Origin of the sequence: Erwinia persicina (assembly GCF_019844095.1) — a bacterium.
Taxonomy (GTDB): Bacteria; Pseudomonadota; Gammaproteobacteria; order Enterobacterales; family Enterobacteriaceae; genus Erwinia; species Erwinia persicina.
On record NZ_CP082141.1, the window covers coordinates 173,015 to 287,423 of the forward strand.

A 114,409-nucleotide genomic window follows, 5' to 3' on the forward strand; every position below is an offset into this window, starting at 1 on the left:
ACTCAGTTAACGCAGAGGAGAAGGGTCACCGAATGACCCGCTGGCATCAGCGCCGGAAGTCGTTGGCGCTGATCTGATATTTCTTCAGTTTATTATACAACCCGGCGCGAGACAGCCCCATGACCTGAGCGGCCTGACGAAGGTTGCCGTTAAGCGCGTCGAGCGTGGTAATGATATGCGCGCGCTCCTGGCTGTCAAGGCGTGCTGCCTGCCGTGGCGCAGCGCGGGGGACCGCAGGGGCGAACTGGCTGCCCTGCAACACCTCATCCGGCAGATCCTGTACATCGATAAACAGGCCGGTGGTCATGTTGATCGTCCGTTCGACGATGTTTTCCAGTTCGCGGACGTTGCCCGGCCACGGATACTGGCTCAGGGCGTCCAGGGCGCGGGGGGTGAACTGCACGTTGATCTTTTTCAACTGGGTACAGACTTTCTCGCGGAACCACTCGGTCAGCGCCGGAATATCGCTGCTGCGCTCGCGCAGGGCCGGGATCGGAATGGAAATGACGTTAAGACGGTAGTAGAGATCGCGACGGAAAGCGCCGGTCTCCACTGCCCGAATCAGGTTGCAGTTGGTGGCGGCAATGATGCGCACATTGACCTTGACCGGCTGTGAGGCGCCGATGCGTACCACCTCACTCTCCTGCAGGACGCGCAGCAGGCTGGTCTGTGCCTCCAGCGGCATATCACCGATCTCATCCAGAAACAGCGTCCCGCCTTCGGCCAGTTCAAATTTTCCTGCCGCGCCACCCCGGCGGGATCCGGTAAACGCACCGTCCACGTAGCCAAACAGTTCGCTCTGCACCAGATCACGCGGCAGCGCGCCGCAGTTGACGGCAATAAAGGGTTCGCTGCTGCGCAGGCTGCCATTATGGATCGCCTGGGCAAACAGTTCCTTGCCGGTGCCGCTCTCGCCGGTCAGCAACACCGTGCTGTCGCTGCGGCTGCTACTGCGGGCTTTGTCTATCGCCACCTGTAGCGCGGGCGCGCTGCCGCGTAGCATATCAAAGGTATAACTGGCGCTGGCCCCCATCACCCGGCGGGTGATGGCGCGGATGCGCTGGTTTTCACGCAGCGTGATCACTCTGCCGCCATCCGTGGCGGGCATCACCGACACCAGACAGGGGATGGGCGGGCCACCCTCGGGCGTAAAAATGATTTCACGATCATTGCAGAACCCCGTGGTGGTCAGGCGAATATTTTCAGGATTAAGCCGGTCGTCCACCTGCTGGCCAGCCCGCACTTCGATCTGGAAGATCTGCCGGGCATAGCGGTTGATGGTTTTGATCGTCCCTGCGCGATCGAGCACGATCACCCCCTCATTCAGCGTTTCCAGGATCGAGGTCTGTTCGGCCAGCAGGGCCTGCAGGATCAGCTGCTGGCGAATCGCTTCGGCGGCGGCCTGTACCGTACCCAGCGTGTGATAGTGAAAATTATCCTGGCTGGCGGTAAGCGTCAGCACGCCGATCATCTGTCCTCCGGCATCGCGGATCGGTGCCGCCGCACACTGCAGGTGACGCTGACGCAGGGCGAGCTTCCAGTTTTCCCCGTTAAGGATATAGACCAGCCGCTGCTGCTTCAGGCAGCAGGCCGTGCAGTTGGTGCCCATTTCAGATTCGGTGAGCAGACTGCCGACGGGCGTAAGGTCGCGCCCGCAGCAGGAAAGGGTGATGCCCTGCGCGCTGGTCAGATTGATATGCCCGTCCGGGTTGTAGGCCAGCAGGTTTTCCATAATGGTACCTGCCACTTCAATCAGCCCGGCGTTATCGGCCAGAATCTGCCTGACCTCCTCCTCCGGCGGGGAAGTATAGGCAAAGTGCGACGGATCAATGCCGGCGTCGCGGCTGCGCTGCCACGAACTGAGCACCTCCGGGCGCACAAACGCGGGCTCCCGCCCGGCATCGAAGTCATGTCTTGCCTGCTCCAGCAGAGTGTCCCAGTGGCTGGCTTCGCGCCCCGCAGGCAGGTGCGGCTGCCCGTCACGCTCTGTGTGGATGGCTGCGGATAGATGTGGCTGGTTCATCGCTACTCCCTCTCATGGAATGTCCATTTTATCGACATGTTAAGTAGACATGTTTTATTTGTGTCCATTTTGTGATCGCCACGAGCAGCGCGCGACGCGCCAGACGGGCTTATGCACTCTGGCATAGGGTTTGCTTATGTCTGTTTAACCAGGAAACCGTCAGCCAGCCACCTTAAGGGGAACACAATGTCAGTCACTAACAAACACGTCCGTGTGGGATTAATCGGCGCAGGGCGCATGGGCAGCTTCCATGCCACGTCGCTGGCGCAAAAAGTGCCGGGTGCGGTGCTGGCCGCCGTTGCTGACCCGGTGCCGGGGGCGGCACAGCGCCTGGCAGAGCAGCTCGGCGCAGGGAAGTTTTACAGTGAACCGCAGGCGATGCTGGACGATCCGGAGATTGATGCGGTACTGATCGCCACCCCGGCACGTACCCACGCAGAACTGGTGGCCGCTGCTGCCCGCGCCGGCAAGCACGTGTTCTGTGAGAAGCCGATGGCGATCACGCTGGAAGAGGCCGACCACGCCATTGCCGCCGCCCGCAGCGCGGGGGTGGTGTTACAGGTGGGCTTTAACCGTCGCTTTGCCCGTGGCTTTGCCGCCGCGCTGGCCGCCATCGCGGCGGGGGAGATCGGCACCCCGCAGCTGATCCGCTCCCTGACCCGCGACCCGTCACCGCTACGCGATCCGAGCGGTATCCCGCCCTGGACCATTTATCTGGAAACGCTGATCCACGACTTTGACACGCTGCTGCACTGCAATCCCGGCGCGAAACCGGTGGAGGTGTATGCCATTGCGGATGCGCTGGTGCGCCCGGACTTTAAAGACAAGGGGCTGCTGGATACCTCGGTGGTGACGATTCGTTTTGATAACGGGGCGATAGCGGTGGCCGATGCCAGCTTTGAAGCTGTGTACGGCTACGACGTGCGGGCAGAGGTGTTCGGCAGTAACGGCATGTTCCAGATGGGCAATATCAACGTCAATAACTGCGTGCGCTACGGCGCGGGTGGGATCGCCATTGAAACCTCCCGCCAGGATACAGACCTGCTGGCAGAAGCCTATGTGGCCGAACTGAGTGAGTTTGTGCGCTGTGCGGCCAGCGGGGAAACCCCACGCGCCACCGGTGAAGATGCGCGTAACGCGCTGGAAATCGCCCTGGCCTGTATCGCATCTGTCCGCCAGGGCAAACCGATTCAACTACGAGGATAACAGCGATGTCGGACTATCGTCTTTCGGTGTCAGCCGAAATGGTTTTTCTGGATTTACCCTTAATTGAACGGGTGAAGCGTATTCATCAGCTGGGTTTCGGCGTGGAGATCTGGCACTGGAACAATAAAGACATCGATGCGCTGGCGGCGACCGGGGCCCGCTTTACCTCAATGACCGGCTATCTGACGGGCAACCTGACGGACGATGACGAGACAGAGAATCTGTTGAGCAGCGCCGCAGAATCGCTGGCGGTGGCGGAACGGCTCAACTGTCCGTGTCTGAACCTGCACGGCACCGGGCTGGATAACCAGGGCCTGCCGGTGAAACCGGTGGCGATCGTCACCGGCGAGATGTGGGTGAAAGCCGTGCGCACGCTGGAAAAAGTGGCCGCGCTGGGGGAGAAAGCAGGGCGGGTGTTTACCCTCGAAAACCTCAACCTGGCCGTTGACCATCCCGGTACGCCGTTTGCCCGGGCGGCGGATACGCTGGCGCTGGTGGAGGCGGTGAACAGCCCGTATCTGAAGATGAACCTCGACCTGTATCACGCGCAGATCGGGGAGGGCAACCTGATTGAACTGGTCAGGCGCTGCGGTCACGCCATTGGCGAGATCCAGGTGGCTGACGTGCCGGGGCGCTGTGAACCGGGCACCGGCGAGATTAACTACCGGGCGGTGGCCAGTGCGCTGCGCGCCATGAACTACCGCGGGGTCATTGCGCTGGAAGGCTGGGCGTCAGGAGACAGTGAAGCGGCCCTGGCCAGTTTTAAAGCGCATTTTGAATAATGTCAGGCCGTTGTGCGGCCAGCCCTGGCCGCTGTTTGTATCAGGATCGGCATCGTTCGCTGTGCTGACTCTGCAAAAATAATAACTTACCGACACCTACAGGAATCTCTTTATGAAAATGAATAACATTGCACTGTTGATCGGGGCGCTGGCACTCGCGCCCGCTTCCCAGGCAAAAGATCTGCGTATTGGCGTTGCTCTGGCGAATTTCGACCTGAATTTCGTCTCTATTCTGCGAACGCAGATGGCGAAGGAGATGGAAAAAGAGCAGATCCAGGGGCAGTTCGAAGATGCCAAAGGCGATATCGCGGTACAGGTACAGCAGGTGGAGAACTTTATTAACCAGGGCGTGGACGCCATCATCCTCAACCCGGTGGATACCCAGGGGGTGAAGCCGATGATGGAAGCGGCGAAGCGCGCCAACATTCCGCTGATTTTCGTTAACCGTAAACCGGAAATCGAACTGAGCGGGAAGATGGCGTATGTCGGTTCCGACTCGCTGCTGGGCGGGCGGATGGAGATGGAAGCCCTGGCGAAGAAAATGAATTACAAAGGTAACGTGGCCATTCTGATGGGTGCCCTGTCAGCGGAAGAAGCCCGCCAGCGAACCAAAGCCACCGAAGACGTCATTGCCAAATATAAAGAGATGAAGGTGGTCGAAAAGCAGTCTGCGCAGTGGATGCGTAACGAAGCCGTCGATGTGACCTCCGGCTGGCTGTTGTCCGGCGATAAGATCGATGCGATTGCCGCTAATAATGATGAGATGGCGATTGGGGCGATCATGGCGCTGAACCAGAGCGGCAGAAAAGATATTCTGGTGGCGGGCATTGACGGCACGCCGGATGCGCTGCAGTTCATCAAAAACGGCAAACTGGCCTTAACGGTGTTCCAGGATGCTGCCGGCCAGGGGAAAGGCGCGGTCACGATGGCAAAACAGGTCATCGATGGTAAAGCGGGCGACAAATTTATGTGGATACCCTACCAGGTGATCACCAAAGAGAACTACGCGGCGTTTGCCAGTAAAAACCTGAAGTAATCCCCGCCGGGCCCTGGCCGCAGGGCCCGGCAGCGACCTCCGCGACTATTTTTCCTTTTCCGCCGAAAAAAGTGTGATCTCAGTGGCATTTTATGCGTGATATGCATACTATTTCGCCGCTGAGCCAGCCCCGGCTGTTGCTCAATACGCCTCCCCCTGTTTTTTGCTGAGAACGCTGGACATGCATCTTGATTAGTCGCCGCCGGTTCATCATGGGTACCGGTGCGTTTATGCTTGCCATGAGCACCGATAAGTTGTTTGCCCGTCAGGATTTTTTCCCGCTCTGGCCTGATGAGCCCCCCGGTGGCGGCGGGCCGAGCGGGGCGTTACGCATTTCGGCCAACGGATCATGGTCCAACATTGTCAGCCCCGGCATTCAGCGCTTTGTGCCTGAAAAACCTAACGGCCGCGCGGTGCTGATCGCTGCGGGAGGCGGCTATCGCTGGATTGGGATGGGGCGCGAAGGCTGGCCGGTGGCGCGCTGGCTTAACAGCAAGGGCTACACCGCCTATGTGCTGAGTTATCGGCTGCCCGGTGAACACTGGCAGGATGGCAATCGCGTGGCGTTTCAGGATGCCCAGCGTGCCATACGGCTGGTGAGGTCAATGGAAAATAACGTGCACCTGCTCGGCTTTTCCGCCGGCGGGCATATGTTCGGTCTTGCGGCGGCGCGCCCGGATTATGCCTCCTATGCCCCGCAGGATACGATCGACCAGATCGTGCCAAAAGCGGACAGCGTCGGTCTGATCTATCCGGTGATCACCCTCGAACCGCCGTATACCCACACCAATACGCACCTGTCGCTGGTGGGCAATCACCCTTCCCCGGCGGAGGAGGCAAACTGGTCGGTGCAGAACTATGTGACCCGCGCCTATCCCCCGCTGTTTCTGGCGCAGGCAGAAGATGACCACACCTCTGATCCGGAAAACAGCGTGATCATGCACGATACCTGCCGCAAGGCCGGGGTGTCAGTACAGATGATCCGTATTTCGCAGGGGGGGCACGGTTTTGGCCTCGGCAAGGCCGGTACGCCAGCCGCCATCTGGGATGAGGCCTATGCGGTGTGGCTGGCAGCCAGGACGTAGTGGCCGACCTTCTGTTTCGGTCGGCCCGGGAGACTTAATGCTGTTGCAGGAACGCCAGCAGATCCTGATTTAACTGCTCCTGATGGGTCACGGCAAAACCGTGAGGCGCGTTGTCGTATACTTTCAGCTCTGCGCCCGGGATCATCGCGGCGGCCAGCTTGCCGGTGGCTTCAAACGGCACAATCTGGTCGTTGCTGCCGTGGATCACCAGTGTGGGCAGCGTCACTTTGGCGATATCTTCACGGAAATCCGTGGTTTCAAACGCAGTCACACAGTCAATGGTGCCCTTCAGTGAGGCCAGCAGCGCAATGTTCTGCGTCTGGATCAGGACGCCGTCTGAAAGCGTTTGTCCGGCATTTATTCCGTAGAACGGTGTGGCGAAGTCTTTCAGAAACTGCGCGCGATCTTTGCGTAATCCGTCGCGAATGCCGTCAAATACCGCTTTTTCCACCCCTTCAGGATGGTCATCTGTCTTGCCGAAAATCGGCGTTACCGCCCCCAGCAGCACCAGCGCACTGACGCGGTCGCTGCCGTAGCGGCCGATATAGCGCGTCACGTCCCCGCCGCCCATTGAAAAGCCCACCAGGGTGATCTCTTTCAGGTCAAGATGCTCAATCAGGTCGTTGATGTCGGAGGCAAAGGTATCGTAGTTGTAGCCGTCCCACGGCTGGTCAGAACGGCCAAAGCCACGGCGGTCAAAGGCGATAGCCCGATAGCCACGTTCGGCAAGGAAATTCATCTGGCTGTCCCACATATCGGCATCCAGCGGCCAGCCGTGGCTGAACAGAACCGGTTTGCCGGTACCCCAGTCTTTGAAATAAAGTTGCGTGCCGTCAGTGGTGGTGAATGTGCTCATATCTGTTACCTCTAAGGTGGATGACGTGATGTTGTGGCTTACGTTAACTCCCCGGATAAAAGAAAGATAAGGCATTAATTTTGACAACTCGTCCGAAAATCCTTATCAACATATCTGTATGATTTAGTTATTCATTCCCTTCTGTTTACTGGCCAACCGTCTGTCAAAAAAATCTGAACGAGTTGCCAAATTCTTTCCGCTATCCGCCTTGCCCCGCCGGACGTAATCTTGTTTCCAGCAGCACAACACTCACTCACACCATCGCTAACGGATAACGAAGAGGAATAAAAAAATGTCTAAATTCGACCTGCTGGACCCACAGAACTCCACCCTGATTTTTATCGACCATCAGCCGCAAATGTCGTTCGGTGTGGCCAACATCGATCGTCAGCAACTTAAAAATAATACGGTAGCCCTGGCGAAAGCGGGCAAAATTTTTAACGTGCCGACGATTTACACCTCGGTGGAAACGGAAAGCTTCAGCGGCTACATCTGGCCGGAACTGCTGGCGGTGCATCCGGACGTACAGCCGATTGAGCGCACCTCAATGAACTCATGGGAAGATGAGGCCTTTGTGAAAGCAGTGAAAGCGACGGGCCGTAAGAAGCTGATTATCTCCGCCCTGTGGACCGAAGTGTGTCTGACCTTCCCGGCGCTGATGGCGATGAAAGAGGGGTTTGAGGTGTATGTGGTGACCGACACCTCCGGCGGCACCAGCGTGGATGCGCACGAACGTTCTGTCGACCGGATGGTGCAGGCGGGCGCGGTGCCGGTGACCTGGCAGCAGGTACTGCTGGAGTACCAGCGCGACTGGGCACGTAAAGAGACGTACGACGACGTGATGGACCTGGTGCGCGAGCACAGCGGCGCGTACGGCATGGGCGTGGATTATGCCTACACGCTGGTCCATAAAGCCCCGGCCCGCAAAGCCTGATAACCCACTGATGCCGGGGCTGACCACCGCGTCGCCCCGGCAGGAGATATCCATGCGTAACGCTTCCCTTTCTGCTCAGTCCCCCGGCGCGTCCGGATCGGTCACCGTCCGCTGGCTGGCGCTGTTAGCCCTGTGCTCTGCCTACCTTCAGGGCGGGCTGGTCAAGCTGCTGGATTTTCCAGGCGCCATCGCCGAGATGCAGCATTTCGGCCTGTCGCCGGCCGCGCCGATGGCGGCGGCGGTGATCGCTCTGGAACTGGGCGCATCACTGATGATCCTCAGCGGTCGGGGACGCTGGCTGGGCGCGCTGGCGCTGGCGCTGTTTACCGTTGCCGCCACCTTTATGGCGAACCGCTTCTGGCAGGTGCCGATGACAGAGCGCGGCGGCGTAATGAATGGCTTTTTTGAACATCTCGGCCTGGCGGGTGCGCTGGTGTACGTGGCGTGGCATGACAGGAGGGCGGCAAAATGAGTCAGAATAACGCAGGTGGGGCATTTGCGCCTCTGAAGCAGGGTCTGTTTGCGGTGATCTGGGCTGCGACCATTCTCGGCAATACCGGCAGTTTTATGCGCGACGTGGCCAGCTCCTGGCTGGTCACCGGACTGTCGTCCAACCCGGCAGCGGTGGCGCTGATGCAGACCGCCGCCACGCTGCCCATTTTTCTGCTGGCGATCCCTGCCGGGGTGCTGTCCGATATTCTTGACCGCCGCCGCCTGCTGATTTTTGTCCAGTTGCTGCTGGCCAGCGTCAGCGGCACGCTGCTGTTTCTCTCCCATCACAACCTGCTGACGGTAGAATACCTGGTGGTGCTGACCTTTATCGGCGGCATCGGCGCGGCGCTGATGGGGCCGGCCTGGCAGGCGATTGTGCCGGAGCTGGTGCCGCGCCCACAGCTGAAGAATGCAGTGGCGCTGAACTCGCTGGGGATCAATATCGCCCGTGCTGTCGGCCCGGCGACCGGCGGGCTGCTGCTGGCGGCGCTCGGGGCCTGGGCGGCCTACGGTGCCGATGTCCTGAGCTACGTGTTTGTCATCACCGCGCTGATCTGGTGGAAGCGCCCGCACAAAGCGAAAACCGAGCTGTCTGAACACTTCTTCGGAGCATTCCGGGCGGGCATCCGCTACGTCAAAGCCAGCCGGGAACTGCACCGTGTGCTGGTTCGCGCCGCGATTTACTTCTTCTTTGCCAGCGCCATCTGGGCACTGCTGCCGCTGGTGGCGCGCAATCTTCTGCAGGGCAGCGCCGGGTTTTACGGCACGATGCTGGGTGCGGTGGGCGTGGGGGCGATTGTCGGTGCGCTGCTGCTGCCCGCGCTGCGTCAGCGAATGAAGGTGGATGGATTAATGCTGCTGTCGGCGGGGCTGTCCGCGCTGGTAATGGTGGTGATTGCCCTGCTGCCGGTCAAAGCCCTGGCCCTGCCGCTGATGATCCTGCTGGGCGTCAGCTGGATTATCGCCCTGACCTCGCTGAACGGGGTGGCCCAGGCCGTTCTGCCGGACTGGGTGCGCGGCCGTGGCCTGGCGGTGTATCTGATGATTTTTAACGGTGCCATGGCCGCCGGCAGTCTGTTCTGGGGGCTGGTGGCGCAGGAAACCGGGCTGGTGAATACCCTGCTGATCGCCGCCGTGGCGCTGACGCTCACCGCGCTGTTGTGTCTGCGTCTGACGCTGCCGACGGGCGATGCTGACCTGCAGCCCTCCGGCCACTGGGATGAGCCGGCACTGGAGACAGACGTTACGGCAGACCGGGGTCCGGTGATGATTCAGATTGAATACCAGGTGAAAGCAGAAGATCGCCCGGTCTTCCTGGCGGAAATGAAAAAGCTGTCGCTGATCCGTCGCCGCGATGGCGCCTACGCCTGGGGTATTGCCGCGCACAGTCACGATGCGACCACGGTGATCGAGTGGTTCCTGGTCGAATCCTGGCATGAGCACCTGCGCCAGCATCAGCGTGTTTCGCATGCAGATGCGGACTTACAGGAGAGCGTGACGCGCTTCCACCAGGGGGAGGAGAAACCTAAAGTGCATCACTTTATCTCGCTGGAATAATCCCTGTCAGGGGGCGACCTTTTATCGGTTCGCCCCCTGCGCCGTGTTTATTCGGGCAGGTCGCTGTCCCGGTTTCCAGCCTCTAACGCCAGCAGCAGCGTCGACAGTGAGGCATCAAGCTGCGCCAGCGCACCGGCAGGCAGTGCCGACAGGATCTGGCGTTCGTTCTCAATATGCGGCCCGACCACACGATTAATCAGCGCCAGCCCCTCGGGAGTGAGCTGTACAAGGGTGCTGCGCGCGTCCTCTGCGTTGGCGACGCGCGCCACCAGCCCCCGGGTTTCCAGGCGTTTCAGGCGGTGGGTCATGGTGCCTGACGTCACCATCAGCGCGGAAAAGAGGGCGGTGGGGCTGAGACAGTGAGGCGCACCCGCACGGCGCAGCGTCGCCAGCATATCAAACTCCCAGCTGGCCAAATCAAAGCGCGAAAACCAGGCTTCCAGCTGCTGTTCCAGCAGCACGGTACAGCGCTTAAGACGGCCAATCGGCCCCATCGGGCTGGCATCCAGGTCGGGACGCTCGCGCTGCCACTGTTCGATGATGGTATCGACCGCATCGCGCGGCGGCCGGCGGGAAGAATTATTCATTTGTCTTGACTTCAAGTTAAGTGATCAACACAATCATGATATCTTGAACTGAAGGTAAAGTCATGAACACTCGATCCTATTTGCGCGACATTATGCTGACTGCCCTGGCCCCTGCAATCTGGGGCTCGACCTATATTGTGACATCACAACTGCTGCCGCCGGACCGGCCATTCACCGCCGCGCTGATCCGCGTGCTGCCTGCGGGCCTGCTGCTGTTGCTGTTCACCCGCCGGATGCCCCTGCGGAAAGACCTCTGGCGACTGCTGGTGCTCAGTGCGTTAAATATCGGCGTGTTTCAGGCGCTGCTGTTTGTCGCTGCCTACCGGCTGCCCGGCGGGCTGGCGGCGGTGCTGGGAGCCATTCAGCCGCTGCTGGTGATGGTGCTGACCTGGACGGTCGACCGCCGCTCACCGGCACAAACCACCCTGTGGGCATCGGTAGCGGGGGTGATTGGAATGGCGATGCTGTTGCTGTCGCCGCAGACGGTCTTTGAGCCGGTGGGCATCACGGCGGCCATCGTCGGGGCGGGCTGTATGGCGACCGGCGTCTGGCTGACGCGCCGCTGGAAGATCGACCTTCCCGTCCTGTCGCTGACCGGCTGGCAGCTGGCGATTGGTGGGCTGATGCTGGCCCCTGTGGCCTGGCAGATGGAGGCCGCGTTGCCTGTGCTGACCCTGCCACAGTGGGCGGCCTATGGGTATCTGAGCCTGGCCGGTGCGCTGCTGGCTTATACGCTCTGGTTTCGCGGCGTGGCACGGCTGCCCACGGTAGCCGTGGCCTCGCTGGGCTTACTGAGCCCGCTTTGCGCCGTAGGCCTGGGCTGGGTACTGCTGGGGCAGTCGATAACCGGTACGGCGCTGGCCGGGCTGGTCGTCGTACTGGCCAGCGTGTTTGCCGTGCAGTGGAAAACGTCGCGCGGCCGTTAACGAAGGGGAATTGCCTGATAGCGGATGCCCGGCAAGGCCGGGCGTCACCGTTTATTCTGCCGCGTAGACGTTGCGGATCCCCTCAAAGTTCTGCAGGCGTTCACGCCACCACATCGCGGCATTGCCGGTAGCGCTGTCATTCCAGGCCAGGAACGCCTGGTCACGGCGGGTTTCGCTGTCCAGCTGGCGTTCCACCAGCGTGCCGTTTGCCAGGTGCGGTGCCGCCAGATAGCGCGGCAGAAAGCCGCAACCCAACCCGTCAACCTGCGCCTGAACCTTGTCACTGAAGCTGTGCACGCTGAGGATCGGCTGCTCGTCGAGCACGCGCAGGTCGGTGCCTTCGGCGTGGCGTGAGGTGTCGTGTACCACCACGGCCCGGTACTGACGGATCTGCTCACGCAGCAGCGGGGTGGGCAGCGCCGCCAGCGGGTGATGTGGCGCAATCGCAAAGGTATATTCCAGCCAGCCCACCGGTACGCAGCTTACACCGCTGTGACGCACCGGCTCCTGTACGGCCCCAAAGACAATATCGGCCAGGCCATAACTCAGCGCTTCCCAGCAGCCTGCCAGTACGTCCTGGCGGAACAGCAGGCGGGTGTGATGATGCGCCTGATAGAACTCATCGATCAGCCCGGATAGCAGGGCAAACGGCACGGAGGCATCCAGGCTGAGGGTGAGCTGGCTTTCCCAGCCGCTTTCCACGTACTGCGCCTGCTGTTCCAGTTCGCCCACGGCGCGCAGCAGAATGCGTCCTTTCTCCAGCATCAGACGTCCGGTGGGGGTAAATGTCGCACGGTGACCGGAGCGATCCAGCAGCGTGATATTTAAATCGCTTTCCATCTTCTGCACCGTATAACTCAGTGCGGAAGCGGTTTTAAACAGCCTGGCCGCCGCTGCGGCAAAGGTACCGTGACGGTCCAGTGCATCCAGAATCAGCAGCGCTTCAAGGTTTAATCGCATGGTGTTCCCCAAACCCAAAATTTGTTTAACAACTTCCTGAATTCTTTCCGTTATCAACCGGGGCGGCCATTTCGTATTGTGTCAACACGCAAGACAAACCCGAAACCTGAAACGTAAAAGGAATAAAAAAATGTCTAAATTCGACCTGCTGGACCCACAGAACTCCGCCCTGATTTTCATCGACCATCAGCCGCAGATGTCGTTCGGTGTTGCTAACATCGATCGTCAGCAGCTTAAAAATAACACCGTTGCTTTAGCAAAAGCAGGAAAGATTTTTAACGTGCCGACAATCTATACCTCGGTAGAGACAGAGAGCTTCAGCGGCTACATCTGGCCGGAGCTGCTGGCGGTGCATCCGGACGTACAGCCGATTGAGCGCACCTCAATGAACTCATGGGAAGATGAGGCCTTTGTGAAAGCAGTGAAAGCGACGGGCCGTAAGAAGCTGATTATCTCCGCCCTGTGGACCGAAGTGTGTCTGACCTTCCCGGCGCTGATGGCGATGAAAGAGGGGTTTGAGGTGTATGTGGTGACCGACACCTCCGGCGGCACCAGCGTGGATGCGCACGAACGTTCTGTCGACCGGATGGTGCAGGCGGGCGCGGTGCCGGTGACCTGGCAGCAGGTACTGCTGGAGTACCAGCGCGACTGGGCACGTAAAGAGACGTACGACGACGTGATGGACCTGGTGCGCGAGCACAGCGGCGCGTACGGCATGGGCGTGGATTATGCCTACACGCTGGTTCATAAAGCCCCGGCCCGCAAAGCCTGATGACCTGGCCCCCTGCGGGGGGCCATAAAGGAGCGCGTCGTGGACTATCCCCACCAGCCTGAACATATCACCCTGGTCATTACGCATCGCCTGTTGCCCGGCAAGCAGGCTGACTATCAACGCTGGCTGGAAGCCATTATGCCGCAGGCCGCGCTGTTCCCCGGGCACCTGGGCGTCAACGTCCTGCGGCCGGTACATGGAGAAATGACCTGGACCATACTGGTCAGATTCGACAATCTGGATAATCTTTATCAGTGGCTGAACTCAACGCAGCGTGCGGCGCACGTGGCGGCGCTGGGCGGGTTGCTGGCGGGGAACGAGCATATTGAAATGCGCCCCGGCGCGGCGTTCTGGTTTACCCCGGCCGATCCGGCGCGGGCGGCACCAAAGCAGTGGAAGCAGTTTCTGGTCACCCTGGCGGTGATTTTCCCCTCCACCAATCTGGTTCCCTGGTTCTGGGGGGCGGTGTTGCCCGTCAGCAAAGGAACGCTGTGGGGACATTTTCTCAACGATGCCTGCGTGGTCGGCCTGGTGGTGTATCTGTGGATGCCAGCGATAACGCGTCTTTTAAAAAACTGGCTGTCCCCGCGCGGGAAAATCAGCCCGGAGAGTAATGATGAATAATGCCTCATTGATTCTGACCCACGGTAAGTTCCACACCGTTGACCGTGAAAACCCGCTGGCAACGGCGGTGGCGATAAAAGACGGTAAATTCCTCGCGGTAGGCAGCGAAGCGGAAGTGATGCAGTTTGCCGGGGACGACACCCGGGTGGTGGATCTGCAGGGCCACACCGGGATCCCGGGCCTGAACGACTCGCACCTGCATCTGATCCGTGGCGGGCTGAACTACAACCTGGAACTGCGCTGGGAGGGGGTGCCGTCGCTGGCCGATGCCCTGCGGATGCTGAAAGAGCAGGCGCTGCGTACGCCTAATCCGCAGTGGGTACGCGTGGTCGGCGGCTGGAACGAATTCCAGTTTGCCGAGCGCCGCATGCCAACGCTGGATGAGATCAACGAAGCGGCCCCGGATACGCCGGTGTTTATTCTGCACCTTTACGATCGTGCGCTGCTTAACCGCGCCGCCCTGCGCGTGGTGGGCTATACCAAAGACACGCCAAACCCGCCGGGGGGCGAGATCCAGCGCGACGGTAACGGTAACCCGACGGGAATGCTGATCGCCCGTCCAAACGCGATGCTGCTGTACTCCACGCTGGCAAAAGGGCCGAAGCTGCCGCTGGAACAGCAGGTGAACTCCACCCGTCAGTTTATGCGTGAGCTGAACCGACTGGGGCTGACCAGCGCTATCGATGCGGGCGGCGGTTTTCAGAACTACCCGGATGATTACGCGGTGATCGGCGAACTGCACGAGAAAAAACAGCTGACGGTGCGCATCGCCTATAACCTGTTTACCCAGCGTCCCGGCCACGAGCTGGAAGATTTTGAGCGCTGGACCGACATGCTGAAACCGGGTCAGGGCACGGATTTTTACCGTCATAACGGCGCAGGCGAGATGCTGGTGTTCTCTGCTGCCGACTTCGAGGATTTCCTTGAGCCGCGCCCTGACCTGGCCCCCGGTATGGAAGATGAGCTGGAGCGCGTGGTGCGTCATCTGGTCGAGCACCGCTGGCCGTTCCGCCTGCACGCCACCTATAACGAGTCGATCAGCCGCATGCTGAACGTCTTTGAGAAAGTGAACCGTGAGATCCCGTTCAACGGCCTGCACTGGATTTTCGACCATGCCGAAACCATCACTGAAGCCAATATTGAGCGGGTGAAAGCGCTGGGCGGCGGGATTGCGGTACAGCACCGTATGGCGTTTCAGGGTGAATATTTTGCCGAGCGCTACGGCCATGAGGCGGTGAAGCAGACGCCGCCGGTAGCGAAAATGCTGGAAGCCGGGGTCCCGGTGGGGCTGGGCACCGACGCCACCCGCGTGGCCAGCTATAACCCGTGGACGGCGCTGTACTGGCTGGTATCCGGCCGCACCGTTGGTGGCATGGCGATGTATGACACCCAGGCGCGTCTGGATCGCGAAACGGCGCTGATGCTGTGGACACAGGGCAGCGCCTGGTTCTCCAGCGAGCAGGGGAAAAAAGGCCAGATTAAAGTCGGGCAGCTGGCTGACCTGGCGATCCTTTCGCAGGACTATTTCAGCGTCAGCGAAGAGGCGATTAAAGGCATTGAATCGGTACTGACCGTGGTGAATGGCGATGTTGTGTATGCGGCAGGACGCTTCAGCCCGCTGTCACCGCCGCCGGTACCGGTTCTGCCGGAGTGGTCGCCGGTGGTGACGACGCCGGGCCACTACCGCAGCGCCCCGCCGCTGGCGAACGGGCGTGTGGCCTTTGCCTCACAGCCGCATCAATGTAGCGGTCCCTGTGGTGTACACCGCCACTCGCACGATGTCGCGCGCCGCTCCGGCGTGCCGGTGTCGGATGATAATGCCTTCTGGGGGGCGCTGGGCTGTTCCTGCTTCGCGTTCTGAGGATAAGCAGGCGTAAAACTGAAGCTATACGCGAGAGCGTATAGCTTTTTTTTGGGCTCATTTATGGTCTTTTTTACCAATTAAATGAGTGAGTAAGATTAACGTTGAGCTACAAAAAAAGCGATTTTGCCACAGAGAAAATTCAGACCATTTCGATACTACTCAACGAACTGAAAAATGAGTTTGCCGCAGATGAGCGCAGCGGGTCCACCTTTGCCGCGCAGCATAAGATTGATTCGTTTGCCGGGTTTGGTATGCAGCTTAATGAGCGGCGTAAAGCGCTGGGTATCGATCTCTACACACTTGAGTTACAAACCGGGATATCCACTTCCACGCTGCAACGCCTGTTTAAAGATCCTGAACAGGTCAAGTTCGGCAGCGTTTATGCCGTGGCCGAAGCGCTGGGGATGAAGCTATGCGCCGTCGTTTGACCGTCTGGCTGTATGGCGAGCCGGTGGGATGGCTGACGCAGAACGATGAGGGCTATCTGTTCGAGTATCGCCCGGATTATGCCGGGCCTCCGCTCTCATTAAGCCTTCCGGTGGATAAAAAACGTTTTCCACGCAACACATTGCATCCTTATTTTGCCTCATTAGCCCCCGAAGGCTGGTTAAAACGGCGTTACAGCCAATTGCAAAAAATCGATGAACAGGATCTGCTCGGGATGCTGCTGCATAACGGGGAGAATCTGATTGGCGCGGTAAGACTGAGTGTAGAGGAGCCACGATGACCACATGCAGGATATTGATGACCCCGCTGAAAAGTGAACGGGAACGTGCTCTGGGCTATGCGACAAAGGGCCTGAAAATGCTGACGGGTTTAGCCCGGGTTGAGCCACAGCTGACATTTACCCGTGCGCAGTTCGTGCAGTATCTGCCAAAAGAGCAGCAGGGAATGAGTATTTCTGGCTACCAGCCAAAACTGCAAATGGTGATGGAGGACGGGGCGTTTGCGGTGGTGGAGAGTAAAGGAAACTATATTCTCAAACCCTCACCGGTGGATTTTCCACAGCTGGCGGAGAACGAACATGACGCTGATGGCGCGGCTGGGATTCGATGTACCGCCACACGGCCTGTTACCCTTTAAGCCCGAGAATGACGGTGATGATCTGGAATATGCTTTTGTGATCCGTCGCTTTGACCAAGAGGGTGAGAAAGACGTGGCCGCCGGATTTAACACCCAATATGGCGAATATCTTGGGATGGATTTTTTGGTTCTCGGTCAGAGCATGGGGCTGAGTGAAAGGCTGGCCAGTGCGCTGCTTAAGAGATTGCTAAAAGAGCAGGCAGTGGTTGAATCCACCTACCGTGACTCGTTTATGCAGGCAGACGCCGTGGCGGCGGTGCTGCGGTGTTATCGTCAGCGCCTGAGCCGTTTACAAATTCTGGATGAGCCTGCTTTGGGATAGGTGCGCTTCACGCCGCGCTATTGCACCTTCAGCGCACCGATCGCCGGGTCGTGATAGTTCTCATCAATCTTAATACCCGCTGCCCGCAGCTTCTCTTCCTGTTCTGCCCGCGCTTTCGCCATGGTTTTCAACAGCGCAGGTAACAGCGTTTTCCAGCGGTGACGATCCTCATACGGAAAATAGTCCTGATACGTCTGCTGCTCACTGCGGAACACCAGCGTGTACAGGTAAGTGCCGCGTTCCTCAGGGGCGGTGTCGCTGTTCTGACGCTGTACCCGCAGGGTCAGGTATTCATTACCGCGATAAAAATACCAGTCCGCTAAAAAGGGCAGCGCCCGCCACTGTGCGTTATTAACAGGCCATGACGGATCGTTAAACGGCGTTGTGAGGCTGGATGTGGTCATCACCTGTTCAATCCGCGCGGCGTTCGCCACTTCGGACCCCGGCAGCCGCGGTTCATCCTGCATAATAAAACGCTGCCATCCGGCGGCCTGAAGGCGGCCAACCAGTTGATAGAACCACGTGCGACTCTCCGCCAGCAGGCTGTCTTCCGGCAGGCCGAGGGGGTAGAGGTTAATCTCATCAAAACGGTTGTGGTTCTCTTTGTAGACCGGGGCGGTGAAAGAGAACACCCCGTCGATAGTGAAAGGGCGATCGCCGCCGAGGATCAGATTAAGCGTATTGCCGCTTTGCGAGGGCTTGGTGAAATTATACCAGCACATCGTGTCGTCACAGTCGCGGGTCAGGTCGTCGCCCAGCGCGGACTGCATGTCGTCTGTGGCATCGCCCAGCCACACCTTAACGGTGCGGGTCACTGGCGCACTGGCGTTATCACAGCCTGAAAGTAGTGCGATGAGACAAAGCAGTAACGATTTCATCGTTAACTCTCCCGGAACGGCCATCAGCCCTGTTCTGCTTTCAGCAGCGCTAACAGCTCTTTATCGTTGAGGTGAAAGGTCAGTTTTTCCGGCAGCGGGCGTTCAAAGTCGCGCAACCCGCTTAATGAATAGAAAAAGTTGCTGTCGTAAAAGGCATTAATCGCCGCCAGCTCCGGCATCAGATTCAGCATCGGATCCGTGGGGCGATAGCCGGCACGCACGCGGGCCAGCGACTCAAGGGGTTCGCTGCAGGCATCACATCCCAGGTTTATCCCTTTTGCCCACAGGCGGTAAGCGTCTAAACGATGCCCCTCCATCCAGGCCAGTTTGCCGAGGCTGGCATACGCCGGGGCGTACCCCTGCTTAACGGCACATTCCAGCAGGGATTTCGCTAGCGGATGCATCGCCCTGGCCTGGGGAACAAGGGTTCCCCCGATCAGCGTCATCGCCTGTGGGCTGCCGCGATCGACGTCGGTCGACAGCAGGCGGTACATCGTCTTGTAGTCACGGCCGTAAAGTGAGGAGGCATACGTGTAGGTGACGATCGGGACGTCCTGCTCAATCAGTTTTTGCAGGGTGGCATTCGCCTGCGTCGTGGCTTCCGGGCTGGCCGGGTAACGCAGCGTCCACAGGCTGTCCAGATACGCGGCTTTCCAGCTTCCGGCTTTGACGGCGGTCGCCAGCAGATCTTCACGCTTTTTCCTGTTCCCGGCATCCAGCCAGAAATTGTCTTTCGCATCGCCAATCGCCGCATAGTCAACCAGCTGACGAAAAGCGGCCGCTGCCGCCGGGCTCTCCTGCGGCGTGGCGGCTTCCCCGCTGCGGCAAACGAACTTTTTGTCTTTAAACTCTGCCACTAAATGCGGTTCTGTCGCGAGGTCGCCCATGCTGCCATAGGCCGTAGGCCCGTGGTTGAATTCCTCTAACGTTTTGGCCTGTGAGGCCGCGCCGCAGGCGAACAGACTGGACAGTACCAGCGCAGAAAACGAAATTAATTTCATGGGGTCCCTTAGTCCGGCGCGGCACGCTGCCTGAGCCGGTGAAAATTGATCAATGCAGGGAGGCTGCTCCCCGCTAAAGGCGTGCGAAATCACATATCTGCGGCACCGTTCTTTTGACGAGTGCGGGATTCCTCTATTCTGTCCACCCCAGTTTCCGCCACCGGAGCGCCACAGCTTACCTCATGATGAATACATTTCTGTCAGAAAATCCGACGCAGCCTCTCACCGCCACGACGCCGCCGGACAGGCAACCGATTATTGGCGTTGTTGCCGGCGAATTCAGCAATCCGTATACCCTGACGCTGTTGAATGAGGTGACGCGCCAGCTTAACCTGCGTGGAGCCGGTACGCTGCTGTTAAATGTCGGTGACGATGCCAGCTGTCAGGCGGTTTTACGTACGGGCAGGCCGTTACCGGTCGATGCGCTGCTGTTTCTTGCCCATCACCTCAGCGCGGAACAGCTTGCCGCGATGACAGCGCGATATCCGCTTCCTGCCATCCATGTCTGCCACAGTGCGGCAAGAGAAGGGGAAGCGGCGATCGGCGTGGATGATTATGCGGCCGGAGAGCAGATTGGCCACCTGCTGTTGTCGCAGGGCTATCAGCGTTTCGGCTTTCTGAAAGGGCCGGCATCCCCGTCACCGCTGCGGCGGATGGAGGGCTACGCGGCCAGCCTGCAGGGCGCGGGTAAAACGCTGAACAGCGTGCTGGTGGCTGGGCAGTCTGACCGGGAGAAGGCATATGAAGCGATGATGACCTACCTGAAAACCACCTGGGCCTCTGAGCGTATTGACGGGCTGTTCTGCGAAAATGACGTGCTGGCCTTTGGTGCCATGCAGGCGATCCGTGATTTTGGCGAGGGGGCACATATCGGCGTGGTGGGATTTGACGACGTGGGCGAAGCCCGTTCGTCGATGTGGAGCCTGACCACCTGGGCACAGCGTGGCGATCTGCAAATTGCTGAAGCGCTGAACCGCCTGCTGGATAACCGGGCGGATGAACAGGGCGCATGGCGCACCGGTGAATTGAAAATCCGCCATTCCCATCTGAGCCGGGAAGAGCACGGCGAAATGTCTCAGTGCGGCTGCGCCAGCCGCAGCTGACAGCGTGTGCTGCTTTTATCCATTTGCGACCTTATTCCGGCAGAGATAATCTTATCTTTGTCGGAACAGCGTGCTGGCCAGCGGCGTGATGTCTTTAAAAAAGATATTGTCTGAATTATGCCATCACTTAGCACTATGGAAGTATGTGCTATAAAATGATCTAATCTGAGCATTAATTTAGTGAAAATGTAAATGTGAAAAATATGCGCCATAAAGGTTATACAAAACTCTTCTGCCCTGTTCGCAGGTGCATCCCTTAAGCTGATATAAAAGATAATCAACGAAACGCAGATGACCTTAAGATTAAATCACATCCTGTCGCAGTGTGACTTTATTGCTTAACTGATTGATTAATATAATAAAAAATTATACATTTTATATGTTTTCCTTCTGTGATATTCAGAACCCTTGATTCGTAAAGAGTCTTAAAAATTTCCATTCTCTTATCTGATTTATTTTAACAGACTCAGTGATGTTAATTCAGAATTCCTGAATCAATAAATCAGATCATTTTCATTTTGTTGTTTGTCATTTCCTGGTTAAAATTTTTCTGCTTTTTTAAATAGCTAGCGGCAACCTTTTGGAACGTATTTTATTGCTGTGGCAACGGAGTGCGTTATGCAAAAGAATAATGATTGTCAAACAAATCAACTAATGAAATATGAAAGGGAATATATAATGAAAAAGTTGTTACTTACTGTAGCCAGTTTGAGTCTCATGGCATCTGCTTCATCAGCGATTGCTGCTGCTGATGAAACGGTTACTGCAAGTGCTGTTTGGCAGGCGGAAGCAACAAAGCAGAGCCAATCGAGTTTGGTGATAACCCCGATTCGCACACTGCAATTTAAGTATTCAGAAAATAGTAAATCCTTTAATCAGGATACGGGCACGTTTGATGTGGCTATTCGCGGTGGTCGCCCAGACGCAAATGCGTTCAAACTTGAAGCCCGTGTCGATGATGGCAATAACGTGCTACGCCAGGTGGGTGGGGAAAGTACGCTGGCGGTGGGTGCTCTCTTCGGCAGTAAGGAGCTCGGTTCTACGCTCGGGGGATCGACCGGTGTTGGCAAAAATGCTGACTGGACCACGCTGGTAGATTCTATGGAGGAGACCGGGAACAGTAGCTCGCTGTGGGCACTGACTAAGTCTGCAAAAGGTAAACCCGAAGATAAATATAATGCCCGCGATAACTTTAAATTTATCGTGAAAAAAGCGACAAGCGATGGCACCACATCTACGTCCTTTGCTGATCTGTCAGATGGTTTGTGGACGGGTGAAGTTGCCGTTGCTTTCCGCGCAACCTGGAGCGAATAAGGTCAATGCAGCCGGGGCTCCCCCGGCTGCTGCACGTTAACGTGAAGGGAAAATCATGTTAAAAAAATCTATTATTATTTCTTTAATGACGTTGGTACTGCCTTTCGCCGCTTCAGCCATTAATGTGGGAAGAGTGACGACGATTATTCCTGCGGATAAACAATTAGTGGCAAAAGAGATAAAAAATGAATCTCCAATGGCAAGGGTTATCAGCGTTAAAATTGAGCGAATTGACTCGCCGTTAACGGATGGAAAAGTCATTGCCTTCGATAAAAAAGATGAAATTCTTTTATCACCCTCACAGTTGATGATGCCAGGAACATCTAAAAATATCATTAAGTTCTGGTATCAGGGCACAGAAGATAATCAGGAAAGATATTACAGAATCACTTTTACCGATGAACCTATCACTGACGACAGCGCGGTGAGCGGGGGGAAATCTGTGCTGGCACAGGCTAAGGCGATCATCAGTACCATATTAGTTGTGCAGCCACGTAATAAAAACCTTGACTACAGCCTGACCGATGATGGGGTTTCTAATAAAGGAAATACCTCATTCAGAGTTAGCGCAATAGGAGAGTGCATTGATGGCAAAAAGGATTGCCGTGAAGTGTTTTACGTTCTCCCGGGGAAAACATACCATTTGCATAAGGTCAATTTAAAGGCAAAAGGAACACATTTAAGTCTGTGGGATGTGGAACACTACATTGCTCTTAAATGAAGGGATTCTGGGTTTAAAAAGGTTATTCCGTGAATAATAAACTGGTGTTTTCTGGTCTCCTTATGTGGACGATACCCTTCTCTTTTGTGAGCGCCGAGGGTCTGAAACAAGAGTCTTATGTGATAGCGGGTTATCGCTTTCCTTCCGCACTTTATGGCATGTTGCAAAGCGGACTAAATTTACCTGTATTGATTGAGAATAAGCAACCCAATAGAGAAAATATATCATTAGAAGAAAAGTATATTCAGATAGGTGTTGCCACATTATATGTTGTGGATAAAAAACTTGTGCTACGTAATGTGATTATCAACAATGAAGATGAGAGTAAAGTTCAACTCTCTGATGAGCTAATCGCTAAAATTAAAAAAATAAGTGAAGAGCATTTTGATGAGAAACTGCATGCGCCTGTTTCAGACGAAGGATATTTTACCCTGGATGGAAAGCAAATGCGCCTTATTCTTAATTTGAGCGAAAAAGGATATGGTACGTTAATCGCACCAAGACTGTTCGATCTGGACGATCCCACGAGTAAAAAACCCAGTGGAACAATAAATTATGACTTCGGGGGCTATAATAATCGAAGTTCACACAGTGGTACTAACAACTCCGGTTATCTGAACTTTAATTCGACGACGTCTCTGGGCGTGGACCATCTGAAATTTGATGGTTCACTCTATACCGGGAACAGTCTCTCCAAAGATAGCAGTGGACGGATTAATGCTGCCTTGTGGGAGCGCGATTTCAAAGGCCTGAGAACCGCCGCCGGCATGCTCGACAGCTGGAATATGCAGTCTGTGGGTTCTGTCAGTGCCCTCACCGGGGGGGAAGTGTATGGTTTTTCTATTGGTAATGCGGCAAATTCCCGTAAGCGAAATGGCAGCCTTTCATTGACGCCAGTGGTTGCTTTCTTTCCAACGGCGGGGGAAGCACAAATACGCAGAGACGGTAACCTGTTAAGTATTCAACGATTTTCTGTCGGCAGCCATGAAATCGATACGTCGATGCTACCCTTCGGCATTTATAGCATTCAGGTCGACGTGATCAGCGGCAGCAGAACCATTTCCAGCGGTACCTACCAGATTAATAAACCCTTTACCTCCAGTATGGGTGACAGCCTGCGTTGGCAATTTTGGGGCGGGGCCTACGATCGAAACAAAATCTACAGTAATAAGCATCGATACAATATCAGAACCACTCACGACATTGATAAAAAGGGTGAACATGACCGGGAAATGATGTCGCTGGTGGGATTTTCAGCGGGAAAAAGTTCAGGCAATTATGACTGGAGTATGTCCAGCTATATGATGCGTGAACATGCTCTGGCAGAGCTTTGGGCTTCGTCGAGGCTGACAAACTGGTTGTCGGTTAATACCCAGGCGATGAGTGCTACGGATGGGACATGGCGAACGAATTTCGGCAGCACCCTAAGGCTCCCCTACGGTATAGGGAGTATTTGGTACAACTACAACCGGCTTCACAGTGGTGAATTTATCTCGCTTTATGAAAATCGCGGCAGTAACTGGGGTGTATCTGTAAATGTGCCTTCTATAGGGGCGGCAAGTGGTGGCGTTATAACCTGGACCCAGGACAAAGATACCATCTACGGGTATAACCGACGTCGCCTCGATTATTCACAAGGTCTTTACGCCGGGCGCTATGGGTCGATTCGGCTACGGACTGGCATCGGTTATTACGATAATAATGACGGCTTAAATAAATCGAGTAACCGGGAAACTTATGCCATGTTAGATTTCTCAATTCCGTTTGGTAATGCTATTTCGCTGGGGGTTTCTCACTCCAGAGACAGCGGGACAGCGATGAATATTGATGCCACCCACGATTTCGATGGGGATTACCTGAAGTCAGTCTCTGCTAATGTTTCCCGCTCCTTCAGCGGAGATGTCGATCGCAAAATGACCGGGGGGGCCAGTGTAGACTTTGATACACCATTTAACGCTAATGCATTAAGTTATCAGACGGATAACGACGGGGGCTGGAGTAATACATTAACCAGTCAGGGATCGGTAGCCTGGTCAGGGATGCATATCGGGGCGGGTAAAGGGCGCGAGAGCGCAGGTGTATTAATTGATACCGGACTTCAAAGGGGAGAGAAGCTCACCCTGGATATTGATGGTAAAAAACAGCTCTTACAAGGAAATCGTAACTATATTTCTTTACCTCCTTATGCCCGCTACCGTATGGAGTTGATGAATAATGCTAATACGATGGAAAGTTATGAAATCAGTGAAGGCGCACGCCGAACGGTTTCTGTTTATCCCGGCAATGTGATTTATCTCCAGCCCAAAGTTAAAAGAGTGGTCACCGTATTCGGCCGGTTAATCAATAGTGATGGATCTGTCGCGGTCAACCGTCAGTTGAAAAATAAAATAGGTATTGCACGGACGGGGGACGATGGACGCTTTGTCATTGATGTCGACCTCAATAATCCTCAGCTGAGTATTGCGACAAAGGATGACAGCCTCTGCTCTCTGCAACTTAATATTACGCAGAGTGACGGAGCCGTGTGGATCGGCGATGTGAAATGCGATCGGAATAACTATGTCTGGCAACAGTCATCGCGTCAAGGAGCGAAAAATCATGAAACGACTGGCTCTTAGTGCCCTGATATTCAGTGCCGCCGCCCATGCTGATGTAACTCTTCCTTTTATCACTTTCCACAACGATAACTCGTTGGGAGGCGCTAATACAGGCGCTGTATTCAGCATCAACAGCGGTGGTGCGGAACTGGCAATGGGTTCGTATGAGTACCCCTCTCTGAGTGACAACGGTAACCGAACTGTGGCGACCTATGTCCCTGTCACACCCTCTCAGTCCGGGCTCGGAAGTTCGACGGATGACGTCACCTGGAAGTATAAATTCTCAGGTTTTAATAATACTGCATTTAGAGGGATGTTCTGTCCCACTTGCAGTACCGGGTATAAAGACCCCATCAGTGTCAGCAATAGTGAAATGACACTTCCTTATAATCCCACCTCGGGGTCCTTTGGGTTCGTTGGTTTAACGATGAGTGCCTCTTTAGTCGATTATTTGCTGGCAATGGGGGCAGGGCAATCAGAGACGGTGACGACATCAGCCTACACAAAAGGGGGGACAGTACTGGCTTCGACGCAGAATAACGTTCTGCAAAAGTTGGGTAATTATAATCTGGACAACTCAGCACATCTTGAATTTGCTGTTGACCCCATTACCGGTGAAATAAACATTAAAAGTGGCATCACAGGCCAGAGATGCACCCCCTATCAGCACATTGCGCTGAGAGGATTGCTCTGCGATGTGATGAAGTACAGCTATCAGGGAAGTTCGGTGGCTGCCTACAGTGGCTCTCTGTCGCTTTCCGTTTCTAAATTGAATCCTTTATTAGACGGGTTTCAGGGGAAAGGCCTGACGGTATCGTTAACCTTTGATGAAAGGACATGGTACGACTTATCTAACGGATCGCTCGGCACTCCTGCGACGTTTGCCGACACCTTCCTTCAGCAGCCCTCGAAAGAGGGGGGGCAAGCCAGCCTGAAGATGTTTTTCCCCACAGACTTTATTAAAGCTGTCGCGCTTAAGGGCGAAGCCAGTAACTTAACTGATATTGTCACCCTGTGCCTGAATAACCCTCTGGCATCGATTGGTGCCGATTTTTGTTTTCGTCCGGGTAAGGGCATCTCTGTTAGCCCAGTGGAACCGAGTATCGAGATCAAGCCTGATAATCCAGACTACGCGCTGGATCCAACAGGATATGGTGGGACAGGGAAAGGCAAGATTGGCAGCAGTGAGCCTATTACCATTCCTTACTCCATTTATACGACCTCTAAAGACCCTGCCATTGCTGTCACGGGGCGTATTACGGGCCCGGGTAAACCGTTAAATGGTCAGGATTACTGCCTTTTTAGTGGCGTAGGTGGTGTCTCCGGACTTGAAGTTCCCGTACCTGGCGATGTCCTGATTGGATTATCCCGCACCCGTTACAACCACAACTGTACTGGCACGAGCTTCGATATCCCTGCGCCCTCAACCAGCCCGGGAGAATGGATGAGGCTGATGAGCCCGCTTTCTGCCGATCTTTCCGTCTGGAAAACACCGCTGATATTGCAGTTCCCTATGAACAATCCTGTGTCTGCTAAAACCTATGCCGGTGGATACTGGGATGGTGTGGTGAGTGCGCAGGGATCGATTGAAGTATCCGCGTCATGGAACTGAGGGGCCTGGGTAAAAGTCTGATTGTCGGTTTGTTATTCACTTCACATACCGCTTCAGCTTTATTCCTTAAAAATCTCAACATGGAATTAGAACCCAAAAAAGGGGTTCACTATGAAGAGATCATCAATCAGACTCCCGGCAAGAAAGTTTATACTATCAGTATGGTTCAAGTTAGTCTCCCTAAAGAGAACAGTAAAGAAACGGTGATAAGTGATGGTGATTTACTGTATTCACCACAGAAATTAGTTCTTAATTCACAAGATAAAAGCGGCTTTAAGTTTTATTATAAAGGGTCTTTAGATGCTAAAGAGCGATATTTCAGGGTTAAGATAATTGAAACTCCGGTGGGAGTTGATACACTGCCCACCAATCGCAATGCATTACTTTATGATTATCGGGTCGCGGTGGAGGCTATTATGGTTGTCCGTCCAGCAAACGAGAATTTTAACTATCAGATGAGCAGTGGTGAGTTGATTAATTCAGGGAATACTTTTTTTAAATATATGTCATCTAAAAATTGCGAAAAAAAGTATTCACATTCTAAATTCATTGCACCGGGTGAACATCTCTCCCTGAGTGATGAAATGACAGTCGAAAATCGCGTTATCTTATATAAAAATAAAATCATCACCCTGTCTCGTTGCCATCTTTAAAGTGAATTGCTCTGGGGATCTCCCTGAGGGCATCGTGTCTTCATTGATCGTAAGGTGAAGATATAACAAAAGTAAAATAAGGAAGTTAATATGAAATCTATCAGTCTAACTGCAGCAAGTGAAATCGTCGGTGGGGCCCTCAACCCGATTGAAGCAATGACAAAAGGCGCGACAGCGGGTTATAACGCCGGGGCCAGTATCATGGGGCTGCTGGGCGGCTTAGTCGGAGTGGTCACCGGTGGCGTGCTCGGTTTCGTCGGCGGCTTTGTCGGTACTGTTAAATAACGTCAAGCATCGTTTCCCTATTTAACCGTTGCATTCATTATCTTGCTCACGGTGTAGAGAATTTATCAGGAGTTAAAATGAACACTGTTGAAATGAAAGTTGCAGATGAGATCGTTGGTGGTTGGGATCCTGCTGGACAGGCCATTGCTGGAGCGCAGACCGGGAAAGCTATGGGCGACAGCCTGCTCGGCCCACTGGGTGGCGTACTCGGCGGGGCGTTAGGATTAATTGGCGGATTTATTACCGGCGTGCTGTCTGCTTAAAGTTATTATTGAAATGAATAAATGGCCCCGGATGAGGGCCATTTTTTCTTAACCAATTACTGGGGTGACATGTCATCTTTATTTCGTTTTCACACCACTGAGAAAACGCCGGTCATTCGGCAGCATGAATATACTGAATGCGGTCTTGCCTGTCTGGCAATGGTTTTAGGGTATTATGGCTATAATACATCAATAAGCCAGCTCCGGCGTGAGTATGAGGTATCTGAAGATTCGGGCACCTCACTGTCTTCATTATTAAAGTGGTCGAGGGAAAAGGGGTTAGAAGGACGATTGCTTCAGGGAAAAGTCACTGAGCTGAAGCAGGTTAATCTTCCCGCTATCGCTTTCTGGCGTGGTAATCATTTTGTCGTGGTGGTAGGCGTAAACGATCGCGGCATTACAATCCACGATCCTGCAAGCGGGCTCCGCCGCTATAAGTACAAAGAAGCCGAAGTCCTGTTCTCCGGTTATGTTCTTGAACTGCAGCCGGCAGCCAGCTTCACCCGGCAGTCAGCAGATGCTTCTTTTTCTCTTAATCAGTTAGCCAGTAACATCACGCATCGGGTGAAGCGTCAGATCACACTGTTTATTTTTTCCTTGTTTGCATTACTGATTATGCTGGTATCTCCATCCTATTTTCAGTTAGTGCTGGATGAAGCGATATCACGCAGCGATTATGACCTGGTTATTCTACTGACTTGTATTTTTGCTATTGTCTATATATTTGATGTAGTGAACCGTTTTTTAAAGCAGATATTAGAAATTTGCTTGCGTAACTTTGCCTATGATGAGCTGAGTCAGTCAATTCGAGGTTATTTACTGCGCGCGCATACCAGCTGGTTTCGTACGCGCCCGGTAGGCGTCATTCTCGCCATTGAGAAATCACTGCATAGTTGCGCAGAATTTATCAGCAACGGCTATGTGGCGATGGCCTATTCTTTACTGATAAGCATCTTCAGTCTGATTTTTATGATGTTTTACAGCGTTAAAATCGCGCTGGTCACGTTACTCTCCATGACGGTTTTCCTGGTTATTCGTTTTGTGCTGATTAGGCCTTATCAGCGTGCGGTGGACAATGCCATCACCAAAACGGCTGAATACGAGTCTTTGCTGGTTGAAACCCAGAAAGGGATCGTCACGCTCAAAGCTAACAATATGCTTAGTAATATGAATAGCGTCATTGACAGGGCCATGCGCAATCACATCAGCGGGCTGATGCATCAGGAACGTCTGTTAGCCCGCTTTGATACGGCCTCGGTGTTTGTCATTAATGCAGAGCAGCTGATTGTGGTCTGCATGGGGGCCTGGGCGATTTTACAGGGTCAGATGTCTATCGGGATGCTTGTGGCCTACCTGAGCTATAAGCGCTATTTTTCTGATGCGATGGTGCAACTCGCCCATAAATATCTTGAAAAAAATGCCCTTAAAGGTCCTCTGGAACGCATCGCAGATCTCGTGAGCTACCAGGCTGATGAGGATGATTTTGGCGACCGGAAAATTGAAGTGCCACGCGTTCTGACGCTGGATAACGTGTCTTTTTCCTGGCCCGGCAAAGCCGCGATTTTGAAAAACATCAGCCTGACATTGAGCACCTCGCAGGAAACGGTCATTGTCGGCCAAAGTGGGTCAGGTAAAACGACGCTGCTGCGCCTGTTGTCCGGAGTTTTGCAGCCTGGCAGCGGAGAAATCAGACTTAACCAGTACCCCCTTACGTCCTATGATTTGGCGGAACTGCGCCAGCATATCCGTATTATCCACGCGGATGACCAGCTTTTTACCGGTAGCTTAATTGAGAATATTTCAGGTTTCTCTCTTGAAGTCGACCTGAAAGAGGTCATCGCTGCATGCAAACTGGCGCAGATTCACCGTGTGATCGCCGCACTTCCACATGGGTATGAAACGAACTTTATTCCGGGTAATCCGCTATTTTCCGCCGGTGAAGTTCAGCGTCTGGTGCTGGCACGCGCACTGTATGCCCGCCCTGACTGGCTATTGTGCGATGAGGTGACGGCTAATCTGGATAAACAGACTGCCAGCAAGGTTCTGACCAACCTGAGAGCGCTGGGTATCGGTTTGGTTTTTGTCACCCATTCTCCGGAAGTTGTTTATCAGGGCGGGCAGCTGGTTGAGTTAGAAAACGGCATCATTCTGGCTAACCCTGAGGGGCAGACATCATGATCCCGGGTTTTATATGCCACTGGATGGCCAAAAGAGCGTGTAAGCATCACATTGCAGAACGCTTCGAGCAGAACTATTTGCAGTTTATGCGCCAGCCTGAGGGGACCTTTGATGAAGAGATTTTTATACAGAATCTTCAACAGCGTCTTCGGCTGATGGTAACCCTGCGGAGTTTGCCACCACAAAGCTGGTTACGGGTGATGAGTCCGGTGGGGCGTGATGAGATTAACAAATGGGCCACAGAGTACCTCTACCAACAGCGTACCCTGGTGCCGCTGTTGAGATGGAATGGCCTGCCGTTGGTACTGGCCTCGCTTATACAATCAGCGCCAGAGGCGATGGATTTTCTATTTATTTCTCAGGATCCCCTCTATCGACGGTTAGCAACGCTACGTCGCTGCCGGGATAACAGTCTGCTGTCTCACCGCCCGCTGGCCGTATTTGTTTTTATTGATGAGCGTTTGCCTGAGTCTCCTTTAATGCCTTTTCTGCTTAATGGCAACCGCCTGCGGGTCACGGCAGTGTTCCCGCATACCCTCACTCGCCTGCATATGGAGATTCAAACGTTAATTCCTGTCGGAATGCCTGACACCCCCTCTTTCCGGGTCATCGGGCAGCGCTATGCACCGGATGCATGGGAAGACGCTGTCGCAGCCAATTTCCAGCAGTTATGCCGCTTCCCTACGTACTGGGGGCAGTGGGACGATATTTCTGTTCTTTTACACGGGTAATCCCATGTTGTTTATCAAGCGACGTACCAACCCTGCAGCTAAACTGGCGAAACGGCAGTATGCACGGGTTTATAATATTAATCTCCCGGGTTTAAAACTGGCCCTGATGATGTTTGCTTTATTTTTTTTGTGTCTGATTATCTATTGTTGTGTCGTTGAATACTCTGAAACTACGCTGGCCCAGGGCGTGGTGATCAATGCCAAAGGGGATGTGCAGGTACGCGCGAAAGCCTCCGGAACCATTATGAATATCCCGATTAAAGAGGGGCAGTATGTGAAAGCCAATCAGATACTCTTCAGCCTTTCACGGGATTACGGCGGGAAAGAAGGGTCTGTGATTGAATATGAAGCTGCGCATTACCTCTCGGAGATAAAACGGAATAATGACCGGATGCGTAATATGACCAGCTCAGTCGACAACCTTAAAAGAAACCTGACCCGGCAGCTGGCGATTATTGACGATCAGATTAGCGCATCATCTATTAAAATAAATAAGGCGAAAGAATTGGTCGCGAATACGCAGGAAACCCTGGGCTCTTACGCGTTAATTGAGAAAAAGGGCTATGTCTCTAAAAATGATTTGAATATACGCAGGAACGACGTTCTGAATGCCCAGCTTAATCTCAAACTTGAAGAGTCAAATCTTTTACAGCTGCAAAGTAATAAAAGTTCAATTCGTGATAATACACAGTATCAGATAGATGATCTTAAAACGCAGTCACTCTATCTCGATAATCGTAACAGTGAGATTGAACGTACCCTTGCGACTCAGGGAAGTAAGTCGCTGACTATGCTGGCCCCGACTGATGGATATGTGGTGGCGATCAACTTCCCACCAGGTAAGGCCGTCACACAGGATACGGAAGTAGTGGTGGTGATCCGCCATGATACCAGCAGCCCGCTGGAAGGATATATTTATATCCCTTCTGATGGTGCGGGACGGATCAACGCCGGCGATAAAGTAAAAATTCGTTTCGATGCCTGGCCTGTTGATAAGTACGGAACTGTCACTACGACACTGGAAGATTTCGTTCCGATCACCATTGATACGCGGTCATTGCTTGTTCCACTACCACAAGGTAAAACATATTATCTTGCACGGGTTCAATTACCTCCTTTTTTCACTGACTCGGGAAAACGGAAAAGAATGCTGCTGGGGGGAATGACGCTTAATGCGGATATCGTTCTTGATAAACGTCCTCTTGTTGTTTTGTTACTGGCTCCGCTGGAGCGTGCGCGCCAACGTTTTCTTTCTTTCTAGTCATGCTCTTCGGTATATAAATTTTCCTGTGAGATGATTTTTAATGGATAGCAAGGAGAACAATTATCCAGATTAGGCTGGTTTATTCTGCCTTGCATCCGATTTTTTGCTATTTTCAGTTTCCCTTACAAAGGTAAGTGGTAATGGGATCGATGAAAAAAAGATACTGACCATTATTCTGTTTTTTTATTTTTAGATAGATGTCTTTATTGGATTCCAGGAAAAAACGAGGAAAGAGTTTTTTAATATCGTTTTCATCAGTATTGTCTGTAGGGAATTTGATGTTTTTTATAGAGTGAAGAAAGTAACTTTCCCCATTATGATTGAAGGTGAAAAATATTCTGCGCGAGATTTCCTGTTCACGACCATCATTCATTTTAATGTTTCCGTCTATGCCGATATAACCTTCCTTTTTTTCAAATGTGTAATTTATCAGTAGATTTGACGTGGATGCTGAATTATGTTGCACGAGATTTATTAAACAGGTGAATGTTGTCGGACTGCGTGTTTCCTTCAGGAGTAAAAAAGAAGTTATCGAAGTTAATATGATAATAAAGGCTATACTCATTATTAATAATATTTTATACATATTTTAATTACCCAAAATAAAGTAATCTGAAATGCACAGGCTGTGATCACCCTTTTTTCTTGAGCAGCGCAGCACTGAGACTCTTGGCAACTGAGGAAGAGCATCAATATAAATCCACGGATAGTTATTACAGGCACTGTAAAAAGGTTCTGCATAACGTAGTGTTTTATCCTGAATTTTTCCAAAAACGATATCCGGTGAGACATAAACATTACACGCCGGTGGGCCTGAAACAGGAATGTACTCTTGCAGATACTCTATAGGTGTCAGTTTTTTAACTACCATATAGGACATCATTGAAAGTATTCCTAATCCTGAGATAAGGATAAAAAGAGGTAAATATCGCTGATAAAAAATGCTGTAACCAGACTGCTCTGCAGGGTTGTTATTATTCAGGGATTTTGCAGATATGAACGATGGGCGACTCTCAGATGACGGTGTTGTTGATTCGAGTTCATTTTTAATATCGATCTCATCCTCTGTAGTGATATGTGTTTCCGTGATGACTTCTACGTTATGTTGATTGATATCAATGAGTTGCTCTGTCGCCAGCTTAGTAATGTGACAATCATTTGACAGAGTAATCCCTATCCGTGGGATGGTGACGATGAGCTCTTCTTCAAAGCCTATTTTTTTTAACCCTTTTCTGAGGATAGAGATATTTTGATAGAAAGTGTTCGGTGAAACATGTACTCCATTTTTAACCCAAACTTCATCCATGAATTCTTGCTGACTAACAATAATTCCGACTTTTTTTATCAGTAGTAAGAAACAACGACTGGCGGGGGAGTTGAGAATCACAACATTTTCAGGCGTATCTAAACGACGTAAAATGCTTTTAGCAGGATGGAATTCTATCCAGTTATTTATGATGTAATGATTGTGCATGTTATTACCTCTACAGTATTTAAGGTTATTAATAAATATATCTTTTATTTCTGAGCGGATTCCTGGAGGTAAATAACAAGATCCACCCTTTTTATGTCACTACTTAACGTAGCGCAAAGCCGGGATTAACAATATTTATTGTTGTTTTACGCTATAAGCTGTTTTTCTTTTTTCTCCTGGTGAAGTGATGCCGATTGCTGATGTTCATATTTCATAAATGAACACAGCACTTTATGAATAAAATTTCTAAAAGTTTATTTTCTGTATGCTATTAGTCTGTTTTTGCACTATTTTTAATAGCTAGCCGGATGTTTCTGTTTATATCCGAGAGGAATTGGAAAAAAATCATTCTTGTATTGATAGCTTTTAAGGGAGCAGGACGTTTTTCTGCCTGTGACTAACCCCCGGGAGAGAGATGGCCAAAAATCAACTTCTTGATTTAACGAGCATTAATTCCCCCGTTAAATGATTTCCTAAGCGGTTTTTGTTTCGATTGTCAGTCACTATCCCGCCAGTGGGCCGCAATAATACTTTAGGCTGTTTTGATGCCTGGTTTCCTAAAGAAGCTGAATTTATAGTGGCTTATTGTGGTCATGTTGTTTTCTTTTATTTTTAATAACATCGCAGGCTGTAATCTTGGGAGAGCAGCCATATGATCTCAATCTCCCTTGCGGATACCATGCGGTATTTCTCTGTTGAAGAGGATGATTCTCGCCACTCATGATTCTGTTGGATACCGGTATGTTGGCATGGCTATTTAGAAACAAACATTTCAGGATTAACGCATTGATATTAATGGTTATTGCCAGGGTATGTTCAGTGCTTTTTATACTTGTCACGAGATTGATTTTTTTCAGCTTATAATCGGGTAAGTACTTATCAGAAACATATCTAAGATAAATATAAGTGTAAAAGTACTCGATGATTATCAAAATCCTTTTCATTTCGCCTTCTCCTTTTATCTTTTTTTTGCTGTTTCCGTAGCAAAAAGATTAGTATAAAACACTAATAATTTTTATTTCGGTATAATGGGGTTTTTGATGCTGTTTTTAAACGTGCTGGTCCCTCCTGACACTTTAATTCAGTGATGGGAGAATAGTCATAACAGCGCTCTAAAAAAATCAATTTTCCTTAATTGATAAATAATAACAACTCATTAATTACGTCAATAAATTAAAATTATCTAAAAACAAGAAGTTAGATGTGCTTAAGGGATGCGTGAAAAAGAGGGTATGAATTGTTGTGAATCTTGTCGGCGCTCACTTAACCTCAGCCCATTTTTTCTCGCTGTCTGCTGGCTCATTCAGTGAAAGACGTGCTCTAATTCCGTTACACTCGCCTGTCTATTTCATCATGACTAAAATTGATGTGCTTCTGTGCCTGATAAAAAGTCTTTGAATGAATATTCTTCGGGATCCTTCATGGCTTCGTTAAACAGAAAAAACCAGTTTAAAACTAAACTTTTGTTATTTATTAATGGTTTTTTTATTTATCTCCCATTTTTTATCCTGTCTGATGAATGAACGTAAAAAGGCCGGATAGTTTACTATCCGGCCTGGAAAGGGCTCTTTTATCGTGGTGCAGGCTAACGTTCTCTGCCAGCGTTCATTAACGCATGGTGACAAACTCTTCTGAGCCGGTCGGGTGAATCGCCACGGTATTGTCGAAGTCTTTCTTGGTCGCGCCCATTTTCAGCGCCACGGCGAAGCCCTGCAGCATCTCGTCCATGCCGTAGCCGATACCGTGGATCCCGACGATTTTCTCATCGGCACCCACGCACACCAGCTTCATGCGGCACGGCTGGCGATGCTGTGTGACGGCGGTGTACATGGCGGTGAATGACGATTTGTAGACTTTCACCTGGTCATCACCAAACTTCTCACGCGCTTCCGGCTCGCTCAGGCCTACCGTACCGATCGGCGGATGGCTGAAGACCACGGTGGGGACGTTGCTGTAATCCAGATGCTCGTCCGGTTTGTTGTTAAACAGGCGCTCGGACAGGCGACGGCCTGCGGCGACAGCCACCGGGGTCAGCTCAACGGCGCCGGTGTTATCACCGACGGCGTAAATACCTTTAACGTTGGTGTTCTGGTATTTATCGACGCTGATGTAGCCCTTTTCATTCAGTTTGACGCCGGTGACGTCCAGGTTCAGGTTGTCGGTCATCGGCTCACGGCCAATTGCCCACACCAGGCAGTCTACCGTCTGCTCTTTGCCGTTTTCCAGCTGTAAGGTCAGGCTGCCATCGGCATTTTTCACTACCGCTTTCGGGATCGATTCGGTGTGCAGCGTCGGGCCTTCGGTGTTCATCACTTCCACCAGCGTGTCGACGATCAGCGGATCGAAGCTGCGCAGCGGGGCATGTTTACGCACGTAAAGGTGGGTTTCAGAACCCAGCGCATTCAATACGCCGGCAATCTCCACGGCAATATAACCGGCACCGACGACCGCCGTACGTTTTGGCAGGGCCTGCAGTTCAAAGAAGCCATCGGAGTTAATACCATGCTCCGCACCCGGAATGGTCGGCTGGGTTGGGCGACCGCCGGTAGCAATAAGAATATGGTCGGCGGTAATTTTCTCGCCGTTAACTTCCACGGTGTGTGCGTCAACGAAACGGGCATAACCTTTGATCACGTCAACGTTATTCTTGCCCAGCACGTTGTCGTAAGAGGTGTGAATACGGTCGATATAGGCGCTGCGGTTTTTCAGCAGCACGTCCCAGTTGAACTGGTTAACGGTGGTATCGAAGCCGTAATCCGGGCCGTAGTTATGGATCGCTTCAGCAATCTGGGCCGCATGCCACATCACTTTCTTCGGCACGCAACCAACGTTAACGCAGGTGCCGCCCAGTTCTTTCGCTTCGATCAGCGCACATTTCTGTCCGTGCATGGCTGCACGGTTAATGGAGGCGATTCCGCCGCTGCCGCCGCCGATAGCAAGGTAGTCATAATGTCTGGTCATCGAGTCTTCCGTTTAAGTGAGAGTCTGTCCAAACTGGCTGCAACGATGACGCCGGTCTGGACAGACCCTGATTGAGTTAAATCAGCTGGCGTAGAGTGTAACGCCACAAGGGGAAAAGCCGCAAAGGTTGCGTCTATGATTGTGATAGGGGAAGGCACAGAGCGAACCCTGTGCCTTATGGTATTACGGTGTCAGCACGGTCTGCATCAGCAGGCGGTTCAGGGCGCTGGCATCGCGGCGCGGCGCATCGGATAGCGGCGGGCGATCCTGCCGGGCCAGCTGATGTTCAATAAAGGCATGGATGTGCTCGCGGCGCGGGCCGATCTCCGCTTCGCCCGCCTGGCGCTTACTCACCAGCAGAGCGTCAATCTCCGCCCGCAGCAGCGGATCGCTGACTGTTTCTGCCATCAGCCGGTCAAAACGCATCGGCGGAGCGCCTCTCCCGGCTTCAATCCACAGCACTGCCAGCAGCGGACGCAGCACGTAGAAATACTTTTTCAGCCGTACCTGTTCGCCCTGTAAATAGCCACGAAAATTCTTCTTCGCCATCGACAGGTAGTGATAGCGCGCCCGCAGATCGCTGAAGAAGTCCGGCACCAGACTGCGTAATGCCTGCACCGTATCCGGGTGCTGGCGGTAGACCAGCGGCGAATCCAGCCACTCCATCAGCGTCGGGTTGGCCGCTTTCAGCAGCCCCAGCGTTTTACGCAGCTCCCAGCCGCAGACGTCCAGCTCACTGTCGATCGGCAGTTCGATCACATCGCGCGGTGGCTCGACGCGCAGATACCACTCGGGTTGATGCACATAGATAAAGCGCACATCGTAGTCACTGTCGGGGGAGGCAAATCCCCAGCCCCGGCTGCCGGATTCGCAGGCATACAGCACGCGCACATTGTGGCGGGCTTCAATCGCGTTTAATGCCGCCAGCACCCGTTCCCGCATGGCCGGGCTGACGGCTTCTTCCGTTCTCATTTCCTGTTCCTTATCCTTTTACACACACCACCTGACGCAGCGTATGCACTATTTCCACCAGTGACGCCTGGGCAGCCATCACCGCATCAATATCTTTATAAGCCATCGGGATTTCATCGATGACGTTGCTGTCTTTGCGGCACTCCACGTGTGCCGTGGCGCGCTGCTGGTCGGCGATCGTGAAGCGGCTTTTGGCTTCGGTACGGCTCATCACCCGCCCGGCACCATGGCTGCACGAACAGAAACTCTCTTCATTGCCCAGTCCGCGCACGATAAAGCTTTTGGCACCCATTGAGCCGGGAATAATCCCCATTTCACCTTTCCGTGCCGACACCGCGCCTTTGCGGGTGATCAGCACCTCTTCACCAAAGTGCTGTTCACGCTGCACATAGTTGTGGTGGCAGTTAACCGCCTGCTCTTCAGCGATAAACGCCTTCGGCAGGGCCTGAGCCAGTGCCGTCAGTGTCTGTTGCATCATCACCTGGCGGTTATGCCGGGCAAATTCCTGCGCCCATTCCACCGCCTCCAGGTAGTCGGCAAAGTGCTGGCTGCCTTCGCTGAAATAGGCCAGATCGCGATCCGGCAGATTGGCGATGTGCTGGCGCATGTCCTCACGGGCGAGGGTAATAAACAGGTTGCCGATGGCATTGCCGACCCCACGGGAACCACTGTGCAGCATCACCCACACCCGCTGGGCTTCATCCAGACACAGCTCAATAAAGTGGTTACCGGTGCCCAGCGTGCCGAGGTGGTGATAGTGGTTGGTTTTCAGCAGCGCCGGGTATTTGTCGGTAATGCGTTTAAACCCCGCTGCCAGCACCTGCCAGTGGCTGTCTACCGCCTGCGGCGGCGACTGCCACGCCCCCCGATCGTGACGGGCGCGGCCCGTACTGCGGCCGTGTGGCACCGCGCGTTCAATCGCCGTGCGGATACCCAGCAGGTTATCCGGCAGATCGCTGGCCAGCAGCGAGGTGCGCACCGCGATCATGCCGCAGCCAATATCCACGCCCACTGCCGCCGGGATAATGGCCCCTTTCGTCGGGATGACACTGCCGATGGTCGAACCTTTGCCAACGTGCACATCCGGCATCACCGCCAGATGTTTATAGATAAACGGCATCCGTGCCGTATTCAGCAGCTGCTGCTGGGCTTTCACGTCCACCGGCACGCCTTCGGTCCACATTTTTATGACGGCCGCGCCTGGCGCGGTCAGCTGTTGCATGCTCATGGTCACTGTCCTTTTATCTGTACCAGTCCGTTCAGCACCTGATCCAGGCCGCCGAAAACGGAAATCTTATCAATGCGTTCTGCCACCCTTTCCAGGGTTTCCAGCTCTTTCAGGCGCAGTGCGACCGGGTTGTTTTCCATCACTTTGGCCGTGTTCAGCAGCGATCGGGTGGCGGCCGTCTCTTCACGCCGGCGGATCACGTTAGCCTGGGCGGACTTTTCCGCCTCCACCAGGCGGGTCAGTATGGTCTTCATCTCACCCGGCAGGATGATGTCTTTCACCCCGAGGGAGGCCACTTCCATGCCGTACGCCGCGACATTCTGCCGGATCTGCGTGCTCACCAGCTCATCGATCGCCTGCTTGTTTTCCAGCAGTTCATCCAGGCTGCGCGTGCCCACGGCCTCACGCAGCGCAAACTGCAGCTCACGGTAGAGGTATTCCAGCGGTTTGGTCAGCTGCGCATACGCGCTCATCACATCGCTGTACCGCCAGTTAGCCGCCAGGTTGATGCGCAGGCTGACTTTATCACGCGTCAGGATCTCCTGGCCGCTGACTTCCAGCGCCTGTACGCGGGTATCCACCACCTCCACGTCGACCTGATGGTTAAAGCGCCAGTAGCCGCTGGCGCCAGGCGACAACAGTGCCTGCGGCATGCCGTCGACCTTCAGGATACCCACATGCCAGGCCGGCACCTGCACCAGCAGGACGCCAGCATTGCCGGTGACCACGTGCTGACGGAGCTGGGGCTGCATCAGACTGGCGACGAGGGCCGCCGGGATTGCTACCGTATCGGTCGACAGTAATTCGACGCGCTGCGGGCCGCCGTTCAGCCACCACAGGCGGCGCGTACCTGGCGGCAGGATCTCCACCAGCTGGTCGTTTTTATAGTGCAGCCCGACGTGGGTTTCTGGCACGGCGACCGTCTGGCAGAACGTGCTCACCCACTCGGGATGATACTGCTGCAGGTAGTCGGCCAGCACGCTGTCCAGCGGCGGTTGAAGCTCAAAGGTCGCGACTTTGAGCTGGCGTCGCCAGTCGCGGAGTCGGTGCTCCCCGGCCGGCAAAATCTGTTGGTATTCGTCGTTCTTTGACAGCAACGCGATTTGACCTTTCCGTATGGTGATATGTCTGAACATCTTTTCTCCTTCATTTAAGGTGCACCACGGAGCACGGGCGTCAGCGTGAAGCCTGGGGGAGCATCTGAGCGGCACCCGGTACAGCGGCGGCGCGACGATGATGCCCCAGACCCGACGCATCAGCCGGTGCTCCGGGTGGGCTGCTGACTGCACAGCCAGGGTACTGCTATCAGGCTCTTTGGAGAGAGGTGCGAAACCGGGAGTCGAACCCGTTCTGGCCCTGTGCCTTCGCAAAATGTCTTCGTGCTGACGGAACGCCTGCGGGAAAACGGTCATCCGTTCCCGGTGCGCCGGCTGGGTTCATAACCCGGGCATCATTCAGCCTGTCGACGGGATAACTATTGCCAGAAGTGTGCCAGGAAAGTAAAAGCGCTGAAATTATTTTTAATTAAATGATATTTAACGTTTTTATTTTATGGCAACAGAAAGGTCTTGCTGCACATAGCAGGGTGAATTTATCCTGTGGGATAAACATCGCGATAAAGGGATAAGGCATGAAGCGCAGAGTAGTGATAGGGATGCTGGGAACCACCCTCGATAAACGTGGTAAACGGGAGAACCGCTGGAATAAATGGCGGCCTACGCTGGGGCTGTGTATGCAGCCTGACCTGCCCGTTGACCGCCTGGATCTGCTGCATCAGCCTGACCGCCAGACGATGGCGCAGCAAATGTCGGAAGATGTGGTGCTGATCTCGCCGGATACCGAAGTGCGGCTGAATCCGATCACGCTGAATGATCCGTGGGATTTTGAGGAGGTGTATACCGTCCTGCTCGATTTTGCCCGCCACTATCCCTTTGATACGGAGAATGAAGAGTATCTGGTGCATATCACCACCGGTACCCACGTGGTGCAGATCTGCTGGTTCCTGCTGACCGAGGCGCGCTATCTGCCCGCCAGGCTGCTGCAAACGGCCCCCGCTCCGCGGGAACAGGAGAGTGCCAGAACGGAAGGGGTATATACCCTGATCGATCTCGACCTCAGCCGTTATGCCACCCTCACCAGCCGTTTTATGCGGGAACGTCAGGAGTCGGTATCACTGCTGAAGGGGGGCATTTCCACCCGTAATGCGACGTTCAATAATCTTATCGACCAGATTGAGCGGGTGGCGCTGCGGTCCGACGCGCCGCTGCTGCTGACCGGCCCGACAGGGGCGGGAAAATCCTTTCTGGCGGAACGCATTTATCAGCTGCGGCAGTCGCGTCACCGGGTCAGCGGCAGGCTGGTCGCGGTCAACTGCGCCACGCTGCGCGGGGATAACGCCATGTCTACGCTGTTTGGTCATGTTAAAGGGGCGTTCACCGGCGCGTTGCAGCCGCGTAACGGCCTGCTGCGGGAAGCGGACGGCGGCATGTTATTCCTTGACGAGATTGCCGAGCTGGGACTGGATGAGCAGGCCATGCTGCTGAAAGCGATTGAGGAAAAGCGCTTTCTGCCTTTCGGCGCAGATAAAGAGGTGAGCAGCGATTTCCAACTCATCGCCGGCACCCATCGCGATATGCGGCAGTGGGTGGCTGAAGGACGCTTTCGTGAGGATCTGTATGCGCGCATTAATATGTGGAGCTTTACCCTGCCGGGGCTGGCAGCGCGGCGCGAAGATATTGAACCTAATCTGGACTTCGAACTGCTGCGTTTTGCCAGTGATGCGCAGTCGCAGGTGCGTTTTGAGCCGCAGGCCCGTCAGCGCTATCTGCAGTTTGCCTGCGCACCGGCTGCCCTGTGGCGCGGTAATTTTCGTGAGCTGAGTGCGTCTGTCACCCGAATGGCGACCCTCGCCGATAACGGCCGCATTGAACTGGCCCAGGTGGAAGAAGAGATTGCGCGCCTGCGCGCGGGCTGGCAGGGGGAAACCACACTGGCATTACCGGAAACGCTGGATCTGTTTGACCACAGCCAGCTGGAGACGGTGCTGAGAGTGTGCCGTGGGTCCTCTTCGCTGTCGGAGGCCGGGCGCACGCTGTTTGCCGTTTCCCGTCAACAGAAGAAACAGCCCAACGATGCCGACCGGCTGCGTAAATATCTGGCGCGTTTTGCGTTAGACTGGGACAGCATCAAGTCGGGTGGATCACCCGGACAATAACGGAAGGAGTCAGTGGATTATGCAACTGCAGTTTTTAGGCACCGGGGCCGGCACCCCCGGCCGCGAGCGCAATGTCACCAGCATCGCGCTGGATCTGCAGGGTGTGCGCAATGCGACCTGGCTGTTTGACTGCGGGGAAGCGACGCAGCATCAGATCCTGCGCACCCCGATCAAGCCGGGTAAGATCGAGAAGATCTTCATTACCCACCTGCACGGTGACCATATTTTTGGCCTGCCGGGGCTGCTCACCAGCCGATCGATGAACGGCTCGACCGATCCTATGACGATTTACGGCCCGGTCGGGCTGAAAAGCTTTGTCGATACGGCGATCGCGCTGAGTGGCTCGTGGCTGACCTTTCCGCTGGACATTGTGGAAGTCCGGGCCGGTGAGGTGTGTTGTGATGAGCACTTCCGCGTGACGGCCTGGCCGATGACGCATCCGGTGGAGTGTTACGGCTATCGCATTGATGAACATGATAAACCTGGCGCGCTGGATGCGGCGAAGCTGGCTGCCGACGGGGTGCCTGCCGGGCCCTGGTTTTACGACCTGAAGCACGGGCGCAGCGTAACGCTGCCTGATGGCAGGACGATCAACGGCTGGGATTACGTTGGAGAGAAAATCAAAGGCCGCAGCCTGGCGATTTTTGGCGACACCGCACCGACGGCGGCGGCGAACGAGCTGGCAGCGGGAGTGGATCTGATGGTGCACGAGGCGACGCTGGAAGTGGCGATGGAAGAGAAAGCCAACAGCCGCGGGCATTCCACTACCGCCCAGGCCGCCAGAGTGGCGCTGGAAAGCGGAGCAAAACGTCTGATCGTGACGCACATCAGTACGCGTTATCTGCGGGCTGACTGTGAACGACTGCTGGAGGAGTGTCGGGCGGTGTTTCCGCACACCGAGATGGCGCACGATTTTGCGGTCTTTACGCTGTAGCGGGGGGCCGTTTTTGCGGCCGCCCCTGCGCGCGATTTATTCCGGCACAATCCAGCTGACTTTGGAGTAACCGGTACCGGACGGCACCAGCACTTTTTCCAGCCACGGCAGCACGTTTTTCATCTGCTGCTCCAGCTTCCACGGCGGGTTAATCACAATCATCCCCGAGGCGGTCATGCCAAAGCGGTCGCTGTCCGGGCGCACACCCAGCTCAATCTGCAGGATTCGGCGGATGCCGGTGGCCTGCAGTTCGTTGAACATGCGCTTGATCTGCTGACGCAGCACCACCGGATACCACAGCGCAAACACGCCGGTACCAAAGCGTTTATACCCTTCCTGAATACCCTGCACCACGGCCTGATAATCACTTTTCATCTCGTATGGCGGGTCGATCAGGATCAGACCCCGGCGTGACAGCGGCGGCAGCTTGGACTTTAACTGCTGATAGCCGTCGGCACGGGCCAGGCGTGCGCGATCGTCTTTCTGAAATTCGCTGCGCAGCATCGGAAAGTCGCTGGAGTGCAGTTCGGTCAGCTGGAGCTGGTCATACTCGCGCAGCAGGTGGCGGGCAATCAGTGGCGAACCCGGGTAGTAACGCAGTTTACCGCCGGGGTTGTAGTTCTTCACTACGCTGATATACGGGGCCAGTTCTTCCGGTAAATCATCCTGCTGCCAGATACGCGCAATGCCTTCCAGGTACTCTCCGGTGCGCTCCGCATGTTCACCGCTTAACAGGTAACGCCCTGCGCCCGCATGGGTATCAAGGTAGAGGTAGGGTTTTTCCTTCTCATTTAACGCGCTGATAATCAGGCTCTGCACGGTATGTTTGAGAACGTCGGCATGGTTGCCGGCATGGAAGCTGTGGCGATAACTGAGCATGTATTGGGATAATCCGGATGGTAAATGCGAGCGTGCCGCCGTCGGGCGGCACAGGTTGGGGGTATTATAGCGAAAACGGCTTAAAAAAGCGCGTTCAGGTCGGGATTCGCTGCCACATCGGATAGGTAAAGAACAGCAGGTGTAGCATATTAAAGGCAAAATGCACCAGCGTAGAGACCCAGAGCCGGCCGCTCCACAGCCAGGCCAGGCCGTAAATCAGCCCGGCGAGCGTGGCAAACAGCACCAGCAACAGGCCGCCGGAAAAATGGGCAAAGCCAAACAGCAGGGCAGCAATAAACAGCGCCCGTTTATCTCCCAGCAGCTGGCTCAGACGCTGTTGGATATAGCCGCGAAACAGCGCCTCTTCCGCCAGGCTGACAAAGAACAGGTTGGCCAGCATAAAGGCCCCCAGCCACTCCGGCAGGTGGGGTTCGACTCTTAAACCACCGGCCACCGTGGCCAGTAATAACAGCAGCGGCAGCGACATCATCAACACCAGCCACCACAGCGCGTTAGCTGGTGGCTTTGCCGGACGCTTCAGCAGGGTGGGCAGACAGGCCAGCAGCAGAAACGGGATAAGCGCTTTATCAATGTTGTAATAAAAGGTAAAAGGCACGCTCTGTGGCCCGACGCGCTCGCCGGAAACAATAATCAGATTATTAAAGCCCGGGATCATATGCAGCATCAGGGCAATTGCACTTACCACCAGCACGATTTCGCCGGGCAGGGAAAACGCATTAGGCTGTTTCTGATAACCGCAGTAGAGGGCGACCGCGCCGATAATCGCCAGCGCCACCATTCCCGGCGGGAGCAGCGTCTGATCAAAGACCGCCAGCCCCAGTGCAATAGCGAGCAGGATAAGCGAGCTGCGAAGGTAAAAAGGTAAAAACAGCAACGAGGCCGCCAGCGTATACCACATAAAAAAACTCCCTGTTTGTAACGGAGTAATACGATGTATTTAAGCGGGAAGGAGTATGCAACGCGCACCCCAGTGTGGCAATGCGTAAAGTGCGGTGAAAAAGCGGGCGTTGCGCGCCGGGAATGCCCTCGCGAGGGTGTGGGGCATTGATTTTCACACCACTTAACCCCATCTTAAAAAGATTGCGCGCATCTGTGCGCCCCATACCAACGATTAAAGGACTGCGCTATGACCAATCCGTTACTCTCCGATTTCACGCTTCCCCCTTTCTCCGCCATTCAGCCTGAACACGTGGTTCCTGCGGTCACTCAGGCGCTGGCTGACTGCCGCACGGCGGTCGAAAAGGCGGTGGCACAGGGGGCGCCGTACCGCTGGGATAATCTGGTACAGCCGCTGGCGGAAGTGGACGACCGGTTAAGCCGTCTGTTTTCACCGGTCAGCCATCTTAATGCGGTGAAAAACAGCCCTGAGCTGCGTCAGGCCTATGAGCAGACGCTGCCGCTGCTGTCCGAGTACAGCACCTGGGTGGGACAGCATGAGGGGCTTTACCAGGCTTATCGCAACCTGAAAGAGGGTGAGCACTTTGCCGCCTTAGATCTCGCACAGAAAAAAGCGGTTGATAACGCGTTGCGCGATTTTGAGCTGTCCGGGATTGGCCTGTCGAAAGAGAAGCAGCAGCGCTATGGCGAGATTTCTGCGCGCCTGTCAGAGCTGGGATCGACCTACAGCAACAATGTGCTTGATGCCACGATGGGCTGGAGCAAGCTGGTCACTGATGAAAGCGAACTGTCCGGGATGCCGGAGAGCGCCCTGGCTGCCGCCAAAGCCCAGGCCGAAGCCCGTGAGCAGGAAGGCTGGCTGCTGACGCTGGATATTCCAAGTTATCTGCCGGTGATGATGTACTGCGACAACCAGGCCCTGCGCGAAGAGCTTTACCGCGCTTACTCTACCCGCGCCTCCGATCAGGGCCCGAACGCCGGGCAGTGGGATAACAGTGAGGTGATGGCGGAAGAACTGGCGCTGCGCCACGAGCTGGCACAGCTGCTGGGCTTTAACTCTTACGCGGAGAAATCGCTGGCGACCAAAATGGCGGAGAATCCGGCCCAGGTGACGGACTTCCTGACCGACCTCGCCAGGCGCGCCCGCCCGCAGGCCGAGCAGGAAGTGGCCCAGCTGCGTGCTTTTGCTCAAAAAACGTTCGGTGTGGATGACCTGCAGCCATGGGATATGACCTATTACGGTGAAAAGCAGAAACAGCACCTCTACACCATCAGCGACGAACAGCTGCGCCCCTACTTCCCGGCCCAGCGGGCACTGGACGGCCTGTTTGAAGTGGTAAAACGCATCTATGGCATTACGGCCAGCGAACGTCACGACGTGGATGTTTACCACCCTGACGTGCGCTTCTTTGACCTGTTCGACGACAGCGGCGAGCTGCGCGGCAGCTTCTATCTCGACCTGTACGCGCGTGATAACAAGCGCGGCGGGGCATGGATGGATGACTGCGTGGGCCAGATGCGTCGCGCCGACGGTACCCTGCAGAAACCGGTTGCCTACCTGACCTGTAACTTCAACCGTCCGGTCAGCGGCAAGCCTGCGCTGTTTACCCACAATGAAGTCACCACCCTGTTCCATGAGTTTGGTCACGGCCTGCATCATATGCTGACCCGTATTGAAACGCCGGGAGTATCCGGTATCAGCGGTGTGCCGTGGGATGCCGTCGAACTGCCAAGCCAGTTTATGGAAAACTGGTGCTGGGAACCGGAAGCCCTGGCATTTATCTCTGGTCACTATGAGACCGGTGAACCGCTGCCAAAAGATCTGCTGGATAAAATGCTGGCGGCGAAGAACTACCAGGCGGCGCTGTTTATCCTGCGTCAGCTGGAGTTCGGCCTGTTTGACTTCCGCCTGCATGCCGAATATGACCCGGCGAAAGGCGCGCGTATCCTGGAGATACTGAAAGAGATCAAAGATCAGGTTGCCGTGGTGCCGGGGCCGTCGTGGGGCCGTTTCCCACACGCCTTCAGCCATATCTTTGCCGGCGGCTACGCGGCGGGATACTACAGCTATCTGTGGGCTGATGTGCTGGCGGCGGATGCCTATTCCCGCTTTGAACAGGAGGGGATCTTCAACCGTGAAACCGGGCAGTCGTTCCTCGACAATATCCTGACGCGCGGTGGGTCCGAAGAGCCCATGGAACTGTTTAAACGCTTCCGGGGCCGTGAGCCACAGCTGGACGCGATGCTGAAACACTACGGCATTAAGGGTTAAGCTCTCAGTGAACATCTGTTTGTTAGATGAAACGGGCGCCGGAGACGGCGCCTTATCTATACTGGCGGGCCGCTGGCAACTGGTGCAGGATGACAACGCGCTGATGGCGCTGGTGCTGACCCCGGAACACCTGGAACTGCGCAAGCGTGATGAGCCAAAGCTCGGCGGCATCTATGTGGATTTTGTCTCCGGAGCAATGCTGCACCGGCGCAAATTTGGTGGCGGTCGTGGGGAAGCGGTAGCGAAGGCTGTGGGTGTCAAAAGCGGCTATCTGCCGGACGTGGTGGATGCCACGGCGGGGCTGGGGCGCGATGCGTTTGTGCTGGCATCGATTGGCTGCCGGGTACGTATGCTGGAGCGAAATCCGGTGGTGGCGGCATTACTCGACGACGGATTACGTCGCGGCTATGCCGATCCGGAGATTGGCCCCTGGCTGCGCGAGCGCCTGACGCTGCTGCATGCCTCCAGTCTGGATGCGCTGACGGATATCCGCCCGCCGCCGGATGTGGTCTACCTCGACCCGATGTATCCGCATAAGCAGAAAAGCGCGCTGGTGAAGAAAGAGATGCGGGTTTTTCAGTCGCTGGTGGGGCCGGATATTGATGCCGACGGGCTGCTGCTGCCTGCGCGGCAGCTGGCGAAGAAAAGGGTGGTGGTGAAGCGCCCTGATTATGCGCCACCGTTAGCCGATGTCGGGACGCCCAATGCCGTGACCACCAAGAGTCACCGTTTTGATATTTATGCGCCGCTGGCCTGAGAAATCGTTCCCGGTCAGCCCGTCATTCTGAATCCCCGTCATGGCTGACCTTGTTTTCGGGTCAGCCAGTCTTTCCGGACCCACCTGATGGCTGACCCTTTTCCAATTATCCCGTGATGCCTTAATCGTCTTCGTCGTCGCGCAGCGGTACGATCAGCATGTCGATATGAACGGTGTTGATCAGCTGGCGTGCTGAAGACATCAGCTTGCTCCAGAAGTCCTGATGATGGCCGCACACCACTAAGTCTACCTGATACTGCTTAATGGCATCGACCAGCACCTGGCCGAGATCGCCACTGCCGCTTAATGTTTCTGCAATCGGATACCCTGCGCTGTTGGACAGATCCGTCAGGGCGGTGTGGGTTTCCTCAGAGATACGTTTCTGCATATCGCCAAGGTTAACGTCAATCAGACCGGTGTAGAGGTCTGAATAGTTCACATCAACGTGGATCAGGGAAACTTTCGCGTCATAAGGGCGCGCCATCGATACCGCTTTGTCGACCAGCAGCTTACTTTCCGGCGACAAATCGACGGCAATCAGTATGTGTTTATAAGCCATTTTGAAAACTCCTTTTCAGGTAAGTGTTAAGGGTGAGTATAGCGAAAAAAGGGTCCCGTTGTTGTGCCATGGGATGGCGTTTGCGAGGGCGATCAATATCATTTTTGCTCTATTCATCCCTGAAGCCATAAACATCACTGGAAAAAAAGGAAACATATCTCCTACACTGATAAAAGATGGCAGCAAACGACCCTTTGTTTCGCCGTCCGGCTTGCAGAAATCATCTCAATAAAAAAGGTTGGCGAACGATCGGGAATGTCCCCGTTTTTGCCGCGTATCGTATTTCCTGATGAAAGTTCGGGAGGGGATCATGATCAGCACCATTGCGCTTTTCTGGGCTCTTTGTGTCGTTTGTGTGGTGAATATGGCGCGCTATTTCTCATCGCTGCGGGCGCTGTTGGTGGTTTTGCGGGGCTGCGATCCGTTGCTGTATCAGTATGTCGATGGCGGAGGCTTTTTTACCTCTCACGGGCAGCCGAGTAAGCAGGTCAGGCTGATTGGCTATATCTGGTATCAGCGCTATCTCGACCATCATGATGATGAGTTTATTCGCCGCTGTCAGCGGCTTCGCGGGCAGTTTGTCTTAACCAGCGCGCTGTGTGGTCTGGTGTTTATCAGTCTGATTGGGCTGGCTATCTGGCATTAAAAAAGGGCGACCCCAAAAAGGGTCACCCTCTACACCGGTGCGAACCTTTTTGCGGTTCGCTCTACCGCTTAAGCGGGAAAAACGGTCGGCCCTGACAGCAGGTCAAATCAGTTTCAACGCCAGCCAGTACAACACACCGGAAAGCACAATCGACACCGGCAGAGTAAATACCCACGCCAGCAGGATGTTCTTAATGGTGCGTCCCTGTACGCCACCGCCGTCAACCAGCATCGTACCGGCAACGGAAGAGGACAGGACGTGGGTGGTCGAAACCGGCATCCCGGTATAACTGGCCACGCCAATCGACACCGCTGCCGTCATCTGTGCCGACATGCCCTGTGCATAGGTCATGCCTTTTTTACCGATTTTCTCACCGATAGTGGTGGCAACCCGACGCCAGCCAATCATCGTTCCCAGCGACAGCGCTAATGCCACGGCGAGGATGATCCACACAGGCGCATATTCGATGGTATTCAGCAGATCGCCTTTCAACTTGCTGAGGAAACGTTTGTCGTCAGCCTTGGTTTCCGGCAGTTTGGCCGCTTTCTCTGCGGTATCGGAGATGCACATCAGCAGACGGCGCAGCTGGCTGCGTTGCTCTACATTCAGGGCATCGTAGCTGGTGAGGTTGTTCAGCAGCCCCTGTGCCCGATGGATGGCAGGCAGCGCGCGTGCGGCATCACAGTGGAACTCCTGCGGCCCTGAAGGCACCTCTTCCGGCGTTGGCAGCGCAGGCGGTGACATCTGGATGATATGCGTCAGGGAACCGGCATGCTGCTGGTAATACTGTTCCAGATGGTTGACCGCATCGCGAGTGCGAGTAATGTCATAACCGCTGGAATTCATATTCACCACAAAGCCTGCCGGTGCCACGCCAATCAGTACCAGCATGATCAGGCCGATACCTTTCTGACCGTCGTTTGCCCCGTGCGAATAGCTGACGCCAATCGCCGAGATAATCAGTGCGGTCCGCGTCCAGAACGGCGGCTTTTTCTTGCCATCGATCTTTTCACGTTCAGCTGGCGTCATATGGATTCGCTGGCGTTTTTTACTGCCGCTCCAGTAACGACGCAGCAGAAACACCAGGCCACCGGCGACGACCAGACCGACAATCGGTGAAATAATCAACGACATAAAGATGCCAATCATTTTAGGTATGTTCAGCGCATCCACCACCGAGGTGCCGGTCAGCAACGCGTTGGTGAGGCCAATACCGATAATGGCACCGATCAGGGTATGGGAACTGGAGGCCGGTAACCCGAAGTACCAGGTGCCGAGGTTCCAGATAATAGCGGCGAGCAGCATGGAGAAGACCATGGCCAGCCCGTGAGCCGATCCAACATTTAACAGCAGATCGGTGGGGAGCAGATGGACGATAGCGTAAGCCACGCTTAAGCCGCCCAGGAGGACACCAAAGAAGTTGAATACCCCGGCCATGACAACCGCTAACTGCGAGCGCATTGCACGGGTGTAAATCACGGTTGCTACCGCGTTGGCCGTATCGTGGAAGCCGTTGATTGCTTCGTAAATTAAAACGAACAGCAGAGCAAGAACCAGGAACAGGCCGGTATGTAAATCAAGACCAGCAAACAGATGCAGCATAAGCGTTACGCCATTTTGGAGGACATGAACGCGGCGCATTATCAGCGACAAACCGCACCCGGGGAAAGGGAAATATAGACTTTTTTTGACACTAATGTGTCATAACGGTGGCGGTCTGAGGTGAAAGTATCAAAAAATCATAAAGTTACAAAATGTTTCGCCTCCATAATCCTGTGAAGCTGGTATCCCTGCCACCGACTCACTACAATCAGCGTTTTTGCAGGTCGGCACGGGGTGAGTGGTGGAAAAGTTTGACGTTATCGTAATTGGCGCGGGTGCAGCTGGCCTGTTTTGCGCAGCCCAGGCGGGACAGAAAGGGCGGCGCGTGCTGTTGATTGATAATGGCAAAAAAGCCGGGCGTAAAATTTTGATGTCAGGCGGTGGTCGCTGTAACTTCACCAATCTCTATACGGAACCGGCAGCCTATCTGTCACATAACCCGCATTTCTGTAAGTCGGCGCTGGCGCGCTATACCCAGTGGGATTTTATCGATCTGGTCACCCGTCACGGCATTGCCTGGCATGAGAAAACGCTGGGTCAACTGTTCTGCGACGACTCCGCGCAGCAGGTGGTTGACCTGCTGCTGAAGGAGTGTGAGGACGGTCAGGTGACGCTGCGTCTGCGCAGTGAGGTTATCTCCGTCAGCCGTGATGACAGCGGCTATACGCTACAGCTGAACGGTGCAGAGGTGCAGGCAGAAAAGCTGGTGATCGCCAGCGGTGGGCTGTCAATGCCGGGGCTGGGGGCGTCGCCGTTTGGCTATAAAATAGCGGAGCAGTTTGGCCTGAAGGTGTTCCCGACCCGCGCAGGGCTGGTGCCGTTTACTCTGCATAAGCCGCTTCTCGAACAGCTTCAGACACTGTCCGGCGTCTCAGTGCCGTCGGTGCTGACCGCTGAAGATGGCACCGTGTTTAAAGAGGCACTGCTGTTCACCCACCGTGGCCTGTCCGGCCCGGCAGTACTGCAGTTGTCCAGCTACTGGCTGCCGGGGGAGTTTGTTACGATCAACCTGTCGCCGGGGCAGGACATTGATGCGCTGATTAACGATGAACGGCAAAGTCACCCGAATCAGAGCCTGAAAAATACCCTGGCGAAGCTGCTGCCGAAACGGCTGGTCGAGTGTCTGCAGCTGCTGGGGACCGTGCCGGAGTGTACGCTGAAGCAACTGAACAGCCGCCAGCAGGCCGAACTGGCCGCTGCACTGCACCAGTGGCGCGTGCAGCCCAACGGCACCGAAGGCTATCGCACGGCGGAAGTGACGCTGGGCGGGGTGGATACCACTCAGCTGTCCTCAAAGACCATGGAAGCGCGCGACGTGCCTGGCCTGTATTTTATTGGGGAAGTGGTGGACGTAACCGGCTGGCTGGGAGGCTATAACTTTCAGTGGGCATGGAGCTCGGCCTGGGCCTGCGCGCAGGCGCTGTAATTCCCTTCCGACTGACCCCTTATCTGATCCCCTGACGACAGGGGGCTGTCACTGATTTAAGTAGCGTGCGATCTAATCGTTTACAACTTTTGTGTGCTGTGTCATTCTCGGCAAACTAAATAGCACACTACTTAATAGTAGACTACACAGGGGTAGCCCATGAAACTGAAACTCACTGCCTCCGCTCTGTTACTGGCCAGCCAGGCGATGAGCGCCTTCGCCGCATCGGAAGAAAACACGCCTGCTCCGACAGCGGGCGTCGCGACCTTTTTGCACGCATTGAACAGCGGCGGGGGTAAGCCGATTGAACAGCTTTCGCCACAGGCGGCGCGTGCGGTGCTGACGGGTGCCCAGCAGGGGGCCGTTCTGCCGCCCGCAGAGGTGTCAGAAAAAGTGATCACGGTATCAGGAAAACCGCTGACGCTGACGGTGGTTAAACCGGCCCACGCTGGCGGGAAACTGCCGGTGTTTATGTTCTTCCACGGCGGCGGCTGGGTGCTGGGGGATTTCCCGACGCATGAGCGTCTGGTTCGCGACCTGGTGAAGGAGTCGGGGGCAGCGGCCGTCTTTGTTAACTACGCTCCTTCACCTGAGTCCCACTATCCGGTGGCGATCACCCAGGCCTACGAGGCGACGAAGTGGGTGGCCCTGCACGGTGATGAGATTGGCGTGGATGGTTCGCGGCTGGCACTGGTCGGTAACAGCGTGGGGGGGAATATGGTCGCGGCCGTCGCCTTGCAGGCGAAGCAGTTCCATGCGCCGGCAATCCGCTACAGCGTCATGCTCTGGCCAGTGACCGATGCGCGGACAGACGACGCGTCTTATCATCAGTTTGCGGAAGGATACTTCCTGACCAGAAATATGATGAAATGGTTCTGGAACAGCTACGCCCCCGCAGAGAAAGATCGCAATAATATCCTTGCCTCGCCGCTACGGGCCAGCCGTGAGCAACTTCAGGGCTTACCACCAACGCTGATCCAGACCGCAGAGCTGGATGTACTGCGCGATGAGGGCGAGGCGTTTGGCCGTAAGCTGGACGAGGCAGGCGTCCCGGTCACGGTCACGCGCTATAACGGTATGATCCACGACTACGGCCTGTTAAACGCTCTGAGCAATGAGCCGACGGTAAAAACCGTCCTGCGGCAGGCATCGTCAGAACTGCGTTCGCACCTGGAGTAAGAGAAAAAACCAGCCTGCGGGCTGGTTTTTTGGGGGTCTGACCCTGGCTTTTTCCTGCCGCCCGGCTGCCGGACAATCGCCGTTAGCACCGCATCGGGAAGGGGGCAGCAAAGCAAATCGCAGGATCTCTGTTTACCGCATCTGCGACGGTGCCAGAGAAAAATGCGGATGAAGGCCCGCCAGCAGCAGCAGGAATTCATATTCCGCCTGGCCGAGCTGGCCCGGGTTGCTCGCCGCTTCTTTGGTCTGCCAGACGCGCAGGCTGAGGCCAAACCGCTCGGCGGCGCGCTCCTGTGACAGCCCGGCAGCGAGGCGAAGTTCACGGACGTTGCTTTTCACTGGCACAAAGTGCGGGAGTGGAGAGTTTGGCATAGGCGATTCCTGTGTCTGTTTTTTTTAGTTGCTGCATAAGTTTTCCCTGGTGTTGCTACTCACTGCAAAAGATGAAGCCATCACTAATTTAACTAGCACGCTATTCAATAGCGCATTATGTTTCTGTGTATGATTGTGGCATTAACTGGGAAAAAGAGAAGGGGAAGTTGATTAAATATTTCTTTCGTCAGACGGTAATATTTTATTCAATGTGGGGGAGGAAACAGAGAGTGCCGCAGCGCACAAGCCCTGGCGGGGGGCATCTCCTTTTAATTACTTTTACCATTTACACCGATAGGCCCGGCCTCTGGTCGCAAAGGCGTTTTTTTATTAACTCTGCTGTTGTTTGAACGCCGGTTGACACCGCACTGTAGAGAGAACGCGATGCTCTGCTCAACAATGTAGTGGCCGTCCGGCGCTCCCCCGTTTATCTATCCCTTCGCTTCCGCCTCACTCTGTTCGCGGTGCGGGGCCCGCTGAGGCCGGTCGGTGAAGGTGTGCAAATCGCGATACAGGCTGGCCATGTAAAGTACGATCACGGCAGAGAAGGGCAGACCACAAATAACAACGGCGGTCTGCATGGCACTGAAGCTACCCGCATACAGCAGGCCCGCGCAGACCAGCGTGGTGACTGACGCCCAGAATATACGTAGCCAGGCCGGCGCATCATCATCATTGGTGCCCCCCTTGCTCGAGAGATTGGCAATCATAAGCGTACCGGAGTCTACCGGGGTCAGAAACAGCACGAAGCTGATGATAATCGTGAAACCGGCCGTGATTTCAGTGAAAGGCAGGTATTCAAACAGTTTGAATACGGCCATCGGCGGATCGCTCAGCGCAACCTCACCCAGAATATGATCGGCATGATCAAGTACGAGGCTGATAGCGGTATTACCAAAGATAGAGAGCCAGGCGAGGGTGAAGCCCAGCGGGATCAGCATCACACCAAAGATCAGCTCGCGCACCGTTCTACCCTTCGATATGCGGGCAATAAATAAGCCAACGAACGGGGCCCAGGCCACCCACCACGCCCAGTAGAAGAGCGTCCATGCCCCTTGCCAAGCGCGCGCTTTGCCATACAGATACACGTCAAAACTTTTACCAATAATCGAGGTTAAATAATCACCGGTGTTCTGTAGCATCCCGTTGATCAGATTGAGCGTCGGGCCGGTCACAAACACGAACAGTAACAGCAGGCAAAGGAAGCCAACGTTGATGTTGGAAAGCATGGCGATACCTTTCTCGACGCCCGTCACGGCGGCAAGCGTCGCGACCACCATCATCAGAACAATCAGTATCAGCAGCACATGAGGGGTTTGGGGAACCCCCAACAAATAGTGCAGGCCAGAGTTGACCAGTAGCGCACCAATCCCCAGATTGGTCACCATAGAGATCACGGTGACCAGAATGCCAAAGCTGTCGACGACATGCCCGTACCAGCCGTGGATCCGCTCCCCTAACAGGGGATAAAGCGGCGAACGTAGCGCCAGGGGCAGTCCACGGCAATAGGCGAAATAGGCCAGAACCGTGGCGATAAGCGCATACAGCGCCCAGCCGTGCAGGCCCCAGTGCAGGAAGGTGATCGCCATGGCCTGACGGGCGGCCTCTGGCGTTCCTCCCGGGCCTTCAGGCGGCTGCAGGAAGTGATCCAGCGGCTCATAAGCACCGTAATAAACCAGCGCGATGCCGATACCCGCCGAAAACAGCATGGCAATCCATGAGGGATAGCTAAACTGCGGCGCCTCTCCTTCCTGGCCCAGCCGGATCTTTCCAAAGCGGGACAGCGCCAGCCAGAATACAAAACACATACAGGCGACCATCAGCAGCATGTAGTACCAGCCAAACACCTCGGTCATCCAGGTTTGCGCCCTGTTCAGCCACAGGTGGCTGCCTGCTGGAAACAGCACTACCAGCAGGCCCAACAGCAAAATAACGGCGGCGGAACTAAAAAAAACGGGGGAATTCAGCCTGACCGGTTCATTATCCGCCGATGTTGATGCGATCTTAGTCATTTCAGCAACTCCTTGATGCAAAATTGAAAGTCCATCTCATGAAACCTTTTGTTAACAACTAATAATCATAATTTTGACATTTCCGCAGCATAATGTAGATTGGTTGAACGTTCAATCAATGAATTTTGTCGTGCTGTTCAGGCTGGCTGAACAGAGAGATGGAGAAGAGATGACCCGTAAAGCCATTCCCGGCCAACGCCGGGAGCAGTTGATCACAGCAGCGTTTGAAACCATCGGTGATGTGGGGCTGGCGGGCGTCACGCTGTCCCAGGTGGCCAGCCAGGCCGGTATGTCTACCGGGATTGTCAGTCACTATTTTGGTGACAAAGAGGGGTTGTTAAACGCGACGATGCGCCGCATTTTGCGCGATCTGCACGATGCGGTGGCGGCGCAGCGGGCGGCGGCGGCACCTTCTCCTCAGGCCCAGCTGTTTGCCATTATTGAAGGCAACTTTCACGCCAGTCAGACCAGCGGGACATCGATGCGGGCCTGGCTTGATTTCTGGGCAGCCAGCCTGCATCGGCCCGAACTGCGTCGATTACAACGGGTCAACGATCACCGCCTTTTTTCCAATATTTGCTGCCAGTTTCGCCGTGAATTATCACGTGATGAAGCGCGTAAAGCCGCTCGCGGTCTGGCGGCAATGATAGACGGGTTGTGGCTACGCGGTAGCCTGACTGGTCTTGATTTTAATGCCCGAAAGGCCAGTGAAATTGCTTTCGATTACGTGGAAAGTAAGTTGTAAAACTGGACCTGAATTCTGAAGCCAACACACAAAAGGAACCGTAATGATGGCTAAGTTTCCCCTGCAACAACTCTATATTGATGGACAACTGACGCCTGCTGGTGGCGCAGAAACCTTTGAGACGATCAATCCGGCAAACGGTGAGGTACTGGCTGTGGTTCAGCGCGCCACCTGTGAGGATGTTGAGCGAGCCGTGGCCAGTGCAGAACGTGGTCAGAAAATCTGGGCGGCCATGACCGGCACTGAGCGCTCGCGTATTCTCCTGCGCGCCGTTGAGATCCTGCGTGAACGCAACGATGAACTGGCTTATCTGGAGACGCTGGATACCGGTAAACCTTTTTCCGAAACCTCCGTCGTTGATATCGTGACCGGCGCGGATGTTCTGGAGTATTACGCCGGTCTGGCGCCGGCGATAGAAGGCGAACAGTATCCTCTGCGTGAGACCAGCTTCTTCTATACCCGTCGGGAACCGCTGGGCGTCACCGCGGGGATTGGTGCCTGGAACTATCCGATTCAAATTGCGCTGTGGAAATCCGCACCTGCGCTCGCTGCCGGCAACGCGATGATTTTTAAACCCAGTGAAGTGACCCCGCTGACGGCGCTTAAACTGGCTGAAATCTATACGCAGGCGGGCCTGCCAGATGGCGTATTTAACGTGCTTCAGGGCGCAGGCCGCGAGGTCGGAGAGTGGCTTACCCGGCATCCGCGCATTGAGAAAATTTCCTTTACTGGCGGTATCGAAACGGGCAAGAAAGTCATGGCCAGCGCGGCCGCTTCCTCACTTAAAGACGTCACCATGGAGTTAGGCGGTAAATCGCCCCTGCTGATCCTGGCCGATGCCGACATTGAGCTGGCGGCGGATGTTGCCATGATGGCGAATTTCTACAGTTCAGGTCAGGTCTGTACCAACGGCACCCGGGTTTTTGTGCATCGCTCACAGAAAAGCGCCCTGGAGAAAGCGCTGCAGACGCGTGTACGACGTATCCGCAGCGGCGACCCGATGGATCCCGATACCAATTTCGGCCCGCTGACCAGCTTTGCTCACATGGAAAAGGTGCTGCGCTATATTGAAACCGGTAAAGCTGAGGGGGCGCGGTTACTGTGCGGCGGCGAGCGTGAACGGTCGGGGCAGTGTGCACAAGGCGCCTACGTTCAGCCGACGATTTTCACCGATTGTGAAGACCACCATACGATCGTCAAAGAAGAGATCTTTGGGCCGGTCATGAGCATTCTGACGTGGGACGATGAGCAGGAAGCCATTGAGCGGGCGAACAACACCCACTTCGGTCTGGCTGCAGGCGTGATCAGCCGCGACCTGGCAAAAGCTCACCGCACCATCCATCAGTTAGAAGCGGGTATCTGCTGGATCAACTGCTGGGGGGAATCGCCAGCGCAAATGCCGGTGGGGGGTTATAAGCAGTCCGGTGTCGGACGCGAAAACGGCATCGCCACGCTCGCCCAGTACACGCGTATCAAGTCCATTCAGGTCGAGCTGGAACGCTATCAATCTGTTTTTTAACAAGGATGTGGAGGTAACGATGACGACTATCAGGGAATATGATTACATCATTATAGGGGCGGGTTCAGCGGGAAATGTGCTGGCCACGCGCCTGACAGAAGACGCCGACGTCAGTGTGCTGTTGCTGGAAGCCGGGGGGCCGGATTACCGCCAGGATTTTCGCACGCAGATGCCTGCTGCTCTGGCTTATCCTCTGCAGGGACGCCGCTATAACTGGGCCTATGTGACCGATCCAGAGCCCTTTATGGGCAACCGGCGTATGGAGTGTGGCCGGGGTAAAGGCCTGGGGGGATCTTCGCTCATCAACGGCATGTGCTACATCCGTGGCAATCCCCTGGACTACGACGGCTGGGCCAGACTGGAAGGGCTGGAGAACTGGAGCTATCTCGACTGCCTGCCTTATTTCAAAATGGCGGAGCGCCGTGACATCGGGGGCAATGACTACCACGGTGACTGCGGGCCGGTGAGCGTCACCACGCCCAGACAGGATAACAACGTGCTGTTTCACGCGATGGTCGAGGCCGGGGTTCAGGCCGGGTATCCGCGCACTGACGACTTAAATGGATATCAGCAGGAGGGGTTTGGTCCGATGGACCGCACCGTCACGCCCCGGGGCCGCCGCGCAAGTACCGCCCGTGGCTATCTGGACCAGGCGCGCAGGCGTCCCAATCTGACGATTGAGATCCACGCCGTTACCGACCGGATCCTGTTTACGGGTAAGCGGGCGACCGGCGTGAGCTGGCTGCAAAAAGAGACGCAGCATACGGCCCATGCCCGGCGTGAAGTCTTACTCTGCGCGGGGGCGATTGCTTCCCCACAAATCCTGCAGCGCTCAGGGGTGGGGCCTGCCGGCTTGCTAAAACGTCTGGATATTCCACTGGTTCACGATCTGCCCGGCGTTGGGGCGAATTTGCAGGACCATCTTGAAATGTATCTGCAGTACGAGTGTAAGCAGCCGGTATCGCTGTCCCCTGCACTGAAGTTACATAATCAGCCATTGATTGGCGCTGAATGGTTGGTAATGGGCACCGGTATTGGTGCCAGTAATCACTTTGAGGCAGGCGGGTTTATTCGTAGCCATGAGGAGTTTGAATGGCCAAATATTCAGTATCATTTCCTGCCAGTGGCGATTAACTACAACGGTTCTAATCCAATTAAAACCCACAGTTTCCAGGCGCACGTCGGCTCGATGCGTTCACCCAGCCGTGGACGCGTGCAGATCGTCTCGAAAAATCCGCACGACCATCCCAGCATCCTGTTTAACTATATGTCTCAGGAGCAGGACTGGCGTGAGTTTCGGGCGGCCATTCGCATCACCCGGGAGATCATGCAGCAGCGCGCGCTCGATCCCTACCGTGGTAAGGAAATTTCGCCGGGGGCAGATTACCAAAGTGATGACGACCTGGATCGCTTTGTACGCGAACATGCGGAAACGGCCTATCATCCGTCGTGCTCAAATGCGATGGGTTATCATGACATGGCCGTGGTCGGTAACGAGGGTAAAGTCCACGGTATGGAGAACCTGCGCATTGTCGATGCGTCCATTATGCCGCGGATCACCACCGGCAATCTTAACGCCCCGACGATTATGATTGCCGAGAAAATCGCTGATATGATCCGTGGACGTCCACCTTTAGCGCGAAGTGACGTGCCGTACTATGTCGCTAACGGTGCCCCGGTACGCCATCGTCGGGATAAATAATCGGCGCGTTTACCCCACGGGCTTCCGGTCTGCCGGACCGGAAGCCCGTGAACATTACGGGTTCCAGAGGTGGATACCATCACGCCCGGTACGTTTAACGTTATACAGCGCCTGATCGGCATGGCGCAGCCACTGATGGATGGAATCGGCGCTGTCCGCCGGGGCAATACCGATGCTGACCGAGCACTGAAAGTGCGGGGAGGCAGGTAAACGTATCAGTGAGATTTTCTCTTTTAATGCGACGGCCAGCATCACAATGGTGTTGCTGTCTGCGTCGCGCACAATCACCCCCAGTTCATCCCCGCCGAAACGGGCAGGAATATCCCGGATGCCCACTTCCGTGCGCAGCAGCATGGAGATTTCAGCCAGCAGATAATCCCCGGCCTCATGACCAAAGCGATCATTGACCTGTTTGAAATTATCCACATCCAGCAACATCAGCCAGGCATGACCATCACCGCGCTGTGTGCGCAGATATTCGCTTTCCAGACGGCGGTCAAACAGGCGACGGTTGGGGATTTTCAGACTGGGATCCATCAGCGAAATGCGTTCCAGTTCGCGATTCTTTCGGCGCAGGGTCAGGGTCAGTTGATAGGAGACGGCGCTCAGCACCAGCATATAGCAGGTGGCAAGCGGCAGCGTCAGCCAGACCGTGCGCGTGCTGAACGTGGTCACCAGCGGCATGCCGGCCACGCTCCACGCGGGAATAAACGCCAGCAGGAAAGCGGCTATCGCCGGTTTGAGCTGCGGCCAGCCACCGGCTGCATAGCGGTCTGAGGCCAGCACCGCCATAATGACAAAGGAGGGCACCGGGCTGATGCCCATCAGGGCGACCCAGATACCGCCGAAGGCGGCATCAATGGTCAGATTACGCCGTTCTGTTGCGGTCGGATCCCAGGATGAGTGAGACAGCATCCAGGCAATGATCGGCCAGACAAAGGCATTAAGCCCCAGCAGAATAGCCAGCCACAGTCCCCGGTTCAGTTCGGACAGTACAGAAAGAAACGGGAAAAAACATAAAAAAGTGCCCAGTTGCCGCATGGCGAACATGCGACGAATAAAGCGCATTGAGCGCTGTTTTAACTGTGTGTCGTCCGGGGAGTAATAGTGCATGAATACGCGACATTGAGCCGATCAATGCTGCAGTGTATCGGAAAAAAAGTAGCCTGTTCGTTATTTTATCGGGTAGAAAGAACAATGCCGGCCAGTCTGCACAACCGGCATGGTTCCGGGTAAAAATTATCTCATTAAAACGAGTAGTTAGCCGATACGGTGACGTTTCGCGGTGCGCCGTAAACAACATAGGTACCCAGGTAATCGTAATACTCTTTATCGAACAGGTTGTTAATATTGGCCTGAACAGAAACCTGCTTCGTGACCTGGTAGCGGCTGAACAGATTCACCAGGGTCACCGGCGACTGGTCAATATAATCCGCCGGGGCACTGGCAACGTTGGCCCAGGTTTTATTCTGCCAGTTTACGCCGCCGCCAACGGTCAGATCCTGCAGCATCGGCAGACGGTAGCGGGTGAACAGCTTCGCGGTAGTCCGCGGGATTTCCGGCATCACGGCAGTGCCGTTACGCTGTTCGGCAATGTAGCGTGATGCACCGAAGGTCATCTGCCAGTTGTCGGTCAGCGCGCCGTTCACTTCAAATTCTACGCCCCGGCTTACCGCATCAACCGAATCGTACGCATATTCTGTGGTGTTCGGAATATAGACGTAGCTGTTTACCCCCAGGCCGTTTTGCTCGGTACGGAATAACGACAGCGATGCAGTCAGGCGACTGTTCATCCAGTCGCCTTTCATACCCGTTTCGTAGCTTTTTCCCGTCACGGGGGCGAGATATTTCGCGCTGCTGCTGCGTGTGGTTTGTGGCTGGAAGATACGGGTGTAACTCGCGTACAGCGAGTAGGTGTCATTAAGATCGAAAGTCAGACCCGCATAAGGGGCGACTTTATCACTGGTGTTTGAGCCTGATGTACCGTTGGCGCTCCAGTCGGTATAGCGGGCACCTACTAACAACGACAGTGGGTCAGCCAGTGAGAAGCGTGCGGCGGTGTAAACCGATCTCTGGCGGATAGTATCAGCCAGTGAGTTTGTCCACGGTGACCAGGTCCCTTCGGTGACGCTGCCGTTCCAGTCGTGATAGTTACCGGTATCTACCCCTGACAGGTCTGAGAAGCTGTTATAGAAGGTATTTTCCTGTTTGCTGTAGCTGCCGCCGACCATCAACTCGTGAGAGCGTCCCAGCAACTCGAAAGGGCCGTTGGCATACAGATCGACGCTGTCTGTAGTACGGCGGCCTTTGTTCCAGCCGCTGTACAACGTATTACCGGTGCCTGTGACTTTATCCGGGTAACCATCAGAGTACATCAGACGTGTATCGAAAGTCGTTCTGGTGTGGCTGCCGCTGACCTGTGCCTGCCAGCCGCTGTCGAATTTTTGCATCAGCGTGGCAAAGATCTTGTTGGATTCTTTGTCACTATAGGCCCAGTCCGCACCGGAGTTGAAACTACGGTCAAAGTGGGTACGTTCGCCGTTACTGTAGAACGTCGGGATGCCGCCCCAGCTTGGGTCTTCGGAGCTGCTGTCCTGGTAATCCCAGCCCAGTGACAGCGTGGTGGAATCGGTTAAATCGGCATCCAGCACGGTGGAAAGGAATTTCTTTCGGGCATGGTAGCGATCAAGCCAGCTGTCATTTTCCTGATAACCCCCGATGGCGCGGCCGCGTAGGGTGCCAGATTCATTTAACGGCACGGTGACGTCCCCGACGTAGCGCTGTTTATCCCAGCTGCCGGTTTCTGCAGACAGCTTACCGGTGACCACTTTGCTGTCGGCATGTTTTCGCACCATATTGACGGAGGCTGACGGGTTACCGGAACCCAGGGCCAGGCTGTTCGCACCGCGAATCACTTCGATACGATCGTAAATGGCGGTGTCCGAACGGGTATCGCCCAGGTCCCAGACATCGGTCACCACGGTGGGCACGCCGTCGAAAAGGTAGTTATTAATCAGGAAGCCGCGGGAATAATAGTTTGATCGGTCGGAATCGATATTAGAGGCCGACACGCCCACCGTGTTGTTCAGAACATCGCCCACGCTCTGCAGTCCCTGGTCCTGCATCCGTTGTTGACTGACAATAGAAACAGACTGCGGAATATCACGCACGGTCAGCGGCATTTTGGTACCTGCGCTGGTGACCGGAACGCTGTAATCCGTGGCGGCCTGGGCTGCTGCCGTATCCGTATTCGCCTCCACGGTCAGCGTATCGGTTTTGGCGCTGTCGGCGGCAACGGCGGGCTGCAATGCAGACATTACCAACAGTGCGGCAACCAACGGGGTGAAAATACGTGATGCAGATAATGGCGCTGAGTGATGCTGCTTACGGGATTTAGAGCGAGACATTGGCACGATCATTCCTGGAATAAGTTGCTGATGTTGAGTCAATACCTGCACCGGGCACGAAAATATCTACCGGTTATCCTTAGGCGGTATGAGTACTCTGACTTATCCATGAAGTAGCGGTGAGGTCCACTGATACGGCAATCAGGCAGGTTATTGCCTGTAATGGTAAAGCAAATGAGAACTATAATTATTAAGGGTTAAGGTGTAAATAAATATTATCGTACGGGGGAACGCTGGCGGAATAAGAGAGGCGGGCAGAAGGGGAAAGAGCGTATCTGCCCGCGGAAAAGACGCTGACCGCAAGAGCCGATCGCAACAGCCGATCGGCCCCGGGGCAAGGGTTTAGAAGTCGGCTTTCAGCACCACGCGGAAGTTGGCTTTCCCCGCACGGACGTGCTCCAGTGCGTCGTTGATTTTTGACATCGGGAAGAACTCGACGTGCGGTGCAATATCACGGCGTGCCGCCAGCTTCAGCAGCGAACGCAGCTGGCCCGGAGAGCCGGTGGAGGAACCGGTGATCGCTTTATCGCCCATAATCAGATCGAACGCGCTGACCTGGAACGGCTTCATCACGGCCCCGACGGTGTGGAATTTGCCCTGCGGTGCCAGTGCATCGAAGTACGGCTTCCAGTCGAGATCCACGGCGACGGTGCTGAGGATCAGGTCAAAGCGTCCGGCCTGCGCTTTCAGCGCTTCCGGGTCACGGCTGTTGATGACTTCATCGGCACCCATGTCCAGGATGGACTGCTTTTTATTGGCAGTGGAGCTGAAAGCCACCACTTCTGCTCCCATCGCCCGCAGGATCTTGATTGCGATATGGCCCAGACCGCCGATGCCGATCACACCCACGCGGCTGGTCGCGGTGATATTGCTCATCAGCAGCGGTTTAAACACGGTGATGCCGCCGCACAGCAGGGGACCGGCTGCGGCTGCATCCAGGCTTTCCGGTAGCGGGATCACCCACTGCCAGTCAGCGCGCAGCTTTTCAGCAAATCCGCCATTATTCAGGATGGTCGGGGTGGTGCCTTTTTCGCAGTTCACCTGCTCGCCGTTGATACAGGCATCGCAGTGCTGACAGCTTTTTGCCGTCCAGCCAATACCCACGCGCTGTCCAATGGACAGGCCTTTATTTTTTGCCGCCTCACCCAGGGCGGAAACGCGACCGATCACTTCATGGCCGGCAATGGTCGGATACTGAGAGATACCCCATTCGTTATCGATCATCGACAGGTCAGAGTGACAGACGCCACAGTATTCAACCTCGACTTCCACTTCCTCTGTGCTCAGTTCGCCTGCGTCGTATTCATACAGTTCAAGAGCCTGTCCTGCTTGCATGGCCGCGTAGCTTTTAATTTTCATTTCATACCTCAGATTCGGTTTACGGTCAGGGGGGAGAGTTTAGCTGTTCAGGGAAATAAAGTGGGTTTTCGCCGCACGTAAGGTTTATCTGAAGGACTGACTGCGGAGAAAATGGGCAAAAAGAAGGGCGGCCCTGTTCTGGCCGCCCGGATGTTTACTCGTTGATACGTGGATGCTGATCGATCAGGCGGGAGCGTTTCGCTTCCAGCTCGCTGATCTGCTCGCTGATATCTTCGATTTTTTGCTCGATGTTATCGTGATGCTCCTGCAGGATCTCTTTGGCTTCCGCCATGTCCGACGCTGCTGGCGTGGCACCGCGCAGCGGCATGTTGGCGGTTTCTTTCATGGTCAGACCGGTGATCAGACCAATCACGGCGACAACCATCAGATAGTAAGCCGGCATATAGAGATTGCTGGTCGTTTCGACCAGCCATGCTGCGATGGTCGGGGTCAGACCGGCGACCAACACCGAGATGTTAAAGGCACTGGCCAGCGCGCTGTAACGGATGTGGGTCGGGAACATGGCTGGCAGAGAGGAGGCCATCACACCGGTAAAGCTGTTCAGGATCACCGCCAGCAGCAGCAGGCCGGCAAAAATCAGCCCCATCACGCCGCTGTTGATCAGCATAAATGCCGGAATGGACAGCACCAGCAGCGCGATGCTGCCGATGATCACAAACGGACGGCGACCAAACTTATCGCTCATCAGGCCCATAACCGGCTGCACAAACAGCATACCCAGCATAATGGCGATGATAATCATCACGCCATGATCTTCTGAGTAGTGCAGGTTATGCGACAGGTAGCTCGGCATGTAGGTGAGCAACATGTAGTAGGTAACGTTAGTGGCAATCACCAGACCGACGCAGGAGAGCAGGCTTTTCCAGTGTTTGGTGGCAATCTCTTTAAACGAGACTTTCGGGCCTTCGGCCAGGCCTTCACGGTCACCCTGCTCCAGTTTGTCGACGTGCTGCTGGAAGGCCGGGGTTTCTTCCAGCGCATGGCGCAGATAGAGCCCGATGATACCCAGCGGCAGCGCCACGAAGAACGGAATACGCCAGCCCCACTCAAGGAAGCGGGCTTCGCCGATAACCGCAGAGATCAGCACGACCAGGCCGGCACCGAGCACGAACCCGGCAATGGAGCCGAAGTCCAGCCAACTGCCCATAAAGCCACGCTTACGGTCCGGGGAATACTCGGCAACAAAGATGGATGCGCCAGTGTATTCGCCGCCGACCGAGAAGCCCTGCGCCATTTTACACAGCAGCAGCAGGATCGGTGCCCAGATGCCAATCGAGGCATAGGAGGGGATTAAGCCGATACAGAAGGTACTGATCGACATAATGATGATGGTAATCGACAGGATTTTCTGGCGACCATATTTGTCACCCAGGGCACCAAAGAACAGGCCACCTAACGGGCGAATTAAGAAAGGAACGGAGAAAGTTGCCAGTGCGGCAATCATTTGTGTACCTGGATCAGCGCCGGGGAAGAAAACCTGCCCCAGTGCGTAGGCGACAAACCCATATACGCCGAAATCGAACCATTCCATCGCATTGCCCAGTGAGGCAGCGGTAATGGCTTTACGTAATCTGGTGTCATCAATAATGGTGACGTCTTTTATCCCAATAGGCTTAACACGCTTCCTACGTAGCTTCATAAAGAACACCCTGTAATTATCTGTTTTCCAACTCAATATTCACACTGTTCAGGTCAGGCCCGTGCTGTCTGCCTGACCTGTCACGGGTGAAAAACCTGCAGCACAATACGCTATCGTCAGTCATGACCAGGGGGCCAGTACGGCACGGCAGCGCATTCTGCCAGCTATACAGTATATAGACACTTCGCACGGGGACATAATTCCAGTCGGAAACTTCTTACTCCAGAGGGAAAAAGCGGCATGGAAACCGTCGCTGATCAGACCTGGCCAGCCGATGGCGTGGGCTGCTGCGCAATCCACTGCATCAGCGCCGCGTTGTTCATCGGACGGGCGTAGTAGTAACCCTGAATGTACTCCACGCCGCGATTTTTCAAATATTCCCGTTGCAGTGTCGTTTCCACGCCTTCTGCCACGATGTTCAGCGCCAGCTTCTGTGCCAGCAGGATAATGGCATCCAGCACCGGCGTCGTGCCTTCCAGCGTCTCGATGGCGTTGACAAAGCCTTTATCGATCTTCAGATAGTCGATCGGGAAGGTTTGCAGATAGGACAGTGAGCAGTGGCCGGTGCCGAAATCATCAATGGCGACCTTCATACCTGCGAGCCGCAGTTCTGCCAGTTTGTCTCCCACTTCTTCGCCGTCGCGGATCAGGCTGCGTTCCGTCAGTTCCAGCGTAATACAGGCATTAAGATGGGCAATATCGTGAGAAAACTGGCGCATATCACTGACAAATTCATCATGTTGCAGGTGCTCGGCCGCCAGATTAATACCAATATTGAAATCGGCGGGGACCTGCCAGCTGGCGCAGTCTTTTGCCACCAGCGCCAGTAAATGCCGGGTAAGGGGAATAATCATCCCTTCATCTTCGGCTGCGGCAATAAAGATATCCGGGCGCACCCAGCTTCCATCCGGACGCTGCCAGCGTAACAGCGCTTCGGCCCCGGATAACTCGCCCGTCGCCAGATTACACACCGGCTGATAGTGCACGGTGAATTCGCCGCGGGCGATACCCCGGCCAATCTCATCGTGGAATGAGCTTCTGCGCTTCAGCCAGTTAAGCGTGATCATGATGAACAGCAGGGACAAAATGATCGCCATGGGCAGGAAGGTGAACAGGGTCTGCCGCCAGCTTTGCAGCGCCTCGGTGCGTGGCGAGGTGATGGCCACTGTTATCGGGTAGCGGTTGTCGGAGCGGGTATAGCGGGTGGTGCCAAGGATACCCTGATAGATATAGAGCGGTTTACCGCTGGAAATACGGTAGCCGTCGCCAAACTGCATGGTGATATGGTAGCCATGCTTGATACCCGCTGCGGTCATAAAGTCGATCAGGTACTGCCCTTCCACCAGCGCATAGCGACCAAAACCCTGGGCATCTTCGCGCATAAAGACCACGGCAGGGCGATCTTTCATGCTGTAGGTTCCGTCCACAGAGAGCATCCATGATGCCGCGCGGTGTTCAGGCGGCGGAACCAGAATCATATTTTGTACGCTGCCCCTGATCGCCCCAAAGGCTGAGGAGCAATAGACCTGATCGCCTTTCGCGACGCCAACAGAGCGAAAGTAGGGGTAGATGGTGCCGTACTGCTGGAGCACTGAGCGGATCGCCCGGCAGTCCTGGTCCCTGAACGCGTTGAGGCGGTCGGTCATTGACCAGGCAAGATCACTGATATGAGCAGCTTGTTCCAGCAGCATAGAGGCCGTGAGTTTCTGCTGATTAACAACAGATTTACGTGCTTCAATAAAAGTGAAAACGAGGCAGAGTACCAGCGGCAACAGCCCGGCAAGGATTAGCCAGATCTTTTCATGCTTAGGCTTTACGAGTGCTTGCAAGCGCTTCCCCTGTGAGCTGCTTAAAGAGATCGCAGCGGCGGTGTACGATCAATCATTCTCCTGTGCACTCCGTGAGTCATACCCGCCACGGATCGCGTTACTATTATGCAAATTATCGTTCAATTCACCATCTCTCAGGCTGAAATCTTTTTTCCGCCATGTTTTCCTTCTTTACCCCTTATTATCCGCTGCGGCTGAAGAGGGAGAAAAAGCCGCTTTTCTTTCCGTCGCGGCAGGGCAGGACTTGTCGCCACTCACGCGCTGACGTACTGTATTTTTTCACTTCTCATGGAAGCCAGACAATGAACATCAGCGATATTCCTTTTGGCACCACCACCTGGTCGGCGCTGGAAGCAACGGAACATCCGGGAGAAACGGGCACGGCCTGGTGGCGCACCCGGCAGTTCGGCGAGATACGTGTCAGGAGGGTGGACTATACCGCAGGGTATCTGGCCGATCACTGGTGCAGCAAAGGGCACATTCTGCTGTGCCTGTCCGGTGAGTTACACACGGAGCTGGAGGATGGGCGGGTATTTACTCTGACGGCGGGCATGAGTTACCAGGTCGCGGATAATGCAGAAGCACACCGTTCCTGGACCGAGAACGGTGCACAGCTTTTTATTGTCGACTGACGCCTGTCCTGTAAACAGCAGGTGCACTGGCGACACCTGCTGTTTCCGATATCAGTCAGCGTTAAAAAAGGTCTGTTTTAACGCCAGCTCCACGCCGCGAATTTCCGCCAGCCCCTTCAGACGGCCAATCGCTGAATAGCCGGGGTTGGTTTTTTTATGCAGGTCATCCAGCATCTGATGGCCGTGATCCGGACGCAGCGGAATGGCTCGCTGATTACCTGCGCGGCGGCGCTTCTGCTCTTCGGCCAGGATGACCTTAATCACGCCAACCATATCGACATCCCCCGCCAGATGTGCGGCTTCGTGGAAGCTGTTCGGGTTCGCTTCGCGCAGGGTTGAGCGCAGATGGGCAAAGTGAATACGGTCGGCAAAGGTTTCCGCCATTTTCACCAGATCATTATCCGCGCGCACGCCGTAAGAGCCGGTGCAGAAGGTGAAGCCGTTATGCACGCTGTCGACGGTCTCTTTCAGCCACTGCATATCGTCGATCGTCGACACGATGCGCGGCAGGCCGAGGATCGGGCGCGGTGGATCGTCCGGGTGTACCGCCAGCACGATGCCGGCTTCCTGTGCTACGGGGACTACGGCGCGCAAAAACGCGGCCATATGTTCGCGCAGCTTCGCGTGGTCGATGCCGTCATACTGCGACAGCTGTGCCTGAAATTGCTCCAGCGTGTAGCCCTCTTCCGCCCCCGGCAGTCCGGCGATAATATTGCGCGTCAGGGTGTCGATCTCCTCCTGACTCATGGCGGCAAAACAGGCGGCGGCCTGCTGCTGCTCATCCGGGCTGTAATCCTGCTCTGCGTTAGGGCGTTGCAGGATATGCAGCTCGAACGCCGCAAAGGCAATATGGTCGAAGCGCAGCGCTTTGGCACCATCCGGCAGCGTCCAGCCGAGATCGGTGCGCGTCCAGTCCAGCACGGGCATAAAGTTGTAGCATACGGTGTCGATGCCGCAGGCACCGAGGTTGCGTAGCGACTGCTGATAGTTGGCGATGTATTTTTGGTAATCGCCGCGCTGCGTCTTAATCGATTCGTGGATTGGCACGCTTTCCACCACTGACCACACCAGGCCTTTTTCTGCCAGCAGGGCCTGGCGTGCTTTTATCTCCTCCACCGGCCAGACATCGCCGTTAGGGATGTGGTGCAGGGCAGTGACAATGCCGGTGGCCCCCGCCTGGCGGGCATCGTCCAGTGATACCGGGTCTTTAGGGCCGTACCAGCGCCATGTGTGTTCCATGTGATCTCCTTGCGGGGCTTTTTGCTGAGACCGCCCCGGATGATGAGTGGTTCGTTTAATTAATCTGCAATCGGGTCTTTCACGATAAAGAAGTAAGCCAGTGCGCCCGCGAAGGTCACGCAGGAGCAGATCACCAGCGCCATATTGAACGAACCGGTGGTATCGACCACCCAGCCGGTGACAATCGGCGCAAATGAGGCACAGATAAAGCTGCCAAAGTTCTGAATACTGCTGACTGAGGCCACCATGCGTGACGGGGCCATGACCTGCACCAGACCCCATGCCGAGGTGCCGGCGAAGTGGACGAAGAACAGCGCCAGGCTGATAAAGCCGACGGCCATGGCGGTCGAGGTGGACTGCACCACCAGCAGGGTGCAGGCCGCAGAGCAGACCAGGCCAAAACAGATCAGGGCTTTACGGGTTTTTGCCAGCCCATAACCACGGCGGGCGAGGCGGTCGGCGACGGTACCGTTCACCAGCATCCCTATTGAGCCAAACAGAAACGGAATCGCGGCGACCCAGCCGGTGCTGGAGAGGCTCAGGCCCCGCTCGGCCTGAAGGTAACCCGGCAGCCAGGAGAGATACAGCCAGCCGGTGTAGTTCACGCCGCTGAAACCGAGGATCATCCCCCACACGGTGCGTTTTTTAAACAGCGCGCCCCACTCCTTCAGGGACACGCGGGTTTTTTGCGACGGCGTGGAGCCCTGGTTCAGGTACTGTTCTTCTTCCGGGGTCAGCGCGAAACGGTCGCGGTTGCGATACCAGGCATACCAGCAGAGGGCGATCGCGACCCCGGCTACGCCGATAATCACAAACATCATGCGCCATCCGAAGGCCAGCATCAGTGCCACAAGGATTGGCGGTGCAAAGGCCTGGCCAAAGGTGGTGGAGGAGTTAAAAATGCCCATCGGCAGACCGCGCTCGCGGGCATTAAACCAGTCATTTACCACCTTGACGCCGCTGGGCATAAACGGTGCTTCACCGATGCCCAGCCCGATACGCAGCATAATAAAGTGGCTGAAGCTGTTCACCGCACCGGCCATCGCCTGCATTACCGACCAGAACAGCAGGCCGCCACCAAGTACGATACGCGGGCCGAAGCGGTCCAGTAGCAGTCCACTGGGCAGCTGGGAGATACCGTAAGAGAGGGAAAACGCCGACAGCAGTACGCCAAACTCCGTGGCAGACAGGCCGAGATCGTGGCGGATCGCCGCATTGGCGATCGACAGGGATCCGCGATCGAGGAAATTGATAATCCCGGCGAGAAACAGCAGGGTCAGCGACACCGTCTGTATCCGTTTGAGCCGGCTGGATTTCTGGAGAGGTGATTCAAAGGCTGAAACCGTCATCGGCGTTCCTTGTACGGCTCAACGGCCGTTTTCTTGTCAGAGCGTCACAGGGGAAAGTGTCTGGCCCAGTGGTCAGGCCGCTGGACCAGAGAATAAACGCGAAAGGGCGTTAAATACCGTGATGGCGATCGCAGCATGGGGATCGCGGGCCATTTACACGCGACCGAAGCGCTGTGATAAGCTCTGCTCATCACATCGTCCGCGTTGGAATGGGTATGGAATTACCGACACTGAAAGTTGAGCGCCTTTACCGGCAGATTTCTAACCTGCTGATTGGCTGCATTAAAAAGGGACAGTTTCCCGCCGGGGCGATTCTGCCGCCGGAGCGTGAGTTAGCCAAACAGCTGGGCGTCAGCCGTTCGTCGATTCGTGAGGCGCTGATTGCGCTGGAGATCACCGGTTGGGTTGAAATCCGCACCGGCAACGGCGTGTACGTGATGGACCCGCTGCCGCAGACTGAGGCCGCCCCGGCGGAGGAGGAGTTCAGCCTGAAGGCGCTGATTCAGGCGCGTCAGGTGTATGAAGCGATGACGGCAGAGCTGGCCGCACGCAACGGCAGTGACGATCAGCGTGCGGAATTGCAGGAGATCACTCAGGATCTCATCCAGTTACACGTTAATGACGACAAGTTTCTGCGGGAAGATAAGCGCTTCCACCTGCTGATTGCCGAGATGACGGGCAACGAGGTGCTGCGCGACATGATGGAATACCTGTGGAATAAGCGGAAGAGCTCCCGCTTCGTGCGGCTGGAAAGCCACTACGCAGAGAGTGATTTTCCGCGTGAGATGAATCAGGATCATGAAGATATTGCCCGGGCCATCATTGCCCGCGATGCGGTACAGGCCCGTGCCTGCATGGCGCGTCATTTACAGCATGTCTACGATCGCTTGTTTATCGAATAAGCGGGCTGACAGGGCGGGCGGAGCGAAAAAAGCGCCGACCCGACCCCTGTCTCACGCCTGTTACAGCGATTTGCGGCCGTTGCCTAACAGGATCGCCAGCTTGCTGCCGCCGGGGGTGGTCTCCATCAGAATTTTACAGACGCTGGTGAGCGGAACCGACAGCAGCATACCCACCGGGCCGAGCAGCCAGCCCCAGAAAATCAGCGACAGAAACACCACCAGGCTCGACAGACCCAATCCGCGGCCCATCACCCGGGGTTCCAGCAGGTTGCCCAGCAGCATGTGAATGGCGATAAACAGTGTCGCAACCAGCCCGGCTTCCAGCGGCGTGTTCAGCAGCAGCGCCTGTAAAACCGGCGGAATGCCGGCGATCACCGGCCCGATATTGGGGACAAAATTGAGCACAAAGGCCACCAGGCCCCACAGCAGCGCAAACTTTACCCCCAGCGCCATCAGCGCCAGCCATACCAGGATGCCGGTCGCCAGGCTGATCAGCGTTTTCAGCGCCAGATAGTGCGTCACCCCTTTCAGCGCTCTGTGCAGCCCGGCAATGCGGATCTGCGGATTAACCAGCGCATAGCGCAGCTTGTACGGCAGATGGTGAACTTCAAACAGCATAAATATCACCGTCATCATCACCAGAACGATCTGCGTCATGGCCCCGGAGAACTGGCCGAGCATGGTGGTGGCGACATCCATCACCGCGTTGGGATCCAGCCGCTGCGCCAGCGATTCAGGTGAAATCATGATGTGAAATCGCGCGGCAAAGTGCTGGATGATGGCGAGTTTCTGCTCCGCCTGTGCCTGAAGCTGCGGATACACCTCGCTGAACTCCTGCAGTGAACCGGCAATCATCGCAATGATCAGCGCCAGACCAATCAGCACCACCAGGACCACCAGACTGATAGCGAGGCCGCGACGGATGCCGCGCCGCATCAGCCAGGTGACCAGCGGGTTCAGCACGATGGCGAAAAACAGCGCCATCAGAAAAGGCACCATAATCTCAGCCGACAGCTTGATCCCTCCCAGGATCACCACCAGGGTGGCCAGTTTCAGTAAAATATTTTGCCCGATCTTTTCCTGCGGCAATGGGGTCATCGCGCCTCCGTTTAAGAACTCTGCGCAGCAAGTGTAGCGGTTGTTACCGAGCCGCCACTCACTTTAGGAATGATCGGATTTTAGCCCATCACCGCTATCCGCGTTCACGCCGCTGCAGGATAGCCAGCGCGGTGAGCATCAGCGCCAGACCGGTCGTCATCGCGATGCTGGCCATCGCCATACCCTGACCCACGGAACCCTGCTCAAACTGACGCCAGATAAACACGGACACGGTCTGCGTACCTGCCGGGGCCAGCAACAGCGAGGTCACCAGTTCGCGCGAGGCGATGGCAAAGACCATCAGCATGGCCGCCAGCAGGCTGGGGAACACCAGCGGGATGACGATATGGCGCAGTGCCGCCAGGGCACTGGCACCGTGAACCCGGGCGGCGGGTTCCAGATTGCTGCTGAGCTGCTTCAGCGCACTGCTGACATAGCGCACCGGCCACGGCAGCAGCAGACAGCAGTAAGAGAGCAGCAGGATCGGCCAGCTGTTATAAGGCGTCACAGGCCAGAAGGGCTGATTCCACAGCAGAATCAGCCCGACGCCCACCACCACGCCCGGCAGCGCCGCCGGCAGCAGGGAGAGCGCATCGATCAGCGCGGCCCCGCGAATGCGGCGAACCACCACCAGCCAGGCAGCCAGGAACCCCAGCAATCCGGTCACCAGCGACGTGCCCAGCGCCAGGCCAACGCTGGTGGAAAGGGCCGTCACGGCATCCCCCTGCAGGGCAAACAGGGCAGCAAAGTGGCGCAGCGTCAGGTTGCTGAGATGCATTCCACCGGACAGCGTGGAAAGCAGTGCCGTCAGCAGCATGGAACTCATCGGGATCGCCACCATCACGGTCGCTACCGCAGCAAACAGCAGCAGCACCGGCCAGCGCCACGGTCCGAGGGGGCTGCCGCTGTTCTGCGCCGGTTTGCCGTTAATGCTGGTGACATCTTTATGGCCCACCCACCGTTTCTGTAAGGCAAACGCGGCCAGGGCCACCATGACCAGCAGTACTGACAGCAGCGACGCCCCTGGCAGATCAATGGGCCAGTCGGCCAGCCGCTCTTCGATACCGACCGTCAGCATCACCACCCCGGCACGGGAACCCAGCGCGGCGGGAACGCCGTACTCTTCAATCGCCAGGGTAAAGGCCAGCAGTACGCCTGCCGCCAGCGCCGGCAGCAGCATGGGCAGGGTGACATGCCAGAAGGCGCGCCAGGCGCTGGCACCGTGTACCCGCGCCACGATAGCCAGCTGCTGTCCGCTCGCCAGCAGGCTGCGTGATACGGCAAAGTAGACCACCGGAAAAATATTCAGCGTCATCACCAGCGTAATGCCGCTCTGGCTGAACAGCAGATCGTTGAGATCGACGCCGATCGCCTGATACAGATAGCCGTTGTGCTGCAGCGCCAGCATCCAGCTGAGGGCAGAAATATAGGGTGGGGTCAGAAACGGGATCAGCAGCAGCAGATCCCAGAGACGCGCCAGCGGCAGATGAAACAGCCCGCGCAGTGTGCCGAGCGGGATACCGATCAGCGCACTGAGCAGCGCCACGCTCAGGCCGGTTGTCAGGGTGCCCCGCAACAGCGCGGGCAGCTGCGGGTCGGCCAGCAGCCGGGTGACAGGGGTGAATGCTCCGGCCAGCGAGCCCTGTGCCAGCGCCGGAAACAGCGCCTGCAGCAGGATAAACAGCAGCGGCAGCGCCACCAGGATCAGCAGCAGCGCCACGGTCAGCAGCGGAAGTATACGTGAGGTCATCGCGGGTTCCTGAAGGGGGGGCGCAGGTGCGCCACCCCAGGCAAGATTAAGGGTGGCTGAACAGCGTGCCAAAGCGTTGCAGGACGGCGCTACGGTCAGCGCTGCCACCGCTCTGGGCCGGCAGAAGCTTGAGATCGCGAAGCAGGGGACGTTTGCCGCCGACATCGGAGCGCGCGGGCATTAACCACGCGTCGGCCACTTTCTGCTGCCCCTCTTCTGACAGCACATAGTCAACAAATGCTCTGGCATCCGCCGCGTGCGGGCTGCTTTTCAGGATCATCATCGGACGCGGTGCCACGACGGTGCCGCTGGCGGGGAAAATCACTTTAATCGCCTCACCGTCCTGAATGCTGCTATATGAGACGTAATCCACCGCACCAAAGACGGCCGCTTTCGCGCCCTGCAGCACCGGCGTCAGCGCCTGGGCATTGGGTCCGGCAATGACCATACCGTTCATTTTTAGCCTGCTGAACAGAGCCCATGCGTCGTCGCCCATACTGTTCTGCAGGCCGATCAGCAGGTCGAGAGAAGCACCGGACAGTGACGGGTCGGGGGTGGTCACCCGGCCTTTAAACTCGGGGCGGGTCAGGTCGTTCCATTCTCTGGGCTCCGGGGTGCCGCTCCCGGTATTCCAGACGATCCCCAGCGCGGAAATGCCCTGGGCAACGTAAGCGTCGGTTTTAAATGCGGCCGGCACCTGTTTTGCGTTGGGGCTCTGGTACGGCAGCAGCCAGCCGCGCTGCTCCAGTTCTTCGGCCGTATCCCAGGAGGCAGAAATCAGCACATCGGCCTGCGGGTTGGCCTGTTCGGCCTCCAGCCTCGCCATCACCTTTCCGGTCGTGGCCTGAAATATATTCACTTTGACGCCCGTCTGCTTTTCGTAGCCTGCGGCCAGGCTTTTCGCCAGCGAGCCCGGCCCGGCGGTATATACCGTCAGCGCCTGTGCGTCAGCGATCATCATGCCGGAAGATAACAGCATCGTTAACAGTGCTCCTGTTTTCATCGAATTCAATACGTTCATGCAAGTTCCCCGGAGAGTGACGTAACGGTTTGACGGGCGGCAACCGATCCGGCCGACAGCCAGACGATACGATCGGCCAGCATTTCCGCCTCGCTGCGATCGTGGGTGACATAGACGGCGGTGGTGCCGAGCTGGCGCAGCAGGCCAGCCATCTCACGGCAGAGGGATTCACGCAGGTCGCGGTCAAGATTCGACAGTGGTTCATCGAACAGCAGGATCGCCGGTTCAGCGATAATCGCCCGTGCCAGTGCGACGCGCTGCTGCTGGCCGCCGGAGAGGTCGGAGGGCTTACGCCCGGCAAAATCAGCCAGACCCACGCGTTGCAGAGCCATCATTACCCGCTCGTCGCGTTCGCGTGCCGGCACCCGGCGCATCAGCAGCGGAAAGGCGACGTTCTGCGCCACGTTCATATGCGGCCACAGGGCATAGTCCTGAAAGACCATGCCGATATCGCGCTGTTCGGGAGGGATGCAGACGGCGGCGCTGGCCATCAGCCGGTCGCCAAAATGCAGCGTGCCCTGCCGGGGTTGCAGCAGCCCGGCGAGTATTTTCAGAAGGGTACTTTTGCCGCAGCCCGAAGGGCCGAGCAGCGCGACAATGCTGCCTGCCCCGATGTCGAGATCGAGATGGTTGAGCACCGTCTGCGTGCCGAAAGCATAGTGAATGCCCTTCAGCGTCACGGAAGTGGGAGAACGGACCATATTGTTATCCTCTTTGGGACTTTTCCCCCCGGAAATGGGGAGTTACGGGGGAGTATAGGGAGGGTGTATGACGGATTTATGGCGAAAGAAAGACGCCTGCGCTTGTTAACGGTTGCAGGATTTCGGGTATAGTAAGTGTCACTCTTTTTGACCCTGCGAGCAGGATTTTCATGTCTGAGCAGCCCGCCGGTACCACCGCGCTGAGTGGCTTCCGTTTAAATCTGCGTATTTTCTCCGTTGTGATGTTTAACTTTGCCAGCTACCTGACCATCGGCTTACCGCTGGCGGTGCTGCCCGGCTATGTCCATGATGTGATGGGCTACAGCGCGTTCTGGGCAGGGCTGGTGATCAGCCTGCAATATCTCACCACCCTGATCAGCCGTCCGCACGCCGGGCGCTATGCCGATCTGTGGGGGCCCAAAAAAGTCGTGGTCGTCGGGCTGTGTGGCTGCTTTATCAGCGGCCTGTGCTATGCGCTGGCGGCGATCAGCAGTGCCCTGCCGCTGCTCAGTTTGCTGCTGCTGTGCACGGGCAGGCTGATACTGGGCGTCGGGCAGAGCTTCGCCGGAACCGGCTCCACGCTGTGGGGCGTCGGCGTGGTCGGCCCACTGCATATTGGGCGGGTGATCTCCTGGAACGGCATTTTTACCTATGGCGCAATGGCGATTGGCGCACCGCTCGGCGTGGCAATCTTTGACCGGGGCGGGCTGCTGCTGCTGGCGGGGATCATTACGGCGATTGCGCTGCTGGGCATTCTGCTGGCGCTGCCCAGGGCGCAGGTCAAAAGCAGCGCAGGCCGGCCGCTGCCGTTTCGTGCCGTGCTGGGCCGTATCTGGCGCTTCGGCCTGCTGCTGGCGATGGGGTCGGCAGGTTTTGGCGTAATCGCCACCTTTATCACCCTGTTTTATCAGGATAAAGGCTGGGATGGGGCGGCCTTTGCGCTGACGCTGTTCAGCGTGGCTTTTGTCGGTACGCGGCTGCTGTTTCCTCATGCGATTACCCGGCACGGCGGGCTGAACGTGGCGCTGGTGTGCTTTGCGGTAGAAGCTCTCGGGCTGTTTATGGTCTGGGGCGCTGGGGATCCCTGGCTGGCACGCGGCGGGGCGCTGCTGACCGGGGCCGGGTTCTCGCTGGTCTTTCCGGCCATTGGCGTGGTGGCGGTCAGTGCCGTACCGCCACAGAATCAGGGCAGTGCGCTGGCAACTTATACTGCATTTATGGATCTGGCGCTGGGTATTACCGGGCCGCTGGCAGGGCTGATAATGAGTTCAATGGGGGTACCGTCGGTCTATCTTCTCAGCGGTTTACTGGCCTGTCTGGCGATGGCCGTAACGGTGCGTCTGAAAAAAGCGGTCCCGGCTTAGTGGGACCGTTGTCAAATGACACAGATAAGTCGGTTGCAGTTGCAGGGGCGATCATTTTTTTGAACGGCCCCTGCTGAGGGTATTGATGTCAGGTCAGTCCAGGGAGAGTCCCTGCCAGCGACCCGGGTGAAAGGATCACGCCTGAAGCAATGCGATGCTCTGGCGGATTTCGCGCTCAATATCGGCCGCACTCCAGCTATCCATCACTGAAGCAAACGGTTCGAAGGCATACACGCCGGTATAGCCTAACGCTTCCAGACGCTCGACCTGCCAGACGCTTTTCAGCAGGTCATCACTGCTTAACATCAGACGCTCTTCGTCGGTCAGTTCGCTGACCGGACGACCATCGATGACGCCGGACAGGTGCACCAGGCCAATCTGATCGATATCGATGCCGTCGGCAAAATCCTGCTCTGCGCCTTCATACAGGTGGTGATGGAAGGTATCCAGTACGATCTTAAAGGGCACGTTGGCCTGCCTGATCAACTGCTGTGCCTGTGCGGCAGAGCGCAGTGAACTGACCGGGAAGCCCAGTGGCTCAACAAGACCTTCAACACCATAGCGTGCAAACAGCGGGGCCAGCGTAGTCAGGGCCTGCCGGGTATCTTCAGCTGAAATCTTTGTGCCGTCGTTGAGCGGGCACATCACCAGCGCTTTGGCACCAATTCCCTGAGCATCTTTCAGCAGGCTTTCAGCACGGGCCAGCAGGTCATCACTGATCTGGTTGAACGGATAAAGGGCGTTGATGGTGACAATTTCCAGACCATACTTTTCCGCCAGCTCACGCACCTGCTGATGACTCAGGTTATCCGTGACGCTGCCGCCTTTCATATCGTTACGCAATTCGACTTTATGCAGACCCAGTTTTTGCACCAGCTGGAAAAAAGCGTCAATGCTCAGGGCTGGGGCGATTTTACGGTTAACACAAAAACGGGTTGGATCGATAGCCATCGTATGGCTCCTGTTGAGTAGGGTAGGAAGGTAAAAGGTTCATTAAGAGTGCCCGCCAGCCATTTATTGTTGATTACAGGCTGGTCAGGGGGGCTTCACGGACTACAGGAAAACATTTATTTCATATTTGGTGAATAATGAAATTTAAATTTTTAGATCCGTCTCGCAAAATTTCACTCCGGGCCTCATAAAAGGGCCCTGAATACAGAGTAATCCTGGCGTTTTAATGAGGGAGAAGTCAGCGATGCAGGAGGGGCTCACTGAAACGATTGCTCCGCGCGCTGCCTGCGCTGGGGGCTTTTTTCTTCCGCCGTCAGCATGGGGAGGAAATCCCCGACTCCCGCGAACTGAAAAATGCGATCCAGCCCGCTAAAAATGAATTTTCTAAAGTGAAATATTTGAAAAATTTATTTCAATATTATACTGTCTCAACACGAATCACGGTTTTACCCGGCGTGGCAGCGGTATGACGTCAGACTGCCTGCAAGGGAATTCATTACTAATACAGAGGCCAGCACATGACTATCGTAGGAAACTTTATTGGCGGTAAAACCTCTCTGAGCGCCAGCAACGAAACCATTCCAATTTACGATCCGGCAACCGGTCAGCCGGTGCGTGAACTGACGCAGAGCACCAGCGATGAAGTGGCCCATGCCATCGCCGTTGCGCATGAAGCCTTCGATAGCTGGTCCCGCACTTCTCCACTGCGCCGCGCCCGTATTCTGTTTAACTTTAAAGCCCTGATGGAAGAGCACCGCGACGAGCTGGCTGCTCTTATCGTCAGTGAACATGGAAAAGTCTGGTCTGATGCGCTGGGTGAACTGACCCGGGGTCTGGAAGTGGTCGAGTTCGCCTGCGGTATTCCGCACCTGATTAAGGGTGAAAACTCTGCCGATGTCGGTACCGGCGTGGACAGCTATTCATTAATGCAGCCGCTGGGCGTGGTGGCCGGGATTACCCCGTTCAACTTCCCGGCGATGGTGCCTCTGTGGATGTTCCCGATTGCTCTGGCATGTGGGAACACCTTCGTACTGAAGCCGCCAGCGCTTGATCCGTCAGCGGCGGTGCGTATGGCCGAACTGCTGACCGAAGCCGGTCTGCCGGACGGTGTGTTCAACGTCATTCACAGTTCGAACGACAATGCCGAGCAGCTGTATAAAGATCCGCGTGTGCAGGCGGTGAGCTTCGTTGGTTCTTCCGGCGTGGCAGAGCATATCTACACCACGGCCAGCGCCCACGGTAAACGTGTGCAGGCGTTCGGTGCAGCGAAAAACCACGCGATCGTGATGCCAGATGCTGACCTGGAGGCAACCGTGAATGCCATTATGGGCGGCGCGTTTGGCTCTGCCGGTGAGCGCTGCATGGCACTGCCAGTGGTGGTGGCCGTGGGTGATGACACCGCGGACAAACTGATTGCTGCACTGACTCCGCTGGTCAAAGCCCTGCGCGTCGGTCCTGGCATCCACAAAGGTAAAGACGAAAACGAAATGGGGCCGGTTGTTTCTGCCGCACACCAGAAGAAAGTGCTGGGCTACATCGATAAAGGTGAGGCTGAAGGCGCAAAACTGGTGGTTGACGGTCGCGGCATCCAGGTGGAAGGCCACCCTGAAGGCTACTATGTTGGCGGCACGCTGTTTGATAACGTCACCACTGACATGGTGATCTGGCGTGAAGAGATCTTCGGGCCGGTACTGAGCATCGTTCGTGCCCCGGATTACAAAACTGCGCTGGACCTGGTCAACAGCCACGAGTTCGGTAACGGCAGCGCCATCTTCACCAGCAACGGCCACACCGGGCGCGACTTTGTCCGTGAAGTGCAGGCGGGCATGGTCGGTGTGAATGTCCCAGTTCCGGTGCCGATGGCTTTCCACAGCTTCGGCGGCTGGAAACGTTCCGTATTCGGTGCGCTGAATGTGCACGGGCCGGATGGCGTGCGCTTCTACACGCGCATGAAAACCGCCACCGTGCGCTGGCCAAGCGGTCAGAAGACCGTGTCAGAATTCAGTATGCCAACGTTAGGTTAAATCTCAGCAGGGCGAGGTTGTCCTCGCCCTGACGGACAGAGAGGCTGTATGTCATTACTATCCAAAGTAAAAGAGCCGGATGCGCAGGGTCGTATCCAGCATGTTACCCCGGAAAGTGCAGGCTGGCGCTATGTCGGTTTCGACGCTTATCAGTTGAAAACAGGTCAGACGCTGCAGCTGGAAAGCGGCAGTAAAGAGTTGTGCCTGGTGCTGGTTGCCGGCCTGGCATCGGTGAAAACCCGCCTGGCCGAATTCCCGCATATCGGCAAACGCCTGTCTCCGTTTGAACGGACGCCTCCTTATTCGGTGTATGTCCCGGGTAACGAGCAGGTCGAGGTGGTGGCAGAGTCAGACCTTGAGCTGGCGGTGTGCAGTGCGCCGGCTACCGGGGGCAAGCTGCCCGCACGGCTGATCGCGCCCGCCGATGTCGGCGTTGAGCAGCGCGGCAAAGGTAATAATAAGCGTCTGGTGCACAATATTCTGCCGGATGACAAACCGGCAGACAGTTTGCTGGTGGTTGAGGTGTATACCGATGAGGGTAATACCAGCTCCTACCCAAGCCATAAGCACGACCAGGAAGATTCACCGGATGAAACCTACCTGGAAGAGACGTACTACCACCGTTTCAACCCGGAGCGTGGTTTTGCCATGCAGCGCGTCTATACCGACGACCGCTCGCTGGATGTCTGTATGGCCCCCTACAATCAGGACGTGGTGACCGTGCCGCGTGGCTATCACCCAATGTCGACCGTCGCCGGCTACGATAACTATTATCTGAATGTGATGGCCGGGCCGGTACGCCTGTGGAAATTTACCTGGGAGAAAGATCACGCCTGGGTGAACAGCGATGAGTATCCGCGTAAGGGATAATCCTGCAGGGGTAAGGCAGGCCTCACCCTGTTGATGTGAGCAACCAGCCGCGTCAGATGGGGTGTTGAAACGAGCGATAAAACGGGCAGTCCTTGCGGGCGGCCCGTTTTTTTTAGCTTTTAACGTTGGTCAGTGCCAGTGAAACCGCCAGCGTCTGGGCCAGGCACAGGGACGCTACCTGAGAGCGGAAACCATCGACCTGCGCCTCACGCACGACAAAGCAGACATCGCTGAAGGCGGCCAGCGGGCTGACCTGGCTGTCGGTGATCGCAATCTGATGCGCACCGCGTTTTGCTCCCAGCTCCACCAGTTCCACCGCTTCACGCGCGTAAGGGGAATAGCTGATCGCAATCACCACGTCTTTCGGGTTGACCATGCTTAACTGTTCGGCAAACATCCCGCCCAGCCCGTCGATCAGGAAAGCGCGGCGCTCCAGGTGGCGCAGGGCATAGGTCAGGTAGGAGGCGACGCTGAACGAACGGCGTAAGCCAATGACGTAAATGTTATCGGCTTCATCCAGCATCTTCACCGCTTTTTCCAGCTGTTCAGGATTGACCTGCATCGCCAGCTGCTGCAGCGCCTGCGAGTTCACCATGGTGAACACATTGAGAATTTCTGCCGGGCTTTCGGGTGCGCTGGCGCTTTCATCGGTGGCGGTCTGGCGGAACAGACGCGCCCGCTCCGTGTAGTTGACCGTCTCTTCCATCAGGTGCTGACGAAAGACCTGCTTCATTTCATTGAAGCCGCTAAACCCGAAGGCATTTGAGAAACGGATCAGCGTGGAGGGCGGAACATCGGCCTGCTGGGCGATAGAGGCGACGGTATCAAAGGCGATGCTGTTGCTGTTATCAAGAATATAGCGAGCCACCTGCTTCAGGCGTTTACTGAGAGTGTCGTAGCGGCGACGGATATCGTCCTGCAACAGAGAAAGTTGGGTCGGATTATTAGTCATTACACGGCTCGCAAAAAGGAAAATAGTGTTCTTCTGTGCGTTATTCTACCAGATGAACAAAAAATTTCACTTGATGAAGAAAGCGGCAGGCCGTATTTCATCAGGGTTGGGAATCAGTTCACAAAATCGTAACCTTCTGCCCGTAGCAGATAAAATAATTGATTCGTTTAATAAAAAAAGGGTAACCCTGTACCGGGTTACCCTTTTTTGTTACCCCTAAAAAACAGGGGGGGTTATTTCGCCGGACGCGCCTCACGCCAGTAGCCGATCAGCGTCAGATAGTTGTTCTTCACCTTCTCGATCAGCCCGGCATCGTCCAGCTCACCCTGCAGCCACTGGCGTGATGGCTGGCCGAAGATGGTCCGCCCAACGGCAAAGCCTTTGACCCACGGAGATTTTGCGGCGGCGGCGAAGCCTGCTTTCAGCTCGTCTTCCGGCGCGTCCAGGCCCAGCAGCAGGATGCCACGGCAGTGTGGGTCGTGCTGTTCAATCAGCGCACTGATCGCTTCCCAGCTGGCGTGGGACAGCGGCGGCAGTTTCCACCAGTCAGGCTGAATGCCCATGCTGTAGAAGTGAGTGAGGATCTCCAGATAGTATTTCTCATCCTTGTCCGGATGGCTTTCCGGCAGGATCACTTCCAGCAGCAGCTCGTGACCGGACTTGTTACAACCGTTCCACACGTCGAGGATCAGATCGTCCTGCTCTTTGCGCAGTTCCGCGCTGTCTTTCGGATGATAGAAGGTCAGACATTTGACCACGTGCTCCTGCGGCCAGTCGATCAACTGGGAACCGATATTACCGTGTTCCAGACGCAGCGGCCGCGAGCTCGGTAGCTCAATCGGGCGACCGATCCACCAGCCTTTACCGGTGATGGCATTCAGCGCCGGCTGACCGTAAGTAGTATCGGCGAGGATGCCGCAGCGACCGTCGTCCAGCCCGGCTTCCTTCGCCGCCGCCTGAGCCCCCTGCAGCAGCAGCAGTTTCAGATCAGGGATACGGGCCGCGTCAACGCCCGCTTCGGCCGCCATATCAGCGAGCTGTTTGCGGTGGTCAAAGGCAAAAATATTCAGTTCGTGCCACTGCTGCTTGCGGGTCGTGACGCGATGCAGATGGTTAAGACGACTGTCGAGATCCGGTCGTTTCACGTCATTATCGCGGCCGAGGAAGTCATCCAGCTCTTCTTTGGTCGGCATTGCGGGAGCGCAGCCATGACGTGATACCACCAGTGCCCCGCAGGCGTTGGCATAACGGCAGGCCTGTTCCCAGCTCTCATCGTTCAGCCAGCCGCGCAGCAGGCCGGACATAAAGGCATCACCCGCACCCAGCACGTTCAGCACTTCCACACGCACGCCCGTTTGCAGCGTGGTCTGATCCCAGCTGTCCGGGATCTCCCCTTCAAACACCACGCAGCCCAGCGGGCCACGTTTGCACACCAGGGTGGCTTTGGTGGCTTTACGCACGTTTTTCAGTGCCGTCAGGCTGTCGGTGCTGCCCCCGGCGATATGGAACTCTTCTTCTGTTCCCACCACCAGATCGAAGTAGTGCAGCACTTCCTGCAGCTGCTGTGTCACACGCTCTGACGCCACAAAGCGTGTCTCGCCATCGCCCAGTGAGGTCAGGCCCCACAGTACCGGGCGGTAGTCGATGTCCAGCGCGGTACGCAGGCCGTGACGGCGGGCAATTTCCAGCGCCTTCAGCACCGCAGCACGGGTATCCGGGTGTGACAGATGCGTACCGGTGACGGCCACGGCGCGGGAAGAGGCAATATACTCTTCCTGAATATCGTCCGGCACCAGGCCCATATCGGCACAGTTATCACGATAGAACACCAGCGGGAAGGTTTCCTGATCCTTGATGCCGAGGATCACCAGACCTGTCAGGCGGGTTTTGTCAGTGATCAGGCTCTGAGTATCACAGCCGACGCGTTGCAGCTCTTCACGCAGGAAGCGGCCCATGTGTTCATCGCCAACGCGGGCGAGCATGGCGGATTTCAGACCCTGAATCGCGGTGCCATAGGCAACGTTTCCTGAGGAGCCACCCAGGTATTTCGCGAAGGTGGTTTCATCTTCAAGGCGTGCGCCAATCTGCTGGCCATAAAGGTCGACGGCGATGCGCCCGATACAAATCACATCAAGCCGCTTCTGTTGTGTACTCATACCTGTTGTTTCCTCTGTTTATACCCTGCCTGCTGGTCATTTAACGGCAACGTCAGTGATGTTGGGCAGTGCCGATGCTGTTGAGCTTTCCCGGCAGGTCGGGGCAATAAGCCCGATCGAATCCGGATCTAACATGACGCAAAGTATGAGGAATAAAAATTCCAAATTCAATATGAAATGAAATTATTGCCCCAAAAGTGTGAAGTGGTTAAAACTCTTGTATGGCGACTTTAGCCCCCTGTGGGATGGCAGGCGTTTCAGGCCATTCCAGAGATGTGAGCGGCATCTCAACTTTCTTAGACCCTGCAAGGGAACATATTGAAGTGAAACGATTTTTCGCTTTTTGATGTCACCGTATTGTTATTGTTTCATTTACGACCTGTTACTGCCCCTGTTAAGGCGGGTTTTACTGCAGAATTTGATCTCTCTCGCAAAATGAAATGTTTCTTCTGTAATTCTGTTTAGTGAAAAAAATATTTGTTTATAATCGGCTCACGTTTCACTTATAGCTGTCGCCGTTTTATTCCTCTGGCGACCACAAATGCGAACTCCGGTGGACCTGATGAAGCGGCCACTGATACTGAAAGGAAGAGCAAATGGGCAAGATCAGATTAACCACAGCACAGGCTCTGGTCAGATTCCTGGATAACCAGTATCTGTCGGTAGATGGCGTAGAGACCAAATTCGTTAAAGGGATCTTTGCCATTTTCGGTCACGGCAACGTGCTGGGCTTAGGCCAGGCGCTGGAGCAGGACAGCGGCGATATGGTGGTGTATCAGGGGCGAAATGAGCAGGGTATGGCGCATGCGGCTATCGGTTTTGCTAAGCAGAAGCTCCGTCGTGAGATTATCGCCTGCTCCTCCTCCGTCGGGCCGGGTGCCGCCAACATGATCACCGCGGCTGCCACTGCCACGGCGAACCGTATTCCTTTACTGCTGCTGCCAGGCGATGTGTTTGCCACCCGTCAGCCCGACCCGGTACTACAGCAGATCGAACAGAGCCACGACCTCAGTATCAGCACCAATGATGCCTTCCGCGCCGTCAGCAAGTACTGGGACCGCGTCAGCCGCCCGGAACAGTTGATGACCGCCTGTATCAATGCCATGCGTGTACTGACCGACCCGGCAGATACCGGTGCCGTGACGATCTCGCTTCCGCAGGACGTGCAGGGGGAAGCCTATGACTTCCCGGACTACTTCTTCCAGAAACGCGTACACCGTCTGGAACGCCGTCTGCCAACCGAAGGCCAGCTGGCCGATGCGCTGGCGCTGATTGCCGGTAAGAAAAAACCGATGATTATCTGCGGCGGCGGGGTGAAATACTCCGGTGCAGGCGATGCGCTGCGCGCCTTTGCGGAACGCTACAATATCCCGTTTGCGGAAACCCAGGCGGGTAAAGGCACTGTCGTCTCTGACCATCCGCTGAATGTGGGGGGCGTCGGTGAGACGGGCTGCCTGGCCGCGAACCTGCTGGCAAAAGAAGCAGACCTGGTGATTGGTATCGGGACGCGTTACACCGACTTTACCACTGCCTCCAAGTGGATCTTCCAGAATCCTGAGGTCAGCTATATCAACATCAACGTCAGTAACTTTGATGCCTACAAGCTTGACGCTGTGCAGGTGGTGGCGGATGCGCAGGAAGCCCTGACCGCGATTGACAGCCGTCTGGCGCAAACCGGCTTCAGCCATGGCTGGGGGGAAAAAGTGGCACAGGCACAAAGCAAGTTGCTGAAAGAAACGCAGCGCGTTTACAACTCGGTCTACAGCGGTAGCGACTACGTGCCGGAAATTGATGACCATATGGATCGCGATGCGGTGTGGGCCGAGTTTAACCGCCTGACCGACTCGTTCCTGACCCAGTGCAGCGTACTGGGTACGCTGAATGAACATCTCCCAAAGGATGCAGTGATTGTGGCGGCCGCGGGCAGTCTGCCGGGCGACCTGCAACGCATGTGGCGCACCAAAGATGACAACAGCTATCACGTCGAGTATGGCTATTCCTGTATGGGTTACGAAGTCAACGCCTCCCTGGGCGTTAAGCTCGCGGAACCACACCGTGAGGTTTACACCCTGGTGGGGGATGGCTCCTTTATGATGCTGCACTCCGAACTGGTGACTTCAATTCAGGAAGGGGCGAAGATCAACGTCATCCTGCTGGATAACATGACCAATGGCTGCATAAACAATCTGCAGATGGAACACGGTATGGACAGCTTCACCACCGAGTTCCGCTTCCGTAATGCCAACGGCGGCAAGCTGAACGGCGGTTTTGTGCCGGTCGACTTCGCGGCGATCGCGGCAGGTTATGGCTGTAAAACCTATCGTGTCACTACGCTTGAGCAACTGGAGGCGGCGTTGAGTGATGCGCAGCAACAGACCGTATCAACGCTTATCGATATTAAAGTTCTGCCAAAAACCATGATTCACAAGTACTTCAGCTGGTGGCGCGTAGGTGGCGCCCAGGTGTCCCAATCAGAGCGCGTAGACGCCGTGGCCCGGATGCTGAACGAACATATCGACCAGGCGCGTGAATATTAATTATACCCTTCATTCTTCACGCTGCAGGTGCGTTGGCTGCGCCTGTTCACCCCAGTCACATAGTTATCTATGCTCCTGGGGATTCGAAGGCTTGCCGCCTTCCTGCAGCGAGAATTATTTTGGGTATAAACATTTGTTGTTTATTTAACGGGCATTTTTATTTCGCCCGCTCTTATCCCCCTACATGTAAGGACCTGTTATGACTTTAAAATTAGGTGTAATCGGAACGGGCGCCATCGGCCAGGAACATATTCGTCGTTGCAGCAAAGTGCTGCAGGGTGCGCAGGTGGTTGCCGTCTCTGATATCAACGTGGATGGTGCCAAAGCGGCGCTGGCGCGTATCGGTATTGATGCCGAGGTGTTTGCTAACGGCCACGATGTGGTGACGTCACCGAACGTGGACGCTGTGCTGGTCACCTCCTGGGATCCGACGCACGAAGAGTTTACCCTGGCGGCCATCGCCGCAGGCAAGCCGGTATTCTGTGAAAAGCCGCTGGCGATGAGCGCAGAAGGCTGCCGTCGCGTGGTGGATGCCGAAATCAAATTCGGCAAGCGACTGGTGCAGGTGGGCTTTATGCGCCCTTATGACAGCGGCTATCGTGCGCTGAAAGACGTGATCACCAAAGGGGAAATCGGCGAGCCGCTGATGCTGCACTGCGCGCACCGTAACCCGACGGTACCCGAGAGCTACACCACCGATATGGCCATCACCAACACGCTGATCCACGAACTGGATGTGCTGCGCTGGCTGACCGAAGATGATTACAAATCGGTACAGGTGGTGTTCCCACGCTCTACCTCGAAAACGCACGGTAAACTGCGCGATCCGCAGGTGGTGCTGTTTGAAACCCGTAAGGGCATCCGCATTGATGTTGAGATTTTCGTTAACTGTGCCTACGGTTACGACATTCAGTGTGAAGTGGTGGGTGAAGAAGGCATCGCTAAACTGCCAGAGCCTTCGGCCGTGCAGATGCGTAAAGATGCCAAGCTGTCGACGTCAATCCTGACCGACTGGAAAGATCGTTTCATCGATGCCTATGACGTGGAACTGCAGGCATTTATCAATGACGCCACCGCCGGCACACTGACCGGGCCATCCGCCTGGGACGGTTATGCCGCCTCCGTGGCCGCCGACGCCTGTCTGAAAGCGCAGGAGAGCGGTGCGATTGAGCCGGTGGAACTGCCACAGCGTCCCGCCTTCTACGCCAAATAAGTCACTGGCGTCTGCAGCATGCGCGCTTAACCCCCGCCGTCACTGGCGGGGATCACCGCAAAACCGCGTACTGATTTATTCACGGAGAATCTGATGAAAATTGCCTTTGATGTTGATGTCATCCGGGATATGGGCATCACAAAAATGGTTCACCAGGTGGCTGACTGGGGCTACAAATATATCGAACAGTCCCCGCACCCACAGATCAACCCGTTCTATAAGCATCCTAAAGCCAGCCGCGAGATTATTACCGAATATAAAAACGCGCTGCGTGAGACCGGGCTGGAAATCTCCTCATTTATCGTGGTGTACCGCTGGTCCGGTCCGGATGAAGCGCGCCGTCAGGCCGCCGTCAGAAACTGGAAACGAATGATTGAGATCGCCGTGGAAACCGGCGTGCAGGTGATCAATACCGAGCTTTCCGGTAATCCGAACGAGCCTGAAATCTGTGAAGAGATGTTCTATCGCTCGATGGAAGAGCTGCTGCCGATCGTTGAACGCGAAGGCATCCGCATCGAAATTCAGTCCCATCCGTGGGATTTCTGCGAAGAGAGCAACGAAACCGCCGACATGGTGAAATCGTTCCGCAGCGAGAACGTCAAGTATCTGTACAGCGTGCCGCACACCTTCTTTTACGACAAAGGGAAGGGCGATGTGAAAAGCATGCTGGAGTATTCCGGCGTCGATCTGTCGCACGTGCTGATTGCCGACACCATGAACCACACCAAACACTGCCGCTATATTGTCAACCCGCCGGGCGTGGATGCGACGATCCACCAGCATGTGGGCGTGGGCGAAGGGGAAGTCGATTTTCAGACACTGTTCCAGACGCTGCGCGATATGGACTTTGCTAACCGCACGTTCAAGGTCGGCGGCGAGTCGATTATTGCCTCGTCACTGTTTGGCTATCCGGAAAAAATGAACCGTCAGGCAGTCGAAACGCGCGAGCTGATCGAACGTGAACTGCTGAGAAAATAATGCAGGGCGGCGAGTGCCGTCCGGTGAACCCCTGAGGCAACACCATGAACAAAGATAACGTCAGACTGGCGATTGCGCCGATTGGCTGGACCAACGATGACATGCCGGAACTGGGCAAAGAGAACACCTTCCAGCAGATCGTCAGTGAAATGGCGCTGGCAGGCTTTACCGGCAGTGAAGTGGGCAGCAAGTACCCGCGCGACCCGGCGATCCTGAAGCCGATGCTCGATATCCGCGGCATTGAAATCGTCAATGCCTGGTTCAGTACCTTCTTCGCCAACGGCGATAAAGCTAAAACCATCGATGAGTTTATTAACCATCGTGATTTTCTGCATGCGATGGGGGCGAAAGTCATTGGCTGTTCAGAGCAGAGCCTGAGCATCCAGGGTACCACCAAAGCCGTACTGGAGGAGAAGCCTCACTTTACCGATGAGCAGTGGCGCCTGACGGCAGAAGGGTACAACGAGCTGGCGAAACTGGCGGCGGAGAAGGGCATGACCGTCGGTCTGCATCATCATATGGGCACGGGTATCCAGACCTCCGCAGAGGTGGATCGTTTTATGGCCGAAACCAATGAAGATGTCTACCTGCTGTTTGATACCGGCCACGCTTACTATTCTGAAGGCACGCAGGAAGCCATGCTGGCCATCCTGACGACGTATCTGCCGCGCATCAACCACGTGCATCTGAAAGACGTGCGCGATGAGGTGGTGGCACAGGTGAAGACCCAGAAACTGTCCTTCCTGGATGGCGTGAAAAAGGGCACCTTTACCGTACCTGGCGACGGGGTGATTGATTTCGATCCGGTGTTCAAAATTCTCGACGACTTTGGCTATAAAGGCTGGATGGTGGTGGAAGCAGAGCAGGATCCCGCACTGGCGAACCCGTTTGAGTATGCAGTCAAAGCGCGCAAGTACATTCGCGAACACGCCGGCCTGTAACCGCCGGGGGGGACTGCAACAGAGGTTTACCTTTGCGCACGGGCCGATCGTTTTGTCGATCGGCCCGTGTCACGTCAGGCGAGAGCGTTATTTCAGCTCGATGGTGCTAATAATGCTTTCGGCTTCGGTCTGCGCCTGCTGCTGATTGTCGGCAGGCAGGGTGATTTGCAGCGTCAGAAGTTTACCATCACTTTTACCCAGCACCACGGAAGACCAGGATGACTGGTTATTGGCTGAGATCACGGTATCCAGCTGCTGGAGCTGCTTACCCTTCACCGTAATGGATTTGTTGGTCACGACCTGCAGCTGCGGATCACGGTTGCGCTGTTGAGCTTCCAGGCGACCGGCAAGGACGTCCAGACCTTCGTCAGTACTTTCCCCGTCAATGACGATAATGGCCTTCTGGCCTGACTCATCAGCATAGACGTGCATATTGTTCGCCTGGGTACCAAGCTTGCCGCTCTTATCAGACATACCCGCTGGCAGGGTAAAACTCAGCTTGCCATCCATCAGGGTGACATTCTGGTTTGACTGGCTGCTGCTGACGCCATTGTCATCGGCCGCCGCTTTTTCATCTTTTTTGCCATCACAGGCAGCCAGTCCGGCTACCAGTACAGCGATTCCAGCATATTTCAATAAGTTACGCATCAGGGTCCCTTTTCACATTGGTCGCGTAGAATTCAGGCTTTCAATACAAACGTATTCAGCGGCTAAAAGCAACTTAACAACGATTGCCGATAGCACACTAACCGAAGTTGACTTTCACGCTGTGGGATTTCTCTGCCATGCGCTTCAGGGCCGCATTCAGCAGGACACCGTAAGCAGGCAGGAAGAACACCATGCAAATAAGCACTTTGAAGCAGTAGTCTACCATGGCGATCTCCACCCAGTGGGTCGCCATAAACAGGTCAGGGCTCTTATAGAAAGCGATAAAGAAGAAGGCCAGCGTATCGCTGATATTACCGAGAAACATGGCGGCGGCCGGGGCCATCCACCATGCAGCTTTCTGACGCAGGCGGTTAAACACATGAATATCGAGGATTTGACCGAGCGCATAGGCCATGAAGCTGGCGCAGGCGATACGCGCCACGAACAGGTTCATCTCCTTCAGCGCCGCAAAACCCTGCCATTCGCCCTGGTAAAAGAGGGCAGAGATGGCGTACGAAATAAACAGCGACGGGACCATTACGGCCAGAATAATACGACGCGCCAGCGGGGCACCGAAAATACGTACCGTCAGGTCAGTGGCCAGGAAGATAAACGGGAAGCTGAAGGCACCCCAGGTGGTATGCAGGCTAAAGATAGCCACAGGCAGCTGCACCAGATAATTACTGGAGGTGATCACCAGCAGATGGAACAGGGACAGCCAGACCAGCGCATGGGTGCGCTGACGCGTTGAAAAATCAATCATCGTTGTAAGCCTTTTTAGATTGGGGTGAGGGAACCCATGAAAATTTGTCTGTGTTTCGCGCAGGCGAATTCGCGGCATCTTACCGCGTTGCCCTGCTAATGCAATGGTTAATTTTAACGCAAACGTTATCGTGAAACGCAATCCTTGCACACGCAATGACCGACGGTAAAATAGGCGCTGACCTTTACTGAATAATTGAGAATCTCATGAGCGATCTCTTCGCGAATCCCGATCGCACCCTTGATGCGCTGGGGCTGCGCTGTCCTGAACCCGTGATGATGGTGCGCAAAACGGTGCGCCATATGCAGGAGGGAGAAACCCTGTTAATCATTGCTGACGATCCGGCGACCACGCGTGACATCCCGGGCTTTTGCCGTTTTATGGAACACACGCTCGTGGCGCAACATACTGACGCACTGCCGTATCAGTTTCTGCTGAAGAAAGGGGTGTAACGGGCGATACTTTTCCGGTCACCCATGGTGGGCTGACCCAAAAAAAGGGGTCAGCCCGTGCAGGATGATGACACTGACAGCCTGCTATTTCTTACGCAGTAACCGCAGGGCGTTCGCTGTCACTAATGCCGTCGCGCCCGAATCCGCCAGCACCGCCAGCCAGAGTCCGGTGATGCCCATCAGCGTGGTGATCAGGAAGATACCCTTCAGCCCCAGCGCCAGTGCAACGTTCTGGCGAATATTCGCGTGAGTGGCACGTGACAGGCGGATCATGGCGGCCAGCGCATTGAGCCGGTTGTGCGTCAGCGCGGCATCGGCCGTTTCCAGTGCGACGTCACTGCCGCCGCCCATCGCAATACCGACGGTGGCGGCCTTCATGGCGGGCGCATCATTAATGCCATCCCCGACCATCGCCACCGGCTGCTGCTGATTAAGCTGGCTGATGGCCGTGACTTTATCCTCCGGTAGCAGGCCCGCGCGGTAATCGATATCCAGCTCACCGGCAATGGCTGCCGCCGCCCGCGGGTTGTCTCCGGTCAGCATTACCGCATGAATACCCAGCGCCCTGATTTCATCCAGCGCCGCCCTGGCATCGGCACGCAGCGTATCGCGCAGGGCGATAAGCCCCAGCATCTGCTGGCCGTCGTGTAACACCACCACCGTATTACCTGCGTTTTCCAGCTCCTCTGTGCGGCCACGCTCTGCTTTCAGCATCCCGTCCGGCAGTCTGGACGGTGAGCTGATAGTCAGTAAGCGTCCACTGACTTCTGCTTCAACGCCACTCCCGGCCAGCGCCCGTTGATCATTCGCCAGCGGCAATGTCAGCTGACGCTGTGCGGCTGCGCTGATGATGGCCTTTGCCAGCGGATGGGAGGACCCCTGTTCAATAGCGGCGGCGGTAGCCAGCAGCTGTTCTTCATCCATGGCGGCCAGCGGCAGGATAGCGGTGACCTGCGGTTTACCCTCGGTCAGCGTACCGGTTTTATCAAAGGCCATGGTGCGCACGCTGCCCAGGCTTTCCAGTACCGCGCCACCTTTGATCAGTGCGCCACGGCGTGCCGCTGCGGCCAGTCCGGAGGTGATCGCCGCCGGGGTGGATATAACCAGCGCACACGGGCAGCCGATCAGCAGTAGCGTTAATCCCTTATAGATCCACGGCTGCCATGCGGCCCCCAGCAGCAGGGGGGGCACCAGTACCACCCCCAGCGACAGCACGATAATTACCGGCGTGTAGATGCGGCTGAAACGGTCAAGGAAGCGCTCAATGGGCGCACGCCGTTCTTCAGCTTCTTCTATGAGGTGCAGAATACGATCGATGGCACTTTTACCCGGCTCCGACATCACCTCCAGCTGAACCAGGCGGTCAACGCTCAGACAGCCGGCGGCGATGGTTTCATTCTGCTGGCGTTCCACCGGCACCGATTCCCCGGTCAGCGCACTTTCATCAAAGCTCGCGAAGCGACTCAGCAGCTTCGCATCGGCTGGCAGGCGGGCACCGGCGGCCACTTCAATCACGTCACCGGGACGTAAATCGCTGACCGCGACATTTTCCCGCTGCCCCGCCCGCAGGCGCAGGGCTGTATCGGGTTTTAGCGCCATCAGCGCCGTCACCCCTTTGCGCGCGCGACCGGCGGCAAACGATTCCAGCCGCTCTCCAAGCATAAACAGCAGCAGCACCATCGCGGCTTCGGCAGTGGCACCGATAAACAGAGCACCGACCGCAGCCACGGTCATCAGGGTTTCAATGCTGAACGGCGACCCGCTGCGCATCAGGCGCAGGGCGCTGCGGCCAATCGGCCAGACGCCAAATAGTGTGGTGGCGATAAAGGCGATCTGGCCCGCCGGATGATTAATACTTTCCAGCAGCCAGCTCACCGCCATCATCAGCGTCAGTACGATCAGGCTGAGGTTTTCCTGCCAGAGGCTTTTTTCAACAGCCGGCTGTGCGGCGGCATCACTGCGCTGTAGCTGGAACCCGGCCCGCGACACGGCCTGTTCAACGGCTTCACGAACATCGCTGCGGGCATCGACCAGCAGCTTTTCGCTGGCGAATGCCACGCGGGCCTGAACGATTTCCGGCAGCTGTTTTATGGCGGTTTCCACCTTACGTGCACAGGCCGGGCAGTCCATTCCTTTCACCTGCCAGGTAAAACGAACGTCGCCCGAGGGCCTGTCGCCCTCATCATCGGGGTCGTTCCCCGAATGGCATGCCGTATCTTCGCAGCAGGGCGAAGCGGTGCCGGATGGGCCGGCGGGGGTGATTTTCTGAATCACTGGACGCGGGCGGGTGCTGCATCCGTGCTGAGTGCTGGCGTGGTGGTGACCACAACCACATGAAGAGTGCTGTTGCATAACGCCTCCTGACCGGTATCGGCGGGCAACACTGCCCGTCGATACCTATCTTACACTCTGGAGTGGACTCCAGAGTCAAGCGTCAGTTCAGCTTATAACCACAGGGAGCGCACAATCATAAAGTGGCCGGCAAAGTAGCAGGCGGCGATCACGGCGCGGTCGGCGCTGAAACGGCGGCGATAATGGCTGACCAGCCAGACAATATTTCCCAGCAGCAGCAGGACAGCTCCCGCCATCAGCGTAAAGGTGTCATCGGTAGGCAGCATGAAATACTGTTCCATACCCAGCCAGACCATCAGCAGCGTGACGCCGAAAAAGGTACAGATCGGCCAGCGCAGCTCCTCCAGTCGGTTCCAGACGGTCGCAGCAACCAGCCCACCAATAATCAACAGCGCCAGCGGGATGGGCCAGAAGAAGCTCAGGGTCATCTGGCTGGCGAAATACAGGGTATAAAGCAGGTGGGAAAGGAAGAATGCCCCAATGGCGTACAGCATGCGTTTACTGGGCAGCAGGGTGAGTGCATCTCCGACCAGCGTAGCCAGCACACCAAGCAGAATCAGATAGTCCGTGGTTTTCAGCACCGGTGCCTGCCAGGCCCAGGCCAGCAGCAACAGCATGGTGACGGGTTTAAAGACCCAGCGCTGCCACTGGGGGCCGCGATAGGAGGCATCCACATAGAGCCAGCCTGAAAAAAGAACCGCAAGGAAAGACCAAATCATATTGTTATCCTTAGATTAAAAACGCTGCAACTCCTGACCAGTTTAGGTTAAGCACGGCCGATGTGACAATGAGAGGGCTCCGGTTGTATCCTGATGCGCACGCGATGCACACTGTCCGTTTTTGTTTCCGCAGGGAGAAAAAATGCAGGCCCCTCAGATCTTTTTTATCGTACTGGCCATCATTGCTGTTCTGGCCACCCGCCAGTTTATCCGGCAGCGACGTGAGGCTGCGGTTAACGATGCCTCACCGCTGCGCACCCTGGCCGTCGAGGTGAAATCGAAACGCGAATACCCGGCCCCAAACCGCCGCTCACGCCAGCGTGAACATATCCCGGTGGAAGAGATGCGCTACGAGGCCTGGTTTCGTCCGTTAAACGGCGCGGGCGATTTTAAGCTGGCGCTGAATGCCGGAGACTACCACCAGATGGATAAGGGGAGTAAAGGCGAACTGAAGGTGAAAGGGACCCGCTTTATTGCATTTACGGTCAGTCCCCCGACGTCCTGTTGATACGGTGGGAAAACATCGCCAGAAAGGCACTATGTTCCTCTGTACGCTCTGCTTTCCCGGCCCGTTTCATCTTATTGCCACCCAGACCGGGATGTCCGCTTACTGCTTAGGAAAATGCTTCTTTTGCCAGGCCAGCAGTTCAAACACGCCGAAGAAAAACACTTTCGCCTGCATCAGCCCGCTGAGTTTTTCTGCACCTTTCGGCTGGGTAGTGCGCATCAGCACCAGCTGCAGCCCGTGCATGATCACCATGAAAAACAGCGCAACGTTGACGAAATAGGTCAGGGGTTTCGGGAATGGGTGAACAACGTTAAGCAGTAAAAAGGCCCAGACAAACAGCATCAGCACGCGGCCTGCATTAATCAGCATCGGAAATCTCCCTGGTATGGCGGTGACGGACGTAGAGTCGATAGGCCACCTGTCCGGCAATCTTTTCGCGATGGAGCTGCCAGTTGACCGGGACGGGCGGCAGGCCGTGCTCGACTTCGCTTTCAACATACACCAACGCACCGTCACTCAGCCAGCCGTTGTTCTCAAGAAGCGCTATGGTCTGCTCCAGCAGTCCTTTACGGAACGGCGGGTCGATAAAGACCAACTGATGTTCATCGCCTTTCTGTGCCAGAAACTGCAGCGTGTTGGTGTTCACCACGCGTCCGCTCTTTGCCCCGAGGGTGGCGAGGTTTTTCTCAAGTTGCTGCGCCACCGGGCGCTCCAGCTCAAGCAGGGTGGCGCTGCCCGCGTGACGGGACAGGGCTTCCAGGCCGAGTGCGCCGCTGCCGGCGTAACAGTCGAGGCATTTTGCCTGCTGAATATCCGCTGCCAGCCAGTTAAATAACGTTTCGCGTACGCGATCGGTGGTCGGGCGCAGGCCCGCGCTGTCCGGAACTGGCAGTTTACGTCCACGCCACTGACCGCCAATAATACGTATTTGCCCGGCTGCGCCGCTGCGGGGTTTCTTATTCATCTTGCTGAACTCTTAATAATTTGTTGCATAGTTTAACGGGCTAACCGGGCGGAGGAAACGTAAAAAGGGTGCTGTGATGCGCTCTGCAGAAAGTGTTAGACTAAGAGATTAATTAACAGATTAATTTTCGTACCGGAACCGTAACGGTTTTTCCCGCGAGGAGTGTGGTTGCACCATGGCAAAGAACAAAAAACGTGGCTTTTTTTCCTGGCTTGGTCTGGGGCGTGAAGAACAGACACCACAGGAAGAGGTAAAAGAAACGTTACCACCACAGCCTGCTGCCGATTCGCCGGCAGAGGCACCTCCTGCCGCCCCAGCGGAGGCGGACGCCGTTGATCGTGCAGAGGCCGAAGCCGCTGCCCGTGCGGAAGCTGAAGCCACCGCCCGCGCCGAAGCCGAAGCCGCTGCCCGTGCGGAAGCCGAAGCCGCTGCCCGTGCGGAAGCCGAAGCCGCTGCCCGTGCGGAAGCTGAAGCCGCTGCCCGTGCGGAAGCGGAAGCCGCTGCCCGTGCGGAAGCGGAAGCCGCCGCCCGTGCAGAAGCCGAAGCCACTGCCCGTGCGGAAGCGGAAGCCGCTGCCCGTGCGGAAGCCGAAGCCGCCGCCCGCGCAGAAGCGGAAGCCGCTGCCCGTGCGGAAGCCGAAGCCGCTGCCCGTGCGGAAGCGGAAGCCGCTGCTCGCGCCGAAGCCGAAGCCACTGCCCGCGCAGAAGCCGAAGCCGCCGCCCGCGCCGAAGCTGAAGCCCGCGCAGAGGCCGAAGTGCCACTGCCGGTCGCAGAGCAGGAGCGTCCGACGAAAGAAGGATTCTTCGCACGTCTGAAGCGCAGTCTGGTGAAAACCCGCCAGAATCTTGGTTCCGGGTTTATTGGCCTGTTCCGCGGCAAGAAAATTGATGACGACCTGTTTGAAGAGCTGGAAGAGCAGTTACTGATTGCGGACGTCGGCGTGGAAACCACGCGCCGGATTATCGCCAGCCTCACCGCGCAGGCCAGCCGTAAGGAACTGCGCGACGCCGAAGCGCTTTACGGCATGCTGAAAACGGAGATGGCCGGTATTCTGGCTACCGTGGAAGCGCCGCTGGATGTCAGCGGTAAAACCCCCTTTGTTATTCTGATGGTCGGCGTCAATGGCGTGGGGAAAACCACAACCATCGGTAAGCTGGCCCGTCAGTTCCAGGCAGAAGGGAAGTCGGTGATGCTGGCGGCGGGTGATACTTTCCGTGCCGCCGCCGTTGAGCAGCTTCAGGTGTGGGGGGAGCGCAATAATATTCCGGTAGTGGCGCAGCATACCGGCGCGGACTCTGCCTCGGTCATTTTTGACGCCATCCAGGCCGCGAAAGCGCGCCATGTTGATGTGTTAATTGCAGATACCGCCGGGCGCTTACAGAATAAATCGCACCTGATGGAAGAGCTGAAAAAAATCACTCGCGTGATGAAAAAGCTCGACGACCAGGCGCCGCATGAGGTGATGCTGACCATTGATGCCAGCACCGGCCAGAATGCAATCAGCCAGACTAAACTGTTCCATGAGGCCGTTGGCCTGACCGGGATCACCCTGACCAAGCTGGATGGCACGGCGAAAGGGGGCGTGATCTTCTCCGTGGCGGACCAGTTCAACATTCCTATTCGCTATATCGGCGTTGGCGAAGGTATTGAAGATTTACGATCGTTTAAGGCTGACGATTTTATAGAGGCACTTTTTGCCCGAGAGGACTAATTAGGATGATTCGCTTTGAAGAAGTCAGTAAGGCTTATCTCGGCGGTCGGCAAGCGCTGCAGGGGGTTGATTTTCATCTGCACCCCGGCGAAATGGCGTTTCTGACCGGACATTCCGGGGCAGGGAAAAGTACCTTGCTGAAGCTGATCTGTGGCATTGAGCGCCCGAGCGCCGGGCATATCTGGTTTGGCGGGCACGACATCAGCCGTCTGAAAAGCCGTGAAGTCCCGTTTCTGCGCCGTCAGATTGGTATGATCTTTCAGGATCATCACCTGCTGATGGATCGCACGGTGTATGACAATGTGGCGATCCCGCTGATCATCGCCGGAGCCAGCGGGGAAGATATCCGCCGTCGCGTGTCGGCGGCCCTGGATAAGGTTGGCCTGCTCGACAAAGCGAAAAATTTTCCTATCCAACTTTCTGGTGGCGAACAGCAGCGCGTGGGGATTGCCCGTGCCGTGGTCAATAAACCGGCAGTGCTGCTGGCAGATGAACCCACCGGGAACCTCGACGAGGCGCTGTCAGCGGACATTTTGCGTCTGTTTGAAGAGTTCAACCGCGTCGGGGTGACCGTACTGATGGCAACGCACGATATGGGGCTGATCGGCAGTCGCAATTACCGACTGATGACGCTGAGCCAGGGACGTTTGCACGGAGGTCATCGTGGTCAATAAACGCAATACACGCCCGGCCGCGGCTAAATCGGTGAAACAGAAGCAGCCCTCGAAGCGTAAAGCGCTAAAGGGCGGCTGGCAGGAGCAGTGGCGTTATGCCATGCATGGCTCTCTGTCTGAGATGTGGCGTCAGCCGCTGGCGACGCTGCTGACGGTGATGGTGATTGCCATCTCTCTGACGCTGCCCAGCGTATGTTATATGGTGTGGAAAAACGTCAGCCAGGCGGCAGATCAGTGGTATCCGGCTCCGCAGTTGACCGTCTACCTCAGTAAAACACTGGACGATGATGCGGCTGAAAATGTCGTGGCTCAGCTGAAAAAAGAAGAGGGCGTCGAGAAAGTTAACTATCTGACGCGTGAAGAGGCGCTGGGCGAGTTCCGTAACTGGTCTGGCTTCGGCGGCGCAATGGATATGCTGGAGCAGAACCCGCTACCCGCTGTGGCGATTATCACACCTAAGCTCAATTTCCAGAATTCTGGCACCATGGACAGCCTGCGCGATCGCGTATCCAAAGTGGAGGGAATTGATGAAGTGAAGATGGACGACAGTTGGTTTGCCCGCCTGGCTGCACTGACCGGGCTGGTTGGTCAGGTGGCGGCGATGATCGGCGTTCTGATGATAGTGGCCGTGTTCCTGGTGATTGGTAACAGCGTGCGCCTGAGCATCTTCGCGCGTCGTGACACCATCAATGTGCAGAAGCTGATTGGCGCGACCGATGGTTTTATTCTGCGGCCGTTTTTATACGGCGGGGCGCTGTTAGGCTTTAGCGGCGCGCTGCTGTCGCTGGTGTTGTCAGAAGTGCTGGTCATGCGGCTGGAGTCAGTGGTCACGCAAGTGGCATCGGTGTTTGGTACCACCTTTGGGCTTCATGGTCTGGCATGGGACGAAAGCCTGTTGCTGCTGCTGATTGCTGCGATGATTGGCTGGATTGCCGCCTGGCTGGCAACCGTTCAACATTTACGTCGTTTTACGCCTCAGTAACCCCTTTACACGTTTTTTTGATATAATCTTCCTCTGCTGCGTGAAAGTTTGCCGCAGAGGAAGTTCATCATTCTGTCACTTCCCCCTGCGACGCTGGTTCCTGTCACGCACGCTGTGTGCAAAATATCCACTATAATCGTTGAACTTGTGGATAACTTTATTGTCTGAGCTGGCAGAGACAGGCTAATTGCTTCGCACAGATTGCTTTCGATTTTCGCGGGCAATTCGCGTAGTGTAGTCGGCGCGTCATGGACTGGCGCTGTCACGATGATTAAACAGAGAGGGTTTGAATGACCAAAGAAATGCAAACTTTAGCTATTGCTCCTTTAGGCAACCTGGATGCGTACATCCGGGCAGCTAATGCCTGGCCTATGCTGACGGCAGAAGAGGAAAAAGCGTTGGCTGAACAGCTGCATTACCAGGGCGATCTGGAAGCAGCTAAAACGCTGATCCTGTCTCACCTGCGCTTTGTCGTTCATGTCGCTCGTAACTATTCCGGTTATGGCCTGCCACAGGCAGACCTGATCCAGGAAGGTAACATCGGCCTGATGAAAGCCGTGCGTCGGTTTAATCCGGAAGTGGGCGTGCGTCTGGTGTCCTTTGCTGTGCACTGGATCAAAGCCGAAATTCATGAATACGTCCTGCGTAACTGGCGTATTGTGAAAGTCGCGACCACGAAAGCCCAGCGTAAGCTGTTCTTTAACCTGCGCAAAGCCAAGCAGCGTTTAGGCTGGTTCAACCAGGACGAAGTCGAGATGGTGGCGCGTGAGTTGGGTGTCAGCAGTAAAGACGTGCTTGAAATGGAATCGCGTATGGCCGCGCAGGACATGACCTTCGATCCGACGCCAGACGATGAAGGCGAAGGCCGTTCCATGGCTCCTATGCTTTATCTGCAGGATAAATCTTCTGACTTTGCTAACGGCATTGAGGAAGATAACTGGGACGATCACGCTGCCGATAAGCTGAGTGATGCGATGCAGGGTCTTGACGAGCGTAGCCAGCATATTATTCGTGCCCGCTGGCTGGATGATGACAACAAAACCACCCTGCAGGAACTGGCCGATCAGTATGGCGTGTCCGCAGAGCGTGTGCGCCAGCTTGAAAAGAACGCGATGAAAAAACTGCGTCTGGCTATCGAAGCCTGAACCGCCCCTTCTCTGCACTAACCCGTGCAGAATGTTAAAAACACCGCCCCTCCGGGCGGTGTTTTTATTTGTGCCCTCTCCCGTCATGCTGGCTTTATATAACGGCGCTACGTAGAATAAAAAAACATAAATAATTTTCATCTGTCAGCAATTTTGTTCCAGGCTGGCTGAGGGATATGGTTCCGGCGTTAAGGGAGTAGGCGCGTATGGCCGGCGAGAAAATGCCAAAAGAGCAGGCGACCATGCACCATCTGGATGAATTTGACGGTCTGGATATGCTTGAAGCCCGATATTACCGTCAGCGTTTTCCCCGGCATGTGCATGAAACCTTTTGCATTGGTGTCATCGAAGAGGGCGCACAACGGTTCTGGCGCAGCGGCGGGGAACACGTCGCGCCTGCGGGCGATATTATTCTGGTGAATGCCGATGAAGTGCATACGGGATGTGCCGACGTTGAGAATGGCTGGGCATACCGGGCCATTTATCCCGACCCCGAACTGCTGCGCCAGCTGACCCGCGACCTGAAGCATGAGAATGGCATCATCCCGTGGTTTCCCCAGGCGGTGGTTCACGATCCCGGTTTGTCCGCTCAGCTACAGCTGGTGTTTAACATGTTGCCCGTTGAGGGCAACAGCCTGCTAAAAGAGTCCCTCCTACTCACGGCTATCTCCTGGCTAATCATACGCTATAGCCGCACGCCCATTACGCCTGCCGCGCTGCCCTGCTCGAGGTTGATGATCCTTCAGGTCAGGGACCTGATGATGAGCTACCCGGAAAAAAACTGGTCGCTGAAACAGCTTTCTGATGTGGTACAGCTCAGTCCGTGGCATTTTCTACGTCAGTTTAAACAGACGGTGGGGATGACACCGCACGCCTGGCTGGTGCAGGCCAGGCTGCGAAAGGCCCGTGAAATGTTGCTGCAGGGTGTGACAATCACCGCTGTTGCTGCCCGCTGCGGCTTTTCCGATCAGAGTCACTTCACGCGTCATTTCAAAAATTCGATGGGGGTCACGCCCGGCGAATTTATCCGTTCATTACGTTCCGCCTGCTGAAGTGAGCGGGATCCCCCCAGCAATTTTGTGCAATATTTCTACTCAGACGGCCCCTATTCTGCCTGCACAGGTTTGCAGGGGGCTGAGTGCGGAATATGGAGAAGTCGACAGGCGTGCCATTTGCTGAGGCGAATGCACAGTCCGGGATGGGTTTTTTTACCGGCGTCGTTAACATGCTACCGCTGTGCCTTTCCGTCGTTCCCTGGGGAATACTGGCGGGATCGATGGCGGTGCAGGCGGGACTGACCCTACCGCAAAGTATCGGGATGTCGGCCATTCTCTTTGCTGGTGCAGCGCAGCTGGTCACGCTGGGTTTACTGCTGTCGGGAGCCAGCATTCCTGCGATGATCATTTCCGTATTCTTTATTACCTCCCAGCACTTCCTTTATGGTCTGACGCTGCGCGAAACCGTCTCCGTGTTACAGGCTCGCTATCGTCTGCCCATTGGCTTTTTATTGACTGACGAGCTGTTTGCCCTGAGTAGCGCGAACAAGGAGAAGAGGGCGGCCACGCCAGGATACTTAATCGGTGCCGGGCTGACCTTTTATCTCAGTTGGAATCTCTTCAGCCTGATGGGCATTTTTATGGCCTCTGCGGTGCCTGATTTGCAGTCCTGTCATCTGGACTTTTCAATCGTGGCCACCTTTATCACCATTGTGGTGCCGATGATTAAAAACCTCAGCGTGTTGTGCGGTGTTGTGGCTTCCCTGCTGCTGTCGATGGTACTCAGTCTGTTCCACATCGAGGGGGCAACGGTTATTGCCGGACTGAGCGGGATGTTTTTATCCGTGGCCGTTTCCCGCTTAACGAGGGCAGCCTGATGTCCTGGATACTGTTACTGACGCTGGCTGCCGTGGTGTTTTTTAATCGTTATCTTTTTCTTGAGCCAGCTGTTCCGGTCCGCTTGCCCTCGTTGATCCGTGAGGCATTAAAATATTCTGCTCCCTGCCTGCTCACAGCACTATGCGGGCCCATTATTCTGCTGGATCATGATGAGTTACGTGAATTGACCGCGAATCCTTATTTATATGGGGCTGTCGCGGGCGTTGTTATTGCGTTTTTTGTTCGACAAATGGTGCTGTCGGTTTTGCTGTGTATGACAGTCTTTTACTTATTTTGCTGGATCGCTAAATGAAACCAAAAAAAAGGAATTTAACTCAGCCTGTTCCTGCGGAAAATCTGCGCGACACCTGGCTTATCCTGCCCGCCAGAACTCTCCCTGTGCTTTAGCGCTGAGTGGGTGCGCTGGGCGTTGATACCTCTGTTTTTCCATCTGCCTCTGGGCAGAAATGGCCGCGGAGGAACTTCGCCGATTTGCTGAACTGCACCCGCCGCAGGCGTCAGCAGATAAAGAGTGGGTGTCTGAAAAACAGGCGGAAACGCCTGACCGGGAATAAACCCTTGTATTTCCCTGGTGTTGATGTGCTTTGGGCCCTTTCAGGGCCCTGTTTTATTTTCGCCATTCGCCTTTCTGCCGGGTGAATCCTGCCGATTGCATAAATGCGGCGATCACCTCCAGTTGTGCACTGCCGTCATTATCCATCGACCACTGTGCGACCTCCGGGTTTTGTGCCAGCGTCTCTTCCAGCAGATACAGACCCACCCCGCGCCTGCGCGTCACTTCACGGACTTCCAGCTGCGATAACCGCCCCTTCTGATCGGTGATATTCACTCTGACCGCCGCCAGGAGTCTCTCGTTAAAACGTGCCGCATAGAGCCGGTCATGTTCATCCAGCTTCGTTTCGAGAACATCAATATCAACCTGCGGCCAGATTTTTTTTATATCGCTGCGATCCTGCTGTGACAACTGTTGCAGACGGATGATAGTCAGTTTCATCGGAATAACCCGGTCATGAGAAAGGCATATTGTAGCGAAGTTGACCATACTATGACGTGTTAGTTTTTCTGTGAAAAAACGAGGCGATGTGTGGGGCTTGTGAACGGTATGCCGAGTAAACCATAGTCGATGCATCATTAATCCAGCACAAACTCCTGGAAAACTGGCTATTTTGGCATCATTCATGTTAGTTGATTGTCCTGTCTGCCCCGCTATTTACTGAATATGTCAGTTGATTTACAGCAGAATATTCCTGTTTAATAACCTGAAATTTAAAGCCTTATTCAAAAAAAATGCCGGTAATCACTCTAACTCGTTCTTAGTTAAGCGTTTATCGCTGATTCCACGGCAAATAATAAGTAGCAACCACAACAGATGGGGTAGTTCGGATGAAAATGAGTAAAGGAAGTGCGTTTCTGGCGGGCTGTGTCGCCCTGGCAATGAGCCATGCAGCAATGGCAAAAGATATTAAAGTGGCAATCGTAGGGGCCATGTCGGGTCCGGTGGCGCAGTATGGCGACATGCAGTGGACCGGCGCGCAGCAGGCGATTGCTGATATCAATGCTAAAGGCGGCGTCAACGGCGACAAACTGGTCGCGGTGAAATATGACGATGTCTGCGATCCAAAACAGGCCGTTGCCGTTGCCAACAAAGTGATTAATGACGGCATCCGTTATGTCATCGGCCATCTGTGCTCCTCTTCAACCCAGCCCGCTTCAGATATCTATGAAGATGAAGGCGTGCTGATGATCACCCCGGCCGCTACCGCACCCGATCTGACGTCACGCGGCTACAAGCTGATTATGCGCACCACCGGCCTGGACTCTGACCAGGGCCCGACGGCGGCAAAATATATTCTTAATGAAGTGAAACCGCAGCGTATTGCCGTGGTTCATGATAAGCAGCAGTACGGCGAAGGTCTGGCACGCTCCGTTCAGGAGAGCCTGAAAAAAGGCGGCGGCAACGTCGTGCTGTTTGAAGGCGTGACCGCCGGCGATAAAGACTTCTCCACGCTGGTGGCACGTCTGAAGAAAGATAACGTCGACTTCGTCTATTTTGGCGGCTATCACCCGGAAATGGGGCAGATCCTGCGTCAGGCGCGGGCGGCCGGTCTGAAAACGCAGTTTATGGGGCCGGAAGGCGTGGGTAACGCTTCTCTGTCCAATATTGCCGGTGCCGCCTCCGAAGGGATGCTGGTTACTCTGCCAAAACGCTATGACCAGGTTCCGGCCAACAAAGCCATCGTTGATGCGCTGAAAGCCAAAAAAGAAGATGCGACCGGCCCGTTTGTCTGGACCACCTACGCCGCCCTGCAGTCGCTGGCGACCGGGATGGAGCGCAGCAAAAGTGCAGAGCCGGAAGAGATTGTGAAAAACCTGAAGGAAGGCGCAGCAGTGCCAACCGTGATGGGCGACCTGAGCTGGGATCAGAAGGGCGATCTGAAAGGCTTCGAGTTTGGCGTATTTAAATGGCACGCAGACGGTTCTTCTACTGCTGTTAAATAAACCAGGCGAGTTTTGGACATCAACGCCTGGTGATCTTTGCCAGGCGTTGATGTTTTCAGTGTGGGTGTATTCGTAAGGTATTCAGGTATGTCCGAGCAGTTTCTCTATTTCCTGCAGCAAATGTTCAACGGTGTGACGTTGGGCAGCACCTATGCGCTGATCGCCATTGGTTACACCATGGTCTACGGCATTATTGGTATGATTAACTTCGCCCACGGTGAAGTGTATATGATCGGCAGCTATGTCTCGTTTATCGTCATTGCTGCGCTAATGATGATGGGGATTGATGCCAGCTGGCTGTTGATCGGCAGCGGCTTTGTGGTTGCTGTGGTGATTGCTTCCTGCTACGGCTGGAGCATTGAACGTGTGGCCTACCGGCCGGTACGCTCTTCCAAGCGTCTGATTGCCCTGATCTCCGCGATCGGGATGTCAATTTTCCTGCAAAACTACGTCAGCCTGACCCAGGGCTCGCGCGACCTTGCGCTGCCAAGCCTGGTGACCGGGCAGTGGACGCTGGGTGAAAGCAACGGCTTCGCTGCCACCATTTCCACCATGCAGATGGTGATCTGGGGCGTGACCTTCCTTGCCATGCTTGCACTGACGATATTTATCCGCTATTCACGTATGGGCCGCGCCTGTCGTGCCTGTGCGGAAGATTTAAAGATGGCCAGCCTGTTGGGTATTAACACTGACCGGGTGATCTCCCTGACCTTTGTAATCGGTGCGGCGATGGCGGCGGTGGCCGGTGTGCTGCTCGGCCAGTTCTACGGCGTGATCAGCCCTTATATTGGCTTTATGGCCGGGATGAAAGCCTTTACCGCCGCGGTGCTGGGGGGGATTGGCAGTATCCCTGGCGCGATGATTGGCGGTTTGATTCTCGGGATTGCCGAGGCCCTGACCTCTGCCTACCTCAGTACGGAATACAAAGATGTGGTGTCATTTGCCCTGCTGATTGTGGTGCTGCTGGTGATGCCTACCGGTATTCTCGGTCGTCCGGAGGTTGAGAAAGTATGAAAAAGCTCAACCTGCTGAATGCGGTGATCTCGTCGCTGATGCTGCTGATCCTGGCCGCGTTCTTTATGGGCATGCGTCTGGATCTCGACGGCACAAAACTGGTGGTGAACAATGCCGGAGAAGTGCGCTGGAACTGGATTGCGCTGGGATGCGGCGTGGTATTTCTGTTCCAGCTGCTGCGCCCGCTGGTGCAGAGCAGCCTGAAAAAAGTCTCCGGCCCGTCGCTGGTTCTGCCGGGGATTGACGGCTCGACACCGAAACAGAAGCTGTTCCTGCTGGCGCTGATTGTGGCGGCGGCGGTTTGGCCGTTTCTGGTATCCCGCGGCACGGTGGATATCGCCACCCTGACCTTGATCTACGTAATGCTGGGCCTGGGCCTGAACGTGGTGGTCGGCCTGTCCGGCCTGCTGGTACTGGGCTACGGCGGTTTTTATGCCATCGGCGCTTATACTTTTGCCCTGCTGAATCACTACTACGGCCTCGGTTTCTGGCAGAGCCTGCCGCTCGCCGGCATGGTGGCGGCCGCGTTTGGTCTGCTGCTGGGCTTCCCGGTGCTGCGCCTGCGCGGTGACTACCTGGCGATTGTGACCCTCGGCTTCGGTGAGATAGTGCGTATCCTGCTGCTCAATAACACCGAGATCACCGGTGGCCCGAACGGTATCAGCCAGATCCCGAAACCTTCCCTCTTTGGTCTGGAATTTAACCGCAGCGCGCGCGATGGCGGCTGGGATACCTTCCATAACTTCTTTGGCCTCAAGTACGATCCCAGCGACCGCATTATCTTCCTGTATCTGGTGGCGCTGCTGCTGGTGGTGATCACGCTGTTTGTGATTAACCGGCTGTTGCGGATGCCGCTGGGCCGGGCCTGGGAAGCGCTGCGCGAGGATGAGATCGCCTGCCGTTCGCTGGGACTCAGCCCGACGCGCATCAAGCTGACGGCGTTTACCATCAGTGCCGCCTTCGCCGGTTTCGCCGGTTGCCTGTTCGCTGCGCGCCAGGGCTTTGTCAGCCCGGAGTCCTTCACCTTTGCCGAATCAGCCTTTGTGCTGGCGATCGTCGTGCTGGGCGGGATGGGATCGCAGTTCGCGGTGATCCTCGCGGCTATCCTGCTGGTGGTGTCGCGCGAGCTGATGCGCGATCTTAACGAATACAGCATGCTGGTTCTTGGCGGTCTGATGGTATTGATGATGATCTGGCGTCCGCAGGGTCTGCTGCCGATGAAACGCCCGCATCTGAAGTTGAAAAGTGCGGAAAAAGGAGAGCAGGCATGAGTCAGCCTTTGTTAGCCGTCAATGGCCTGATGATGCGTTTTGGCGGCCTGCTGGCCGTCAATAACGTGGAGCTGGAACTGCACCCGCAGGAAATTGTTTCGCTTATCGGCCCTAACGGGGCCGGAAAGACCACGGTATTTAACTGCCTGACGGGGTTCTATCGCCCGACTGGCGGTTCCATTCAGTTGGGTGATAAGCAGCTGGCGGGGCTGCCGGGACAGAAAATTGCCCGCATGGGCATTGTGCGAACCTTTCAGCACGTGCGCCTGTTCCGTGAAATGACGGTCATTGAAAATCTGCTGGTCGCCCAGCATCAGCATCTGAAAAGCGGCGTGTTTTCCGGTCTGCTGAAAACCCCGGCCTTCCGTAAGGCAGAAAGCGAAGCGCTGGACAGGGCTGCCACCTGGCTGGATCGCGTCGGGCTGCTGGCGCTGGCCAACCGTCAGGCCGGTAACCTCGCCTACGGTCAGCAGCGTCGCCTGGAGATCGCCCGCTGTATGGTGACGCGGCCGGAGATCCTGATGCTGGATGAACCGGCGGCGGGCCTGAACCCGAAAGAAACGCACGAACTGGATGAACTGATTGCCGAACTGCGCAACCAGCACAACGTCTCAGTCCTGCTGATTGAACATGATATGAAACTGGTCATGGGTATTTCCGATCGTATTTACGTGGTTAACCAGGGAACGCCGCTGGCTAACGGCACGCCAGACGAAATCCGTAACAACCCGGACGTGATCCGCGCTTACCTGGGAGAAGCATAATATGAGTCAGGCAATGCTTTCCCTGAATAATATCAGCGCGCACTACGGCAAAATCCAGGCGCTGCACAACGTCAGTCTGCATATCAATCAGGGGGAAATTGTGACCCTGATCGGGGCAAACGGCGCGGGTAAAACCACTATTCTCGGCACCCTGTGCGGGGAGCCGCGTGCCACGGAGGGGTCGATTACCTTCGATGGTAAAGACATCACCGACTGGCAGACGGCGCGCATTATGCGCGAGGCGATAGCGATTGTGCCGGAAGGCCGCCGCGTCTTCTCACGTATGACGGTAGATGAGAATCTGGCGATGGGTGGCTTCTTTGCCGAACGCCAGCAGTACCAGCAGCGTATCAAACGTGTCTACGAGCTGTTCCCGCGTCTCTATGAGCGCCGGGTGCAGCGTGCAGGCACGATGTCGGGCGGTGAGCAGCAGATGCTGGCCATTGGCCGTGCGCTGATGAGCCAGCCGCGCCTGCTGCTGCTGGACGAGCCGTCGCTGGGGCTGGCACCGATCATTATCCAGCAGATCTTCGACACCATTGAGCAGCTGCGTCAGGAAGGCATGACGATTTTCCTCGTCGAGCAGAATGCCAACCAGGCGCTGAAGCTGGCTGACCGGGGCTACGTGCTCGAAAACGGTCATGTGGTGCTGGAGGATACCGGTGCCGCGCTGTTAGCCAATGAAGCGGTGCGCAGCGCGTATTTAGGCGGTTAATCGTTTGGGCGGCCCGCAAAAGAGGGGCCGCCCCTGCAACAACCTGACCCGGGGCCGTCCTGTTTTCTGGCTGGCCCTTCACTCTGGTTAGTTTTTAGCCAGTCTTGTATCAGCGCCTGCCACGATCTCACCCCCTCTGCCGTCACCTTGCTGTCACTCTTCTGTCATAAACCCGTTATTTTTCTGTCATTTTCGCGTGTCATGTTACCTCCCGAATAACAGAATGCGCGATATCGCGCTTTACAATACCGGGTACAGGAAACCGACATGTCATCATTCGCATTTCGTCACACCGCAATTAGCGTGGTACTGGGTCTGACCTTCAGCGCCAGCGCACTGGCCGCCACTGAGATCCCGTTCTGGCACTCAATGGAAGGCGCGCTGGGCGAGGAAGTTAACTCGCTGGCCACCCGCTTTAATGCTGAAAACCCTGACTATAAAATCGTCCCGACCTATAAAGGTAACTACGAGCAGAGCATGTCTGCCGGTATTGCGGCGATCCGCTCGGGTAAAGCACCGGCGATTTTACAGGTGTACGAAGTGGGGACGGCGACCATGATGTCCTCGAAGGCGATTGTCCCGGTCAACGAAGTGTTTAAAAACGCGGGGATCCCCATGGATCCTAAGCAGTTTGTTCCGGCAGTGGCAGGCTACTACAGTGACGCTAACGGTCAGCTGATCTCCCAGCCGTTCAACAGCTCCACCCCGGTGCTGTACTACAACAAAGACGCCTTCAAAAAAGCCGGTCTTGATCCTGAGCAGCCGCCAAAAACCTGGCAGGATCTGGCGAAATACTCCGCTGCCCTGCGTAAAGCGGGCATGACCTGCGGTTACGCCAGCGGCTGGCAGGGCTGGATCCAGATTGAAAACTTCAGCGCCTGGCACGGTCTGCCGGTCGCCACGAAAAACAACGGCTTCGACGGCACTGATGCGGTGCTGGAATTCAACAAGCCGGTGCAGGTACGCCACATTGCCCTGCTGGAAGAGATGAATAAGAAGGGTGATTTCACTTACTTTGGTCGTAAAGACGAGTCCACCGCCAAGTTTTATAACGGCGACTGCGGCATCACCACGGCGTCTTCCGGCTCACTGGCCGATATCCGTAGCCATGCCAAATTTAACTACGGCGTCGGTATGATGCCGTACGATGCCACCGTGCCAAATGCCCCGCAAAACGCCATTATCGGCGGTGCCAGCCTGTGGGTCATGAAGAACAAAGATGCCGACACTTATAAAGGCGTGGCTAAATTCATGCAGTTCCTGGCCAAACCAGAAATTGCCGCGGAATGGCACCAGAAAACCGGCTATCTGCCGATTACCACCGCCGCGTATGAGCTGACCAAACAGCAGGGCTTCTACGACAAGAACCCCGGCGCTGACATTGCCACCCGTCAGATGCTGAATAAAGATCCACTGCCTTTCACTAAGGGAATGCGTCTGGGCAATATGCCTCAAATCCGTACCGTAGTGGATGAGGAGCTGGAAAGCGTCTGGACCGGCAAGAAAACCCCGCAGGCGGCTCTGGACAGCGCCGTTGAGCGTGGCAATCTGCTGCTGCGCCGTTTTGAACAGCAAACCCGATAGGATGTGTCGGGCGGGTCGTTGACCCGCCCGCCAGGGCCGGCCAGAACAACGGCTGGCCCCTGCAACGTTTTTCGCACGAGATAAACCGCTATGTCCCAACCCCGTCCCGTCTTTCGCGCGAAAGCGCTGCCCTACCTGCTGGTACTGCCTCAGCTGATCATCACCATCGTTTTTTTCCTCTGGCCCGCCGGGGAAGCACTGTGGTACTCGGTACAGAATGTCGATCCGTTTGGCATTTCCAGCACCTTTGTTGGCCTGGAAAATTTTACCCGCCTGTTCAGCGATGCTTATTACCTGGACTCGTTCTGGACCACCATCGTTTTCAGTAGCCTGGTTACCGTGATTGGGCTGGTGGTCTCCCTGTTGTTTGCCGCGATGGTCGACTATGTGCTGCGCCTTAAACGCTTTTACCAGACGCTGATGCTGCTGCCTTATGCGGTGGCTCCGGCGGTGGCAGCGGTGCTGTGGATGTTTCTGTTCAGTCCGGGCCTCGGTCTGATCACCCATTTCCTGGGGCTGATGGGGTACAGCTGGAACCACGCGCAAAACAGCGGCCAGGCGATGTTTCTGGTGGTGCTGGCGTCCATCTGGCAGCAGATGAGCTACAACTTCCTGTTCTTCTTTGCCGCCTTGCAGTCGATCCCCAAATCCCTGGTCGAAGCCGCAGCCATTGACGGGGCAGGGCCGGTGCGTCGTTTCTTCAGCCTGTCGCTGCCGCTGATCGCCCCCGTCGGCTTCTTCCTGGTGGTGGTTAACCTGGTGTATGCCTTCTTCGATACCTTCCCGGTGATCGATGCCGCCACGGGCGGCGGGCCGGTGCAGGCCACCACCACGCTGATTTATAAAATTTACCGCGAAGGCTTTGCCGGTCTGGATCTCTCCTCGTCATCGGCGCAGTCCGTGGTACTGATGGTGCTGGTGATTATTCTGACGGTGATCCAGTTCCGCTATGTCGAGAAAAAGGTGCGCTACCAATGATCGAAAACCGACGCGGGCTGGATATTTTCAGCCATACCCTGCTGGGCCTCGGTATCCTCACCGTGCTGTTCCCGCTGTATGTGGCGTTTATTGCCGCTACCCTCAGCACGGAGCAGGTGTTTCAGGTGCCGATGCCGCTGATCCCGGGTACCCATCTGTGGGAGAACATTGCCAGCATCTGGACCCACGGTGTCGGGCAAAACAGTGCGCCTTTCAGCACGCTGCTGATGAACAGCCTGTTTATGGCGCTGGCGATCACCACCGGCAAAATCACCGTTTCCATGCTGTCAGCATTTGCGCTGGTATGGTTCCGCTTCCCCCTGCGCAACCTGTTCTTCTGGATGATCTTTATCACGCTGATGCTGCCGGTTGAAGTGCGTATCTTTCCGACGGTGGATGTGATTGCCGACCTCAATATGCTCGACAGCTACAGTGGATTGACCCTGCCGCTGATGGCGTCTGCAACCGCGACGTTCCTGTTTCGCCAGTTCTTTATGACGCTGCCGGATGAACTGATGGAGGCGGCGCGTATTGATGGTGCCAGCCCGATGCGCTTCTTCTGGGACATCGTGCTGCCGCTGTCAAAAACCAATCTGGCGGCGCTGTTCGTGATCACCTTTATCTATGGCTGGAACCAGTACATGTGGCCGCTGCTGATTGTCAGCGACAGCAAACTGGGCACGGCCGTCGCGGGCATCCGCAGCATGATCGCCTCCGGCGATGCGGCAACCCAATGGAACCTGGTGATGGCAGCAATGATCCTCACGCTGATCCCACCGGTAGTGATTGTTTTAGTGATGCAGCGCGCCTTTGTTCGCGGTCTGGTTGAGAGTGAGAAATAACGATGGCAGGTGTAAGACTTCAGGCAGTAACCAAATCCTACGATGGCGTCACGCCGATTATCCAGCCGCTCGATGTCTCGATCCGCGACGGTGAATTTATGGTGATGGTCGGGCCCAGCGGCTGCGGGAAATCGACGCTGCTGCGTATGGTCGCCGGGCTGGAGCGCGTCACCAGCGGCGATATTTACATCGACACGCGGCGGGTGACCGAAGAGGAGCCGAAAGATCGCGGTATCGCCATGGTGTTCCAGAACTACGCGCTCTATCCGCATATGAGCGTGGAAGAGAATATGGCCTGGGGCCTGAAAATTCGCGGGATGGGTAAAGAACAGATCCGCCAGCGCGTGCTGGAGGCAGCACGCAGCCTGGAGCTTGAAGCGCTGCTGAAACGCCGCCCGCGTGAACTCTCCGGCGGCCAGCGCCAGCGCGTGGCAATGGGACGCGCTATCGTGCGGGAGCCAGCGGTGTTTCTGTTTGATGAGCCGCTGTCGAACCTTGATGCGCGTCTGCGCGTGCAGATGCGTCTTGAGCTGCAGCAGCTGCACCGCCGCCTGAACACGACCAGTCTTTACGTCACCCACGACCAGGTGGAGGCGATGACCCTGGCACAGCGCGTGATGGTGATGAATAAGGGCGTACTGGAGCAGCTGGGAACACCGGTTGAAATTTATGAGCGTCCGGCCACGCGCTTCGTTGCCAGTTTTATCGGTTCCCCGGCGATGAATCTGCTGGAAGGGCAGATGAATGCTGACGGTACACGCTTTACGCTCAGTGACAGTATGGCGCTGCCGCTGACAGTGCCGAAAGCAAAATGGGCGGACCGCCCGTTGACGATGGGGATCCGTCCGGAGCATATTGAACTCTCTACACAACAGGACGGCGGCATTCCGCTGGTGGTGGAGTTGCTGGAGATGCTGGGCGCGGATAACCTTGCCCACGGCCGCTGGGGTAAGAATAAAATGGTGGTACGCCTGCCGCACTCAGTGCGCCCTGAGAGGGGCAGCACGCTGTGGTTACAGGTTCCTCCGCAGGCGTTACACTTCTTTGATCATCATGGACAACGGATCGAATAATGAATAAAACCTGGCCATACCCGCCGATTGTCGCCCATCGCGGCGGCGGGAAACTGGCGCCGGAAAATACGCTGGCGGCCATCGATATCGGTGCGCAGCTGGGGCACCGGATGATTGAGTTTGACGTCAAACTGTCGCAGGACGACGCGATCTTCCTGCTGCATGACGATACCCTCGACCGCACCAGTAACGGCTGGGGTCTGGCGGGCGAACAGCCATGGGATAAGCTGGTGCAGCTGGATGCCGGCGGCTGGTTCAGTCATGCGTTCAGTGACGAACGCCTGCCGCTGCTGGCGGACGTGGCCGCGCGCTGCAGGCAGCATCAGATGATGGCGAATATCGAAATTAAACCGACCCCAGGGCTGGACGTGGACACCGGCCGGCGGGTGGCGCAGGCCGCCCGCGTGATGTGGCAAAACCAGGTGGCCCCGCTGCTCTCTTCTTTTTCATACCGGGCGCTGGAGGCCGCGCAGCAGGCGGCACCCGAGCTGCCGCGTGGCTTACTGCTCGACAGCTGGGACGAGAACTGGCTGGCAATGACGCAGGCGCTGGACTGTACGTCGATCCATCTCAATCATAAACTGCTGGATGAGGCGCGCGTCACTGTGCTGAAACAGGCGGGTCTGCGGGTTCTGGTTTATACCGTGAACAGGCCCGCGCGGGCGCGTGAGCTGTTGCAGTGGGGCGTGGACGCCATCTGCACCGATCGTATTGATATCATCGGGCCGGATTTTCGTTAACGAAAAGGGCGGGCCAGCGCTTCGGCCCGCCCCTGGAGAGAGGCTATTCCGGTGGTCCTCAGAGGACGGCTTTTTTTCCCGCTGCCCCTGTGGTGACTCTGTC

103 protein-coding genes are annotated in these 114,409 nt (G+C 55.8%); 65 read left to right on the plus strand and 38 right to left on the minus strand.

The features are described 5' to 3' along the window. Positions 1-46: 46 nt before the first annotated feature. Complete coding sequence (locus K6L24_RS00730; RefSeq protein ID WP_062743904.1) at positions 47-2,023, minus strand: sigma-54-dependent Fis family transcriptional regulator; 1,977 nt, start codon at positions 2,021-2,023, stop codon at positions 47-49. Between the two features lie 186 nt (positions 2,024-2,209). Between K6L24_RS00730 and K6L24_RS00735 the strand changes: the two genes are divergently transcribed. The 4 genes from K6L24_RS00735 to K6L24_RS00750 all read left to right on the plus strand — a co-directional run bounded on the left by K6L24_RS00735 (position 2,210) and on the right by K6L24_RS00750 (position 6,132). Next, positions 2,210-3,229 (plus strand): Gfo/Idh/MocA family oxidoreductase, encoded by a 1,020-nt coding sequence (locus tag K6L24_RS00735; protein WP_118665252.1) that lies wholly within the window; start codon positions 2,210-2,212, stop codon positions 3,227-3,229. 5 nt (positions 3,230-3,234) lie between these two features. Next, entirely contained in the window at positions 3,235-4,011 is a 777-nt protein-coding gene (locus tag K6L24_RS00740; RefSeq protein WP_062743902.1) for a TIM barrel protein, read from the plus strand. Between the two features lie 112 nt (positions 4,012-4,123). Then, the gene (locus K6L24_RS00745) at positions 4,124-5,047 is read left to right on the plus strand and encodes a substrate-binding domain-containing protein (protein ID WP_062743901.1); all 924 of its coding nucleotides are present in this window, start codon (positions 4,124-4,126) and stop codon (positions 5,045-5,047) included. 230 nt (positions 5,048-5,277) lie between these two features. Continuing rightward, complete coding sequence (locus K6L24_RS00750) at positions 5,278-6,132, plus strand: alpha/beta hydrolase (protein WP_062744127.1); 855 nt, start codon at positions 5,278-5,280, stop codon at positions 6,130-6,132. Between the two features lie 34 nt (positions 6,133-6,166). Here the strand turns inward: K6L24_RS00750 and K6L24_RS00755 are convergent, their stop codons facing one another. Further along, positions 6,167-6,988 carry an alpha/beta fold hydrolase gene (locus K6L24_RS00755; protein ID WP_062743900.1) on the minus strand — a complete coding sequence of 274 codons (822 nt, stop codon included), beginning with the start codon at positions 6,986-6,988 and terminating at the stop codon, positions 6,167-6,169. Between the two features lie 292 nt (positions 6,989-7,280). Between K6L24_RS00755 and K6L24_RS00760 the strand changes: the two genes are divergently transcribed. The 3 genes from K6L24_RS00760 to K6L24_RS00770 are packed head-to-tail and all read left to right on the plus strand — an operon-like array spanning position 7,281 to position 9,971. Further along, the gene (locus K6L24_RS00760; RefSeq protein WP_118665254.1) at positions 7,281-7,922 is read left to right on the plus strand and encodes a hydrolase; all 642 of its coding nucleotides are present in this window, start codon (positions 7,281-7,283) and stop codon (positions 7,920-7,922) included. A 52-nt stretch (positions 7,923-7,974) separates the two neighbouring features. Beyond that, complete coding sequence (locus tag K6L24_RS00765) at positions 7,975-8,394, plus strand: DoxX family protein (protein WP_222681854.1); 420 nt, start codon at positions 7,975-7,977, stop codon at positions 8,392-8,394. Beyond that, a complete protein-coding gene (locus K6L24_RS00770; RefSeq protein ID WP_187510282.1) occupies positions 8,391-9,971 on the plus strand; it encodes an MFS transporter in 1,581 nt (526 codons plus the stop codon). Before K6L24_RS00765 ends, K6L24_RS00770 begins: the two co-directional genes overlap by 4 nt. Before the next feature lie 47 nt (positions 9,972-10,018). On the opposite strand, the gene K6L24_RS00775 is transcribed toward K6L24_RS00770, so the two are convergent. Next, positions 10,019-10,558, minus strand: coding sequence for a MarR family winged helix-turn-helix transcriptional regulator (locus tag K6L24_RS00775; protein ID WP_062749619.1), 540 nt, complete (start codon positions 10,556-10,558; stop codon positions 10,019-10,021). Positions 10,559-10,620: 62 nt separating this feature from the next. Between K6L24_RS00775 and K6L24_RS00780 the strand changes: the two genes are divergently transcribed. Next, on the plus strand, positions 10,621-11,484 hold the full coding sequence (locus K6L24_RS00780; protein WP_062749617.1) for an EamA family transporter: 864 nt from the start codon (positions 10,621-10,623) through the stop codon (positions 11,482-11,484). Positions 11,485-11,535: 51 nt separating this feature from the next. On the opposite strand, the gene K6L24_RS00785 is transcribed toward K6L24_RS00780, so the two are convergent. Further along, positions 11,536-12,444: a LysR family transcriptional regulator gene (locus K6L24_RS00785; protein ID WP_062749615.1), complete on the minus strand. Its 909-nt coding sequence runs from the start codon at positions 12,442-12,444 to the stop codon at positions 11,536-11,538. A 130-nt stretch (positions 12,445-12,574) separates the two neighbouring features. Between K6L24_RS00785 and K6L24_RS00790 the strand changes: the two genes are divergently transcribed. The 7 genes from K6L24_RS00790 to K6L24_RS22260 all read left to right on the plus strand — a co-directional run bounded on the left by K6L24_RS00790 (position 12,575) and on the right by K6L24_RS22260 (position 17,109). Then, positions 12,575-13,216: a hydrolase gene (locus tag K6L24_RS00790; protein WP_118665260.1), complete on the plus strand. Its 642-nt coding sequence runs from the start codon at positions 12,575-12,577 to the stop codon at positions 13,214-13,216. 39 nt (positions 13,217-13,255) lie between these two features. Continuing rightward, positions 13,256-13,840: an antibiotic biosynthesis monooxygenase gene (locus tag K6L24_RS00795; RefSeq protein WP_062748150.1), complete on the plus strand. Its 585-nt coding sequence runs from the start codon at positions 13,256-13,258 to the stop codon at positions 13,838-13,840. After that, positions 13,830-15,701, plus strand: a complete 1,872-nt coding sequence (locus tag K6L24_RS00800; protein WP_187510283.1) for an amidohydrolase — start codon at positions 13,830-13,832, stop codon at positions 15,699-15,701. Before K6L24_RS00795 ends, K6L24_RS00800 begins: the two co-directional genes overlap by 11 nt. A 104-nt stretch (positions 15,702-15,805) precedes the next feature. After that, entirely contained in the window at positions 15,806-16,132 is a 327-nt protein-coding gene (locus K6L24_RS22250) for a helix-turn-helix domain-containing protein (RefSeq protein ID WP_245006704.1), read from the plus strand. Then, positions 16,117-16,431, plus strand: a complete 315-nt coding sequence (locus K6L24_RS00810) for a HipA N-terminal domain-containing protein (protein WP_062748154.1) — start codon at positions 16,117-16,119, stop codon at positions 16,429-16,431. The genes K6L24_RS22250 and K6L24_RS00810 overlap by 16 nt, the downstream gene beginning before the upstream one ends. Positions 16,432-16,448: 17 nt before the next feature. Beyond that, positions 16,449-16,787, plus strand: coding sequence for a HipA domain-containing protein (locus K6L24_RS22255; RefSeq protein WP_245006705.1), 339 nt, complete (start codon positions 16,449-16,451; stop codon positions 16,785-16,787). Beyond that, the gene (locus K6L24_RS22260; RefSeq protein WP_240343549.1) at positions 16,729-17,109 is read left to right on the plus strand and encodes a hypothetical protein; all 381 of its coding nucleotides are present in this window, start codon (positions 16,729-16,731) and stop codon (positions 17,107-17,109) included. Before K6L24_RS22255 ends, K6L24_RS22260 begins: the two co-directional genes overlap by 59 nt. 17 nt (positions 17,110-17,126) lie before the next feature. Here K6L24_RS22260 and K6L24_RS00820 read toward each other — a convergent pair whose 3' ends face one another. Beyond that, positions 17,127-17,987 (minus strand): hypothetical protein, encoded by an 861-nt coding sequence (locus K6L24_RS00820; protein WP_162901003.1) that lies wholly within the window; start codon positions 17,985-17,987, stop codon positions 17,127-17,129. Positions 17,988-18,010: 23 nt separating this feature from the next. Beyond that, a complete protein-coding gene (locus tag K6L24_RS00825) occupies positions 18,011-18,988 on the minus strand; it encodes a hypothetical protein (protein WP_222681855.1) in 978 nt (325 codons plus the stop codon). 182 nt (positions 18,989-19,170) lie between these two features. Here K6L24_RS00825 and K6L24_RS00830 point away from each other — a divergent pair, with 182 nt between their 5' ends. The 11 genes from K6L24_RS00830 to K6L24_RS00880 all read left to right on the plus strand — a co-directional run bounded on the left by K6L24_RS00830 (position 19,171) and on the right by K6L24_RS00880 (position 31,706). After that, positions 19,171-20,091, plus strand: a complete 921-nt coding sequence (locus K6L24_RS00830; protein WP_240343550.1) for a substrate-binding domain-containing protein — start codon at positions 19,171-19,173, stop codon at positions 20,089-20,091. A gap of 618 nt (positions 20,092-20,709) precedes the next feature. Further along, on the plus strand, positions 20,710-21,405 hold the full coding sequence (locus K6L24_RS00835; RefSeq protein WP_245006706.1) for a common pilus major fimbrillin subunit EcpA: 696 nt from the start codon (positions 20,710-20,712) through the stop codon (positions 21,403-21,405). 55 nt (positions 21,406-21,460) lie between these two features. After that, positions 21,461-22,126, plus strand: coding sequence for an EcpB family pilus assembly chaperone (locus K6L24_RS00840; RefSeq protein ID WP_222681856.1), 666 nt, complete (start codon positions 21,461-21,463; stop codon positions 22,124-22,126). Between the two features lie 29 nt (positions 22,127-22,155). Beyond that, positions 22,156-24,744, plus strand: a complete 2,589-nt coding sequence (locus K6L24_RS00845) for a CS1-pili formation C-terminal domain-containing protein (RefSeq protein ID WP_222681857.1) — start codon at positions 22,156-22,158, stop codon at positions 24,742-24,744. Next, positions 24,725-26,335 carry a receptor gene (locus K6L24_RS00850; RefSeq protein ID WP_222681858.1) on the plus strand — a complete coding sequence of 537 codons (1,611 nt, stop codon included), beginning with the start codon at positions 24,725-24,727 and terminating at the stop codon, positions 26,333-26,335. The genes K6L24_RS00845 and K6L24_RS00850 overlap by 20 nt, the downstream gene beginning before the upstream one ends. Positions 26,336-26,415: 80 nt before the next feature. Then, positions 26,416-26,988, plus strand: a complete 573-nt coding sequence (locus tag K6L24_RS00855) for a hypothetical protein (protein WP_137269206.1) — start codon at positions 26,416-26,418, stop codon at positions 26,986-26,988. A 90-nt stretch (positions 26,989-27,078) separates the two neighbouring features. Beyond that, positions 27,079-27,273 (plus strand): hypothetical protein, encoded by a 195-nt coding sequence (locus tag K6L24_RS00860; protein ID WP_137269207.1) that lies wholly within the window; start codon positions 27,079-27,081, stop codon positions 27,271-27,273. Between the two features lie 77 nt (positions 27,274-27,350). Then, positions 27,351-27,536, plus strand: coding sequence for a hypothetical protein (locus K6L24_RS00865; protein WP_137269208.1), 186 nt, complete (start codon positions 27,351-27,353; stop codon positions 27,534-27,536). Between the two features lie 69 nt (positions 27,537-27,605). After that, positions 27,606-29,714, plus strand: coding sequence for a peptidase domain-containing ABC transporter (locus K6L24_RS00870; RefSeq protein WP_222681859.1), 2,109 nt, complete (start codon positions 27,606-27,608; stop codon positions 29,712-29,714). Beyond that, positions 29,711-30,445: a hypothetical protein gene (locus tag K6L24_RS00875; RefSeq protein ID WP_137269210.1), complete on the plus strand. Its 735-nt coding sequence runs from the start codon at positions 29,711-29,713 to the stop codon at positions 30,443-30,445. Before K6L24_RS00870 ends, K6L24_RS00875 begins: the two co-directional genes overlap by 4 nt. 4 nt (positions 30,446-30,449) lie before the next feature. Beyond that, complete coding sequence (locus K6L24_RS00880) at positions 30,450-31,706, plus strand: HlyD family secretion protein (protein WP_137269211.1); 1,257 nt, start codon at positions 30,450-30,452, stop codon at positions 31,704-31,706. Positions 31,707-32,298: 592 nt separating this feature from the next. Here the strand turns inward: K6L24_RS00880 and K6L24_RS00885 are convergent. From K6L24_RS00885 to K6L24_RS00905, 5 genes are all read right to left on the minus strand, one after another. After that, positions 32,299-33,183, minus strand: coding sequence for a winged helix-turn-helix domain-containing protein (locus tag K6L24_RS00885; protein WP_137269213.1), 885 nt, complete (start codon positions 33,181-33,183; stop codon positions 32,299-32,301). A 1,608-nt stretch (positions 33,184-34,791) separates the two neighbouring features. Further along, complete coding sequence (gene gorA, locus K6L24_RS00890) at positions 34,792-36,144, minus strand: glutathione-disulfide reductase (RefSeq protein WP_062748169.1); 1,353 nt, start codon at positions 36,142-36,144, stop codon at positions 34,792-34,794. Between the two features lie 183 nt (positions 36,145-36,327). Next, on the minus strand, positions 36,328-37,116 hold the full coding sequence (locus tag K6L24_RS00895) for a nucleotidyltransferase domain-containing protein (protein ID WP_062748170.1): 789 nt from the start codon (positions 37,114-37,116) through the stop codon (positions 36,328-36,330). A gap of 10 nt (positions 37,117-37,126) precedes the next feature. After that, positions 37,127-38,344: an RtcB family protein gene (locus tag K6L24_RS00900; RefSeq protein WP_062748172.1), complete on the minus strand. Its 1,218-nt coding sequence runs from the start codon at positions 38,342-38,344 to the stop codon at positions 37,127-37,129. A 2-nt stretch (positions 38,345-38,346) separates the two neighbouring features. Then, positions 38,347-39,480: a slipin family protein gene (locus tag K6L24_RS00905; protein ID WP_222681860.1), complete on the minus strand. Its 1,134-nt coding sequence runs from the start codon at positions 39,478-39,480 to the stop codon at positions 38,347-38,349. Between the two features lie 494 nt (positions 39,481-39,974). On the opposite strand from K6L24_RS00905, the gene rtcR reads away from it, so the two are divergent. Next, positions 39,975-41,558 carry an RNA repair transcriptional activator RtcR gene (gene rtcR / locus K6L24_RS00910; RefSeq protein ID WP_062748178.1) on the plus strand — a complete coding sequence of 528 codons (1,584 nt, stop codon included), beginning with the start codon at positions 39,975-39,977 and terminating at the stop codon, positions 41,556-41,558. A 19-nt stretch (positions 41,559-41,577) separates the two neighbouring features. Then, positions 41,578-42,492 carry a ribonuclease Z gene (rnz, locus tag K6L24_RS00915; protein WP_137269216.1) on the plus strand — a complete coding sequence of 305 codons (915 nt, stop codon included), beginning with the start codon at positions 41,578-41,580 and terminating at the stop codon, positions 42,490-42,492. 36 nt (positions 42,493-42,528) lie between these two features. On the opposite strand, the gene K6L24_RS00920 is transcribed toward rnz, so the two are convergent. Beyond that, positions 42,529-43,371, minus strand: a complete 843-nt coding sequence (locus K6L24_RS00920; RefSeq protein WP_062748183.1) for a 23S rRNA (adenine(2030)-N(6))-methyltransferase RlmJ — start codon at positions 43,369-43,371, stop codon at positions 42,529-42,531. Between the two features lie 94 nt (positions 43,372-43,465). Next, the gene (locus K6L24_RS00925; protein WP_222681861.1) at positions 43,466-44,290 is read right to left on the minus strand and encodes a CPBP family intramembrane glutamic endopeptidase; all 825 of its coding nucleotides are present in this window, start codon (positions 44,288-44,290) and stop codon (positions 43,466-43,468) included. 228 nt (positions 44,291-44,518) lie between these two features. Between K6L24_RS00925 and prlC the strand changes: the two genes are divergently transcribed. Together prlC and rsmJ are read left to right on the plus strand one after the other, a co-directional pair. Beyond that, entirely contained in the window at positions 44,519-46,561 is a 2,043-nt protein-coding gene (prlC, locus tag K6L24_RS00930; protein ID WP_062748187.1) for an oligopeptidase A, read from the plus strand. A 7-nt stretch (positions 46,562-46,568) separates the two neighbouring features. Beyond that, entirely contained in the window at positions 46,569-47,318 is a 750-nt protein-coding gene (gene rsmJ, locus K6L24_RS00935; RefSeq protein WP_062748189.1) for a 16S rRNA (guanine(1516)-N(2))-methyltransferase RsmJ, read from the plus strand. Between the two features lie 121 nt (positions 47,319-47,439). On the opposite strand, the gene uspA is transcribed toward rsmJ, so the two are convergent. Beyond that, positions 47,440-47,877, minus strand: a complete 438-nt coding sequence (gene uspA / locus K6L24_RS00940) for a universal stress protein UspA (RefSeq protein WP_062748192.1) — start codon at positions 47,875-47,877, stop codon at positions 47,440-47,442. 310 nt (positions 47,878-48,187) lie between these two features. Here uspA and uspB point away from each other — a divergent pair, with 310 nt between their 5' ends. Then, complete coding sequence (gene uspB, locus K6L24_RS00945; protein WP_062748195.1) at positions 48,188-48,523, plus strand: universal stress protein UspB; 336 nt, start codon at positions 48,188-48,190, stop codon at positions 48,521-48,523. Positions 48,524-48,625: 102 nt separating this feature from the next. Here the strand turns inward: uspB and pitA are convergent, their stop codons facing one another. Next, positions 48,626-50,125, minus strand: coding sequence for an inorganic phosphate transporter PitA (pitA, locus tag K6L24_RS00950; protein WP_137269217.1), 1,500 nt, complete (start codon positions 50,123-50,125; stop codon positions 48,626-48,628). A 241-nt stretch (positions 50,126-50,366) separates the two neighbouring features. Between pitA and K6L24_RS00955 the strand changes: the two genes are divergently transcribed. Next, positions 50,367-51,551, plus strand: a complete 1,185-nt coding sequence (locus K6L24_RS00955; protein ID WP_062748199.1) for a BaiN/RdsA family NAD(P)/FAD-dependent oxidoreductase — start codon at positions 50,367-50,369, stop codon at positions 51,549-51,551. A gap of 159 nt (positions 51,552-51,710) precedes the next feature. Further along, positions 51,711-52,730: an alpha/beta hydrolase gene (locus K6L24_RS00960; RefSeq protein ID WP_222681862.1), complete on the plus strand. Its 1,020-nt coding sequence runs from the start codon at positions 51,711-51,713 to the stop codon at positions 52,728-52,730. Between the two features lie 132 nt (positions 52,731-52,862). On the opposite strand, the gene K6L24_RS00965 is transcribed toward K6L24_RS00960, so the two are convergent. Together K6L24_RS00965 and K6L24_RS00970 are read right to left on the minus strand one after the other, a co-directional pair. After that, the gene (locus K6L24_RS00965) at positions 52,863-53,102 is read right to left on the minus strand and encodes a helix-turn-helix domain-containing protein (RefSeq protein ID WP_062748204.1); all 240 of its coding nucleotides are present in this window, start codon (positions 53,100-53,102) and stop codon (positions 52,863-52,865) included. A gap of 431 nt (positions 53,103-53,533) precedes the next feature. Next, positions 53,534-55,114 (minus strand): BCCT family transporter, encoded by a 1,581-nt coding sequence (locus tag K6L24_RS00970; protein ID WP_118665272.1) that lies wholly within the window; start codon positions 55,112-55,114, stop codon positions 53,534-53,536. A gap of 169 nt (positions 55,115-55,283) precedes the next feature. Here K6L24_RS00970 and betI point away from each other — a divergent pair, with 169 nt between their 5' ends. From betI to betA, 3 genes are read left to right on the plus strand one after another with little or no spacing between them, the layout of a single operon-like run. Beyond that, positions 55,284-55,859, plus strand: coding sequence for a transcriptional regulator BetI (betI, locus tag K6L24_RS00975; RefSeq protein ID WP_062748208.1), 576 nt, complete (start codon positions 55,284-55,286; stop codon positions 55,857-55,859). Between the two features lie 46 nt (positions 55,860-55,905). Beyond that, a complete protein-coding gene (gene betB, locus K6L24_RS00980) occupies positions 55,906-57,378 on the plus strand; it encodes a betaine-aldehyde dehydrogenase (RefSeq protein WP_118665914.1) in 1,473 nt (490 codons plus the stop codon). A 19-nt stretch (positions 57,379-57,397) separates the two neighbouring features. Next, the gene (gene betA, locus K6L24_RS00985; RefSeq protein WP_062748211.1) at positions 57,398-59,080 is read left to right on the plus strand and encodes a choline dehydrogenase; all 1,683 of its coding nucleotides are present in this window, start codon (positions 57,398-57,400) and stop codon (positions 59,078-59,080) included. 54 nt (positions 59,081-59,134) lie between these two features. Here betA and K6L24_RS00990 read toward each other — a convergent pair whose 3' ends face one another. From K6L24_RS00990 to K6L24_RS01010, 5 genes are all read right to left on the minus strand, one after another. Further along, positions 59,135-60,193, minus strand: a complete 1,059-nt coding sequence (locus K6L24_RS00990) for a diguanylate cyclase (RefSeq protein ID WP_062748213.1) — start codon at positions 60,191-60,193, stop codon at positions 59,135-59,137. 134 nt (positions 60,194-60,327) lie between these two features. Beyond that, on the minus strand, positions 60,328-62,487 hold the full coding sequence (fhuE, locus tag K6L24_RS00995) for a ferric-rhodotorulic acid/ferric-coprogen receptor FhuE (protein WP_245006707.1): 2,160 nt from the start codon (positions 62,485-62,487) through the stop codon (positions 60,328-60,330). A 342-nt stretch (positions 62,488-62,829) separates the two neighbouring features. Further along, positions 62,830-63,846 (minus strand): NADPH-dependent aldehyde reductase Ahr, encoded by a 1,017-nt coding sequence (ahr, locus tag K6L24_RS01000; RefSeq protein WP_118665278.1) that lies wholly within the window; start codon positions 63,844-63,846, stop codon positions 62,830-62,832. A 154-nt stretch (positions 63,847-64,000) separates the two neighbouring features. Continuing rightward, positions 64,001-65,506 (minus strand): glycine betaine/L-proline transporter ProP, encoded by a 1,506-nt coding sequence (gene proP / locus K6L24_RS01005; RefSeq protein ID WP_062748216.1) that lies wholly within the window; start codon positions 65,504-65,506, stop codon positions 64,001-64,003. Between the two features lie 257 nt (positions 65,507-65,763). Next, complete coding sequence (locus K6L24_RS01010; protein WP_191927920.1) at positions 65,764-67,335, minus strand: EAL domain-containing protein; 1,572 nt, start codon at positions 67,333-67,335, stop codon at positions 65,764-65,766. Positions 67,336-67,637: 302 nt separating this feature from the next. Between K6L24_RS01010 and K6L24_RS01015 the strand changes: the two genes are divergently transcribed. After that, positions 67,638-67,967 carry a DHCW motif cupin fold protein gene (locus K6L24_RS01015; protein ID WP_062748222.1) on the plus strand — a complete coding sequence of 110 codons (330 nt, stop codon included), beginning with the start codon at positions 67,638-67,640 and terminating at the stop codon, positions 67,965-67,967. A 51-nt stretch (positions 67,968-68,018) separates the two neighbouring features. On the opposite strand, the gene uxuA is transcribed toward K6L24_RS01015, so the two are convergent. Both uxuA and K6L24_RS01025 read right to left on the minus strand, forming a co-directional pair. Further along, the gene (gene uxuA, locus K6L24_RS01020; protein ID WP_062748224.1) at positions 68,019-69,206 is read right to left on the minus strand and encodes a mannonate dehydratase; all 1,188 of its coding nucleotides are present in this window, start codon (positions 69,204-69,206) and stop codon (positions 68,019-68,021) included. 59 nt (positions 69,207-69,265) lie between these two features. Continuing rightward, positions 69,266-70,555, minus strand: coding sequence for an MFS transporter (locus K6L24_RS01025; RefSeq protein ID WP_222681863.1), 1,290 nt, complete (start codon positions 70,553-70,555; stop codon positions 69,266-69,268). Positions 70,556-70,770: 215 nt separating this feature from the next. On the opposite strand from K6L24_RS01025, the gene K6L24_RS01030 reads away from it, so the two are divergent. After that, on the plus strand, positions 70,771-71,457 hold the full coding sequence (locus K6L24_RS01030) for a FadR/GntR family transcriptional regulator (RefSeq protein WP_118665286.1): 687 nt from the start codon (positions 70,771-70,773) through the stop codon (positions 71,455-71,457). A gap of 60 nt (positions 71,458-71,517) precedes the next feature. Here K6L24_RS01030 and K6L24_RS01035 read toward each other — a convergent pair whose 3' ends face one another. The 4 genes from K6L24_RS01035 to K6L24_RS01050 form a co-directional block, all read right to left on the minus strand. Beyond that, a complete protein-coding gene (locus K6L24_RS01035; RefSeq protein ID WP_062748229.1) occupies positions 71,518-72,555 on the minus strand; it encodes an AI-2E family transporter in 1,038 nt (345 codons plus the stop codon). A 94-nt stretch (positions 72,556-72,649) separates the two neighbouring features. Beyond that, positions 72,650-74,305, minus strand: a complete 1,656-nt coding sequence (locus K6L24_RS01040) for an ABC transporter permease (protein ID WP_222681864.1) — start codon at positions 74,303-74,305, stop codon at positions 72,650-72,652. A 46-nt stretch (positions 74,306-74,351) separates the two neighbouring features. Then, a complete protein-coding gene (locus tag K6L24_RS01045; protein ID WP_118665288.1) occupies positions 74,352-75,326 on the minus strand; it encodes an ABC transporter substrate-binding protein in 975 nt (324 codons plus the stop codon). After that, positions 75,323-76,027 (minus strand): ABC transporter ATP-binding protein, encoded by a 705-nt coding sequence (locus tag K6L24_RS01050; RefSeq protein WP_062748235.1) that lies wholly within the window; start codon positions 76,025-76,027, stop codon positions 75,323-75,325. The genes K6L24_RS01045 and K6L24_RS01050 overlap by 4 nt, the downstream gene beginning before the upstream one ends. Positions 76,028-76,197: 170 nt before the next feature. On the opposite strand from K6L24_RS01050, the gene K6L24_RS01055 reads away from it, so the two are divergent. Beyond that, complete coding sequence (locus K6L24_RS01055) at positions 76,198-77,391, plus strand: MFS transporter (RefSeq protein ID WP_062748236.1); 1,194 nt, start codon at positions 76,198-76,200, stop codon at positions 77,389-77,391. Positions 77,392-77,526: 135 nt separating this feature from the next. Here the strand turns inward: K6L24_RS01055 and K6L24_RS01060 are convergent, their stop codons facing one another. Continuing rightward, a complete protein-coding gene (locus tag K6L24_RS01060; protein ID WP_118665290.1) occupies positions 77,527-78,342 on the minus strand; it encodes a TIM barrel protein in 816 nt (271 codons plus the stop codon). Positions 78,343-78,611: 269 nt separating this feature from the next. Between K6L24_RS01060 and K6L24_RS01065 the strand changes: the two genes are divergently transcribed. Genes K6L24_RS01065 through iolB form a run of 3 tightly spaced genes read left to right on the plus strand, consistent with a single transcriptional unit; the run spans position 78,612 to position 81,236 of the window. After that, positions 78,612-78,812, plus strand: coding sequence for a hypothetical protein (locus tag K6L24_RS01065; protein WP_062748240.1), 201 nt, complete (start codon positions 78,612-78,614; stop codon positions 78,810-78,812). 48 nt (positions 78,813-78,860) lie between these two features. Next, a complete protein-coding gene (locus tag K6L24_RS01070; protein WP_062748242.1) occupies positions 78,861-80,366 on the plus strand; it encodes a CoA-acylating methylmalonate-semialdehyde dehydrogenase in 1,506 nt (501 codons plus the stop codon). A 48-nt stretch (positions 80,367-80,414) separates the two neighbouring features. Further along, positions 80,415-81,236: a 5-deoxy-glucuronate isomerase gene (gene iolB, locus K6L24_RS01075; RefSeq protein ID WP_222681865.1), complete on the plus strand. Its 822-nt coding sequence runs from the start codon at positions 80,415-80,417 to the stop codon at positions 81,234-81,236. A 112-nt stretch (positions 81,237-81,348) separates the two neighbouring features. On the opposite strand, the gene K6L24_RS01080 is transcribed toward iolB, so the two are convergent. Next, positions 81,349-82,188 carry a MurR/RpiR family transcriptional regulator gene (locus K6L24_RS01080; RefSeq protein WP_062748245.1) on the minus strand — a complete coding sequence of 280 codons (840 nt, stop codon included), beginning with the start codon at positions 82,186-82,188 and terminating at the stop codon, positions 81,349-81,351. Between the two features lie 233 nt (positions 82,189-82,421). Further along, positions 82,422-84,344: a bifunctional 5-dehydro-2-deoxygluconokinase/5-dehydro-2-deoxyphosphogluconate aldolase gene (locus tag K6L24_RS01085; RefSeq protein ID WP_222681866.1), complete on the minus strand. Its 1,923-nt coding sequence runs from the start codon at positions 84,342-84,344 to the stop codon at positions 82,422-82,424. Between the two features lie 596 nt (positions 84,345-84,940). Between K6L24_RS01085 and iolD the strand changes: the two genes are divergently transcribed. From iolD to iolE, 4 genes are all read left to right on the plus strand, one after another. After that, positions 84,941-86,881 carry a 3D-(3,5/4)-trihydroxycyclohexane-1,2-dione acylhydrolase (decyclizing) gene (gene iolD / locus K6L24_RS01090; protein ID WP_062748249.1) on the plus strand — a complete coding sequence of 647 codons (1,941 nt, stop codon included), beginning with the start codon at positions 84,941-84,943 and terminating at the stop codon, positions 86,879-86,881. 199 nt (positions 86,882-87,080) lie between these two features. After that, positions 87,081-88,094, plus strand: a complete 1,014-nt coding sequence (iolG, locus tag K6L24_RS01095) for a bifunctional inositol 2-dehydrogenase/D-chiro-inositol 1-dehydrogenase (protein WP_062748250.1) — start codon at positions 87,081-87,083, stop codon at positions 88,092-88,094. A gap of 93 nt (positions 88,095-88,187) precedes the next feature. Further along, positions 88,188-89,072 carry a sugar phosphate isomerase/epimerase family protein gene (locus K6L24_RS01100; RefSeq protein ID WP_062748252.1) on the plus strand — a complete coding sequence of 295 codons (885 nt, stop codon included), beginning with the start codon at positions 88,188-88,190 and terminating at the stop codon, positions 89,070-89,072. A 44-nt stretch (positions 89,073-89,116) separates the two neighbouring features. Next, entirely contained in the window at positions 89,117-90,013 is an 897-nt protein-coding gene (gene iolE, locus K6L24_RS01105; protein ID WP_062748254.1) for a myo-inosose-2 dehydratase, read from the plus strand. A gap of 87 nt (positions 90,014-90,100) precedes the next feature. Here iolE and K6L24_RS01110 read toward each other — a convergent pair whose 3' ends face one another. Together K6L24_RS01110 and K6L24_RS01115 are read right to left on the minus strand one after the other, a co-directional pair. Continuing rightward, entirely contained in the window at positions 90,101-90,661 is a 561-nt protein-coding gene (locus K6L24_RS01110; protein ID WP_062748255.1) for a DcrB family lipoprotein, read from the minus strand. Positions 90,662-90,758: 97 nt separating this feature from the next. Then, a complete protein-coding gene (locus K6L24_RS01115; protein ID WP_118665302.1) occupies positions 90,759-91,424 on the minus strand; it encodes a 7-cyano-7-deazaguanine/7-aminomethyl-7-deazaguanine transporter in 666 nt (221 codons plus the stop codon). Between the two features lie 206 nt (positions 91,425-91,630). Between K6L24_RS01115 and tusA the strand changes: the two genes are divergently transcribed. After that, positions 91,631-91,876: a sulfurtransferase TusA gene (tusA, locus tag K6L24_RS01120; protein ID WP_062748262.1), complete on the plus strand. Its 246-nt coding sequence runs from the start codon at positions 91,631-91,633 to the stop codon at positions 91,874-91,876. 84 nt (positions 91,877-91,960) lie between these two features. On the opposite strand, the gene K6L24_RS01125 is transcribed toward tusA, so the two are convergent. Further along, the gene (locus tag K6L24_RS01125; protein ID WP_062748264.1) at positions 91,961-94,228 is read right to left on the minus strand and encodes a zinc/cadmium/mercury/lead-transporting ATPase; all 2,268 of its coding nucleotides are present in this window, start codon (positions 94,226-94,228) and stop codon (positions 91,961-91,963) included. A gap of 92 nt (positions 94,229-94,320) precedes the next feature. Beyond that, the gene (locus tag K6L24_RS01130; RefSeq protein ID WP_062748266.1) at positions 94,321-94,947 is read right to left on the minus strand and encodes a lysoplasmalogenase; all 627 of its coding nucleotides are present in this window, start codon (positions 94,945-94,947) and stop codon (positions 94,321-94,323) included. Between the two features lie 142 nt (positions 94,948-95,089). Here K6L24_RS01130 and K6L24_RS01135 point away from each other — a divergent pair, with 142 nt between their 5' ends. Then, positions 95,090-95,455, plus strand: a complete 366-nt coding sequence (locus K6L24_RS01135) for a DUF2500 domain-containing protein (protein ID WP_062748268.1) — start codon at positions 95,090-95,092, stop codon at positions 95,453-95,455. Positions 95,456-95,554: 99 nt separating this feature from the next. Here K6L24_RS01135 and K6L24_RS01140 read toward each other — a convergent pair whose 3' ends face one another. Together K6L24_RS01140 and rsmD are read right to left on the minus strand one after the other, a co-directional pair. Then, entirely contained in the window at positions 95,555-95,824 is a 270-nt protein-coding gene (locus tag K6L24_RS01140) for a DUF1145 family protein (protein ID WP_062748270.1), read from the minus strand. Next, positions 95,814-96,419 carry a 16S rRNA (guanine(966)-N(2))-methyltransferase gene (gene rsmD / locus K6L24_RS01145; protein WP_062748272.1) on the minus strand — a complete coding sequence of 202 codons (606 nt, stop codon included), beginning with the start codon at positions 96,417-96,419 and terminating at the stop codon, positions 95,814-95,816. The genes K6L24_RS01140 and rsmD overlap by 11 nt, the downstream gene beginning before the upstream one ends. Before the next feature lie 175 nt (positions 96,420-96,594). On the opposite strand from rsmD, the gene ftsY reads away from it, so the two are divergent. From ftsY to K6L24_RS01180, 7 genes are all read left to right on the plus strand, one after another. Beyond that, positions 96,595-98,130: a signal recognition particle-docking protein FtsY gene (gene ftsY / locus K6L24_RS01150; RefSeq protein ID WP_222681867.1), complete on the plus strand. Its 1,536-nt coding sequence runs from the start codon at positions 96,595-96,597 to the stop codon at positions 98,128-98,130. A gap of 5 nt (positions 98,131-98,135) precedes the next feature. Continuing rightward, positions 98,136-98,804 (plus strand): cell division ATP-binding protein FtsE, encoded by a 669-nt coding sequence (ftsE, locus tag K6L24_RS01155; protein ID WP_062747732.1) that lies wholly within the window; start codon positions 98,136-98,138, stop codon positions 98,802-98,804. Next, positions 98,794-99,786, plus strand: coding sequence for a permease-like cell division protein FtsX (ftsX, locus tag K6L24_RS01160; RefSeq protein WP_062747729.1), 993 nt, complete (start codon positions 98,794-98,796; stop codon positions 99,784-99,786). The genes ftsE and ftsX overlap by 11 nt, the downstream gene beginning before the upstream one ends. 290 nt (positions 99,787-100,076) lie before the next feature. Continuing rightward, positions 100,077-100,931 carry an RNA polymerase sigma factor RpoH gene (gene rpoH / locus K6L24_RS01165; protein WP_062747727.1) on the plus strand — a complete coding sequence of 285 codons (855 nt, stop codon included), beginning with the start codon at positions 100,077-100,079 and terminating at the stop codon, positions 100,929-100,931. Positions 100,932-101,137: 206 nt separating this feature from the next. Beyond that, a complete protein-coding gene (locus K6L24_RS01170) occupies positions 101,138-101,983 on the plus strand; it encodes an AraC family transcriptional regulator (RefSeq protein ID WP_222681868.1) in 846 nt (281 codons plus the stop codon). Between the two features lie 146 nt (positions 101,984-102,129). Beyond that, a complete protein-coding gene (locus K6L24_RS01175) occupies positions 102,130-102,804 on the plus strand; it encodes an AzlC family ABC transporter permease (protein WP_222682284.1) in 675 nt (224 codons plus the stop codon). Then, positions 102,804-103,118 carry an AzlD domain-containing protein gene (locus tag K6L24_RS01180; RefSeq protein ID WP_222681869.1) on the plus strand — a complete coding sequence of 105 codons (315 nt, stop codon included), beginning with the start codon at positions 102,804-102,806 and terminating at the stop codon, positions 103,116-103,118. The genes K6L24_RS01175 and K6L24_RS01180 overlap by 1 nt, the downstream gene beginning before the upstream one ends. A gap of 315 nt (positions 103,119-103,433) precedes the next feature. Here K6L24_RS01180 and panM read toward each other — a convergent pair whose 3' ends face one another. Continuing rightward, complete coding sequence (panM, locus tag K6L24_RS01185; protein ID WP_222681870.1) at positions 103,434-103,820, minus strand: aspartate 1-decarboxylase autocleavage activator PanM; 387 nt, start codon at positions 103,818-103,820, stop codon at positions 103,434-103,436. A gap of 389 nt (positions 103,821-104,209) precedes the next feature. On the opposite strand from panM, the gene K6L24_RS01190 reads away from it, so the two are divergent. From K6L24_RS01190 to ugpQ, 10 genes are all read left to right on the plus strand, one after another. Next, on the plus strand, positions 104,210-105,325 hold the full coding sequence (locus tag K6L24_RS01190; RefSeq protein ID WP_187510307.1) for a branched-chain amino acid ABC transporter substrate-binding protein: 1,116 nt from the start codon (positions 104,210-104,212) through the stop codon (positions 105,323-105,325). A gap of 87 nt (positions 105,326-105,412) precedes the next feature. Next, positions 105,413-106,339, plus strand: coding sequence for a high-affinity branched-chain amino acid ABC transporter permease LivH (gene livH, locus K6L24_RS01195; RefSeq protein WP_062747714.1), 927 nt, complete (start codon positions 105,413-105,415; stop codon positions 106,337-106,339). Further along, positions 106,336-107,610 (plus strand): high-affinity branched-chain amino acid ABC transporter permease LivM, encoded by a 1,275-nt coding sequence (locus K6L24_RS01200; protein ID WP_062747712.1) that lies wholly within the window; start codon positions 106,336-106,338, stop codon positions 107,608-107,610. Before livH ends, K6L24_RS01200 begins: the two co-directional genes overlap by 4 nt. Continuing rightward, on the plus strand, positions 107,607-108,374 hold the full coding sequence (livG, locus tag K6L24_RS01205; protein ID WP_062747710.1) for a high-affinity branched-chain amino acid ABC transporter ATP-binding protein LivG: 768 nt from the start codon (positions 107,607-107,609) through the stop codon (positions 108,372-108,374). Before K6L24_RS01200 ends, livG begins: the two co-directional genes overlap by 4 nt. A gap of 1 nt (position 108,375) precedes the next feature. Next, positions 108,376-109,089: a high-affinity branched-chain amino acid ABC transporter ATP-binding protein LivF gene (gene livF / locus K6L24_RS01210; protein ID WP_062747708.1), complete on the plus strand. Its 714-nt coding sequence runs from the start codon at positions 108,376-108,378 to the stop codon at positions 109,087-109,089. Between the two features lie 267 nt (positions 109,090-109,356). Further along, positions 109,357-110,673, plus strand: a complete 1,317-nt coding sequence (gene ugpB / locus K6L24_RS01215; RefSeq protein WP_062747706.1) for a sn-glycerol-3-phosphate ABC transporter substrate-binding protein UgpB — start codon at positions 109,357-109,359, stop codon at positions 110,671-110,673. 90 nt (positions 110,674-110,763) lie between these two features. Next, the gene (gene ugpA, locus K6L24_RS01220; protein ID WP_062747704.1) at positions 110,764-111,651 is read left to right on the plus strand and encodes a sn-glycerol-3-phosphate ABC transporter permease UgpA; all 888 of its coding nucleotides are present in this window, start codon (positions 110,764-110,766) and stop codon (positions 111,649-111,651) included. Then, positions 111,648-112,493 carry a sn-glycerol-3-phosphate ABC transporter permease UgpE gene (gene ugpE / locus K6L24_RS01225; RefSeq protein ID WP_062747702.1) on the plus strand — a complete coding sequence of 282 codons (846 nt, stop codon included), beginning with the start codon at positions 111,648-111,650 and terminating at the stop codon, positions 112,491-112,493. Before ugpA ends, ugpE begins: the two co-directional genes overlap by 4 nt. Before the next feature lie 2 nt (positions 112,494-112,495). Continuing rightward, the gene (locus K6L24_RS01230; RefSeq protein ID WP_062747700.1) at positions 112,496-113,566 is read left to right on the plus strand and encodes a sn-glycerol-3-phosphate import ATP-binding protein UgpC; all 1,071 of its coding nucleotides are present in this window, start codon (positions 112,496-112,498) and stop codon (positions 113,564-113,566) included. Beyond that, positions 113,566-114,306 (plus strand): glycerophosphodiester phosphodiesterase, encoded by a 741-nt coding sequence (ugpQ, locus tag K6L24_RS01235; protein ID WP_222681871.1) that lies wholly within the window; start codon positions 113,566-113,568, stop codon positions 114,304-114,306. Before K6L24_RS01230 ends, ugpQ begins: the two co-directional genes overlap by 1 nt. The last annotated feature ends 103 nt before the right edge of the window (positions 114,307-114,409 follow it).

What these genes read in the sequence shown, in the direction of transcription:
- K6L24_RS00835 (WP_245006706.1), top strand. Translation starts at nt 20,710, where the DNA reads ATGCAAAAGAATAATGATTGTCAAACAAATCAACTAATGAAATATGAA.
- K6L24_RS00750 (WP_062744127.1), top strand. Translation starts at nt 5,278, where the DNA reads ATGCTTGCCATGAGCACCGATAAGTTGTTTGCCCGTCAGGATTTTTTC.
- K6L24_RS00735 (WP_118665252.1), top strand. Translation starts at nt 2,210, where the DNA reads ATGTCAGTCACTAACAAACACGTCCGTGTGGGATTAATCGGCGCAGGG.
- K6L24_RS00745 (WP_062743901.1), top strand. Translation starts at nt 4,124, where the DNA reads ATGAAAATGAATAACATTGCACTGTTGATCGGGGCGCTGGCACTCGCG.
- K6L24_RS00820 (WP_162901003.1), bottom strand. Translation starts at nt 17,987, where the DNA reads ATGAAATCGTTACTGCTTTGTCTCATCGCACTACTTTCAGGCTGTGAT.
- K6L24_RS00825 (WP_222681855.1), bottom strand. Translation starts at nt 18,988, where the DNA reads ATGAAATTAATTTCGTTTTCTGCGCTGGTACTGTCCAGTCTGTTCGCC.
- K6L24_RS00925 (WP_222681861.1), bottom strand. Translation starts at nt 44,290, where the DNA reads ATGTGGTATACGCTGGCGGCCTCGTTGCTGTTTTTACCTTTTTACCTT.
- iolB (WP_222681865.1), top strand. Translation starts at nt 80,415, where the DNA reads ATGTCATTACTATCCAAAGTAAAAGAGCCGGATGCGCAGGGTCGTATC.
- K6L24_RS00775 (WP_062749619.1), bottom strand. Translation starts at nt 10,558, where the DNA reads ATGAATAATTCTTCCCGCCGGCCGCCGCGCGATGCGGTCGATACCATC.
- K6L24_RS00740 (WP_062743902.1), top strand. Translation starts at nt 3,235, where the DNA reads ATGTCGGACTATCGTCTTTCGGTGTCAGCCGAAATGGTTTTTCTGGAT.
- gorA (WP_062748169.1), bottom strand. Translation starts at nt 36,144, where the DNA reads ATGACCAGACATTATGACTACCTTGCTATCGGCGGCGGCAGCGGCGGA.
- K6L24_RS01135 (WP_062748268.1), top strand. Translation starts at nt 95,090, where the DNA reads ATGCAGGCCCCTCAGATCTTTTTTATCGTACTGGCCATCATTGCTGTT.
- iolD (WP_062748249.1), top strand. Translation starts at nt 84,941, where the DNA reads ATGGGCAAGATCAGATTAACCACAGCACAGGCTCTGGTCAGATTCCTG.
- K6L24_RS01200 (WP_062747712.1), top strand. Translation starts at nt 106,336, where the DNA reads ATGAAAAAGCTCAACCTGCTGAATGCGGTGATCTCGTCGCTGATGCTG.
- K6L24_RS01175 (WP_222682284.1), top strand. Translation starts at nt 102,130, where the DNA reads ATGGGTTTTTTTACCGGCGTCGTTAACATGCTACCGCTGTGCCTTTCC.
- iolG (WP_062748250.1), top strand. Translation starts at nt 87,081, where the DNA reads ATGACTTTAAAATTAGGTGTAATCGGAACGGGCGCCATCGGCCAGGAA.
- K6L24_RS00885 (WP_137269213.1), bottom strand. Translation starts at nt 33,183, where the DNA reads ATGCACAATCATTACATCATAAATAACTGGATAGAATTCCATCCTGCT.
- K6L24_RS00850 (WP_222681858.1), top strand. Translation starts at nt 24,725, where the DNA reads ATGAAACGACTGGCTCTTAGTGCCCTGATATTCAGTGCCGCCGCCCAT.
- K6L24_RS00895 (WP_062748170.1), bottom strand. Translation starts at nt 37,116, where the DNA reads ATGAGAACGGAAGAAGCCGTCAGCCCGGCCATGCGGGAACGGGTGCTG.
- K6L24_RS01230 (WP_062747700.1), top strand. Translation starts at nt 112,496, where the DNA reads ATGGCAGGTGTAAGACTTCAGGCAGTAACCAAATCCTACGATGGCGTC.
- uspB (WP_062748195.1), top strand. Translation starts at nt 48,188, where the DNA reads ATGATCAGCACCATTGCGCTTTTCTGGGCTCTTTGTGTCGTTTGTGTG.
- K6L24_RS00760 (WP_118665254.1), top strand. Translation starts at nt 7,281, where the DNA reads ATGTCTAAATTCGACCTGCTGGACCCACAGAACTCCACCCTGATTTTT.
- betI (WP_062748208.1), top strand. Translation starts at nt 55,284, where the DNA reads ATGACCCGTAAAGCCATTCCCGGCCAACGCCGGGAGCAGTTGATCACA.
- rtcR (WP_062748178.1), top strand. Translation starts at nt 39,975, where the DNA reads ATGAAGCGCAGAGTAGTGATAGGGATGCTGGGAACCACCCTCGATAAA.
- K6L24_RS01040 (WP_222681864.1), bottom strand. Translation starts at nt 74,305, where the DNA reads ATGACCTCACGTATACTTCCGCTGCTGACCGTGGCGCTGCTGCTGATC.
- livH (WP_062747714.1), top strand. Translation starts at nt 105,413, where the DNA reads ATGTCCGAGCAGTTTCTCTATTTCCTGCAGCAAATGTTCAACGGTGTG.
- K6L24_RS01060 (WP_118665290.1), bottom strand. Translation starts at nt 78,342, where the DNA reads ATGGCTATCGATCCAACCCGTTTTTGTGTTAACCGTAAAATCGCCCCA.
- K6L24_RS01140 (WP_062748270.1), bottom strand. Translation starts at nt 95,824, where the DNA reads ATGCTGATTAATGCAGGCCGCGTGCTGATGCTGTTTGTCTGGGCCTTT.
- ftsE (WP_062747732.1), top strand. Translation starts at nt 98,136, where the DNA reads ATGATTCGCTTTGAAGAAGTCAGTAAGGCTTATCTCGGCGGTCGGCAA.
- K6L24_RS01115 (WP_118665302.1), bottom strand. Translation starts at nt 91,424, where the DNA reads ATGATTGATTTTTCAACGCGTCAGCGCACCCATGCGCTGGTCTGGCTG.
- K6L24_RS01055 (WP_062748236.1), top strand. Translation starts at nt 76,198, where the DNA reads ATGTCTGAGCAGCCCGCCGGTACCACCGCGCTGAGTGGCTTCCGTTTA.
- K6L24_RS00770 (WP_187510282.1), top strand. Translation starts at nt 8,391, where the DNA reads ATGAGTCAGAATAACGCAGGTGGGGCATTTGCGCCTCTGAAGCAGGGT.
- K6L24_RS01025 (WP_222681863.1), bottom strand. Translation starts at nt 70,555, where the DNA reads ATGACGGTTTCAGCCTTTGAATCACCTCTCCAGAAATCCAGCCGGCTC.
- tusA (WP_062748262.1), top strand. Translation starts at nt 91,631, where the DNA reads ATGAGCGATCTCTTCGCGAATCCCGATCGCACCCTTGATGCGCTGGGG.
- betB (WP_118665914.1), top strand. Translation starts at nt 55,906, where the DNA reads ATGGCTAAGTTTCCCCTGCAACAACTCTATATTGATGGACAACTGACG.
- panM (WP_222681870.1), bottom strand. Translation starts at nt 103,820, where the DNA reads ATGAAACTGACTATCATCCGTCTGCAACAGTTGTCACAGCAGGATCGC.
- livG (WP_062747710.1), top strand. Translation starts at nt 107,607, where the DNA reads ATGAGTCAGCCTTTGTTAGCCGTCAATGGCCTGATGATGCGTTTTGGC.
- K6L24_RS00880 (WP_137269211.1), top strand. Translation starts at nt 30,450, where the DNA reads ATGTTGTTTATCAAGCGACGTACCAACCCTGCAGCTAAACTGGCGAAA.
- K6L24_RS00810 (WP_062748154.1), top strand. Translation starts at nt 16,117, where the DNA reads ATGCGCCGTCGTTTGACCGTCTGGCTGTATGGCGAGCCGGTGGGATGG.
- K6L24_RS01045 (WP_118665288.1), bottom strand. Translation starts at nt 75,326, where the DNA reads ATGAACGTATTGAATTCGATGAAAACAGGAGCACTGTTAACGATGCTG.
- K6L24_RS01170 (WP_222681868.1), top strand. Translation starts at nt 101,138, where the DNA reads ATGGCCGGCGAGAAAATGCCAAAAGAGCAGGCGACCATGCACCATCTG.
- K6L24_RS00830 (WP_240343550.1), top strand. Translation starts at nt 19,171, where the DNA reads ATGATGAATACATTTCTGTCAGAAAATCCGACGCAGCCTCTCACCGCC.
- K6L24_RS01100 (WP_062748252.1), top strand. Translation starts at nt 88,188, where the DNA reads ATGAAAATTGCCTTTGATGTTGATGTCATCCGGGATATGGGCATCACA.
- K6L24_RS01035 (WP_062748229.1), bottom strand. Translation starts at nt 72,555, where the DNA reads ATGACCCCATTGCCGCAGGAAAAGATCGGGCAAAATATTTTACTGAAA.
- K6L24_RS01190 (WP_187510307.1), top strand. Translation starts at nt 104,210, where the DNA reads ATGAAAATGAGTAAAGGAAGTGCGTTTCTGGCGGGCTGTGTCGCCCTG.
- K6L24_RS01180 (WP_222681869.1), top strand. Translation starts at nt 102,804, where the DNA reads ATGTCCTGGATACTGTTACTGACGCTGGCTGCCGTGGTGTTTTTTAAT.
- K6L24_RS00855 (WP_137269206.1), top strand. Translation starts at nt 26,416, where the DNA reads ATGGAATTAGAACCCAAAAAAGGGGTTCACTATGAAGAGATCATCAAT.
- rpoH (WP_062747727.1), top strand. Translation starts at nt 100,077, where the DNA reads ATGACCAAAGAAATGCAAACTTTAGCTATTGCTCCTTTAGGCAACCTG.
- K6L24_RS01015 (WP_062748222.1), top strand. Translation starts at nt 67,638, where the DNA reads ATGAACATCAGCGATATTCCTTTTGGCACCACCACCTGGTCGGCGCTG.
- prlC (WP_062748187.1), top strand. Translation starts at nt 44,519, where the DNA reads ATGACCAATCCGTTACTCTCCGATTTCACGCTTCCCCCTTTCTCCGCC.
- K6L24_RS00765 (WP_222681854.1), top strand. Translation starts at nt 7,975, where the DNA reads ATGCGTAACGCTTCCCTTTCTGCTCAGTCCCCCGGCGCGTCCGGATCG.
- livF (WP_062747708.1), top strand. Translation starts at nt 108,376, where the DNA reads ATGAGTCAGGCAATGCTTTCCCTGAATAATATCAGCGCGCACTACGGC.
- K6L24_RS01130 (WP_062748266.1), bottom strand. Translation starts at nt 94,947, where the DNA reads ATGATTTGGTCTTTCCTTGCGGTTCTTTTTTCAGGCTGGCTCTATGTG.
- K6L24_RS00870 (WP_222681859.1), top strand. Translation starts at nt 27,606, where the DNA reads ATGTCATCTTTATTTCGTTTTCACACCACTGAGAAAACGCCGGTCATT.
- pitA (WP_137269217.1), bottom strand. Translation starts at nt 50,125, where the DNA reads ATGCTGCATCTGTTTGCTGGTCTTGATTTACATACCGGCCTGTTCCTG.
- K6L24_RS00965 (WP_062748204.1), bottom strand. Translation starts at nt 53,102, where the DNA reads ATGCCAAACTCTCCACTCCCGCACTTTGTGCCAGTGAAAAGCAACGTC.
- K6L24_RS01030 (WP_118665286.1), top strand. Translation starts at nt 70,771, where the DNA reads ATGGAATTACCGACACTGAAAGTTGAGCGCCTTTACCGGCAGATTTCT.
- ugpA (WP_062747704.1), top strand. Translation starts at nt 110,764, where the DNA reads ATGTCCCAACCCCGTCCCGTCTTTCGCGCGAAAGCGCTGCCCTACCTG.
- K6L24_RS22255 (WP_245006705.1), top strand. Translation starts at nt 16,449, where the DNA reads ATGACCCCGCTGAAAAGTGAACGGGAACGTGCTCTGGGCTATGCGACA.
- betA (WP_062748211.1), top strand. Translation starts at nt 57,398, where the DNA reads ATGACGACTATCAGGGAATATGATTACATCATTATAGGGGCGGGTTCA.
- K6L24_RS01070 (WP_062748242.1), top strand. Translation starts at nt 78,861, where the DNA reads ATGACTATCGTAGGAAACTTTATTGGCGGTAAAACCTCTCTGAGCGCC.
- ugpB (WP_062747706.1), top strand. Translation starts at nt 109,357, where the DNA reads ATGTCATCATTCGCATTTCGTCACACCGCAATTAGCGTGGTACTGGGT.
- K6L24_RS00905 (WP_222681860.1), bottom strand. Translation starts at nt 39,480, where the DNA reads ATGTTCAGACATATCACCATACGGAAAGGTCAAATCGCGTTGCTGTCA.
- K6L24_RS00840 (WP_222681856.1), top strand. Translation starts at nt 21,461, where the DNA reads ATGTTAAAAAAATCTATTATTATTTCTTTAATGACGTTGGTACTGCCT.
- K6L24_RS01125 (WP_062748264.1), bottom strand. Translation starts at nt 94,228, where the DNA reads ATGCAACAGCACTCTTCATGTGGTTGTGGTCACCACCACGCCAGCACT.
- rsmD (WP_062748272.1), bottom strand. Translation starts at nt 96,419, where the DNA reads ATGAATAAGAAACCCCGCAGCGGCGCAGCCGGGCAAATACGTATTATT.
- rnz (WP_137269216.1), top strand. Translation starts at nt 41,578, where the DNA reads ATGCAACTGCAGTTTTTAGGCACCGGGGCCGGCACCCCCGGCCGCGAG.
- K6L24_RS22260 (WP_240343549.1), top strand. Translation starts at nt 16,729, where the DNA reads ATGACGCTGATGGCGCGGCTGGGATTCGATGTACCGCCACACGGCCTG.
- uxuA (WP_062748224.1), bottom strand. Translation starts at nt 69,206, where the DNA reads ATGGAACACACATGGCGCTGGTACGGCCCTAAAGACCCGGTATCACTG.
- ugpE (WP_062747702.1), top strand. Translation starts at nt 111,648, where the DNA reads ATGATCGAAAACCGACGCGGGCTGGATATTTTCAGCCATACCCTGCTG.
- K6L24_RS00755 (WP_062743900.1), bottom strand. Translation starts at nt 6,988, where the DNA reads ATGAGCACATTCACCACCACTGACGGCACGCAACTTTATTTCAAAGAC.
- K6L24_RS01050 (WP_062748235.1), bottom strand. Translation starts at nt 76,027, where the DNA reads ATGGTCCGTTCTCCCACTTCCGTGACGCTGAAGGGCATTCACTATGCT.
- ugpQ (WP_222681871.1), top strand. Translation starts at nt 113,566, where the DNA reads ATGAATAAAACCTGGCCATACCCGCCGATTGTCGCCCATCGCGGCGGC.
- fhuE (WP_245006707.1), bottom strand. Translation starts at nt 62,487, where the DNA reads ATGTCTCGCTCTAAATCCCGTAAGCAGCATCACTCAGCGCCATTATCT.
- uspA (WP_062748192.1), bottom strand. Translation starts at nt 47,877, where the DNA reads ATGGCTTATAAACACATACTGATTGCCGTCGATTTGTCGCCGGAAAGT.
- K6L24_RS00875 (WP_137269210.1), top strand. Translation starts at nt 29,711, where the DNA reads ATGATCCCGGGTTTTATATGCCACTGGATGGCCAAAAGAGCGTGTAAG.
- K6L24_RS00920 (WP_062748183.1), bottom strand. Translation starts at nt 43,371, where the DNA reads ATGCTCAGTTATCGCCACAGCTTCCATGCCGGCAACCATGCCGACGTT.
- K6L24_RS00960 (WP_222681862.1), top strand. Translation starts at nt 51,711, where the DNA reads ATGAAACTGAAACTCACTGCCTCCGCTCTGTTACTGGCCAGCCAGGCG.
- K6L24_RS01085 (WP_222681866.1), bottom strand. Translation starts at nt 84,344, where the DNA reads ATGAGTACACAACAGAAGCGGCTTGATGTGATTTGTATCGGGCGCATC.
- K6L24_RS00780 (WP_062749617.1), top strand. Translation starts at nt 10,621, where the DNA reads ATGAACACTCGATCCTATTTGCGCGACATTATGCTGACTGCCCTGGCC.
- K6L24_RS01080 (WP_062748245.1), bottom strand. Translation starts at nt 82,188, where the DNA reads ATGACTAATAATCCGACCCAACTTTCTCTGTTGCAGGACGATATCCGT.
- K6L24_RS00790 (WP_118665260.1), top strand. Translation starts at nt 12,575, where the DNA reads ATGTCTAAATTCGACCTGCTGGACCCACAGAACTCCGCCCTGATTTTC.
- K6L24_RS00970 (WP_118665272.1), bottom strand. Translation starts at nt 55,114, where the DNA reads ATGACTAAGATCGCATCAACATCGGCGGATAATGAACCGGTCAGGCTG.
- K6L24_RS00860 (WP_137269207.1), top strand. Translation starts at nt 27,079, where the DNA reads ATGAAATCTATCAGTCTAACTGCAGCAAGTGAAATCGTCGGTGGGGCC.
- K6L24_RS00990 (WP_062748213.1), bottom strand. Translation starts at nt 60,193, where the DNA reads ATGCACTATTACTCCCCGGACGACACACAGTTAAAACAGCGCTCAATG.
- K6L24_RS01110 (WP_062748255.1), bottom strand. Translation starts at nt 90,661, where the DNA reads ATGCGTAACTTATTGAAATATGCTGGAATCGCTGTACTGGTAGCCGGA.
- ftsY (WP_222681867.1), top strand. Translation starts at nt 96,595, where the DNA reads ATGGCAAAGAACAAAAAACGTGGCTTTTTTTCCTGGCTTGGTCTGGGG.
- K6L24_RS00730 (WP_062743904.1), bottom strand. Translation starts at nt 2,023, where the DNA reads ATGAACCAGCCACATCTATCCGCAGCCATCCACACAGAGCGTGACGGG.
- K6L24_RS00865 (WP_137269208.1), top strand. Translation starts at nt 27,351, where the DNA reads ATGAACACTGTTGAAATGAAAGTTGCAGATGAGATCGTTGGTGGTTGG.
- ahr (WP_118665278.1), bottom strand. Translation starts at nt 63,846, where the DNA reads ATGAAAATTAAAAGCTACGCGGCCATGCAAGCAGGACAGGCTCTTGAA.
- iolE (WP_062748254.1), top strand. Translation starts at nt 89,117, where the DNA reads ATGAACAAAGATAACGTCAGACTGGCGATTGCGCCGATTGGCTGGACC.
- K6L24_RS00785 (WP_062749615.1), bottom strand. Translation starts at nt 12,444, where the DNA reads ATGCGATTAAACCTTGAAGCGCTGCTGATTCTGGATGCACTGGACCGT.
- proP (WP_062748216.1), bottom strand. Translation starts at nt 65,506, where the DNA reads ATGAAGCTACGTAGGAAGCGTGTTAAGCCTATTGGGATAAAAGACGTC.
- K6L24_RS00900 (WP_062748172.1), bottom strand. Translation starts at nt 38,344, where the DNA reads ATGAGCATGCAACAGCTGACCGCGCCAGGCGCGGCCGTCATAAAAATG.
- K6L24_RS00800 (WP_187510283.1), top strand. Translation starts at nt 13,830, where the DNA reads ATGATGAATAATGCCTCATTGATTCTGACCCACGGTAAGTTCCACACC.